The organism is uncultured Roseobacter sp., from assembly GCF_947491795.1.
Classification (GTDB): domain Bacteria; phylum Pseudomonadota; class Alphaproteobacteria; order Rhodobacterales; family Rhodobacteraceae; genus Roseobacter.
On sequence record NZ_CANLKW010000003.1, the window covers coordinates 1 to 115343 of the forward strand.

General features: G+C 57.3%; 102 protein-coding genes, 4 pseudogenes and 1 riboswitch (1 of these 107 running past the window's edge). Of the genes and pseudogenes, 59 read left to right on the forward strand and 47 right to left on the reverse strand.

The window, feature by feature from the left end; translation table 11 throughout:
• Window positions 1-145 precede the first annotated feature (145 nt).
• Window positions 146-436 (forward strand): annotated as a pseudogene (locus Q1A34_RS12020) (integrase core domain-containing protein); the annotation flags it as partial.
• Window positions 437-699: 263 nt separating this feature from the next.
• Here the strand turns inward: Q1A34_RS12020 and Q1A34_RS12025 are convergent.
• Genes Q1A34_RS12025 through Q1A34_RS12040 form a run of 4 tightly spaced genes read right to left on the reverse strand, consistent with a single transcriptional unit; the run spans window position 700 to window position 7589 of the window.
• A complete protein-coding gene (locus Q1A34_RS12025) occupies window positions 700-5460 on the reverse strand; it encodes a peptidoglycan-binding protein (RefSeq protein WP_300034152.1) in 4761 nt (1586 codons plus the stop codon).
• 30 nt (window positions 5461-5490) lie between these two features.
• Window positions 5491-6387 (reverse strand): FlgO family outer membrane protein, encoded by an 897-nt coding sequence (locus Q1A34_RS12030; protein WP_300034154.1) that lies wholly within the window; start codon window positions 6385-6387, stop codon window positions 5491-5493.
• Window positions 6388-6996 (reverse strand): hypothetical protein, encoded by a 609-nt coding sequence (locus Q1A34_RS12035; RefSeq protein WP_300034157.1) that lies wholly within the window; start codon window positions 6994-6996, stop codon window positions 6388-6390.
• Window positions 6993-7589 (reverse strand): hypothetical protein, encoded by a 597-nt coding sequence (locus Q1A34_RS12040; RefSeq protein ID WP_300034159.1) that lies wholly within the window; start codon window positions 7587-7589, stop codon window positions 6993-6995. The genes Q1A34_RS12035 and Q1A34_RS12040 overlap by 4 nt, the downstream gene beginning before the upstream one ends.
• Before the next feature lie 230 nt (window positions 7590-7819).
• Between Q1A34_RS12040 and Q1A34_RS12045 the strand changes: the two genes are divergently transcribed.
• Genes Q1A34_RS12045 through Q1A34_RS12095 form a run of 11 tightly spaced genes read left to right on the forward strand, consistent with a single transcriptional unit; the run spans window position 7820 to window position 17436 of the window.
• Window positions 7820-8533: a hypothetical protein gene (locus tag Q1A34_RS12045; RefSeq protein WP_300034160.1), complete on the forward strand. Its 714-nt coding sequence runs from the start codon at window positions 7820-7822 to the stop codon at window positions 8531-8533.
• A 26-nt stretch (window positions 8534-8559) separates the two neighbouring features.
• Window positions 8560-9666 (forward strand): AAA family ATPase, encoded by a 1107-nt coding sequence (locus Q1A34_RS12050; protein WP_366942861.1) that lies wholly within the window; start codon window positions 8560-8562, stop codon window positions 9664-9666.
• A 5-nt stretch (window positions 9667-9671) separates the two neighbouring features.
• On the forward strand, window positions 9672-10589 hold the full coding sequence (locus Q1A34_RS12055; RefSeq protein ID WP_300034164.1) for an AAA family ATPase: 918 nt from the start codon (window positions 9672-9674) through the stop codon (window positions 10587-10589).
• A 12-nt stretch (window positions 10590-10601) separates the two neighbouring features.
• On the forward strand, window positions 10602-12449 hold the full coding sequence (locus Q1A34_RS12060; protein WP_300034166.1) for a hypothetical protein: 1848 nt from the start codon (window positions 10602-10604) through the stop codon (window positions 12447-12449).
• A gap of 3 nt (window positions 12450-12452) precedes the next feature.
• A complete protein-coding gene (locus Q1A34_RS12065; protein ID WP_300034168.1) occupies window positions 12453-14402 on the forward strand; it encodes a type IV secretory system conjugative DNA transfer family protein in 1950 nt (649 codons plus the stop codon).
• A gap of 3 nt (window positions 14403-14405) precedes the next feature.
• Window positions 14406-14531, forward strand: a complete 126-nt coding sequence (locus Q1A34_RS12070) for a hypothetical protein (protein WP_300034170.1) — start codon at window positions 14406-14408, stop codon at window positions 14529-14531.
• Window positions 14532-15308 (forward strand): hypothetical protein, encoded by a 777-nt coding sequence (locus Q1A34_RS12075; RefSeq protein ID WP_300034172.1) that lies wholly within the window; start codon window positions 14532-14534, stop codon window positions 15306-15308. It abuts the gene before it with no gap.
• Between the two features lie 3 nt (window positions 15309-15311).
• On the forward strand, window positions 15312-15626 hold the full coding sequence (locus Q1A34_RS12080) for a hypothetical protein (RefSeq protein ID WP_300034174.1): 315 nt from the start codon (window positions 15312-15314) through the stop codon (window positions 15624-15626).
• The gene (locus Q1A34_RS12085; protein ID WP_300034176.1) at window positions 15626-16375 is read left to right on the forward strand and encodes a hypothetical protein; all 750 of its coding nucleotides are present in this window, start codon (window positions 15626-15628) and stop codon (window positions 16373-16375) included. The genes Q1A34_RS12080 and Q1A34_RS12085 overlap by 1 nt, the downstream gene beginning before the upstream one ends.
• An 11-nt stretch (window positions 16376-16386) precedes the next feature.
• Window positions 16387-16989 (forward strand): hypothetical protein, encoded by a 603-nt coding sequence (locus tag Q1A34_RS12090; RefSeq protein ID WP_300034178.1) that lies wholly within the window; start codon window positions 16387-16389, stop codon window positions 16987-16989.
• A gap of 12 nt (window positions 16990-17001) precedes the next feature.
• Window positions 17002-17436, forward strand: a complete 435-nt coding sequence (locus tag Q1A34_RS12095; protein WP_300034180.1) for a hypothetical protein — start codon at window positions 17002-17004, stop codon at window positions 17434-17436.
• On the opposite strand, the gene Q1A34_RS12100 is transcribed toward Q1A34_RS12095, so the two are convergent.
• The 4 genes and pseudogenes from Q1A34_RS12100 to Q1A34_RS12115 form a co-directional block, all read right to left on the reverse strand.
• Complete coding sequence (locus Q1A34_RS12100) at window positions 17433-17903, reverse strand: hypothetical protein (protein WP_300034182.1); 471 nt, start codon at window positions 17901-17903, stop codon at window positions 17433-17435. The genes Q1A34_RS12095 and Q1A34_RS12100 overlap by 4 nt on opposite strands.
• On the reverse strand, window positions 17903-18154 hold the full coding sequence (locus Q1A34_RS12105; protein WP_300034184.1) for a hypothetical protein: 252 nt from the start codon (window positions 18152-18154) through the stop codon (window positions 17903-17905). The genes Q1A34_RS12100 and Q1A34_RS12105 overlap by 1 nt, the downstream gene beginning before the upstream one ends.
• A gap of 133 nt (window positions 18155-18287) precedes the next feature.
• Window positions 18288-19530: pseudogene (locus tag Q1A34_RS12110) on the reverse strand (IS3 family transposase).
• A gap of 1046 nt (window positions 19531-20576) precedes the next feature.
• Window positions 20577-21017 (reverse strand): hypothetical protein, encoded by a 441-nt coding sequence (locus Q1A34_RS12115; protein ID WP_300034186.1) that lies wholly within the window; start codon window positions 21015-21017, stop codon window positions 20577-20579.
• A gap of 11 nt (window positions 21018-21028) precedes the next feature.
• Here Q1A34_RS12115 and Q1A34_RS12120 point away from each other — a divergent pair, with 11 nt between their 5' ends.
• The 17 genes and pseudogenes from Q1A34_RS12120 (at window position 21029) to hydA (ending at window position 38038) form a co-directional block, all read left to right on the forward strand.
• On the forward strand, window positions 21029-21271 hold the full coding sequence (locus tag Q1A34_RS12120) for a hypothetical protein (RefSeq protein ID WP_300034188.1): 243 nt from the start codon (window positions 21029-21031) through the stop codon (window positions 21269-21271).
• 31 nt (window positions 21272-21302) lie between these two features.
• The gene (locus tag Q1A34_RS12125; RefSeq protein ID WP_300034190.1) at window positions 21303-22823 is read left to right on the forward strand and encodes an ABC transporter permease; all 1521 of its coding nucleotides are present in this window, start codon (window positions 21303-21305) and stop codon (window positions 22821-22823) included.
• Window positions 22824-23234: 411 nt separating this feature from the next.
• Window positions 23235-23336: pseudogene (locus Q1A34_RS22045) on the forward strand (twin-arginine translocation signal domain-containing protein); the annotation flags it as partial.
• A gap of 9 nt (window positions 23337-23345) precedes the next feature.
• Window positions 23346-24293 (forward strand): ABC transporter substrate-binding protein, encoded by a 948-nt coding sequence (locus Q1A34_RS12130; protein ID WP_300034192.1) that lies wholly within the window; start codon window positions 23346-23348, stop codon window positions 24291-24293.
• 10 nt (window positions 24294-24303) lie between these two features.
• On the forward strand, window positions 24304-25194 hold the full coding sequence (locus Q1A34_RS12135) for an ABC transporter permease (protein ID WP_300034194.1): 891 nt from the start codon (window positions 24304-24306) through the stop codon (window positions 25192-25194).
• Window position 25195: 1 nt separating this feature from the next.
• The gene (locus Q1A34_RS12140; RefSeq protein WP_300034196.1) at window positions 25196-25981 is read left to right on the forward strand and encodes an ABC transporter ATP-binding protein; all 786 of its coding nucleotides are present in this window, start codon (window positions 25196-25198) and stop codon (window positions 25979-25981) included.
• On the forward strand, window positions 25978-27519 hold the full coding sequence (locus Q1A34_RS12145; protein ID WP_300034198.1) for an amidohydrolase family protein: 1542 nt from the start codon (window positions 25978-25980) through the stop codon (window positions 27517-27519). The genes Q1A34_RS12140 and Q1A34_RS12145 overlap by 4 nt, the downstream gene beginning before the upstream one ends.
• Before the next feature lie 53 nt (window positions 27520-27572).
• Window positions 27573-29027, forward strand: a complete 1455-nt coding sequence (locus Q1A34_RS12150; RefSeq protein WP_300034200.1) for an amidohydrolase family protein — start codon at window positions 27573-27575, stop codon at window positions 29025-29027.
• Between the two features lie 63 nt (window positions 29028-29090).
• Window positions 29091-29771, forward strand: coding sequence for a GntR family transcriptional regulator (locus Q1A34_RS12155; protein WP_300034202.1), 681 nt, complete (start codon window positions 29091-29093; stop codon window positions 29769-29771).
• 171 nt (window positions 29772-29942) lie between these two features.
• On the forward strand, window positions 29943-30974 hold the full coding sequence (locus tag Q1A34_RS12160; RefSeq protein ID WP_300034204.1) for an extracellular solute-binding protein: 1032 nt from the start codon (window positions 29943-29945) through the stop codon (window positions 30972-30974).
• A gap of 3 nt (window positions 30975-30977) precedes the next feature.
• Window positions 30978-32063: an ABC transporter ATP-binding protein gene (locus Q1A34_RS12165; RefSeq protein ID WP_300034206.1), complete on the forward strand. Its 1086-nt coding sequence runs from the start codon at window positions 30978-30980 to the stop codon at window positions 32061-32063.
• Entirely contained in the window at window positions 32060-32890 is an 831-nt protein-coding gene (locus Q1A34_RS12170) for an ABC transporter permease (protein WP_300034208.1), read from the forward strand. Before Q1A34_RS12165 ends, Q1A34_RS12170 begins: the two co-directional genes overlap by 4 nt.
• On the forward strand, window positions 32887-33687 hold the full coding sequence (locus tag Q1A34_RS12175; RefSeq protein WP_300034210.1) for an ABC transporter permease: 801 nt from the start codon (window positions 32887-32889) through the stop codon (window positions 33685-33687). Before Q1A34_RS12170 ends, Q1A34_RS12175 begins: the two co-directional genes overlap by 4 nt.
• Complete coding sequence (locus tag Q1A34_RS12180) at window positions 33684-34565, forward strand: polysaccharide deacetylase family protein (protein ID WP_300034212.1); 882 nt, start codon at window positions 33684-33686, stop codon at window positions 34563-34565. Before Q1A34_RS12175 ends, Q1A34_RS12180 begins: the two co-directional genes overlap by 4 nt.
• Window positions 34562-35899: an amidase gene (locus tag Q1A34_RS12185; RefSeq protein ID WP_300034214.1), complete on the forward strand. Its 1338-nt coding sequence runs from the start codon at window positions 34562-34564 to the stop codon at window positions 35897-35899. Before Q1A34_RS12180 ends, Q1A34_RS12185 begins: the two co-directional genes overlap by 4 nt.
• Window position 35900: 1 nt before the next feature.
• Window positions 35901-36644 carry an aspartate/glutamate racemase family protein gene (locus tag Q1A34_RS12190; RefSeq protein WP_299376146.1) on the forward strand — a complete coding sequence of 248 codons (744 nt, stop codon included), beginning with the start codon at window positions 35901-35903 and terminating at the stop codon, window positions 36642-36644.
• Window positions 36641-38038, forward strand: a complete 1398-nt coding sequence (gene hydA, locus Q1A34_RS12195) for a dihydropyrimidinase (RefSeq protein ID WP_300034216.1) — start codon at window positions 36641-36643, stop codon at window positions 38036-38038. The genes Q1A34_RS12190 and hydA overlap by 4 nt, the downstream gene beginning before the upstream one ends.
• A gap of 1 nt (window position 38039) precedes the next feature.
• Here the strand turns inward: hydA and Q1A34_RS12200 are convergent, their stop codons facing one another.
• Window positions 38040-38672, reverse strand: a complete 633-nt coding sequence (locus Q1A34_RS12200; RefSeq protein WP_300034218.1) for an aspartate/glutamate racemase family protein — start codon at window positions 38670-38672, stop codon at window positions 38040-38042.
• A 17-nt stretch (window positions 38673-38689) separates the two neighbouring features.
• Between Q1A34_RS12200 and Q1A34_RS12205 the strand changes: the two genes are divergently transcribed.
• The 7 genes from Q1A34_RS12205 to Q1A34_RS12235 all read left to right on the forward strand — a co-directional run bounded on the left by Q1A34_RS12205 (window position 38690) and on the right by Q1A34_RS12235 (window position 46727).
• The gene (locus Q1A34_RS12205) at window positions 38690-39421 is read left to right on the forward strand and encodes an aspartate/glutamate racemase family protein (protein ID WP_300034220.1); all 732 of its coding nucleotides are present in this window, start codon (window positions 38690-38692) and stop codon (window positions 39419-39421) included.
• On the forward strand, window positions 39414-40337 hold the full coding sequence (locus Q1A34_RS12210; RefSeq protein WP_300034222.1) for a polysaccharide deacetylase family protein: 924 nt from the start codon (window positions 39414-39416) through the stop codon (window positions 40335-40337). The genes Q1A34_RS12205 and Q1A34_RS12210 overlap by 8 nt, the downstream gene beginning before the upstream one ends.
• Window positions 40334-41371 (forward strand): TRAP transporter substrate-binding protein, encoded by a 1038-nt coding sequence (locus tag Q1A34_RS12215; RefSeq protein WP_300034224.1) that lies wholly within the window; start codon window positions 40334-40336, stop codon window positions 41369-41371. The genes Q1A34_RS12210 and Q1A34_RS12215 overlap by 4 nt, the downstream gene beginning before the upstream one ends.
• 47 nt (window positions 41372-41418) lie before the next feature.
• Window positions 41419-41943: a TRAP transporter small permease subunit gene (locus Q1A34_RS12220; RefSeq protein WP_300034227.1), complete on the forward strand. Its 525-nt coding sequence runs from the start codon at window positions 41419-41421 to the stop codon at window positions 41941-41943.
• Window positions 41940-43241: a TRAP transporter large permease gene (locus Q1A34_RS12225; RefSeq protein ID WP_300034230.1), complete on the forward strand. Its 1302-nt coding sequence runs from the start codon at window positions 41940-41942 to the stop codon at window positions 43239-43241. Before Q1A34_RS12220 ends, Q1A34_RS12225 begins: the two co-directional genes overlap by 4 nt.
• Complete coding sequence (locus Q1A34_RS12230; protein ID WP_300034232.1) at window positions 43238-44488, forward strand: Zn-dependent hydrolase; 1251 nt, start codon at window positions 43238-43240, stop codon at window positions 44486-44488. The genes Q1A34_RS12225 and Q1A34_RS12230 overlap by 4 nt, the downstream gene beginning before the upstream one ends.
• Window positions 44489-45515: 1027 nt before the next feature.
• A complete protein-coding gene (locus tag Q1A34_RS12235) occupies window positions 45516-46727 on the forward strand; it encodes an amidase (RefSeq protein WP_300034235.1) in 1212 nt (403 codons plus the stop codon).
• On the opposite strand, the gene Q1A34_RS12240 is transcribed toward Q1A34_RS12235, so the two are convergent.
• From Q1A34_RS12240 to Q1A34_RS12265, 6 genes are read right to left on the reverse strand one after another with little or no spacing between them, the layout of a single operon-like run.
• Complete coding sequence (locus Q1A34_RS12240; protein WP_300034238.1) at window positions 46724-47197, reverse strand: RidA family protein; 474 nt, start codon at window positions 47195-47197, stop codon at window positions 46724-46726. The genes Q1A34_RS12235 and Q1A34_RS12240 overlap by 4 nt on opposite strands.
• A complete protein-coding gene (gene atzF / locus Q1A34_RS12245) occupies window positions 47194-48999 on the reverse strand; it encodes an allophanate hydrolase (protein ID WP_300034241.1) in 1806 nt (601 codons plus the stop codon). The genes Q1A34_RS12240 and atzF overlap by 4 nt, the downstream gene beginning before the upstream one ends.
• A gap of 32 nt (window positions 49000-49031) precedes the next feature.
• Window positions 49032-50663, reverse strand: coding sequence for an ABC transporter ATP-binding protein (locus Q1A34_RS12250; protein ID WP_300034244.1), 1632 nt, complete (start codon window positions 50661-50663; stop codon window positions 49032-49034).
• Window positions 50660-51538 carry an ABC transporter permease gene (locus tag Q1A34_RS12255; protein ID WP_300034247.1) on the reverse strand — a complete coding sequence of 293 codons (879 nt, stop codon included), beginning with the start codon at window positions 51536-51538 and terminating at the stop codon, window positions 50660-50662. Before Q1A34_RS12255 ends, Q1A34_RS12250 begins: the two co-directional genes overlap by 4 nt.
• Window positions 51535-52569: an ABC transporter permease gene (locus Q1A34_RS12260; protein ID WP_300034250.1), complete on the reverse strand. Its 1035-nt coding sequence runs from the start codon at window positions 52567-52569 to the stop codon at window positions 51535-51537. Before Q1A34_RS12260 ends, Q1A34_RS12255 begins: the two co-directional genes overlap by 4 nt.
• A gap of 3 nt (window positions 52570-52572) precedes the next feature.
• Window positions 52573-54180 carry an ABC transporter substrate-binding protein gene (locus Q1A34_RS12265; protein WP_300034253.1) on the reverse strand — a complete coding sequence of 536 codons (1608 nt, stop codon included), beginning with the start codon at window positions 54178-54180 and terminating at the stop codon, window positions 52573-52575.
• A gap of 131 nt (window positions 54181-54311) precedes the next feature.
• Here Q1A34_RS12265 and Q1A34_RS12270 point away from each other — a divergent pair, with 131 nt between their 5' ends.
• A complete protein-coding gene (locus Q1A34_RS12270; protein ID WP_300034256.1) occupies window positions 54312-55220 on the forward strand; it encodes a LysR family transcriptional regulator in 909 nt (302 codons plus the stop codon).
• 158 nt (window positions 55221-55378) lie between these two features.
• Window positions 55379-55711: a cupin domain-containing protein gene (locus Q1A34_RS12275; RefSeq protein ID WP_300034258.1), complete on the forward strand. Its 333-nt coding sequence runs from the start codon at window positions 55379-55381 to the stop codon at window positions 55709-55711.
• A gap of 26 nt (window positions 55712-55737) precedes the next feature.
• On the opposite strand, the gene Q1A34_RS12280 is transcribed toward Q1A34_RS12275, so the two are convergent.
• On the reverse strand, window positions 55738-56523 hold the full coding sequence (locus tag Q1A34_RS12280) for an MBL fold metallo-hydrolase (protein ID WP_300034261.1): 786 nt from the start codon (window positions 56521-56523) through the stop codon (window positions 55738-55740).
• A 294-nt stretch (window positions 56524-56817) separates the two neighbouring features.
• Here Q1A34_RS12280 and Q1A34_RS12285 point away from each other — a divergent pair, with 294 nt between their 5' ends.
• A complete protein-coding gene (locus tag Q1A34_RS12285; RefSeq protein WP_300034264.1) occupies window positions 56818-57795 on the forward strand; it encodes an arginase family protein in 978 nt (325 codons plus the stop codon).
• Window positions 57792-58907 (forward strand): DUF917 domain-containing protein, encoded by a 1116-nt coding sequence (locus Q1A34_RS12290; RefSeq protein WP_300034267.1) that lies wholly within the window; start codon window positions 57792-57794, stop codon window positions 58905-58907. Before Q1A34_RS12285 ends, Q1A34_RS12290 begins: the two co-directional genes overlap by 4 nt.
• On the opposite strand, the gene Q1A34_RS12295 is transcribed toward Q1A34_RS12290, so the two are convergent.
• The 6 genes from Q1A34_RS12295 to Q1A34_RS12320 are packed head-to-tail and all read right to left on the reverse strand — an operon-like array spanning window position 58878 to window position 64146.
• Window positions 58878-59618: a hypothetical protein gene (locus Q1A34_RS12295; protein ID WP_300034270.1), complete on the reverse strand. Its 741-nt coding sequence runs from the start codon at window positions 59616-59618 to the stop codon at window positions 58878-58880. The two genes, Q1A34_RS12290 and Q1A34_RS12295, sit on opposite strands and share 30 nt — an antisense overlap.
• Window positions 59615-60232, reverse strand: a complete 618-nt coding sequence (locus tag Q1A34_RS12300; RefSeq protein ID WP_300034273.1) for a cysteine hydrolase — start codon at window positions 60230-60232, stop codon at window positions 59615-59617. The genes Q1A34_RS12295 and Q1A34_RS12300 overlap by 4 nt, the downstream gene beginning before the upstream one ends.
• Before the next feature lie 13 nt (window positions 60233-60245).
• Window positions 60246-61019, reverse strand: coding sequence for an ABC transporter permease (locus tag Q1A34_RS12305; RefSeq protein WP_300034275.1), 774 nt, complete (start codon window positions 61017-61019; stop codon window positions 60246-60248).
• A 23-nt stretch (window positions 61020-61042) separates the two neighbouring features.
• Entirely contained in the window at window positions 61043-62023 is a 981-nt protein-coding gene (locus Q1A34_RS12310) for a hypothetical protein (RefSeq protein WP_300034278.1), read from the reverse strand.
• A complete protein-coding gene (locus Q1A34_RS12315; RefSeq protein WP_300034281.1) occupies window positions 62020-63066 on the reverse strand; it encodes an ABC transporter ATP-binding protein in 1047 nt (348 codons plus the stop codon). The genes Q1A34_RS12310 and Q1A34_RS12315 overlap by 4 nt, the downstream gene beginning before the upstream one ends.
• A gap of 6 nt (window positions 63067-63072) precedes the next feature.
• A complete protein-coding gene (locus tag Q1A34_RS12320) occupies window positions 63073-64146 on the reverse strand; it encodes an extracellular solute-binding protein (protein ID WP_300034284.1) in 1074 nt (357 codons plus the stop codon).
• A gap of 292 nt (window positions 64147-64438) precedes the next feature.
• Here Q1A34_RS12320 and Q1A34_RS12325 point away from each other — a divergent pair, with 292 nt between their 5' ends.
• Together Q1A34_RS12325 and Q1A34_RS12330 are read left to right on the forward strand one after the other, a co-directional pair.
• The gene (locus tag Q1A34_RS12325) at window positions 64439-65512 is read left to right on the forward strand and encodes a 2-oxoglutarate and iron-dependent oxygenase domain-containing protein (protein ID WP_300034287.1); all 1074 of its coding nucleotides are present in this window, start codon (window positions 64439-64441) and stop codon (window positions 65510-65512) included.
• Complete coding sequence (locus tag Q1A34_RS12330; protein ID WP_300034290.1) at window positions 65509-65769, forward strand: hypothetical protein; 261 nt, start codon at window positions 65509-65511, stop codon at window positions 65767-65769. The genes Q1A34_RS12325 and Q1A34_RS12330 overlap by 4 nt, the downstream gene beginning before the upstream one ends.
• Before the next feature lie 973 nt (window positions 65770-66742).
• Here the strand turns inward: Q1A34_RS12330 and Q1A34_RS12335 are convergent.
• The 6 genes from Q1A34_RS12335 to Q1A34_RS12360 are packed head-to-tail and all read right to left on the reverse strand — an operon-like array spanning window position 66743 to window position 74404.
• Window positions 66743-70252 (reverse strand): 5-oxoprolinase/urea amidolyase family protein, encoded by a 3510-nt coding sequence (locus Q1A34_RS12335; RefSeq protein ID WP_300034293.1) that lies wholly within the window; start codon window positions 70250-70252, stop codon window positions 66743-66745.
• A 3-nt stretch (window positions 70253-70255) separates the two neighbouring features.
• Window positions 70256-70852, reverse strand: coding sequence for an urea amidolyase associated protein UAAP2 (locus Q1A34_RS12340; protein WP_300034296.1), 597 nt, complete (start codon window positions 70850-70852; stop codon window positions 70256-70258).
• Between the two features lie 3 nt (window positions 70853-70855).
• Window positions 70856-71671 (reverse strand): urea amidolyase associated protein UAAP1, encoded by an 816-nt coding sequence (locus Q1A34_RS12345; protein WP_300034299.1) that lies wholly within the window; start codon window positions 71669-71671, stop codon window positions 70856-70858.
• A 1-nt stretch (window position 71672) separates the two neighbouring features.
• Complete coding sequence (locus Q1A34_RS12350; protein WP_300034302.1) at window positions 71673-72503, reverse strand: ABC transporter ATP-binding protein; 831 nt, start codon at window positions 72501-72503, stop codon at window positions 71673-71675.
• Window positions 72500-73318, reverse strand: a complete 819-nt coding sequence (locus Q1A34_RS12355) for an ABC transporter permease (protein ID WP_300034305.1) — start codon at window positions 73316-73318, stop codon at window positions 72500-72502. The genes Q1A34_RS12350 and Q1A34_RS12355 overlap by 4 nt, the downstream gene beginning before the upstream one ends.
• Window positions 73319-73333: 15 nt before the next feature.
• Entirely contained in the window at window positions 73334-74404 is a 1071-nt protein-coding gene (locus Q1A34_RS12360) for a putative urea ABC transporter substrate-binding protein (RefSeq protein ID WP_300034309.1), read from the reverse strand.
• Window positions 74405-74475: 71 nt separating this feature from the next.
• A riboswitch (guanidine-I (ykkC/yxkD leader) is annotated at window positions 74476-74585 on the reverse strand.
• Between the two features lie 660 nt (window positions 74586-75245).
• On the opposite strand from Q1A34_RS12360, the gene Q1A34_RS12365 reads away from it, so the two are divergent.
• The gene (locus Q1A34_RS12365; RefSeq protein ID WP_300034312.1) at window positions 75246-75575 is read left to right on the forward strand and encodes a hypothetical protein; all 330 of its coding nucleotides are present in this window, start codon (window positions 75246-75248) and stop codon (window positions 75573-75575) included.
• 410 nt (window positions 75576-75985) lie between these two features.
• Here Q1A34_RS12365 and cynS read toward each other — a convergent pair whose 3' ends face one another.
• From cynS to Q1A34_RS12390, 5 genes and pseudogenes are all read right to left on the reverse strand, one after another.
• Entirely contained in the window at window positions 75986-76456 is a 471-nt protein-coding gene (cynS, locus tag Q1A34_RS12370) for a cyanase (RefSeq protein WP_300034315.1), read from the reverse strand.
• Between the two features lies 1 nt (window position 76457).
• Window positions 76458-76937 (reverse strand): nuclear transport factor 2 family protein, encoded by a 480-nt coding sequence (locus tag Q1A34_RS12375; RefSeq protein WP_300034318.1) that lies wholly within the window; start codon window positions 76935-76937, stop codon window positions 76458-76460.
• Between the two features lie 4 nt (window positions 76938-76941).
• Window positions 76942-77754 (reverse strand): annotated as a pseudogene (locus tag Q1A34_RS12380) (ABC transporter ATP-binding protein); the annotation flags it as partial.
• 100 nt (window positions 77755-77854) lie between these two features.
• A complete protein-coding gene (gene ntrB, locus Q1A34_RS12385) occupies window positions 77855-78646 on the reverse strand; it encodes a nitrate ABC transporter permease (RefSeq protein WP_300034321.1) in 792 nt (263 codons plus the stop codon).
• Between the two features lie 41 nt (window positions 78647-78687).
• Window positions 78688-80076, reverse strand: coding sequence for a CmpA/NrtA family ABC transporter substrate-binding protein (locus Q1A34_RS12390; RefSeq protein ID WP_300034324.1), 1389 nt, complete (start codon window positions 80074-80076; stop codon window positions 78688-78690).
• Window positions 80077-80265: 189 nt separating this feature from the next.
• On the opposite strand from Q1A34_RS12390, the gene Q1A34_RS12395 reads away from it, so the two are divergent.
• The 6 genes from Q1A34_RS12395 to Q1A34_RS12420 all read left to right on the forward strand — a co-directional run bounded on the left by Q1A34_RS12395 (window position 80266) and on the right by Q1A34_RS12420 (window position 87292).
• Entirely contained in the window at window positions 80266-82110 is a 1845-nt protein-coding gene (locus Q1A34_RS12395; RefSeq protein WP_300034327.1) for a sigma 54-interacting transcriptional regulator, read from the forward strand.
• 450 nt (window positions 82111-82560) lie between these two features.
• Window positions 82561-83412, forward strand: a complete 852-nt coding sequence (locus Q1A34_RS12400) for a zinc transporter ZntB (RefSeq protein ID WP_366942862.1) — start codon at window positions 82561-82563, stop codon at window positions 83410-83412.
• Between the two features lie 51 nt (window positions 83413-83463).
• The gene (locus Q1A34_RS12405) at window positions 83464-84729 is read left to right on the forward strand and encodes an MFS transporter (RefSeq protein ID WP_366942833.1); all 1266 of its coding nucleotides are present in this window, start codon (window positions 83464-83466) and stop codon (window positions 84727-84729) included.
• A 4-nt stretch (window positions 84730-84733) separates the two neighbouring features.
• Window positions 84734-85006, forward strand: a complete 273-nt coding sequence (locus tag Q1A34_RS12410) for a hypothetical protein (RefSeq protein WP_300034334.1) — start codon at window positions 84734-84736, stop codon at window positions 85004-85006.
• A gap of 211 nt (window positions 85007-85217) precedes the next feature.
• The gene (locus Q1A34_RS12415) at window positions 85218-86177 is read left to right on the forward strand and encodes a LuxR C-terminal-related transcriptional regulator (protein WP_300034338.1); all 960 of its coding nucleotides are present in this window, start codon (window positions 85218-85220) and stop codon (window positions 86175-86177) included.
• Window positions 86178-86296: 119 nt separating this feature from the next.
• Window positions 86297-87292 (forward strand): MBL fold metallo-hydrolase, encoded by a 996-nt coding sequence (locus Q1A34_RS12420; RefSeq protein ID WP_300034341.1) that lies wholly within the window; start codon window positions 86297-86299, stop codon window positions 87290-87292.
• Window positions 87293-88371: 1079 nt separating this feature from the next.
• Here the strand turns inward: Q1A34_RS12420 and Q1A34_RS12425 are convergent.
• Window positions 88372-89391 carry a LacI family DNA-binding transcriptional regulator gene (locus tag Q1A34_RS12425; RefSeq protein WP_300034344.1) on the reverse strand — a complete coding sequence of 340 codons (1020 nt, stop codon included), beginning with the start codon at window positions 89389-89391 and terminating at the stop codon, window positions 88372-88374.
• Between the two features lie 143 nt (window positions 89392-89534).
• Between Q1A34_RS12425 and Q1A34_RS12430 the strand changes: the two genes are divergently transcribed.
• The 10 genes from Q1A34_RS12430 to otnK all read left to right on the forward strand — a co-directional run bounded on the left by Q1A34_RS12430 (window position 89535) and on the right by otnK (window position 100308).
• A complete protein-coding gene (locus Q1A34_RS12430; protein ID WP_300034347.1) occupies window positions 89535-90614 on the forward strand; it encodes a sugar ABC transporter substrate-binding protein in 1080 nt (359 codons plus the stop codon).
• Window positions 90589-92208 carry a sugar ABC transporter ATP-binding protein gene (locus Q1A34_RS12435; RefSeq protein WP_300034350.1) on the forward strand — a complete coding sequence of 540 codons (1620 nt, stop codon included), beginning with the start codon at window positions 90589-90591 and terminating at the stop codon, window positions 92206-92208. The genes Q1A34_RS12430 and Q1A34_RS12435 overlap by 26 nt, the downstream gene beginning before the upstream one ends.
• A complete protein-coding gene (locus Q1A34_RS12440) occupies window positions 92201-93166 on the forward strand; it encodes an ABC transporter permease (RefSeq protein WP_300034353.1) in 966 nt (321 codons plus the stop codon). The genes Q1A34_RS12435 and Q1A34_RS12440 overlap by 8 nt, the downstream gene beginning before the upstream one ends.
• Complete coding sequence (locus Q1A34_RS12445) at window positions 93163-94116, forward strand: ABC transporter permease (protein ID WP_300034356.1); 954 nt, start codon at window positions 93163-93165, stop codon at window positions 94114-94116. Before Q1A34_RS12440 ends, Q1A34_RS12445 begins: the two co-directional genes overlap by 4 nt.
• A gap of 3 nt (window positions 94117-94119) precedes the next feature.
• On the forward strand, window positions 94120-95076 hold the full coding sequence (locus Q1A34_RS12450) for an SMP-30/gluconolactonase/LRE family protein (protein ID WP_300034359.1): 957 nt from the start codon (window positions 94120-94122) through the stop codon (window positions 95074-95076).
• Window positions 95073-95978, forward strand: coding sequence for an L-threonate dehydrogenase (ltnD, locus tag Q1A34_RS12455; RefSeq protein ID WP_300034362.1), 906 nt, complete (start codon window positions 95073-95075; stop codon window positions 95976-95978). Before Q1A34_RS12450 ends, ltnD begins: the two co-directional genes overlap by 4 nt.
• Before the next feature lie 62 nt (window positions 95979-96040).
• On the forward strand, window positions 96041-96997 hold the full coding sequence (locus tag Q1A34_RS12460) for a tripartite tricarboxylate transporter substrate binding protein (RefSeq protein ID WP_300034365.1): 957 nt from the start codon (window positions 96041-96043) through the stop codon (window positions 96995-96997).
• A gap of 65 nt (window positions 96998-97062) precedes the next feature.
• Window positions 97063-97515 (forward strand): tripartite tricarboxylate transporter TctB family protein, encoded by a 453-nt coding sequence (locus tag Q1A34_RS12465; RefSeq protein ID WP_300034368.1) that lies wholly within the window; start codon window positions 97063-97065, stop codon window positions 97513-97515.
• A gap of 10 nt (window positions 97516-97525) precedes the next feature.
• On the forward strand, window positions 97526-99019 hold the full coding sequence (locus Q1A34_RS12470) for a tripartite tricarboxylate transporter permease (protein WP_300034371.1): 1494 nt from the start codon (window positions 97526-97528) through the stop codon (window positions 99017-99019).
• A 26-nt stretch (window positions 99020-99045) separates the two neighbouring features.
• Window positions 99046-100308, forward strand: coding sequence for a 3-oxo-tetronate kinase (otnK, locus tag Q1A34_RS12475; RefSeq protein WP_300034374.1), 1263 nt, complete (start codon window positions 99046-99048; stop codon window positions 100306-100308).
• A 351-nt stretch (window positions 100309-100659) separates the two neighbouring features.
• On the opposite strand, the gene Q1A34_RS12480 is transcribed toward otnK, so the two are convergent.
• The 13 genes from Q1A34_RS12480 to Q1A34_RS12540 all read right to left on the reverse strand — a co-directional run.
• Window positions 100660-101469: an inositol monophosphatase family protein gene (locus Q1A34_RS12480; protein WP_300034378.1), complete on the reverse strand. Its 810-nt coding sequence runs from the start codon at window positions 101467-101469 to the stop codon at window positions 100660-100662.
• On the reverse strand, window positions 101466-102245 hold the full coding sequence (locus Q1A34_RS12485) for a phosphodiesterase (protein ID WP_300034381.1): 780 nt from the start codon (window positions 102243-102245) through the stop codon (window positions 101466-101468). Before Q1A34_RS12485 ends, Q1A34_RS12480 begins: the two co-directional genes overlap by 4 nt.
• Window positions 102246-102261: 16 nt before the next feature.
• Window positions 102262-103074: a carbohydrate ABC transporter permease gene (locus tag Q1A34_RS12490; RefSeq protein WP_300034384.1), complete on the reverse strand. Its 813-nt coding sequence runs from the start codon at window positions 103072-103074 to the stop codon at window positions 102262-102264.
• Complete coding sequence (locus tag Q1A34_RS12495; RefSeq protein ID WP_300034387.1) at window positions 103071-103946, reverse strand: carbohydrate ABC transporter permease; 876 nt, start codon at window positions 103944-103946, stop codon at window positions 103071-103073. Before Q1A34_RS12495 ends, Q1A34_RS12490 begins: the two co-directional genes overlap by 4 nt.
• Before the next feature lie 75 nt (window positions 103947-104021).
• Window positions 104022-105308, reverse strand: a complete 1287-nt coding sequence (locus Q1A34_RS12500) for an ABC transporter substrate-binding protein (RefSeq protein ID WP_300034390.1) — start codon at window positions 105306-105308, stop codon at window positions 104022-104024.
• Window positions 105309-105359: 51 nt separating this feature from the next.
• Window positions 105360-106421, reverse strand: coding sequence for an ABC transporter ATP-binding protein (locus Q1A34_RS12505; protein ID WP_300034393.1), 1062 nt, complete (start codon window positions 106419-106421; stop codon window positions 105360-105362).
• Entirely contained in the window at window positions 106418-107197 is a 780-nt protein-coding gene (locus tag Q1A34_RS12510; RefSeq protein ID WP_300034396.1) for a DeoR/GlpR family DNA-binding transcription regulator, read from the reverse strand. The genes Q1A34_RS12505 and Q1A34_RS12510 overlap by 4 nt, the downstream gene beginning before the upstream one ends.
• Before the next feature lie 691 nt (window positions 107198-107888).
• Window positions 107889-109985, reverse strand: coding sequence for an FAD-binding protein (locus tag Q1A34_RS12515; RefSeq protein ID WP_300034398.1), 2097 nt, complete (start codon window positions 109983-109985; stop codon window positions 107889-107891).
• Window positions 109986-110016: 31 nt separating this feature from the next.
• On the reverse strand, window positions 110017-111180 hold the full coding sequence (locus Q1A34_RS12520; protein ID WP_300034401.1) for a Gfo/Idh/MocA family oxidoreductase: 1164 nt from the start codon (window positions 111178-111180) through the stop codon (window positions 110017-110019).
• Window positions 111181-111274: 94 nt separating this feature from the next.
• Window positions 111275-112276, reverse strand: a complete 1002-nt coding sequence (locus tag Q1A34_RS12525) for a LacI family DNA-binding transcriptional regulator (RefSeq protein WP_300034403.1) — start codon at window positions 112274-112276, stop codon at window positions 111275-111277.
• Between the two features lie 51 nt (window positions 112277-112327).
• Window positions 112328-112636: a Dabb family protein gene (locus Q1A34_RS12530; protein WP_300034406.1), complete on the reverse strand. Its 309-nt coding sequence runs from the start codon at window positions 112634-112636 to the stop codon at window positions 112328-112330.
• Window positions 112636-114228 (reverse strand): GMC family oxidoreductase N-terminal domain-containing protein, encoded by a 1593-nt coding sequence (locus Q1A34_RS12535; RefSeq protein WP_300034409.1) that lies wholly within the window; start codon window positions 114226-114228, stop codon window positions 112636-112638. Before Q1A34_RS12535 ends, Q1A34_RS12530 begins: the two co-directional genes overlap by 1 nt.
• Window positions 114225-115343, reverse strand: the 3' portion of a protein-coding gene (locus tag Q1A34_RS12540; RefSeq protein ID WP_300034413.1) for a GMC family oxidoreductase. 375 nt of this gene lie beyond the right edge of the window; the window shows 1119 of its 1494 coding nt (coding positions 376-1494); its start codon lies beyond the right edge, outside the window; it ends in the stop codon at window positions 114225-114227. The genes Q1A34_RS12535 and Q1A34_RS12540 overlap by 4 nt, the downstream gene beginning before the upstream one ends.

The window sequence follows — 115343 nt, forward strand, 5'->3', positions numbered from 1 at the left end:
GCTCCGCAAGGGCTCCGCTTAGCAGGCCTTGATGGCGACCAAATCAACAGAAAGATACAAGAACGGATTCTACACCCAAACGGCCCGGATCAAGGGGCTGGGCCAGAGGCAATACGGGACTTCTTCGGTGGGATGTCCGACGGCTGATCCGAGCTTCAGCTATCGCGGTGAGGACGTCGTGCAGACGCTCGAACGGGTCTGCCGGAAGATCGAGTACCCAAGGGCGATAAGGTTCGACAACGGCAGCGAGTTCATCTCCCGCGATCTCGACCTATGGGCGTATCCGAAAGACGTCACGCTGGACTTCTCACGGCCGGGCAAACTGACAGACAACGGCTTCATTGAAGCGTTCAACAGCAAGCTCCGAGCGGAGTGTTTAAACGCGCACTGGTTCATGAGCTTTGCAGATGCCCGCTCAAAGCTGGAGGATAGGCGTATGCACTAAACCCCACAGCGTGATCAGATACAATGTCCGGATTGCCGGTATTATCCCGATGGCATCACCAGCCCGTCATCTGAGGCAGCCGGAAAAATCCAGATTCCGGCGGTCCAAGGTTGGGGAGCAGAGCAAAGATCCGCAGACTCCCGTTATAAGTGAGGGAGCCTCAGGGGGCAGGTCAATGGACCAGGGGCTGATCATGCACAAAAAGTCAAATTGGCTACCAAAGTGGGGCTCATCGAAGCCATTCACAAAGCAACTCAAAACTTGATTTCAATGTCATCTTCTTTTTCAGTCACCAAAGCTACGGATACAGCATTCACAGCGGAGAGATCCGTCATGAATGTGTAAAACCCATGTTGGCCGTCGATAGGCGATAGCAACGAAGACGAATACATCACAATTTCTCCACAAGACGCATTCTCTTTGAGAAATTCCGCGTTCCCGCCGTCAATTGTCGCAATGGAACCAATCACATAGGCGGCAAGGTTAGGATCAAATTCTCCGTTCAAAGCACCATCGTTCATCGGTTGTAACTGACGTTCCCCCACCGGTGACAACGGGAGATTGACGCAGTCTTGCGAAGAAGACCATACCAGCGTTGAGTCATTAGAAGTGCTTGCGGCTGGGACACTATACTTATCGATCAATGACGCGCTGACCCGGTCTTGTGGCCATGGTGCATCGCTGCGCAGGAGGTGACGGTTCACAGCCATCACCGGGCCCGTCGGACTATAAGACATAAGGGTAATGGCTTGACTTGTACCACCGACAAAGTAGGTCCGAATGAAATCGAATGCAGGCTCGCTGTTGCCTTCAGGCGCCTCCGTTTCATAAACGACAGTAACATCAAATTCGTCGTTGATGATGGCTTCTGCCTCCTCCATGGACATGCCGAGAGAAATGCCTACGGTGTCACGCCCGGTTCCGGCAAATGCAACGTCCTCAACGACCGGCCAGATCCCATCATTGGCATTTGCCTCGTCCGATGGCGAAAAGGCTGCGGGTTGAAGTTTGGCACCTGTTGCCAGTGCCGCAATACCTCTTAAGTTTTCAACAACGTGTTCCGGCGAAACACCCGCAATATTGTTGCGATGAGCATTGTAATAACGCGTTTCAGTGGCCAACCCATTCAATACCATGATTGGAACGCCATCTCGACCAGTTGTCATCGAAACCGATTGCAATTCGAAGTCGATTTGACGCGTCTGATAGTAATATGGCTGGTTCGCAGACTGCGCTCGCACCAAACCAACGCCATCGAGTGAAATTGCTCCCATCAAGGCTTGCTGATTGCAAGACTGCCGCTCTCCGCCCTCCATAGCACCAAGGAAGTACAGATTGTCAGGCATCGTGGTCGCATCACCCATTACCATAGACGCCTGTTGCACCTGGGCGCCCGTGGCAACCATCGCCGTTGTATCGAGGCCCCATTGACCGAGCACGTCATAATCGCCGCGCAACAGCGCAACGTCACGGCAGCCCGATGCGCTGACGTCATTGCTATGTGTCACAGTGAACTTGGTGCCGAGAGCCTCTGCACGGGCCTTGATCCAATTGCGATAGCGATCACGGTACAGCGCGACTTTTGCCATTTCAAAATAGCGCAGATCCTCAAAGAACCGGACCGGTACAAATCCCCTACTCTGGTTTTCGTAGTGGAAGGTTTCGGCCATCAGGTCGTCGAGACCAGCTTCCAATTGATCATCGCTCATTTGTTTGACGCGGAGAAGCTGAATCATGCTGGCATCGAAGGGCACCCGCTCTTTCAACTCAGGAAAATCGGCTGCGGTGAACTTCTCGTCAAAGAAATCCTCGTCTGTGTCGAACTTGCGATGCGCCAACACTGCCCCACCGGGCAGATTGGGTTGCGCAAAGATCACTTCCATCGGCTGCAGCATAAGATCGAAACCATTTTCTCGGTTTGCGACCTTGCTAGCACCCACCGGCCGTGCTCGTACAAAATACTGAATGTCCCGTAGATTGCCTTCTACAATCTGCCGCGCCACATCTTCAGGAACTGAAAGAGATTCGAAAATCTCGGCACCTGTCAGTTGAGGGTTCGCGTAGGAATTAAACGGTGACTTTTTTCCCATGGTCAGCCGCTGTGCTTGCATATTTGCCAGATCGAATGGGAAGTTCTCCGTTGCACGGTCATATCTGCCCAGTCGCGCCGCTCCTTGAAACCAAACATCGCCAGTCAAGATTGTTTCCCAATAAGCTTCGGCTTCACTCACTCTCTGATCTACGTCGAACTCATTGGCTTGTAAGACATCTCTGTGAGTCTTGATGACCGCCTGTTTTACATTGAAATCCTCGATCAAATTCACTGCGCTCTTGAGAAGCTGTGCCGGCTCCGCCAATTTCATATTCGCCAGAATTGCTTCGGGCCCGTCGCCCAGCGTCGGCGGGCCATCGAACTGAGGTTCCTGGATCATTGCCGCTGGTTCGAATTGTTTCAGCACCTGCGTCAGTGCAGCATCTCGGAACAGCGCGATTTGGTTCAACGTCGCGCGACCCGGGCGAATGCCAGTCTGTCTCGCATGTTCACCACTTGGATCGAATTGCAACTCATGCTCTGTGCCGTCCGCGCCCATATCGAACGTCGCGGTCCACCCCAGATAAATCCGGTTGCCGCCATTCATCGAATCGCGCAGGGCCCGGGCCTGATCTGCCGACATCTCCAACCGTGTTGGCAAGGCGGCAAGCCGGTCCGCTGACACCAGTGACGCTTTGTGGTTTCGGCCTTGGACGTGCACGACGCGTGGGGCAATAGCCTGGCCTTGCCCAACGCCATCGTATTGGATCGGAAAGAATTGGTTTTCGAAGTCATAGGAACCAAGACGCGCGCCCATCACCTGAATGACCGGGACCGGCCACTCTGGCACTGTTGCCAAAACGCGCGGATAATAGGTCGATAAGAATGCCTGCTTTGCATCCTGTGCTGCAAATTCATCCGGGAAAACGTTCTGCAAGGAATTCAGGTCGTTATACGCGGCGTTCGGACGCAGATAACCCAGGCTTTGTGCGCCATCACCAAAGAACTGTCGCTTTTCTGGCTCTGTCATCACCCGCGCCGCAACAGAAACGAAGTTCATATCTTTACCGGCGAAGTCAGGGTTCAATTTCAGCCATGTCAGATAGGTAAGTTCATCAATCGCCTCCGAATGGTTTGTGTTACCGCCGGGAACAACCTCATTCATGACTTGCTGGCCGTACTGACCTGCGCTCAACAGCAGGTGGCCGTTCATCACCGGAACACCCCGATCTTTCAAAAAGGCGAGAACTGGCGTACCTGCGCCACGTGCCGGACCGCTGTCCAATTGGAAAGTGTAGATCTCGTTTTGCACCTTGGGCTGCGTTTTGTAGGCGTTGTCCGCCAAGTTCAGCGTTACCTTGTCAACCGAGAATGTCGTCGCGACATCGCGTGCACCGAACTGACCGGTGGATTTTGCGAAATCCGCAACGCTCTTGTCTTCGCCAACATTGGAGACTTGCCCCCAAACAACACGGAACAGTCGTTTTTTGCTCGCTTTGACATAGTCGATCAACTGCGCCGCTTCTTCGCGCGTGATCTTCAGGATGTCCGTACCGGGTAGATCTGAGCGCATGGTCGCAAATGCAGACAAATATCGCGTTCTATACTGCCAACGGAAGTCGGTTATATCTTGGCCGATCAATTGCAGCCCCTGCCCGTCGATGTACTGCCCCAAGCTTACATGTTGATAAAGCGCAATTGGATATGGGTTTGCGGCGGAGATGGTTGGGCTATTGGAGATTTCAGCGGCAAGCGTTTTGCGGAAGTCGCTTAACATGTCTTCACGTTGAATATCATTACCGCTGTTGTAAGCTTGGCGCAAAGCTGATTTGCTGTTTAGCGGGTGGTCCTGATCAAACCAAGAGCGAAGGTTGTTCTGATCACTCAAGAGCTCGGGCCGTGCCTTGGCCATCTGCATTGCCATAGTCCGCTGGACGTTCTGCATCCCCTCAACTGGTCGGTCGGAAAGATGAACGTAGTTCGATGGATCAACCGGCGGCGGCTGCGTCGACGCAGTTGAACCCGATGGTGCGGTTGCAAGAGTATTTTCACCGCCCAATTGATTTTGACCAAGACCAGGTTGTACCCCACCAAGCTGCACACCTAGCTGGTTATTGTGGTTCAATGTGGGTTGCCCAGAATTTCCACCACCAGCAAGTGCGCCAAGACCGGCGGGGGGCGCGACATTGCCTGGCGCCAATCCGTTCCCGCCAGCAGTCGGTTGCTGTCCAGCAAGGTTCAGGTTGGGCTGACCGGTGAGATTCAGCCCCGGCGAGCCTATTTGTGCAGCATTGTTGCCTCCAAAAACCGATGTACCGGCTATTGCCAGGCCTCCTGGTGCCACCAGATTGAGTGCGGGTGCGCCATGCACCTGCGTATGCAGAGTACCCAGGTCCGCTACCGATAACTGCCCGCCAACAGGTGTTCCGCTGGTCGAGCGAAACTGGTTCAGAGCCGCTTGTGACTTCGGACCCCAAACACCATCCGGTGTCCCCACATCATAGCCTAGATTGGAAAGGTAGAGCTGCGCCTCATAAGTCGCTGCCTCGGTCATCTGACCAGGCGCTGGCGGGCTGACAATCATAGAATATGCCGTGTTCATAGCGGCGTATTGCTCGGTTGAGAGTTTTCCCGTGATCGGGTAACCCCGGTCAGCCTGGAAAGCCTCGATTGCCGCGCGGGTCTTGCCACCCATCTGCCCGTCAACCGGACCAGGGTCATATCCAAGCTCTGTGAGTGCCCGTTGTGTCTGGGCGACCGAATTTCCACTTGTCGAGGAACCAGTTGTATTTTGCTGTGCCGCGTTCGAAGACTTCGACTTTTTCTTATTGTTCTTGGACAGCTCATTTAAAATAATGGCTGCAGCCGCGCCTTTCGCTACATCACCCAAGTCAAAGGCCTGGACCTGTTTTGCTGGACCAGCCGCAGCGACAGCGATGCTTAGCGCCAGGATCGAAGTCGTTCTGAAAAGCGATTTCGTCATTCTATCATCCTTCTGTTACAAAAGACATTTTTATTGTTTGCGCAGGCGCAACTCGCCGCAGCCTTCCTGAAGATAACGCGCCGTGATTTCTTCACGATCCAGGTCAAACCGGCCTTCAAAACCGAGCGCCTGATGCCCGCGCGGCTGATACATCCAATCATTTGGGCTTAAAGTGAATTCTTCGGTAGCTTCATTCACCGTCCCCTCCATCGACAGCACACCAGATTCGATTTTGATGCCATTGTTTAAAGGGAAGTAAGTCTGCATAGCCGTCAGTGTATCGTCCGGATTGACCACCACGGACACAGCAATGCCAAATGACGCCTCGCCGCATATGCCGGTGCCTTTCCAAATTCCATTGCGGCGATCAGGCGCCGGCGCGCCACCCATCACGTTTGACCGCGAAATCTTTACCACCGTGTCCATCTGGCGCTGCACCGTTGGTGTCAACGGCACCCAAACGCTTGCCACTTCCAGCGTTTCGATGGTCTCAACGTCGATCAAACGACTGTCGATGCGCACACGATCCGATAAGGGTGTAATTTCACCAACGACAAGTGCATCGACGCCCAGAAAATTTCCGAACTCCTTTGCCGACGACGGGTTGAAGAGGTCAACTTCGGACAGCTGGATCTCCTGCAACGCATTTTCCAGCTGCGCGCGTTCTATTACGCGAAATACATCATTTCCATGCGACACCATCTTACCCGTCAATGCGATCATCAACAGGTTGGTAAGTTGCGTTGTTTGTTTATCGGTTGAAACGAACGAGGTGACCGCGACGCGTTGAGACGTCTCACCGCCCAATTGAGACGCCACGAATTTCTGTGCAATTTGTTCAACAGCCTCATCAACGCTTTCAGCGGCATACGCCGTTGAGCCGGCTATCAGTGTCAAAACGCAGAAGATTGAGCTGATCAAACGCATTTATGAATTCCCTTGCGGCAGTTCGATGCCGTTGATCACAACATCGTAGAATTGTTGAGTCTGCAAATCCCGCGAGTAAATTGCGAAACGCGCTGAGAGCGACGCAGTGCTTGCGATTTGGGCAAGCTCCGCCGAAAAAGCCCCGTCATAGGGTAACAGCGTCAGCACGACAGGCGTTGGCTGGCTCGGCGTTAGTGTTACCGGCGTATCTTTCAAATAATAGGCGCAATTCGATGTGTCCAAATCCCATGCTTTATTGGGCCGGGTACAAATCGGCACACCTGTCGAATTCGCCACGTAATAGACATTACCGAATTCATCAACCAATGTTGCTGCTGGCTGCACCATTGCAACGCGACGCCCGGTTTTTTCCGTTTCGATTACCCTTAAGATCAATCGGTACGCGTTGGTTGTCGAAGGGTCGCGCACCAACCGCTGCACTTGGAACGTTAGTCCGGCAAACGTATCAGTAACGTTATCGCCCTGTTCCTGAATGCCGAAAGCGCCACCAGAAGTACCGCCAGAAGAGGAGCCACCGCCGGTAAACTGCGCCGCAACGGGATTTGACAAGATAAAAAGCATCGTAACGCACGTAAGAAACCGGATCATTTCGCCTCCAAAGGAATAAGCGGAAAACTTATGGGGATTGATATTAGACCACGCTCCCCGGATTTAGCTGGCTGATCGCCTACCCCTAATGCAGCACTCATCGTCAGGCTCATAAAGCCGTCTCCGGAGCTTTGTGCTTCCGGTGCGGATAGAGTCATATTGACGAGCGAAGATGCTCCAGCCGCCAGCGATGTAAAGGCGCTTCCCGGCAAGTACCCGTTATAGTTGGTCATGCACCTTTCGATACCATCTGATTTTAGGGTTTGACAGGTCGCCAGACCCGCAATCTGGACAACGCTGTACGTTGAACCGAGGGTATCAACCGCATTCGGAGGTGGGCCGATAACTGCCAGCCAAATCGGCTCCTCTCGCGTGTTCCTCATCTCGATGCTTACTGTTCGCTGTGCCCCAGCAGGCTTGCTGACAAAAAGCACGCGCACGGCGACGCCATTGTTTTCAACATAGTCGCTCGCCTCAGTATCAAACACTCCAGAAGAACTTGCAGTTGAGCCACTACCCGCAACCATCTGAGCATGTGCGAATGAAGAACAACAAACGATAGCAATAGAAAAAGCCGAAATTGCGCCGCGCATAATCTCCCCACAAATTCAATACCGACCAAACCCGTCAAGTAGGTGCGGCAGCCCTTAAACCAAACCAAGTATCACGCTACTGAAGACAGCTATTTTCTTGACACAGTTAAAATTCTAACGTCAGTTTTTACCTAGATCCTCTCGTGTGGCAAGTGTTTTTAAAGTAGCCAAAATTGAGTGGGATTTTAGGACTATTTGGAAATTTGAGTTTTTTCTGGGGTGGGTTGAATATGGCAAACGAACGTGATCGCCAACGTAAAAACGTGCGACGGCGTCCCGGCAACGCACCGTCGCAAAATGAGGCTTCTAGCTCTGAATTTGAAACAAGCGGGTCATCAACCTCTCAAAACACTACGCAAAACGATGGCGGAGATCACACATCGGCCGGCCGCGGGCGGGCAAGCTGGCTGATTGCAGCCGCCGCCGCAGTCGCGGTCGCCGTCGGTGCCTTCACCATGTTTGGCACGGGCGGAGGAGGTGATGTGATTACAGACGCCGAAAATCAGACGCGCTTGGCGGCGCATCAAACACTGTTGGCAACACCCGGCGGCCTGCCAGTCAAAATGGTGGGTGCGGATGAGGTAGATGATGCCCTGGCGTCCATGCCCGAATCTGTTAGCGAAGAGACGCGCGAGGAAATGCGCCAGCAGATTGTTCAGGGTGGGCTGCAGCTTGCGTGGGTCACGCTGTGGGACACTCATGCAGAAGACGGCGACATTCTGCGCTTTGAGAGTTCTAGCTCGATCCCCGTCGAGGTGCTGGCACTGAACGCGCGCACCACGATCGCCATTCCCTACCCCGCTGACGGGAACGTACTCGTGACCGGGGTCAAAGATGGCGGCGGTGGCATCACCATCGCTTTGGAAAGCGGTGCTGCGTCGATTGCTTGGCCGACAATGGCCGAAGGTGACCAGCTTCTGCTGCCGATCACACCCGGCTTCTGAGGGTCTTCTGCATGCGTGCTTTGTCGATGATCCCTTTGCCGCTCCGAATTGCTGGGCTGGTGCTGGCGGGCGTGCTTTTGTTTCGCTTGATTGGCGGCGCGATGGGATCATGGATGCTGATCATCGCGATCTTGCTTTGGCTGATGGTATTATTGACATTGGCATGGGACTTTGGCTGGCTGAATGGCTTGGCAAAAGTGCCGGGTGTTGCCAAGTTTTTCAGCTTCATGTCTGCCAGCAGAGCACAGCAGACCCATTCCGCCGAAGTAGGCCCTCGCGGGCAGTTGAGCGATGCGGATCGTACCAAACTCTTCGGCGAAGCACGGGTGCGGCTCGGCGCGTTGGAGGGCATTGAAGCAACCGAAGACGAAATTATGCAACGTCTGGTCGCGCCAGCAGAGGAAGATCCGGACAATCCATTCGGTACAAAAGCCCCAGCGATGGTCGCGTTGTTTTCTGGGCCCAGTGGCACGGGAAAATCAACCGCCGCTGTCGCCGCCGCCCAGATGCTGACAGGCAAAAAAGCTATTGAAACAGCAAATATTGTCGGTGTGCGCGCAACCGATCTGCGATCAGGTCAATACGGCACCGCCGCGCAACTTGGGCGTGGCAAGGCGGAGCAGGCACTGGGAGGCACCTTGTTGATTGAGAATGCAGGCTGGTTGCTTGCTGACGACGGATATGGTGGGCCGGGTCCGGCTGAGGACTTCGGTGCCGCTCTTCTTGACGTGCTCATCCAACATCCGCAGCGCATTTTCATTGCCATGACTGCGTCAGAGCAAGATGCGGCTCGTTTGAAGCGTGCGCCCGAAGTCCAACGCTGGCTTGGCAAGCTGACGACCAGAGAATTCCGTATTGATGAGCTGCCAGAAGATACTCTTGTGGAATTGCTAGAGCGTCGGTTGGAAGACATGGGATGGGCGCTGGAAGACGACAATGCAGCGGACCAGGCGCGGCGCCTCATGCTTGAAGTAAAGGACCGCGCGGGCGCAAACTTTGACAATGCAGAGAGTTGTCGCCGTATGGCCGAGCAGCTTGTTGAATTGGTGCGAAGCGACGGCGAGGACGATGCGGTGCGCCGCAAGCTAGTTGGTCGCGAGGCGATCAAGCAAATGGACGATCAATTGGAGTAGTAGGAATGCAGGATGGGTTTCGTCGCCGGCGGCGATCAGAGCGCGCGAGCGCACCAAAGCGTGGGGATGGCCTGGAGCCAATCCTAGCCGAGATCGATGGGCTTATCGGACTTGAACCCGTGAAGCAGGAGATTTTCCGGCTTGTTGATTTTGCCCGGGTCGTTTCACTCAAGAAAGACCGCGACTTGCCGGTTGCAAATCTGACTTTTCATATGGTTTTTACGGGTCCTCCAGGAACCGGTAAAACAACAGTCGCGCGCTATATCGGTCGCTTGCTTTACGAGTTGAAACTGCTGCGCAAAGAAAAGCTGATCGAAGTTGACCGGTCGGCTCTTGTGGGCACTCATTTGGGTGACACCGCTCGGCTTGTTCAAGACAAAGTGAAAGACGCTCTGGATGGTGTTCTTTTCATTGACGAAGCTTACACACTGGCGGGCGGTGGTGGCGCGACGGGAAAAACGGATCCGTTCGGGCAAGAGGCCATTGATACGCTCTTGAAGCTGATGGAAGATCATCGCGAGCGCCTCGTCTGCATCTTTGCCGGTTACACAACAGAGATGCGCCGCTTTGTCGAAGCGAATCCCGGTCTCAAGTCACGCATTTCGCGCACGGTCGAATTCCCATCTTATGATGGCGACGAATTGTATCAGATTTTTGAAAGTCTCGTGACAAAGAATGGCTTCAACATGACAGACGAAGCCGCTGATGAGGCAAGGAAGGTGATCGACGACTTGGCGCGCAATGCCGACGAGAACTTTGGCAATGCGCGTGAAGTGCGTCAGTTTTTTGAAGCTTTGCAACCCATCCAGGCCGAACGCATCGCGGAGCATCTGGACGAAGTCGACAGTATCGATCAGATCGACAATGAGACGCTGATGCGGATCGAAGAAGACGACATAACCTACTACGCCGAGCATATTTAAGGAACTTTGCCGATGTCGCTCGGAACCCAGGCCACACAGCTTTGGAAGCGGTCGCGCCCGTTTCGCTTCTCTTCAATTGCCGCCGTGTTGATGACGGTACTGGCCGTCGTTACCGGGCAAAGCTGGAACAATAACACGTCCCCCCCACAGCAGAACAATCCGACCCAAAACAACACCGTCACCCCCAACAACCAGCAAGTGAACAGCCAAGGTGGCGGCGGCAGTTCACAACAGGCGATGGTGCAATGCGGCCCCGCAGGTTCAACGCAACTGGCGGCTCCACTTGTTGTCGGCAACTCCCAACCACGTAACGTAACGGCGGTTCAGCCTTCAACAAATCAGGCTCAGGGAGGGGTGCCCCTGGCTGTGATCGGACGATTCAACCAGTTTATTGTAAAAGTTGATGCTGCAAAAGTTGAGCCGCGGCGCGGTGAAAGCTGCGCCCTGATGGAGGGTGCACTTGCTATTCTCGAAGCAGGCGATCGTGCGTACGATACCTGTTTTCAGGACGCCACTTCAAAACTTCGGGACGCAGAAAGCTGTGCCAACACCCATTCGGCGTCGGAACAGCGCTACGACGCTCTATTGGCGACACATACCGCATTTTCATCGGAGCCGTCCTCTTCCAACATTGCCGCGTTGGCGCTGGCGCAGTCCGATATGACAGATTATGATAAGGCCCGCGAACGTTGGCGCGAAGTCATGCCGATCATTACAGAAGCGCGGGCCGCCAGCGCGTCGATAGCGGAAAGCGACATTCGCATCGAACGCCTGGTCGGGGCAGCGAACGCCGCCCGGTCTGGAGGTGCAGCTGAAGTCGAGAAACTGGCAGCTGCAGCAGCGCTGGATCAGTTGGATATTGCACGGCTCACGCCCGAGCAGGAAGCGATGCTGGACGCTGCGCGAGCAGCACGTTCGACGGTACAGGATAGTGATCGTCGGCTTGACGCATTAGCAGTCGCCGTCCAAAGCATCGCAGGGGGTAGCTCGGACGTAAGGGCAGAGTTGATTTCCGCTGTCGGCGCGCTCACGCCCTTGGACGTCGCCCGCGCGGATCCGACACAAACCCAGACGATCGCGCGCGCGCGATCTGAAGCAGCGCGCTTTGCGCTTAATGACCTAGTAGCGGAGGCTCGGGGCCTAAGTCTCGCAACGGCTTCCGCCGAACAACATCAGCGCCTTGTCGATCTGGCCGCCATTGTCACCAGCCATGGCGGGATCACAGAGCCGACACCGGAGCATACGGCCGCTCTCTCCTTGTCGAATGAGGCAGCAGCGGCACTCGCCCGGTCAGACCGCCGTCTTGCAACAATGTCCGCAACAACGGAAACAGTGCGCGCCGGCGGCCCATCGGCCATGGGTGAGGATGTTTTAAAAAGCTACGACGCCATTACCGACTTCGACAAAAGCAGAATGACCGAAGATCAGAAGTTCGAGTTTGACGCGCTGAGAAAGGCACGCGAAGTCACCATCACGTCCCGAGAAGGGGAGCTCACACGAGCCGTGCCGATCTTTGTCTCTGCGGAAGGAGCCGGACCAACGAACGAAGCTCTCAGAGCATTTTACGATGGTCTTCAAAGGGATGGTTTTAATCTGGTTGATACGCTCGAAGCATCTGCTGTGCACTTGAAACTTCGCGTCGGAGAACTCCGCGACCAGGACAACAAGGTTGGCAACATCACTGTTAAAACTGCGCGAATCGACATTGGCCTCAGCGGCGAATGGACAATTGCCGACGATCTGCTGTTTTCGACATCTTCGGAGGGCGTCGGTCGCGGTCGCGACGCGTTGGACGAAGCGTTGAACGCCTCAATCGACGCGCTGATCCAGGCAGTCCAAAACGAAGCAGCGGGGGGCTAGCAGTTGCAGCGCAAGGTCACTTCCGCCGATCTGACGGAAGCAAGCATCACCTTCTGGGGCGGCTTTGCGGGGTCTTTGGCGCTCTGTATTGCGATTCACTTCATCGCTCCCGGTTTTCGAAATGACGATTTTTTGCGCATGGTGCTTGTTGTGCTGTTTTTTGGGTGCCTTGCTTCGGCAACATGGAGTTTGACCAAACCCTTTGCCGATTTCACCAGTGCCAAAATGCGCTGGCAGTATGCTGAAGCAGGTCCATCCGTCATGCAATCGGTAGAGAGATACTTGGTACGCATCAATCGTTACGTAGCAATGATCGGCAATATTCTGACCATCGGGATCGGGGCCTTGGGACTTGCTGTCCTAACCGATTGGGAGCTGTTTTCACCGCTTGCGAGCTTGCGTAAGCCCCTCTACTGGATCAGTTTTGGTGCGATCGCCGCCGCGCCGTTGGCCAGCCTGGTTATGTCCAGCCGCTTGCGAGAGGCTTATATTCTGCGCGTTCAGATAAATGAGGAGATGGAAATCTCGGGCACAAAGACACGCGACACAACTCATCTGGCGGAGGAGCGCGCGGAAGCTGCACGGGAGGCGGTTGAGGTCACAGCCCCCATGTCCTTCTGCGCTGGCGGTTATGATTGGCGGGTCCCTGACTTCTACAAGAACGTTGCGATCTTCGGCCAATCCGGGACAGGTAAGACGGTTTGCGTACTGAACGCACTGCTTGACGGCTTGTTGGGGGCAACGGGTGCTGCCGGTCAACCAGCTGCGGCGCTGATCCTCGATCCAAAGGGGGACTTCCGCGACAAAATCGATGCTCTTGCCCAACGCCATGGCCGCAAACGTGATCTGCTGATCATCGATCCTGATCAGCCCAAGACCTCAATGCGGTGGAATCCGCTGGATACGGACGATGACGCACAGGAGGTAGCAGGTCGCTTTGCTGCCGTAATGGAGACACTGAATCCATCAGGCGGCGATGACGCGTTCTGGATCGATAACACAAAACGTCTTGTTCAAAATCTGATCGCGCTGTTACGCTTTGCCCGCCCAAACGAGCCGCCGTCGCTGATCGAAGTGTACGAGGCCGCGATGTCGGATGAAAAAATCAAAGCGTGGGGCAAACAGGTTCCTGACGGTGTCTATGACGGTAATGTCGAAGTGTCTCGCACCTTTGACTACTTCTTTGATGTCTGGTTCACGATGCCAACCGATACGCGAGGGACAGTGCGCAGCTTCGTGTCGAATATGCTGGGCACGTTCTTGACACCCCCTTATGACGATCTTTTCTCAGGACATTCGACCGCTCAGATTGGTGAAGTCATCGACAAGGGTGGCATCCTCTATGTCAATATGCCGATTGCGGACAAAGAGGTAATGTCGCGTGTCGTCTCTACATTCATCAAACTCGAATTCTATCGCGAAGTTCTTAAGCGGCGCGACAAACCGCGCCCGTCCTTCTTTCTCTGCGACGAATTCCAATCCTACTTCACAACCGGCCAGGGCCGCGGCGATGCGGATGCCTTTGAGCGGACCCGGCAATCCAATCACGCGAACATCGTGGCTTTCCAGAACTTGAACGCGCTTTTCAAACAGACAGACCGTCAAGAACCTGTGCTGAACATGCTGGGCAACTGCGGGACAAAGATATTCCTGCGTAACACCGAACGCGAAACCAATGAATTCGCCTCTGATCTCTTCGGCGAGCATATTGAAACAATGACAGGGGCAAGCGTGAACGTCGCGCAGGGCGCGCGTGGACGCGGGAGTGGCGCCGCGATTTCCAACACCGCCCAGTACTCGGCCCGGGTCAAGAAGGATGAATTTGCGAACCTGGGTGTGCCGAGCCGCGAAGAAAACGAACCCTTTGCAGAAGCTATCGTGCACTTGGCAGCGCGGTCAAAAGTTGAAATGAAAAAGATGCGCTGGAAAGTGCATCCGATCGTGGAGCGATAAGGCATGCTACTTCGTCTCATCGTTGTCCTCGCAATTCTGTACTTTGGCTACAAATTTGCCTCCGGTGCGCTATTCGTCGTTGAAGCCGTGTTAACAGACACCTTCGCCTGGATGTTTGAGGACTACTGAGTGGCCGAACCAGACAGTAAAAAGGACGAGCGTGCAGGAAAAGTCTTCGTTGCGTGCGACTCGCCCAACTCTGCTGCACGCGCGACCGGAGGGCAGGTGTACTCTGTCAAGGGCATCAATTTCGCCACCAACAAGCGGGGCGTATCAGAGAAAAATGCTTTTATTCTGACAATGCAAGATAAGAAAAATCTGTTGTATGTACGCGTCAGCTACAAGGCCTATGCAAAGCTCGTCGATGACGCGGCCGGTGAAAACGTTTTTGAACGCTTCGGCAACCACCGAGATCATGTCGCAAGCGCAGAAAACAACAAGTCTAAGCTGGACAAGAACGATGACCTTTATGTCCTGATGTCCGAAATTCCGGCTTCTGTTAACCAATCCGCCGGTAGCGAGGAAAAGACATCTCAAATCGACTTCGCGTTTTTTCGCTCGTCGCGTGGTCAATTGCCCGACGGCGGTCTAGCGGTTCCCGCAATGCCCCGCGAACTACGAAAATCACAAGGAAAAATGAAGTCGGAAACTGCAGACCTGTGCGATACGGACCCGCTCGCGAACGACAAAATCGCGAAGGCTTGGCTGCAGGATCCAAAATACCAAGAAAATCTTGAGACGATGAAACATCGTCTGATTTGTGACGGGCAATCTATGGAAATCCCGACTTATCGCCCCCAAAAAATTGAGGGCGAATTCGCTTGGGATCGTCATAAGATAAAAAAGCAGGTTTCAGCAAAAAACGACCGAACGGAACGCGATACAGAGCGCAAAATGAAGAAGTGAAGAATGACCCAATCCATCATTACGACGCTACGTACTACAACTACCTTTGAAGATTCTCCTGAAGCCACTTTTTCGGGAGAGGTTAGCATACGGCTTCTCGGCATTGATCGTATAGAGCTCGTGATTCCGCAGACGCGTTGCGAGATCGGTATCGAGCGCGGCTCTGACGAGCATGGTCAACCGGGCTGGTACATATACCCGGAAGACACCAAGCAGTGGGACAACGGGCAGCCTGTCGAGGAAGAGGAACGTGTTGAAATCACAAGGCTTCTTACTGCTGCTCTTTCAACCATGGGCTATCAGGTCTGGACCGACTGATGAATGGGGCGCGTCACGAAACGGTCGAAGCGTACAAGAAGGAAATCGACAATAATCGCAACGACATCCGCCCGCCGACAAATGGCGCTGTCTTTTACACGAACAACGGTCGCGACAAGGCTCGTGAGCATGTAGCAGAACAGCGGGCTCGAGGGAAAGATACTCTAATACTTGAGCAAACCGAGCACGGGAAAAAACTTGATAGCGACCGCCTCTTTGATCGCTCGGACCCACGCACGAACCAGTTGGAGCTAAACGAAGCCAAACGGATCAATCAAGAAACGGGCAAGGTCAGCCTCAACAAGCACAACGCGGCGACCAAAGTCTGGGATCACGAAAGCAAGACCTACGGTGAACAAGCGACTGGTCGCGTAACGGTTGTCACTAATGACCGAGCGATCAAAGAGAACTCTTTCTTTGCCCGCAATGAACGCGAGGCGCTGATCAGAAACGAAAAGGTCACCCATATAAACGGGGTTGAGCGCAAGGAACTCCAGGCAAAACTGGACGCCGTTGACCATGCCAAGTCCCGTGAGGCGAATGCAATGACAGCCGCGCAACGTGAGAGGGCCAAGTCCGAGCACAACGAAGCACTGCGCGACCTCAATGGGGTCATTGAAAGGAATGACCCAACACGGGACAAAGCCAAAGAAAAAACAGAGCCCATTGTTGAACGGAAATCTGCATTTGAAAAACGACAGGAGTCGAAAACCACTGTCGACTCTGCACCACCAACAAAGAAAAAATAGGGAATTTCGCTATGTATCTCAAAGTTTTGACGGTTTTGACAATACTCGCCCTGCCCGGCGGTGCGATTGCGCAGATGGCAAACAATGGCGGCACGACGGCGCCGGCAAATACGAATGCTTTTGGGCAAAGCGAGCCATTCAAGAACGTAACAACAGTATTTGACGGGATCACTTTCAATTTGACTCGCCTGATAGCTGATCCAACGTCCGACAGCATGTACCGCATAGTTGGCACCCTGCAGAACTCGGGTAATTCAGAGATCGAAGTACTGTTTTTTATTCCGGTGCCGACGCTGGTCGATGAACTTGGGAACATACTAGATGCCAGCGCAATTTCCGGTATTGACGCCTGCAGGACATCTGCGGGGAGGTGGGAAGACAGCATAAACGAGTGCGGCAGAGTAAGAAATGCTCAAAAAGCATCCCGACTTGCCGCGAATGTACCGGTCACGTTTTCGGTTGGTTTTTCGCCGTCTGAAACAAAGTACAGCGCCGAGCTTGCGAAGCTTTCAAACACCGTTACTGCACGTATCCATTTCATTTACACACTCGACGAGTTCAAATCGATGCAGATCGCCGAAGTCGTTATCCCCGGCATTCCGCTGCCGCAGTAAAGGAGGTTTCTTATGTTTTTTCGCTTTTATACAACAGCCCTGATTTTTCTGATGCTGACTACCGCTGCCCTCGCACAATTGGTCGGAAACAACGGTAACACACCGTCACAGGGCGGTGCTGATCTGACAGGCATAGAAGGCTCTTGGGGGGGATATGCAACGTGCAATAGCGGAAAGGACGCCTACGCCGCCTTCCTCGAAATCAAACCATCTGCCAATGGGTTTCTGGTCGAAAATCTTACCATGGCGCGCAGTTCAAAATGGCGGCGGCAGTATGAAGCCATCACATTACCCAACGACAAATACGTTATTACACCGTTCGGAGAGGGCGGGACCTCAGATGCTGAACTCTCAAACGGGCGATTGGTTTGGAATGCGCGCCAAAGCGATTGCATCCATGTCTACTTTCGAATTGAAGCTCTACCTGCAGGCATAAGCCTAGACTAGCAAAGGCTTTGCGCGAAGCCGACGGCCTGCACGTACCCCCAGCCATTCGCGGCGAGATAGGCTGCGGGTAGCGCAAGCAATTTGAACGTCCAGGGCGACCACTTCAGCGTCTCTGCCAAAACTGTCACCACCGCATTGAAAGTGAGCGACAGCCCAATGGTAATCGCGCATTGGATCGCCAGAAACAACGCAAATCTCCACTCACCCGACTGCGCAAATGCAATGACAAAGCCAATGGCTAAGGTCGGCCCCAACGCAACTGCCCAGATTTGAAAGCTGAGAATCGGGATAAACATGTAAATCAGGCATGCAACGAAGATGACAGTTGACCAAGTGTTGAAAAAATCAGTCGCAAGCCCGCTGGGCGGTTGGGTGTGAGGACAGGGAAGCGCCTGTGCAAGACCGGAGGCCAAAGCCAGGATCACGCCAACTCCAAACGCGACCATCAAGAGACGCAAGAGGATCATCACTTGGCCTTCTTGTTAAACTCCTCTGTCACTGTCCTACTTTTTTCGGGATCCTGAGACTTTTGCACATCTTGTGACCGCTGCGCTTGATGTCGGTCGAACGCAGGTGCACTTGATCCACCGGGCGCCGGGCCGGCTGGCTGGTATGTGGGTTTGGGCTCTGGGTCATCAGGTTTGTCCAACTCGACCTCTTTTTCCTTTGCGGCCTCGTTGAAATCGTTCTTTATCGAATGCTCTTCCCATCGCGACATATGCCAAACCTTTAATCCACCCAAAATATGTTCATAAGACTACGGCTTGGATGAACCACCGTCCATCCACTTCCCAATCTGCATTGGCTTTTCTCCAGTTGTGTAGCCTGCTGCTGGTTTCGTTGACGGCAACTTAAGCTTTCATAGCTCGCTCCTCGAATGTGATAGGGCTTAGGTACCCGATGGTCGAGTGTCGGCGCTTCGGGTTGTAAAACCATTCGATGTAATAGAAGACATCTGCCCGCGCCTGCTTTCTGGTCCTATAGGTTTTGCGTTTGATCCGTTCTGTCTTCAGCGAAGAGAAGAAGCTTTCCATCGCAGCGTTCTGCGCCTTCAAACGATCCCCCGGATCGTTTGATCCGCTGGCGCGGACCAGCTTGAACTCCCAGACATTCCCGGAACGGCTCATTAAGCAGGTAATGCCATGATCTGCCATCAGCCTTTGGAACGGTTCACTGATATATTGGCTGCCCTGGTCGAAATGGTGCAGCAGCTCCTTTGGTCTTCCCCTGCGCCACATCGCCATGATCAAGGCATCCGTAACCATCTGGGAGGTCATCTGATCACTCATCGACCAGCCAACAACGCGCCGGGAGAACAGGTCGATGACTGCTGCAACGTAGAGCCACCCTTCCGCAGTCCAGACATAAGTGAAGTCGGCCACCCATTTCTGGTTCGGGCCATCCGCATCGAACTCATGTTCAAGCACGTTGGCAGCTATGACCGACCTCGTGCCCTCGTCTTTAGGTGGTTGTCGACGCTTTGGACGAGCTCTGAAGGCCGCCTGCCGCATCAGTCGCTCGACGCAATGCAACCCGCAGGAATAGCCCTCTTCAAGAAGATCGTGGCGGACCCGCCGCGCGCCGTAGGTTCGGTCCGATCGCAGAAAGCTCGCACGGATCGCCGCCGAAAGCTCTTCGTCGCGGATCGACCGGTCGCTGCGCGGTCGCGTCAGCCAGGCATGGAAGCCGCTTCGTGACACACCGAGCGCATCACACATCCAACTCACTGGCCAGAACCCTCGGTGCTTCGCCACAAACCCAAACATCACAGCTGGTCCTTGGCGAAGTAGGCGTTCGACCATTGCCCTCGGACCAATGGCGGAAAATGGTCTCACCCTTTTTTAGGATGTCGCGCTCCGCCTTCAGTTTGGACACTTCGCGCCGCAGACTTCTGAGCTCCTCTTGCTCTGGCGTCAGTCGGCCATTTCCCGGAAGTGCCGCCGGACCATCAGCCTCAGAAGCACGCACCCATCTCCGAAGTACCGTGGCATATATTCCAAGGTCCCTAGAGGCTTGCGCTGCGCTCACACCTCGTTGCTTCACCAAATCCACCGCCTCTTGCTTGAACTCGCGGCTGAACATTCTTCTCGTCATTTAGATTCTCCAGTTTCATAAACACCTTATCTCGGTGTCCACGAAACTGGCAGCAGGCCAGGTCGTACCATCACCCAAATTGTTATGCTCATTGCATGTTCGACGCAGGCCGCTGAAAGGTTTGTAGCAACGCCTACCCTGAGACGGCCCAACTCACAGTACTGTAGTCGGTTTCAAGATCGACAGCGATGTTGGCCAACGAGGGCAGGAACATGTTGAGCGACATGGGCGAAAACCCTGTCAACAGGATCAACGTGATCAAATGCGGAGGTGTTCTTGTGCGGTTCATCTCGGTTCTCTGAGCCCTAAAAGCAAAGAAGCCCCCGAGGATGTCGGGGGCGCATGGAAACGGATATGGAAAACCTTATCGGACCATGCAGCTCTTGCTTACTACGACGACGAAATTAAGAGGCATGATCTCTCTCCTTGTCCGAAGACTAGTAAGTTTGGCGGCGGCAGGCAACAAGCAAAGCTGCCCTTCATACCGAGCGCAGCATTTTTCACATTGGGCTCAGGGTCCGCATTTGCCGCAGTTTGAATGAACGACGGCTTCAGCGAACAGATATGCCTTCTCGAGCACAACCGCCTGGTAAGACGCGGCGCTGTGGGTCACGGTCACCGGAGAACTCTTCCGCTACTCGGTCGTTGGTCAGCGGTCGGACAATCGGTGGATACGTTGGCGAAAGCACTCGTTACTCTGAGTACAGTAGCGAGCAGGAAAACCGCAGTCCGATAGTTATAACACTTTTTTACAACATGGCCGGACGGCTATGCGCAAACCCATGGAAAAAATAGGCTAAATTAGAACTACCTGTTCCATCCATCATCGGCGCGACGGATAGTTTCGCTGCCACAGCGGCTGCGTTATAGGGCATTCTGGGCTCTCCTGTGGTCCGCGATCGGGTTTTCGGGACCATGCTGCACACTTACTTACACCGGTTAAGGCAGTCTAGCCCCCAGGTACGAAGACAGGCTATGGGCGGGGATTGGGGGCAACTGGGCGTGTTCGTTTGGCGTTCTGTGTTTCATCGGGTCGAGTGAGCAGCTCACTCCGGAAGATCAAGTTCCTCAACAATTGCGTCAAGCGTTTCGGCCCGCTGTTTTACGGCGACAGGGTTCTTTCCCACATATGCTATCGCAACCAGCCGTAACATAGACACGACAGTCGCATGGGTATTCAGCATCCCATAGCTCGCAACGTGACAAGCCAGGACAGTTTCAGAAAAGCGCTCTGCTTGTGCCTGATAGCGATGGTCCGTAATCGTGATGATCCGAAGCCGTGATGTTCGCGCATAGGCCAAGAGCGAGCGCAACAGCTTTGGACGTGTCTCTAACGTAACAAGGACAAGTGCATCACGCGGGCCCATCATCGCCAAATCGCTTGCCCAGTCTTGCCCTGCACCATCAAGATAATGAACATCATGGCGCAATCGCGAGAACAGCGTTTTCCCAATGCGTGCGACACCATCTTCAGCACCAAATCCCAAAAACCAGACACGTGGCGCGGTTGAAAGGACTTCAGCAACCTCTGGCAACCGGTCCGAGCGCAGCTCTTCGAATCACACACGGGATTGATGAGGCCGTTTTTCTGGCCGACCGCGTTGCCGTGATGCACGCAAACCCCGGCCGCATTGTCGAAATCATCGATGTGCCTTTTACACGCCCCCGTCATCCAGACCTCTTCTCAGATCCGGCCTTCCATGCTTTGACAGATCGTATCGCATCGGTGCTGCATGGCTAAGGTGCCAACGGGCTTGCGGAATGTTGCGATCTTGCTTCTGATCTGGGAAATCGCGGGCCGCATGGATCTGGTTGCCAGTGGTGCCCTGCCAGGGTTTTCAGAAATCCTGATCAGGTTATGGGAAGACCGCGCAGATTATCCGCGCCATATCTGGGCAACGCTCTATGCGTCCGGTGTTGGTTTTCTGATTGGCAATGCAATTGCGCTGATAGCCGGTGTGGCATTTGCGATGTCGCCAACATTGCTGCGCCTTTTTCGCGGTGTGAATATCGCTGTTTTTGCACTGCCGCCCATCGCGATTGCCCCGATCCTTGTGCTGACTTTATCCGGCATGGCACCTCGCATCGTTCTTGCCGCGCTGGCCGTCTATTTCGTAACCATGACAGCAACTGTCATCGGAATAAGCCAGTCCGACAGTCGGGCCAGTGACGTTGTGAAAGCCTATGGAGGTGGCCGTTGGCGTGTTCTTTGGCTGGTCCAACTTCGCAGTGCCCTGCCCACTATCATTACAGGCTTCCAGATTGCGGCTCCCAACGCCGTATTGGGCGCAATTCTGGCCGAGTTTGGCGGTGGAGGGCGCTGGGGGCTTGGAACCTACCTGCTTGGATCGCTTGGCCGAGGAGAGCCAGACAGGCTTTGGGGCATTGGTCTGATCGCGACCGCTATTGCGGGATTGGGGTACTTGTTCTTTGCATTGATTTCCAGGCGCTTGCTGGGGGTGACGCGCGCTGTGACGTTGAACACCGCCACCCCCATTGGCGCGGCAGTCCCTGCATCACCGTTCAAGCGTGCGCTGATGCTCTTCGGCATTGTGTCACTGCCATTCCTTTTGTGGTGGGCCTTCATAGTATTAACCGGCGTACCTGCGATGATCGCGAAAACACCTTTTGGGGTGATAGACTATCTGTTTTTCGCAAAGACTGCCCCTGTCGCACAAGAAAAGCTCTTGCGGGCATTGTCAGAAACACTTCCCATCACTTTCGCGGGCATGGCGGCTGGCATTGGCTTTGCGTTTCTGCTGGCAATCTCGACACGGCTGTTCCCAAACGCCATTCGCGCATTCATGCCTGTGGCCCTTGTGACGCAAACCATGCCTCTGGTGGCTCTGACCCCGCTATTGGTGCTGATATTCGGGCGCGGCACCTCTTTGACGCTCTGGGTGACAATCTCGGTGACGTTCTTTCCTGCCTTCGTCACGTTGGCGCAAGGGATCGCATTGGTTCCGCGCAGCGCACAAGATTTGCCGCGCGCCTATGGTGCATCTGTTTGGCAGGAAATGCGGCTGGTGACGATCCCGGCCTCCCTGCCCTATCTGTTCGCAGCGACACGCCTGACTGTCCCGCGCGCCTTGCTTGGGGTCATGATCGCAGAATGGCTGGCCACTGGGCGCGGGCTTGGCAACTTGCTGAACCAATCCCGCGGCTACCTGGACTTTGGCATGATCTGGACCGTTGCCTCTGTTTCGGTGCTCTTGTCGGTCATTCTGTATCAACTCGTTGTTGTGATCGAACGGAAAACCCTGCACCGGTTGGGCATGCAAACCGCAGAATAGCGCAAACGATGATGGCCTGCCAAATGAGCTAAATTGCCATTCATACGTTGCGTCTCATCTGGAAAAACAGAAACAAAACAAACTGACGCGGCCAGCGGGCAAGATCGAACCAAACAGCAATGCTTGAGCTTAGCATCGCCTAAAACGCAATCGGGCTGATCGTATTCCGCCCAATTATTAGACGCCCCACCTTCAAACTCTGCTGTTTGACCTGTTGAGGCTTGGTGTACCAGGTTTTGATGAGTCAGCGTTAAGTCAGCGCAAAGCGGTGGGGCGAACCTCCTCCCCGATATCCGCCTGACTGCTTTAACGGTTGGCGTGCCGAAACTGTCACAAGCGAAGTGACTGGGTCGTGCACATTATCAAATGACCCGAACTCCTACGCTTGTGTCCTGACAGAGAGGACATAAAATGTGTGAAAGATGCGGAAATACCTATCATAAAATCCAGGAAGCCAGCCGTCGTGGTTTTTTGAAAGGCGGTGCGGCTGCGGCTGCAAGCCTTGCATTGCCTGCGGGGCTGATGGCGCCTCGGCTTGCCGCTGCGCAAGGGATGACAACGATCAAGGCAACCCATGGTGGCGGCCTTTGTAACCTTGGTATTTTTCTGGCTAAGGAACGCAAACTGGCCGAAGCGGATGGCGTCGAGCTTGATTTCGTCGTGACGCCGACAACCACGGATGTGGTGACGTTGTTTGGCGCTGGTATGGTCGATGTTTCGGTCATTCCCTATTCCAACTTCATCACTCTGGTCGATGCAGGCGCGCCAGTGCAGATTGTCGCCGGTGCAGGTGTCGAAGGGTGCATTCTCATCGGATCCGAGGGCATATCATCGCCTGCCGATCTGAAAGGCAAAACCATCGGGACATTCCAGGCGGATACGCTGGAGGTGCTGCCCTATGACTACATGACCTCTGCGGGCATGGCATTTGCCGACGCTGAAATCAAATATTTCAACACATCGCCGGAACTGGCTGCGGCCTTCATCAACGGCGCAATTGATGCGGTCAGCCATATCGAACCCTACGCAACGCAGTGTCTGCAAGAACGTGCCGGAGCAAGCATCCTGACCGATGGCCTGGACCTTTACGGTGCGGGCTATTCCGATTGTGTGCTTGCAGCTCGCACGCCGCTTCTGGAAGAAAACCCAGAAGCTGTCAAAGCCGTGATCAAGGCGATGATGACCGCGCAGTTGCAATCCGAGCAAGACACAGCCGCAGCACTGGCTGAAACGCAGGGCACTTACTACAAGACATCGCTGGAAGCCCTGACACTGGCCCAGTCGCGCCAGCCTGTCATGATCGACCAACGCAACAACTCGGACTTCTTTGTCGAGCGTTCCGTGTCGATGCAGAAAATGGGCTACGTCAAGGACACGCTGCCCGATACGGCGGTGAACTGGACGTTACTGGAAGAGGTGATCGCCGCAAATGCAGACCTCTACGACAGCCTGAAGCTGAAAACAGCGTAAGGCGGCACCAATGACCGACGAAACTCTTCAAACGCCACTGGTGGCAAACAGGCAGGAAAGTTTTGGCAAGCGTCTGCTGCGGCGCATGGAACCTGTGCTCTGGGTCATGGCATCTCTGTCGATTTTCGTCGGGTTTTGGGAGTTTGCCTGGTGGCGGGGGTGGGCCAATCCGCTTCTGCTTCCGCCCCCGCATATTTTCCTGGCAAACCTGCCGGATCAGTTTCGGTTCTTTGATCCAGGCGGCACACGGGCCGGAGCCCTGGCGACGGGCGGCTCAATATTCTCTGTCCTTGGTGTGATCGCATGGTCATCCCTCAGGGTGACGGTGGGGCTGGCGCTGGGTTTCATGCTGTCGCTCGCCATTGGGATCGGCATTCGGTATTTCCGGATTTTTGGCAAACTGGTGCTGCCGCTGGTCACGATGCTCGCCCCGATTTCTCCTGTCGCGTGGTTGCCGGTTGCCGTGTTCATATTTGGCATCGGAAACCCACCTGCAATCTTTCTTGTCTTCATCGCCATCTTCTTCATCATGACACTGGCAACACTGTCGCAGATCGACAATGTTCCTGTTCACTACATTCAGCTTGCGCGGATCATGGGCTGCAACAAGCGCCAGATTTACCGCCATGTGATCCTGCCGGCCATTCTGCCTGAATTATTCGTGACACTGCGCATGAACCTTTTTGCCGCGTGGATGGTCGTGCTGATTGCCGAAGCAGTGGGTGTTGGCTCTGGCCTCGGGCAGGTCACCATGATGGCGCGTAACACGTTCAACGCGAGCCTTGTGTTCTTCACCATGACGCTGATTGGGCTGACGGGCTTCGCCTTTGATCAGACCCTTCGCTACATCCAGCGCAAAGTGCTTTGGTGGGTCGGACCCTCAAATGTAGGAGGGCTGTAACATGACCCTGGGCCTCAAAATCACGAATGTTTCAAAAACATGGAATCCGGACGGGCCAGATCCGGTACCGGCTGTGCGCAACCTGACGCTGGACGTTGCTTTGGGCGAATTCGTTGTCCTTCTCGGTCCTTCGGGCTGCGGAAAAAGCTCGCTTTTATACATCGTTGCTGGGTTGGAAGACGCAACCGATGGGAGCGTGACATTCGACGGACTTAGAGTGACCGAACCCTCGCCCGAACGCAGCCTGATCTTTCAGGAAGCCTCGCTTTATCCATGGCTGACCGTGCAGGACAACATCACGTTCGGTCTGAAAATCGCCGGTCTAAGCCCGAAAAAGCAGCACGAGGCGGCAGAGCGCCTGCTGCAGCTTGTCGGCCTTGTCGGTGCAGGCGACCGTCGCCCCCATGAACTGTCCGGTGGGATGCGCCAACGCGCGGCGCTGGCCCGCGCGTTGGCGATGAAGCCGAAAGTGCTGTTGATGGACGAACCTTTTGCCGCGCTCGACGTCCAGACGCGCGCCCGCATGCAAGGCCATCTGCTCAACATCTGGGAGAGTTCAAAGGCCTCGGTCCTGCTCGTGACACACTCTATTGACGAGGCGCTCGCACTTGCGGACCGTGTCGTTGTCTTCACCGCCCGCCCCGGCCAGATCAAAGCCGAGATCCCCATCACCGCGCCGCGTCCACGCGACATGCGCAGCCCCGAAATGATCGAACTCGCCCGCCAATGCGAAGCACTTTTGGGCGAAGAAGTCGAAAAATCCTTTAAAGAGCAGGAACTGACATGAGCGTCGAAATCATCACCGCGCGCTGGATTGTCACGGGCGTATCCAAGGATGACACGGCTGAGATGATTGAGGGTGCCGGTCTTGCCCACGAGGATGGCGAGGTGCTTGCCGTGGGTCCATCCACCAAGATCAAGGCCGCCTACCCCGATGCGCCTGTGACTGACCACCCAAATCACCTGATCATGCCCGGGCTGGTCAACAGCCATCACCATATCGGGCTGACCCCACTGCAACTGGGCGCGCCGGATGAGCCGCTGGAAATCTGGTTCGCCGCACGGCTGGCGATGCGCAAGATCGACCCCTATCTGGATACGCTGTTCTCGGCCTTCGAGATGATCGCCTCGGGTGTAACCACCGTGCAGCATATTCAGGGCTGGGCCGTGGGCAACCTGGAACAGGTCACGGCGTCGGCGAGTGGTGTGCTCAGGGCCTATGACGATATCGGCATGCGGGTGTCCTACTGTTATGCCGTGCGCGAGCAAAACCGGTTTGTCTATGAGGCGGACGAGGAGTTCTGCAAACGTCTGCCCTCTGATGTCGCCAAGGTCATGGCAGCGCATTTCAAAAAGCTGACCATGCCATTTGACGAGTATTTGCAGCTGTTTGACGCGCTGACCGCGCAGCAGACTACCCAGCGGGCGCGTATACAGCTGGCCCCTGCCAATCTGCACTGGATGACAGACGATGGTTTGCTTGCCTTGCAGGATAAATCCAAATCGGCTGGCGTGCCAATGCATATGCACTTGCTCGAAACCGCTTATCAAAAAGAATATGCCTTCCAGCGCACCGGAACAACGGCCGTCAGGCATCTGGAAAAGCTGGGGCTTTTAGGCCCACACATGACGCTTGGCCACGGGGTCTGGATGACCGAGGAAGACATCGAAATTTGTTCAGGCACAGGCACCTGTATCTGTCACAACTGTTCGTCCAATTTCCGCCTCCGCTCAGGCGTACTGCCTTTGATGGAGTTGCAAAAACGCGGCATGACAGTGGGCATGGGCATGGACGAGGCTGGCATCAACGATGATCGCGACATGTTACAGGAAATGCGCATGGCTTTGACCGTGCACCGCGTGCCGGGCATGGACCGTGCGGATGTGCCATCGCCCGCACAGGTGTTGCGCATGGCCAGTGAGCATGGCGCCATGACCACCGCCTTTGGCGCGACGATCGGGCGATTGGATCCGGGCCGCAGGATGGACGCGGTCATTCTGGATTACGACAGCGCCACCTACCCGTTCCAGGACCCGGACATCGCCCCGCTGGATGCATTGATTCACCGGGCCAAGACCAAGGACGTCAAAGCCGTCATGATCGAAGGACGCGTCGTTTACGAGGATGGCCGGTTCACCATGATCGACCGCGAGGCCGTCATGGCACAAATTGCAGAAGCCCTGTCTTCGCCACGCGACAATGACGAACAGGAACGCCATTGGTTGCGCGAGCAGGTCATGCCTGTCGTCGAGGATTTCTACCACGAGTATCTGCGGAACACTGCAACACGGACGCCATTCTACAAGAGCTCTTCCTCCACATGACGGGCATGATGTTCCGGAACGTTCGGCTTTTTGATCTTGAGAGATCGGAAGGCATGTCGCCAGCCTGCGACCTGCGCGTCAAAGGGGGAAAGGTCGCACAGATCGGCCCTGACCTCACCCCGGAACCGGACGAAGAGATCATCGAAGGCCATGTGAATCTTTTGATGCCCGGCCTGATCAACGGCCATTTTCATTCGGCGGTGAACCATATGAAAGGGCGGTTGCCGTCGCTGCCGCTGGAAGTGTTCATGTTGTATGAGTGCCCCGAACTGGAAGTGCTGCGCCCGACCCCGCGTGAGGCTTACTTGCGCACGATGCTGGGATGTATCGAAATGCTCCGTTCTGGCACCACCAGTGTGCAGGACGATTGCTTTTTTGTGCCAGCCCCAGAACCCGAGATCATCGACGCTGTTGCACAGGCATACACCGATAGCGGAATGCGCGCACGGCTTGCCTTGGACCAACCAGAGCTGAGCGAATTGGAGAAGCTCCCTTTTCTGCGCGACATCCTGCCCGATGATTTGCGGCACGAACTCTCTGTCCCGACCGGCGCGCCCGCCAGCGCACTTCTTGAAAGCTACGCGCATCTGATCGACACATGGCATGACACCTCAGACGGACGCATCAAGGCCGCGGTCTCATGCTCTGCGCCACAGCGCGTTTCGCCTGACTATTTCGCGCAGTTGGACGATCTGAGTATCCGCAATGACCTGCCATTCTATGCCCATATGCTAGAAACGCGGCTTCAGCGGGTGTTCGGAGAGGTCTGCCTGAGCGGTCGCTCGCTGGTACGCTACACCCACGATCTGGGGCTTTTGAGCGACCGGATGAATGTCATACATGCGATTTGGGTAGATGATCCGGATCTTGACCTGCTGGCCGCATCCGGTGCTTCAGTTGCGCATAACCCAAATTCTAATCTGCGCCTTGGCAGTGGCGTTATGCGCTGGCGCGCCATACAGGATCGCAAGATTCCTGTCTGCCTTGGTGTCGACGAAGCCATTGCGGATGACGCGATCAATATGTGGTCCGTGATGAAGACAGCTGCATCGCTTCACACGCTTAGCGATTGGGACTACGAGCGCTGGCCCCAGGCAGTCGAAGTTTTGAATGCCGCAACCCAGGGCGGTGGAACAGCTATGCGTGAGCCGGGACTTGGCACTATGGCGATTGGCGCGCCAGCAGATCTGATCCTGATCGACCTGAAAGCACTCCCGTTCGTGCCGCTCAATAACTTGCCAAGGCAATTGGTGCATTGCGAGTTGGGGCAATCTGTAAGGCTCACAATGGTGGCCGGACGTGTGGTCACCCGGAACGGACGATTGCAAACCGTGGACGAAGACGCGATCCTGGCCGAAGCCTCGGCCGTTTTCGCCGGCAAGCAAAACGCGATGAATCTGGCGGACAAACGGGTCGAAAAATTCCTGCCCTATTACCGTGAAATGTACCTGCGTGCCGGACAATATGACCTGCCCGTGGAACGCAGGATAGATCATTTAGCCCGATGAAGGGGATTGACGCAGACTTGGCTTGCCTGCATGTGGCGGGCTTTATGCTGTTGGTGCGAGCTCATGTCCAAAGGACCCGATACGAAATCCGAGCATGCGACAACGGGTGCCGAAAACGTTGCAGCGATTTTGCGCGACCGTATCGTCAAGGGCGAATTGGCGCCCCTGGATCGCATTGTGGAACGGCGTCTGTCTGCGGAACTCATGGTATCGCGCACCCCTATCCGCGAAGCACTCAAGCTGCTTGAGGCCGACGGCCTGATCGAGATCAATCTGCACCGGGGCGCAATCGTCTCTGAATACCGGCCCGAAGAAGCTCTCTTGCTTTTTGATGTCATCGCCAGTCTGGAGGCCCTCGCGGCCCGGCGGGTCACCGAGACAATGACGGCTGATGTGCTGCGCCAACTGGAAGATTTGCACGGAACAATGCTGGACCACCACAGGGCTGGACGAACGAACGACTATTTCGATATGAACACCGTCATTCACGACTTCATCATAAAAAGCTGTGCAAATCCTGTTCTGATCGCGACCCACCAAAGACTCATGATCCGGGCACGACGGGGTCGGTTCCTGGCGATCATGAAACCAGAACGGCTTGAGCAGGCAGTTGCCGAGCATGAAGACCTGATGCAGGCGTTTCGGGATGGCAATGCGCAGCAAGCCTCTGAGGTGTGGGAAACGCACCTGCGTCACACCGGAGAAACGATTACAGAGGTTCTGACGTCTCAGTCAGTTTCCTGAGAGTCTTCTCGCCAGCACTTTTGTGAAATTTAGCCTAAAATTCTATCACTGTAGTAAAACTGCGGCCTCCCTAACGTAAAATTTGAGACACCCGGAAAATGGCATGCCATTTTTTTGTGACGACAGAAAAAGCACAGGGGGCTGAAAATGCAACGGTTGACACAAGCAGGAATGACACGTCGATCCATGTTGAAAGGATCGGCATATACGGCACTTGGAACACTCGCCGCACCAGGTATTCTGCACGCTCAAACCACGGAACTGGTGATCGGTTGCGCAGGATCGCACACCGCATGGATGGAGCAGATCGTCGTGCCACACATGAAAGACGCCATCGGTGCGGATATCCTTTTTGAGGGGACCAAGTCTTCGGTCAACCTCGAGAAAATGTCCTCGAACAAAGACGCGCCCTATCTGTCGGTTGTCCAGATGGACGATCCGGTCATGATCCAGGCGGTCGAGGCCGATCTGTTGACGCCGATCACATCAGGCCCTGTGCCAAATATGTCGGATCTGCGCCCTGATGCGGTGCATATGGATGGCATGTGGTGCAACTACGTCCAACCCTGGGCGGGCGTTGCCTATAACACCGACTTCAAATCCGGAGGCGTTGCATCATGGGAAGACCTCTGGGCACCAGAGGCCAGGGGCCAGTTGATCATCCCGTCCCTGCAAAACACCGAAGGTATGTGGACCTTGTTCATGTCAGCGATGCTCGGCTCTGGAAAGCCATTCTCGGAAGCGCAATATGAAATCGACGCGGCTTTTGAGAAGCTGGAGGAACTGAAACCCAACCTTTTGTCCGTCTACACAACGATGAGCCAGGCGTTCAACCTGCTTGAACAAGCCGAAATCACCATGCTCGCGGGCAATTTCTCGTCCTACACGCTGCCACGCAAAGCGACGGGCGTTCCTGTGGATCTGGCCGCTCCGTCCGAGGGCATCTTTGCCATGCCATCCGGCATCTGCCTTGTCAAAGGCGGTCCAAACGCGGAACTGGCCGAAGCCTACGTTAACGAAATGCTTGGACCAGACATGCAAGCCGCCATTGCCGACTTCGCCACCTCTGTTCCTGCCAACACCACCGTGAGCGCGGGTGCCATTATTCCAGATGGCGTGCCCATTTACGCCCCCGACTGGGCATTCGTCGCCGCCAACCGTCGTGCATGGATCGAACGTTTCGACAAGTTGATGGCGATCTGACCAATGGCACCCCCCGCACCGCGGGACATGGGCGACAGCAAATACCTGGACGTCACTGCCGTTGGCAAGGCGTTCAAGGGCACCTCTGTCATGTCTGGTATGGATTTTCGCGTAGGGCGAGGAGAGCTGGTGTCTCTTCTCGGGCCGTCCGGTTGTGGCAAGACAACCCTGCTGCGCATCATTGCGGGGCTGACCACAGCCGACAGCGGTGAGGTTCTGCTCGACGGGCGCGCGATCACATCCGCACCAGCCCATAAACGCAATATCTCAGTTGTCTTTCAAAGCTACGCGTTGTTCCCGCATCTGACGGTCGCCGAAAACGTCGCCTTTGGTCTGCGGGCACGTGGGCACGCAAAGACCGATTGCGGCCCCAAAGTGGCCGAGGCCCTTGCCCTGGTGCGTATGAGCGATTTTGCCGAACGCAAGGTTGCAGCGTTGTCGGGGGGGCAACAACAACGTGTTGCCGTCGCAAGGGCTCTGATCGTCGATCCTGTTCTTTTGCTATTGGACGAACCCTTTTCCGCGCTGGATCGCAAACTGCGTGAGACCATGCAGGTCGAATTGAAAACCTTGCTGCGCGACCGCAACATGACCGCGATTTTTGTGACCCATGATCAAGATGAGGCGATGGGCGTCTCGGACCGTATTGCGGTCATGAACGCGGGCCAGATTGAACAATTTGCAACACCATCAGAGCTTTATGCGCGCCCGGCCAGTGCCTTTGTCATGGATTTCGTTGGCCTGTCGACGCGCCTGAACGGAGAGGTGATCGAAAGTACCGAAAACCGCTCAACCATTCGCAGCGCATACGGGACCGTCCACGCCCCCGGCACATTCGTCCCCGGCACCGAAGTCACTATCGGTGTGCGGCCAGAGTTGGTTAAAACCCGCGCCGCTGAAAACACACTCCGCGTCACTTTGGCGGACGCCATGGTGCTGGGCTCCAAAACACAACTGCATGGACGCGCCGAAGCCGGCGACTGCCTGCTTTGCGAAGTGCCCGGAATGAACTCGGATTATGCGCCCGGCGATACGGTGACATTTGGCTGGGACGTCGCAGATACGCTTGTCTACGAGACGGGCACATGACCGGCCGCGCAGAACGCATCGGCCTTCTGGCTTTACCCGGTCTTAGCTTTCTGGCCGTCATCTACGCGCTGCCGCTGTTTATGCTGCTGCTGAAATCAGTCCAGATTGACGGCCAGTTCTCGTTCGCGGAATACGTTGCTTTTTTCAGCGACAGCTACAATCTGTCGGTCCTGTGGCGGACGTTGCGCGTGGCGCTGCTGACCACGGGGCTGGCGCTGATCATCGCCTACCCTACCGCCATCATCATGGCCCGCGCAAAGGGCTTTTGGCTGTCCGTCTTTCTGGTCGCTATGGTTCTGCCAATGTCCGTGGGCGTGGTCGTAAAGGCCTTTGCCTGGACGATCCTGTTTCGCACGCGCGGCGTGCTGAACGACACGCTGATGTCGCTGGGCATTACCGACGCGCCTATTCGGATGCTGTTCACGGAAACCGCGCTGATCATTGGCGCGGCAAATGTCTTTCTGCCCTTTATGGTGCTCCCAATCTACGCCGTGCTCCGCCAGATGGACAGCCGCCTCCCCGAGGCCGCGGCCTCGCTTGGGGCAACACCTGTGTTCCGCTTTATGAACGTCACCTTTCCGCTTAGCCTGCCGGGCGTGGTCGCTGGCTGCGCCTTTACCTTCAGCCTCGCGATTTCGATGTATGTGATCCCATCACTTATCGTGGGCGAACGCCAGCAAACACTGTCCATGCTGACGGCGCGGTCGTTCCTGTATCTGCGCAACGAAGCATTGGGGGCTACGATTTCCTCCATCCTGCTGTTGATCGCGATCTCAGTGGTTCTGACCTCAAGCTGGGCGGCAAACCGTTTGGGGGCGCGGCAATGACCGGAACGGACCGCCTTGCACTGGCCCTCAGTTGGGTCGTCGCGCTTGGCTGTGTGATCTTCCTGATGCTGCCCATCGTCATCACATTGGCTGCGTCCTTTACATCCTCGGCAGTCTACACCCTGCCCCCGCCCGAATGGTCGCTGCGCTGGTATCAATCACTTGAGCGCCGATCCGGCCTGTGGGAGGCCGTCACCCTGTCGCTGAACCTTGCGGTGGTCTCGACGGCCATTTCACTGATCCTTGGTACACTGGCGGCCATCGCTGTTACCCGAGGCTCTTTCCGCGGACGCGAGGCCATTGCGACCTTTACGGTGTCACCGCTCATGATGCCCGGGCTGGTGGTGGGTGTCGCCTTACTTCAGTTCTTCCGCGAAATAGGGCTGCGCGACGCTTACGTCTCGCTCCTTCTGGGTCATATCGTGATCACATTGCCTTTTGTGATGCGCACGCTGCTGGCCTCGATGGCCGCGTTTGATTTCAGCCTTGTCGATGCAGCGCGGACCCTTGGCCTGAGCTACCCGCGGGCCATTTTTCAAGTACTCGTGCCCAACCTTGCCCCAGCTTATCTGACGGGAGGTTTATTCGCCTTTCTGGCGTCGATGGACAATTATCCGATTTCGATTTTCCTCACAGATGCACGCAACAAAACACTGCCCATCAAAATGTTGCAGTACCTCGAGGAACAGCCCGACCCCTCACTGGCCGCCATCTCTTCGGGGCTGATCCTGCTCGCCTGTATTGTTCTGGTGATCGGGTCACGCACCGTCGGTCTGAACAGGATGATCCAGGGATGAGCCGGGACCTGCGCGGATACTGGGGCGCTGAGCCCGTCCCTTGCTGGCCAAACGGAGCGCGGCTGGCCGTCTCCTTCGTCGTCAATATCGAGGAAGGCGCAGAGCTGTCGATCGCCGCAGGAGATGAGCGCAACGAAAGTCGCTATGAGGCTGTCGAAGAGGTCAAAGGTGCGCCGGACCCCTGTATGGAAAGCCACTTTGGCTATGGCCCCCGACAAGGGTATCGGCGGATCGTGGACGCCCTGGCCGCGCATAACGCAAAGGCATCCTTTTCCACCTGCGGACGCGCCGCAGAGGCAACCCCGTGGTTAATCCGGGACGCTGTGGAGCGTGGCCACGAGGTGTCTTGCCACGGTTGGCGTTGGGAGACCCATGCAGGCATGGCTGAGGCGCATGAGCGCGAGATTATTGCCCGCACCCATGCATCTATCGCACGGATCGCCAGGGTCGCGCCCGTTGGCTGGCACACCCGGTCGGCCACCTCGCCACAAACCCGCGACCTGCTGAAGGAACATGGCGGGTTTAGCTATGACAGTAACGCCTATGACGATGACATTCCTTACATGGATGGCACTCACGTCGTACTGCCCTATGCCTTTGACACCAATGACATGCGCTTCTCTCCCGGCGGTGGCTTCGTGCAGGCGCGGGACTTTTCCGACTACGTGATCGCAGGGTTCGACCGGCTTTATGCCGAAGGCGGAAAAGCCGCGCGCATGATGTCCATCGGATTGCACACCCGTATCATCGGACGCCCTGCCCGCATTGGCGCGCTGGAGGCTGTTCTGACCCACATCACCGCTCACAAGGACGTCTGGATCGCCCCCCGCCGCGACATCGCCGCCTGTTGGGCGAAGCATCATGGAGATGCGGAATGAGCCTGCTGGATGGCCCTATCTCTGCTCTCGTCAGTGCCGTTCAGGAGGTCAAAGCGACCCCGTCCGAACTGACGGACGAAGCACTGGCCCGAGCCGAGGCACGAAACCCGGCAATTAACGCCATCTGTCAGATGAACCCGCAAGCTCGGGCGGAGGCATCGCGCGTCGCCGCGCGGTTACAGGCTGGAGAGACCCTGCCGCTGGCGGGTGTTCCGGTCCTGATAAAGGACAACATTTGGGTAAAAGGGCTGCGTAGTACTCAAGGCTCAAAGCTCTTCACCGATCATATCGCCCCTGAAGATGCCGAAGCAGTCAAGCGTCTGCGCATGGCGGGTGCTGTGATTATCGGGGTTGCGACATGCTCCGAATTCGCCTGCAAAGGGGCAACCGTTTCGCCCCTTTATGGGATCACGCGCAATCCTGTGAACCCGAGCCTGACGGCGGGTGGGTCTTCGGGCGGGTCCGTCGCTGCGGTGGCTGCCGGGATTGTGCCCTTGGCGCTTGGCACCGATGCGGGCGGATCATCGCGCCGGCCCCCTGCCCATACGGGCCTGTGCGGATTGAAGCCCACGCAAGACCTGATCCCCTATGGCCCCGGCTTTGACGAACCGGTCTGGGGTATCTCGGTCATCTGCCCGATCGCCCGCCGGATAGAGGATGTATCGCTCGCAATGCGCGTGCTTGGCAGGCTGGAGCCCGTGTCGCCCACGCCGCTTGAAATCGCCGTCTCGGAGGATTTTGGCACCGGTCAGCAATTGGACACCGATGTCAAAGCGAACTTCGAAGCTGTGATCACAGCGATGAAATCTGCTGGCGTTCAGGTCGCGCAAGCTCAGATCAACTGGCCCAATGACATCAAGGGGCACGATATCCAACCTCTGCAATATGCGGGTCTTGCGCAGATGTATGGCGATGTCTGGCGCAAAACGCCCGACCTGTTTGATCCAGCTGTTGCCGGGCAAATCGAAACAGGTCTTTCGCTGAGTGGAGTTGAGGTCGCGGCGGCGCATCAGGCCTCGCACCAGATGCGCCAGACCCTGCGCGCTGAGCTGGATCGATACGGAGTGATCGCAACGCCGACAACGCCCTGTGCGGCATGGCCTGCAGAAATGGACGCGCCGACCGAGATTGGCGGTCGACCCGCCCAACCTCGCGACCACGCTGCTTTTACGCCGCAAATCAACCACGCTGGCGTGCCTGCTTTATCCCTTCCCTGCGGGTCGGACTCTCAAGGCCGGCCGCTGGGGCTGCAACTGATCTCACAAACAGGCCGAGACGCAGCGCTCATTGCCCTGGCGCAGCAGTTGGAACCGATCCTAAAGGAGATCACGTGACGTGCGCCTTCTGCTGATAAATCCAAACATGACCGAAAGCATGACGCAGATCATGATGGATGTAGCACGCCAGACTGCTGGGCCAGAGGTCGAGATCGTGCCCCTGACCGCCACGTCCGGCTTTCCCTACATTGCGTCTCTTGCCGAGGCGCAGATTGCGGGTGCCAATGTGCTCGAGACGATTGCCGCACACCGCAACGATGTGGACGCCGTAATCATCGCAGCTTTTGGTGATCCTGGTCTTGCCGCCGCGCGCGAGCTGTTTGATCTGCCGATTGTCGGCATGGCCGAGGCCGCGGTGATGTCCGCGGCTATGCTGGGGGAGCGGTTTTCGGTCGTAACCTTCTCGCCACATATGGCGGGTTGGTACGACGCCAGTATCCGGCAGACGGGGTTGGGCGCACGGTTTACCGGTGTGCGATGCCCCAAGGCACCGCCGGAAACGGTGAATAATGTGGCCGAGGTGCTGCGGAGCGACCTGATTGGGCTCGCCAGGGAAGCGACAGCAACGGACGGCGCTGCTGTGGTGATCCTTGGGGGCGCACCTTTGGCAGGGCTTGCCCCGCAGATCGCAGATGAGACACCCGGAATTCTGGTCGATCCGATTGCCGCAGCGACAGTTCAGGCAATGGCATTGTCGCGCCTCTCACCCAGTTATCGAAATCGCACAGCTCGCCCCGCTGCTAAGACCTCTACCGGGCTTGGGGCTGATTTGAGTGCCGTTATCGCAGGAGAAATCGCATGAGCCATGACACTGTTATCACCGGCGCGCGTGTCGTCAGCGCAAGCGGCACGACACACTGCGACATCGGGATCACCGATGGCAAGATCGCAACACTTGGCAGCAGCTTGAAAGGCGCAGAATCCATCGAGGCCGGAGGTCTCATCGCCCTGCCTGGCGGGATTGACAGCCATGTGCACATCTCCCAACCCTCAGGCCCCGGAATCGAAATGGCCGATGATTTCACATCCGGCACCCGCAGTGCTGCCTGCGGCGGCAATACGACAATCCTGCCTTTCTGTCTGCCCGAAGAAGGCCAAACTCTGCGCGAGGCTGTGGCCGCTTATCGCGCCAGGGCGGATGGCAACTGCATGACGGACGTGTCCTTTCACCTTATCGTCAGGGAAACCGATCCGGTGACACTCGGGCAGGACCTGCCAGCGCTTATTCAAGCGGGATACACCAGTTTCAAGGTGTTCATGACCTATGCAGGCCTGGCCTTGTCGGACCGGCAAATCCTTGAAGTCATGGCCGTGGCCAAAGAACAGGGCGCGATGGTCATGGTTCATGCCGAAAACGAAGACGCAATAGAATTCCTGCGTGACAGGGCCGAGCGCGCAGGAGAGACCGGCCCTTTTCACCACGCGACCACGCGTCCTGTTCCGGTCGAGCGCGAAGCGACCCATCGCGCGATCTCGCTGGCCGAAATTGCGGGCGTACCCCTGACCATCGTTCACGTCTCCAACGGCGAGGCAACAGAAGAGATCATGCGCGCCCGTCAACGCGGCCTGACCGTCTTTGCCGAGACCTGCCCACAATACATCACGCTGACCGCATCCGATCTTGATCGCGACGGGTTCGATGGGGCGAAATACGTCTGCTCCCCGCCGCCCCGCACAGTCGAAGAATGGCCCAAAATCTGGGCCGGGATTGAACAGGGCACGTTTGACCTGTTTTCGTCCGATCACTGCCCGTTCCGCTTCAATGATCCTGCCGGCAAAGACGCGCCAGGCGCACGCAAGACGTTCCGCAACATTCCCAATGGCATTCCCGGTGTGGAAACGCGCCTGCCGATCCTGTTTTCAGAAGGCGTCGTCAAAGGACGCATATCGTTGGAACGGTTCGCCGCGATCACGGCCACGAACCACGCGCGGCTCTACGGGCTTTATCCCCGCAAAGGCGCGATCATGGTCGGCGCGGATGCCGATATCGCCCTGTGGGATCCTGCATTGCGCAAACCTATCCGCCAGGCCGATCTGCATCACGGCTCGGACTACACGCCATGGGAAGGGTTCGAGGTGACGGGCTGGCCCGTGCGCACGATCCTGCGCGGCAACACCGTCATGTTGGACGGGGCACCTATCGGCAGTCCCAGCGGCACGCATCTGGAACGGGAGGCCCCTGATGTTTTGCTGTAAATCAAGCGGGATCAAGCAAGGTGGCAACCTCTTTGCTTGCGGCGACCAGAGGCTGGACAAGCGGCACATCAACCTGTGGCTCCAGCCGGATTGCGGCCTCGGCCAGCGGTCCGCCCCCGATGATGATCCGCTCTGCCCCGGCATCACGGGCATTCAAACACGCCTGCAACAAAGCCGCGTCCAAAGCGGCCGGATCTGCCAGCAACGCCTCTGGCGCACCAGCGGTCATAAAACTCCCCAGATATGTGCCCGCCGCCCCATGGGCCTGCATCAGCGCGTCAATAGACGGGCCAAGTTGCGCGGTTGTTGTGGTCACGGCAAATGGCGTGCCGTCCTTGGCGGCAGCACGTGCAGCAGCGGCTCCGATTCCTATGACGGGACATGGCAGACGCGCCGCCAGACGCTGCGCACCCGGATCGCCGAAGGCCGCGACAATCACGGCGCGCGCTTCGGGCAAGACAGCCCGGCAAACCTGATCGGCTGCAGCGGCCAGTGCCGAAGGCTCGGTGATCATCGCGGGCGCATCCGCGTTGGTCCATCCCCGCACAGAAGGCAAATGCCGCCGCGTGATGGCAGCCATTGCTTCAGTCGTTTTCTCCGAACTGTTTGGATTGATCACGAGAACAGGTTTCATAAGCAAAGGTATCATCCATGACCGCCGAATTAGCCAGCACGCGATTGGGCATGCTGACGCCTTCCTCTAACACTGTCCTTGAACCGCTGACCGCGGCGATGCTGTCAGGCCTGCCTGACGCATCAGCCCACTTTGCGCGATTTCAGGTGCTGAAAATTTCCATGGAGGATGACGCGCTTGGGCAATTCAGGAACGAGCCGATGCTGGCCGCCGCTGAACTTCTGGCGGATGCCAGGGTGCAATCGATCTGCTGGAATGGCACATCTTCGGGCTGGCGTGGGTTTGACACCGATCACAAGCTGATTACCGAGATCGAAACGCGCACCGGCGTAAAAGCCTGCTCATCAATCCTTGCGATGAACGAATTGCTCGCGAAATTCGCCGCAAAGCGGATCGCATTTGTGACACCCTACCTGCCCGAAATTCAGGACCGCATTCTGGCCAATTACCGCTCTGCAGGGTTTGAAGTGGCCGCAGAACGACACCTTGGCGATCAGGGAAACTTCTCGTTTGCGACCTATTCAGAGGCCGAAATTCTCGATCTGTGCCGCGCCGTGGCCGCCGACAAACCCGACGCCATCACGATCTATTGCACCAACTTCCGAGGGGCGCGGCTTGCCCCCATCATCGAGGCAGAAACGGGCATCCCGGTGCTCGACAGTGTTTCGACCGCGCTTTGGAAATCGATGCAAGTTGCAGGCGACGACCCCAGGCGCATCCAGGGATGGGGGCGCCTGTTTGATGTCTGACCGCGATCTCATCGGCTATGCCGGGTCCCCGCCTCAGATCATCTGGCCTAACGGCGCGCGTGTCGCGGTGTCGGTCGTCGTGAACTTCGAAGAGGGTGCGGAACATCAGGCTGGAGATGGCGATAGCACGTCTGAACGCGTCGGCGAGGTTCTGAGCGTCGTGCCTGACGGACACCGTGATCAGGGCCAGGAACAGATCTTTGCCTATGGAAGCCGGGTCGGGCTTTGGCGATTTCTTGACGCGCTTGAGAGCACGCAAACTCCGACCACATTTTACATGTGCGGCCGTGCGGTAGCACGCAGCCCGCAGCTTGCCCGTGCGATAGCAGACGCCGGGCACGAGGCAGCCTGCCATGGCTGGATCTGGCGGCCACATGCCGACTACCCGGACATTGACGCCGAACGCGCCGATCTCAGACGTGCAACCGACGTGATCGAGACGGCCACCGGACAGCGACCGACCGGCTTCTTCTGCCGGGGCTCGGAAAGCGCATGGACGCGGCAACTTTTGAGCGAACAGGGCTACACCTACACCTCCAATGCCTTTGACGATGATCTTCCCTATCATGAAGGATCGGGTCTGGTAGTCCTGCCCTACAACCTCGACACCAACGATATGAAATTCTTTCATCCCAATGGCTTCACGCGCGCTGTTGAGATGATTGAGTACGTCCGCGACGCGGTCGAGCAATTACTGCAAGAGGCGCAGCAAGGCAGGTCCGCGACCCTGTCGATCGGCTTTCACCTGCGCATCAGCGGGCGGCCAGCACGGTTCCGCGCGGTCACCGAAATCCTCGAATATCTGGCCTCGCTTGAAGGGCAGATTTGGCGGGCACAACGCATCGATATCGCCCGCCACTTTGCCGCGGTTCATCCCCGCGGCCAACACGCAACACAACATGGAGAAGAGATATGAATTTGAAGACCACTATGATGGCCGCCGCACTCACGTTGGCGGCAGCCCCAACGTTTGCAGAAACCTCGATCCGGGCGACCGGACTTGTCTCAACCCACAAATTCCACACTGCGCTGGAACAGGAATTCTATGCGGGCCTCGCAGAAAAGACTGGCATCGATCTTGCCATCAACTTCAACCCGCTCGACGTCGTGGGCGTGGATATGCAGGATACGCTGCGCATGGTCCGCACAGGTGCCTTTGACATCGTGCAAAGCACAGTGGGTGCCGCCGCGCGCGATGACGCGTTTCTGGAAGGTATTGACCTGATTGGCGTCTCCACCTCAATGGAACAGCTTGAAGACGCCATCGAGGCTTTCATGCCCGAACTTGAAAAGCGCGTCGCCGAGAAGTTCAATGCCAAGCCGCTGGCCGTCTGGCCTTACGGTCCACAGGTGTTCTATTGCAACGCCGAAATCGCCAGCCTTGACGACTTCGAAGGGCTCAAGGTGCGCTCTTACACCTCCTCCATGTCTACATTGATAGAGGCCCTGGGCGCGACACCCGTGACCATGAGTTTCAAAGAGGTCTATCCGGCCCTGCAACGCGGCGTCGTCGATTGCGCAATCACGTCACCAACGTCTGGCAACACCGGAAACTGGCCCGAGGTCACAACCCACTTCCTGCCCTTGGGCATCTCGTGGTCAGTAAACGCGCATTTCATCAATCTGGACAAGTGGAACAGCTTTTCCGAAGAGGAAAAAGCCAGGCTGGAAGCCGAATTCGCCGCGTTTGAAGACGCATTCTGGGCACTGGCCAAGGAAAACAACGGCTGGGCCATCGCCTGCAACACCGGCGGAGAGGGCTGTGAGAACTATACCGCCTTCGACATGAAACTGGTCACACCCTCGCCCGACGATCAGGCCAGGGTGACGGCTGCCACGATGGAAAAGGTCCTGCCGGGCTGGGCCGAGAGCTGCAATTCGGGCTTTGCGGATTGCTCGAAAATCTGGAACGCGACCGTGGGTGCCGCACGCGGTATTGAACTGGAATAATGAAACAGGGTGCGCCTTCCCGGGCGCACCCACACAAAGGACCCGACATGCGGATCATTGGAATATTGGGGGGATATGCCTGTCTCGGGTTGTCCTTTCTCATTGTGTTCGAGATTTTTGCGCGCAAACTGTTCAATCACTCGCTACAGGGCGTGGATGAAATCGGCGGCTATGTCGTTGCGGTCACTGGGACCTTCGGCATGGCCCTCGCTGCAGTCGAACGCGCCCATACACGGATCGATGTGCTTTTGTTGCGCTTGCCCCGGCCTGTCCAGGCGGGGCTCAACCTGCTGTCTTACGTGGCCCTGGGGCTGGGGGCGGCCTTTATGGGCTATATGGGGTGGCGAACACTGAATGACAGTCTGACCTTCGGGTCCGTCTCGTCCAGCCCGCTTCAGGTTCCTTTATGGATCCCGCAATCGCTCTGGATGGCGGGCCTTTGTCTTTTTGGACTGTCTGCACTCTGGACGGCTGTACGCGGCGTCTTGGCCCTGCGCCACGGGCTGGAGGCAGCTGATCGGCTTCTGGCGCCGCCATCGGTGGCAGAAGAAATCGAAGAGGCACGGCGATGATTGACCTGACAGGGGCCACCATCGGATTTGTAATCATGTTAGGTCTGATGTTCATCGGCCTGCATGTAGGGATCGCTATGTTGGCGACCGGCGTCCTGGGCGCATTGGTCTATTTCGGCCCACCCGTCTTGCTATCCTTCGGCACCAACCTTTGGGCGGTCATGAATGATTTCCTGCTGACCACCATTCCGCTTTTTATACTGCTTGGAGAACTACTGCTGCGCGCTGGTATCACGCGAAACATGTATGCCAGCCTTAACGATTGGCTGAGCCGCCTGCCCGGCGGACTGCTGCACACAAATATCGGTGCCTGCGCAATGTTTTCGGCTGTTTCAGGGTCTTCGGTCGCGACGGCTGCCACCATCGGCACCGTCGCGCTGGATGAGTTCAAACGCCGCGACTACCATGAACCGCTGGTGCTGGGGACCATCGCAGCCGGAGCGACCCTTGGCATTCTGATCCCGCCCTCAGTGAACCTGATCATCTATGGCGCGCTGACCAATACGTCGATCGGACAATTGTTTGCAGCCGGCATCCTGCCTGGCGTTCTGCTGACGTTGCTGTTCATGGTCATCATTGCCGCCGCGGTCCTGTGGAACCCGTCGCTTGCAGAACGTGTGAGCGAAACACCGCCCCTGAGCGAACGCCTGAGCCGTTTGCGTTTTCTGCTGCCACCTCTTGGCATATTCGTCGTCGTCATGGGGGCAATCTATGGCGGCTGGGCGACCCCCACCGAGGCTGCAGCACTGGGTGTGGTGCTGGCGTTCTTCCTCGCCGCCGCCAATCGCGCGCTTAGCTTTTCCATGCTGCATGCGGCCTTTATTGCCACGATCAAAACCTCGGCCATGTTGCTTTTCATCATCACGGCCGCCTTTTTCCTGAACTTCATCGTGGGTCTTTTGGGCGTCCCCCAGGCGATGAGCCGCGCTGTCACGGCCCTTGGCCTGAATGCGACCGAGATGATCCTGATCCTGGTTCTGTTCTATCTGGTCATGGGCTGCTTTCTGGAAACCCTGTCGATGATGGTGGGGACTATTCCAATCGTCATGCCGGTGATCCTGCATCTGGGCATCGATCCGGTGTGGTTCGGCATTTTTCTGGTCATCATGATGGAACTGGCCCTGATCACACCGCCTGTAGGCATGAACCTTTATGTGGTTCAGGGGGTCCGTGGACGTGGAGAACTCGCCGATGTTTACCGGGGCATCCTGCCCTTTGTCGCCGCTATGCTGATGATGGTCGGATTGATTATCCTCTGGCCTCAGATCGTCCTGGTGATCCCGGAGGCGCTGTTTTGAGCGCCCTCGCCCGTGCCGAACGCCTGTTCGCAGAACTGGCCGAAATCAGCGCGGATCCGCCCGGCGTGACCCGCGCCAGTTTTGGCACTATCGAAACCGCAGCACACGCGATGATCCGGCGAGAGGCAGAGGCGATCGGCCTGATCCATCATACCGATGCGGTCGGCAATCTCTATGTCACGCTGCAGGGCAAAGACCAAAATGCACCGGTTTTGATGACCGGCTCGCATCTGGATAGTGTGCCGCATGGGGGCAATTTTGACGGCGCAGCAGGCGTGTTGGCAGGACTTGTTATGCTGGAACGACTTGCTGAGGGGCCACCGTTGCGCTGCGATGTCATACTGATGGTGATCCGCGCGGAAGAGATGATCTGGTTCCCTACCCACTATCTCGGCAGCCGTGCGGCCTTTGGTCTGCTGCCACCGGAAACGCCTGATCAACTACGTCGATCAGATACGGGGCGCACTCTTGCAGATCATATGGCAGAGGCGGGATTTGAGCCTCAGGCCATCCGAGACGGCAAACCACAGCTTGATCCACAAAAGATCAAGACTTTTGTTGAGGTGCACATAGAGCAGGGACCGGTCCTGGTCGACGCAGATCTTCCGATCGGTATCGTTACAGGTATCCGTGGCAACATCCGCCATCGCTTTGCCCGGATCACGGGCGAAACCACCCATGCAGGCGGTGTGCCCCGTCGCAGACGCCGCGATGCCGTGCTTGCCGGTGTTGAACTGGTGGCGTCGCTTGAGGAATGGTGGCAGGCCGCCGAAGTTGCCGGAGAGGACATGGTTCTGACTATCGGCGAATTCTCAACTGACCCTCTTCAGCACGGCATCACAAAGGTTCCCGGCCTTGTGACGTTCACACTTGATGTGCGCAGCCAGGACGAGGCCCTCCTTAGCCGTTTTGCAGCGTTCCTGCACAGCCAGGCGTCGGATATCGCCGCGCGGCGCCGGGTCGATATCGATCTGGGCACCAGCACGCAAGCTGCGGCGTCCCCGATGTCGCGCGACATACAACAGGGGCTGATCGCTGCGGCGCACGCGTGTGGCATTGCGCATATGGAAATACCTTCAGGCGGAGGCCACGACTGCGCAACCTTCGCAAGCCTTGGGGTTCCCTCCGGAATGATTTTCATCCGTAACCGAAATGGCAGCCACAACCCCGACGAGGCCATGGAGTTTGATGACTTTTCGCGGGCCACAGATGTGCTGACGAAATGGGGGTTGATGGTCAGCAATTGATATTTCGCGAAATGCCCGAAGTGCGGCATGTCCACCGTCACTTTCCCAATGGCTAAAAATCACATCGCGAGATGAGCGATCACCTCACATCTCAAAGCCCTGAAAGTTCCCAGATCGTTTCAGGCCACCCGTCGCTTGATATGAACAAAACCACATAATCGGCACACGTCCGACAGAGCACGCCATAAGGTGAAATCATGCTGCACATACAGCGCACACGACGCACATCAACTGATTGAATTAAAGATAAAACTCGTCCAATCCATCATGCGGGCGACGGATAGTCGAGCCGCATTGACCGCGTTATTGGGTATTGTTGGTTCTCCAGTGGTCCGCGATCCGGTTTTCGCGTCCGTATCCCACACATACTGCGCAGGAATTGGCGCAGTCCAGCCCTCCAGGGGAGAAGACAGGTGAACGGTGGTGTTTCGGTAGGTTTCTAACGTGGGTCACTTGTTGATTCACACGTTTCAGTCGGAGATAAGCTTTGGGAGAGGCCACAGCAGATGCTCAGGTTCCTGTGTACTTGGCCTGCAAAAAAACGCTGCGCTTTTTGCGCTGCAACAATAAAAAAAACCACTTCTTGATACGAGTAACAGAACATCCAGAGTGCTGATCCATTGGAATTTTTATTGCATCTTCAGACTGATGCAGAGCAAGGTTGTGTTGCGCCCACAATCCGGATACTTCAGATGCCCCATGATCTTATTCACGGCAAAGATGAGGTGGGCAACATCCACGCTCGGATTTACTCAGATGCAATGCAAGACGATTTGAGGACGAAATGCGCGTCGAGCGTACCGGAAAGGACTGGGGCAATTACGAAGCTTGGAAGCAGCGGTATTCATTTGGATGGGAAAGTCGCCCCCAAAGCGTACTAAGATCAGGACAACAACATGCGGCGGCTGGCCGATTGGATTGCAATGGTTCATAAAACCGACCTTCTCGAAACAGGGGCGCATAGCATCGCTCACTTTGGAGTGTTGATCTCCCGCAACCACATGATTTGGATCCCAGGGGCCGTCGCGTGACACCTGAAATGCATGATCAAAACCGGAAACTGCGGCTTTGGGAGCCGCACATCAATGCTTTCGTCGAGCTGTGTCCAAACGACGTATCCCGTGAGGGGCCACTTGCGGGTTTGCGTGTCGGAGTAAAAGACGTCATCGATGTTGCCGACGTTCCAACACGCAATGGGAGCGAAACATGCAGGGATGCAGCCCCGGCCGTACGCGATGCGCCGGTCGTCGCCAGATTACGCGATGCGGGGGCGCAGATCTTCGGCAAGACTGTCACTACTGAATTTGCCTTTACTGATCCAACGGACTGCCGCAATCCGTATGACCAGAGTCGCTCGCCGGGGGGATCCAGCAGCGGATCAGGCGCTGCAGTAGCCGCGGGCCTGGCAGATATTGCCCTTGGCACTCAGACGGCCGGATCGCTTTGCAGGCCAGCGGCCTATTGCGGGTGTGTTGGACTCAAACCCACCTTTGGTGTTCTGCCGACCGTCGGTGTCACATCACTTGCCCCCAGTTTTGATACTGTGGGGATCATTGCGGGATCGGTCGCCCGCGCACAACAGGCCTTCGATGTATTGGGCTCTTTGGTTATCCCTCGCATGAGTGACACTCCCGAAGTAGTGATCAGTGGTCTCTGGCAAACGCGAGCAAGGCCAGATGGCGACACTTTGGCCGGGTTAAGCGGGGCGTCCCGCGCTTTGACCGAGCTTGGCGCAGACGTGACCGAGGCCCCTTTAACCGCAGATGTAGCATCCATCGTCCTGGCGCATCGGACGGTTATGAACCACGAAGCATTCGTGGCCCATGGTGCGATGCTGACAGATGGGCGGTCGCGCTTCCTGAAGCCCAAGTTCTTGACCGGTCTGCGCAGCGGCGCGGCGGTTTCACCGGACAAAGTCGAAGAGGCTAAGGCCTTGCTGATCGCAGAAAAACGGAAGTTTTGGGTTGGACTTGAGGGCGTTGATGTGGTCCTGACACTGCCGGTCCCGGAAGGCGCACCACTATTTGACGACACAACCGGATTTCAGGATTGGCTGACTCCGTGGACCGTCTTTGGCGGGCCTCTTATCTGCCTTCCGTGGGGTTTGGACCGATTGGGCAGGCCCCGGTCGGTTATGTTGGCGGCACCTCCGGGGCGGGACGCATACTTGCTGGCGACGGCAGCAAAACTGGAGCGCGCCGCCCCCCGATTGCCGCCACCTCAATTACCCAAAAACTAGCTCTTGAGGCGTACCACTGCGTCCACTTCCACCGACGCATTGCCAGGCAACCCGGATACGCCGACGGCAGTGCGAGCGTGCCATCCTTCCTGGCCAAACAGGGCGACAAACACCTCTGTTGCCCCGTTGATGACTGCCGGGCTGCTCGGGAAACCAGACAGGCAATTCACAAACCCACCCAGTCTTAAGATTACGTCAACACGGTCCAAGTCCCCGTCGCAGGCCTGCCGCAGACGGTAGATCAGGTTGAGCGCACAGATTTTTGCCGCTTGCTGAGCCGTCTCGATTGCCTGGGGTGTATCGGCGACGGGGCCCACATGTGTCACCTCCCCCGCCCATTCACAGATTTGCCCGGACAGATAAACGGTCGTTCCATCCTTGCGAAACGGGAGAAACTGCCCCCGTGGCTCCCAATCGGGTGGCAGTTCCAGCCCCAGTGAGCTGAGCCGTCGCTCAACATGCGATGTCATGCGGCGGCACCACCTTGTGCCAGATATGCGCGCCAGTCGCCAAGCGCAGTTATGTCTGTAGCCCCGGTGAGGCCGGACGCTTCGCAGATAAACCCTTTGACCGATGCACCATCCGACAGAGAAACAGTCCCAATGCCCAATGGTGCAGGGATGCCCGCCATAAATGTGCCAAACGCGGCCCTGGGCATGGACCACACCTCAACCGTGACAGGCCCCGCATCAGGCGCGTCGGACCGGACCAGACCGGGGCGCGCAGGCGGGCCGCCAGCAAGTGCGTAAAACTTATACGCCGCAGTTGTCTGCGCCTTGCGCACAAACGCCGCACCCAGATCAGTCAGTTGCCAATTGAGCGGCAAGCCCGTCATATGGGCGCCACAGACGGCCAGCTCGATCTGATCTGATGCTGCTTCTGGCAGGTCGGCTGGTGTCGGCACCAAATGTGCTGTGGCACCCATATTGCGGGCGCAATCCACCTCGAACCCACGCGCGACAGCTGCGACCAACGCATCCTGCCCCGCCCCGGCCAGCAAAGTCACACTACCCGGCCTGCCATCATTGCGCGGGGCTGTTGGCACGGCAATACCGCACATATCCAGCAGGTTCACGAAATTCGTATATGTGCCGTTATTGGAATTGGGCGTGACTGGATCGGCCTCGAGATCCGCAACCGTGTAAAAGGTTGGCACTGTTGGTACACAGAGCAGATCAAGACCTTCCAACATCGGCTCAGCGGCACGTTTCAGCTCTGCCAGGCGGTATATTCCTTTGAAGGCATCTGCCGCTGACATGCCTTCAGCATGGGTGATGATCTGCCGCGTCACCGGATAGATTGCCTCCGGGTCCCGCTTCAGGAGGTCTTCAATCACAGTATAGCGTTCCGCGACCCATGCCCCTTCATAGAGCATGCGCGCAATGGCGTAGAGTGGCTCAAAGTCGATGTACTCGATTTCGGCTCCAGACGCTTTGAGCAGCGCGACATCACGGTCGAAAGCCGCATGCTGGACCGTATCTGCGAAAAACTCGATCGTTGCGTTATCGGGCACACCCACCCGAAGTGTTTTGGCTGGCGCAGTCAAAGCCTCATGCGTCAGTGGTTTGGAATAGGCATCCGACACATCAAACCCGCGTGCCACCGCGAAAGCGGAATAGGCGTCATCGACGGTCAGGGCAAAAATCGAGACGGTTTCGATCGAACGGCAAGCAGGCACAACGCCGCTCGCAGACAAAGCGCCCAACGTTGGTTTCAGCCCAACGATATTGTTCAGCGCCGCAGGCACCCTGCCCGACCCTGCCGTATCTGTGCCCAGCGAGAAGGTTACGATCCCATGCCCCACGATCACACCAGAGCCGCACGATGAGCCACCCGGCACAATATCGGGGTCCACTGCGTTGAGGGGCGCACCGTAAGGCGTACGCACGCCGACAAGCCCGGTGGCAAACTGATCGAGGTTGGTTTTGCCAATCATCAGGGCCCCTGACGCACGCAGGTTCGCGATTACAAAAGCATCAGCATCAGGCGTGTATGCATAGGCAGGACACCCCGCTGTTGTCTCGATTCCTGCAACGTCGATATTGTCTTTGGCCGCAAAGGGTATACCCCAAAGCGGCATGTCCGGATTGTAATCACCCAAAGCTTCAGCCTGCGCGCGCAGAGCCTCGCGATCACACAGGTGGATAAAAATGCCGGGGTCATTCACGGCACCGAGGCGCCTGAATATTTCGTCAATGACATCTGCAGGGCGCGCGCCGGCCGCGTAGGCCTCGCGCAGGGCCGTGAGTGTGAAGGGCATTTGATCCAGCATGTTTCTTCTCCGGGACTTGGTATCTTGGCTGTCTAGCGACGTTCTGGTGGCTTTGGGGCGGCCGCAAGCAGGGATTTGGTGTAGTCGCTTTTGGGCTGGGACATCACATCGGCTGCCGCACCTTGTTCAACGATTTCACCGTCTTTCATGACGATCACATGATCGCAAAGCAAGCGGACAACATGCAGATCATGGCTGACAAAAAGATAGCTCAGCCCCAGCTTGGCCCGCAGATCGACCAGCAGGTTCAGAACAACCGCCTGAATCGACACATCGAGCGCGGCTGTCGGTTCATCAAGGATCAGGAATTTTGGATCAAGCGCAATGGCCCGCGCAATCCCGACCCGCGCCTTTTGACCACCCGACAGCTGATGGGAAAACCGGTCCAGCAATGGCAGAGGCAGACCCACGAGGGCCGCCAGTTCCTCGATCCGGGCCGTCAGCTTTGCTCCGCGTATGCCACCCAGCCGTCGCAATGGCTCTGCGATGGTTTGGCGCGCCGTGTGACGGGGGTTCAGGCTATCGGTTGCGTCCTGGAACACCATCTGAATATCCGCACGCCTTGGGTCTTTGGCAAAGCTGCGGGCGGGCACCTGGGCGATGTCTTCGCCGTCAAAGATCACCTGACCACTGGTGGCGTCCATCAGCCGTACGAGTATCTCCGACGTGGTCGATTTCCCGCAACCACTTTCGCCGACAAGGCCGACGCACTGGCCCAGATTGACCGCAAAGGAAATGCCCTTCACCGCATGCACGGGGCCTGATTTACCGGCATAAGTCTTGGTCAGATTGCGGACCTCAAGCAGCGGCTGGTCGCTGATCGCTGGGACCAACTCCTTCCGCCGGTCCCCGGGCGGCAATAAGCTGCGCACTGTTTCGCCCGCACGCGGGGTCGCATCCACCAGCTTGCGGCTGTAGGGATGCTGCGGCGCGCTGAATATCTGTAAGGGATCGCCCTGCTCAACGATCATTCCGTCTTTCATCACCATGATCCGGTCGCAATACTGTGCCGCCAGACCAAGATCGTGGGTAATCAGGATGCTGCTCATCCTGCGCTCGCGTATGAGGTCGCGCACGAGGTCCATGACCGCCTTTTGCGTCGTAATATCGAGCCCTGTCGTCGGCTCATCCGCGATCAGAAGGCGCGGGTCACAGGCCAGCGCAATGGCGCAGACGATCCGCTGGCACATGCCGCCCGACAACTCGAACGGATAGGCGTTATAGCGCGCTTCTGCATCGTTGATCCTGACCGCCTCCAATGCAGCGATCGCCTTGGCGCGCGCATCATAGCGGGTGGCGCGGGCATGTTGGCGCAACACATCCTCAATCTGGTGGCCGACCTTGCGAATGGGGTTCAACGCCGCACGGGGGTTTTGAAAAATCATCGAGATTTCGCGCCCCCTGATGTCGCACATATCGCGCTCGGACGCGCGCCGCAGGTCTGTCCCGGAATAGGTCGCATCGCCCGCTTTGATCACGCCGCCCGCATCCAGAATGCGCATAAGGGCGTAGGAGGTAACAGACTTGCCTGAACCGCTTTCGCCCACAATCCCCAGGATTTCACCTTTGGCCAGATCAAAGCTGATGCCGCGCACCGCATCCACTGTGCCACGGCGGGTCTGGAACGTGACCGCAAGGTCCCTGACGGACAACACCTTGGTCATGTGCGTTGACGCGGATCGACGATGTCACGCAGACCGTCCCCCAAAAGGTTGAAGGTAAAGACCGCGATCATCAGCCACAGGCCAGGAAAAACCGCCAACCACCATTCGCCCGAGACGATGAAATTCGCGCCTTCCGCCACCATAATCCCCCATTCCGCTGTCGGTGGACTGACGCCCAGGCCGATGAAAGACAGACCCGCCGCATTCAGTATCGCCCAACCAAGGTTCAGCGATACCTGGACCATCATCGGCGGCAAAGCGTTGGGAAAGATATGCAAAGCGAGCACGCGCAAATCTGAATTGCCCGCAAGCTTGGCCGCGCGGACAAATCCTGCATCGCGGCGGATGTTGACCTCGGCCCGAACGAGGCGGGCATAGAACGGCATGTTGATGATCGCTGTGGCATAGATGATGTTTTCAATCGTGTTGCCCAAGGCTGCAACAATGCCCATCGCCAGAACGAACAGCGGAAAGGCCATGATCGTATCCAGAAACCGGTTCAGAATGATGTCGGGCCAGCCCCCCCAGTAGCCGGCGATACACCCCAGGACCGAGCCGACGACAAATGACAGCGTCACCGCGGCAACCGAGATCGAAAGATCCAGCCGCGTCGCCACGATTACACGACTGAACACATCGCGGCCAACGTTGTCTGTGCCGAACCAATGTTCGGCCGATGGGGGTTGCAAGGCATTTGAGGCATTCGTCGCAAGCGGGTCGTAAGGGACCAGGGAAGGGCCAAATACCGCCGAAAAGATCAGTAAGGCGAACATGCCAAAGGCAACCAGCGTCACTGGGTTCGCCCTGAGAATATAAAGGGTATGATCAAAGCCGCTGCTGGTCCTGGCCGCAGCCTCTTGCGAAGTTTCAGTCATTTGGACGAGAATCCGATCCGGGGGTCTATCGCTGCGTAAAGAAGGTCAATCACAAGGTTGAGCGCCACAAACAACAGAGCCATGGATAAGACGAACCCCTGCACGGCTGCATAGTCAGAAACCACGAGCGCCTCGACCGCATAAGATCCGATGCCAGGCCAGGCAAAAACCTTCTCAACCAGCACATTCGCACCAAGGGCAAAGGAAAACACCATGCCAAGGGTTGTCATCACAGGAAGCAGTGCGTTGCGAAAGGCATAGCGGTAGAGGATCGTCCGGCTGGAAAGCCCTGCCGCGCGGGCAGTTCGGATGAAATCCGAAGAAAGAGCTGTAAGCATCGCGGCCCGCGTCATTCGTGCAATCGGTGCCAGCGTGAACAGGGCCAAAGTGCTGGCGGGCAGGATCAGTTGCCTTACCGCGCCGCGCCATGTTTCCCAGTCACCCATCAAGGCTGCATCAATAAGGTAAAATCCGGTGACATGGTCCGGATCGAGATAGATGAAATCCAATCGACCGAGAGGGGATGGCGCGACACCGAGCAGGTAATAAAATATATAGATCAGCAAGATGCCCGTAAAGAAGGTTGGCAAGGATACCCCAGCGGTCACGATGACACGGCACAGATGATCCACCCATGTCCCAGGACGGGTTGCCGCGAGTACGCCCAGGGGAACCGCAATTGCGATTGCAAGCAGAAGCGCAGAAAGGGTCAGCTCCAATGACGCCGGCAAGCGTTTGGCAAGATCTTCTGCCACTGACCGCCCACTGGAAAGAGATTGTCCCAAGTCGCCCCGTGACAGGTCGCCAACATAAATGAAGAATTGCTGCAAAAGGGGTTTGTCCAGACCCATGGCAACACGGGTTTGCTCAATGGATTCAGTATCTGCTGCCACTCCCGCAAAATACACTGCCGGATCGCCGGGCAACGCACGCGTCAGCAAAAAGCTGATGATAACAACACCAACTACGACGGGTATGGCCTGGGCCACGCGCAACACTGTTGCGCGCAGCCGGGGGGAGGTGGCAAGCATAGCTCAGACGGTCTTGATGGGACGGACGTCCAACTGGCGATGGAACCAGAACTCATAGCCTACTGCCCCGTTCATCGCGACATTCAACGCCGGTTGATAGAGTGGGATCCGCGGCAATTCATCCAGCACGATTTCGAACATACGTTTGATCTTGGGCGCGTATTCGGGATCATCCATTGGCATGTGCAACGTGGCATTTGTCAGTTCTTCGATTTCCTCGTTGCGGTAGTTGGAAGAGTTGAAAAGGTGCCCATCCTGGTACGCCCAGAAAAAATAGTAGTCAGGCGTATTAAGCCATCCGCCAAAGTTCTCGAGATGCAGCGGTAGCCGCTTTTCGACCAGAACAGCTGTTCTCCAGTTGGCACCGGGAATCTTTTCAATCGTCACATTGATACCGATCTGGCCAAGGGCCTCCTGGACAAGCAGTGCCGTCGGCTCCATCCAGGATGCCAGATCCAGGCTGATGGACAAGGGCACATCAAAACCATCTGGATAGGCAGAGGCAGCCATCAGTTCCCTGGCTTTATCCAGGTCAGTGAAATACTGCGTCTTGCGGGGCCATGCGATGTCATTGATCTCTTCTTCACCGCCCCACATGGGCAAACCACGACCGTAGGCGGCTGCCTGAAAGATGTCCTCATAAGGGATGGCATAGGCGATGGCCTTGCGCACGTTTGAATCCTGGAATGGTTCAAACGCAAAGTTCGGATTCAGACAGTGTATGCAGTTTTCCACGGGTGTGGAGAACACATCAAGCGTATCGGCCAGTTCCGCAGCGTCTTTGTCGGGAATGTCAAATGCAACCTGAACATCGCCACGTTCAACCAAGGCACGGCGGGTCGCGGGGCTGGGTACTTCGCGGATAACAACGCGCCTGAGTGCGGGGAGCGGGCCACCGACCCATTCGTCATTCCGCTCATAAACAAGCTGCTCACCCGGCGTCCAGCGGGCCACTTTGTAGGCCCCCGAGCCAGCGGGGGTGTTGTGCAGGTATTCCGTGGCCCATGGATCATCCTCGGTGGCATTGGCCAATGCCTCGACCGAGTTCATGATATAGGGCACAGGCACCGCCAGATCGGGGATGGTCAGCTTGGACGCGCGATCCAGCTTGATCACAAAGGTTTCGTCATCGACCGCAATAAACTGCTCAGGGCGTTCCAACCCTCCTGCTTTCATCTGTACGGTCGGAAAGCCACCGACAGAGACCGCGCGGTCAAAGGACCATTTCACGTCGGCGGCGGTCACCTTGCGGCCATCCCAGAACTTGGCGTTTGGCTTGAGCCTGAAGGTCAGGGTCAGACCATCCTCGGATTCAGTCCAGCTTTCTGCAAGCTCGGGTTCGATCACCTGGTAGTCATAAGAATACCCGCCATCCGGTGTCTGCTTGGTCCCGAAAGACAGCAGACGATCATAGCAGTTAATCCCTACCTGATAAGAGGCGCGGCTGGTGCCGGAACGGTGCAGATCAAGGCTGTTGATAGTTGTCCCGGTTACAACGACCAATGTGTCCGAGCCTTGCGCCGCCGCTGGCATTGCGCGCAGGAATGGCAGGACGGAGGCGCTGGCGGCGCCCATCTTGAGAAAATTACGTCGCGAAGTTTTATTGGTCATTTCATCTCTCTCTGTTGGCAGGCGTTTTTTGGATTCGTCATTTAGAGAAAGGTTGCTCTATGTAAGCGTGTACTTCTAATGCTATAAAGTCATATATGCGGTGCAAAATTTGCATCGCATTGAAAAGGGTTTTGGAACTGAAGTACCTGAGAACATTCGAACTGATTGAAGCCGTTGTGCGCGCCGGATCCATCCGGAAGGCGGCAGAAGACACAAACCTGACGGCCTCCGCGCTCAACCGGCGGATCCAGAATTTCGAACAGGAATTTGGCTGGCCGATCTTTGAGCGCTTGCCACGGGGAATGAGGCTCAACCCCGCCGGGGAATTGCTGATGCAGCACATCAGATTGCAAAAAAACGACCTGGCGCGGGTCCAGTCGCAGGTTGCGGACTTGTCAGGGCAACGGCGCGGGCATGTTTCAATCGCCTGTTCGCAGGCGCTTTTGCCTTATTTCATGCCCGAACAAATCGCGATTTACCGCGCTGAACACCCCGGGGTCAGCTTTACCGTCAACGTGCGTGACCGCGCGCAGGCCGAACAGGACCTTGCGTCGTTCAGCAGCGATCTCGCCCTTGTGTTTGAACCTGTTCATTTGGTTGATTTTGAAGTTCTGTTTGCCTTGCCGCAGCCGGTCCACGGTATATTCAGATCCACCAGCCCACTTGCCCGTAAAGCAGAATTGCGCCTGCGCGATTGCCTTTCACAAAAGCTGGTTTTGCCCGCCCCCGCCTATGGTGTGCGCCACCTTCTGGATACAGCCGCCGCCCGCAAGGGACACGCTCTGACACCTATCGTTGAGACAGAATCCTTTGATCTGATCCGGCACTATGTAACCCGTGAAGATGCTGTTGGATTCCAAATTCCGATTGGTCTGAGTACCGAAGAGCAAGAAACAATCGCTCATCTGCCCTTGTCGGAAAAGGACCTTCCTGTAGGTCGCCTTCTTCTGGGTCAGATGAAGGGGCGCGCCCTGCCCGTTGCCTCTTTGAAGTTCGGCCAGCAGCTTGTTGCGGCACTCGCCCACTGGATGGACAAATAGGCCAGCCTCGCTGTCTGTGTGATGCAATATCTGCAACATCATGATGCAATTTTAGCAAAGGACAGCCGCGCGATTTTAAGGGCAAGGTAGTCAGCATCAACGAGTTTGCGTCTTGAGTTCATTCGGGGCCGGTCAGATCAACATTGAAAGCCATCTGAATGGATGATCCACTCGTCTTCAGCGATTTGATTGAGACATGGCACGGCCTGCCCTTCGTACCATTCCGGGATGGGGTTGATGTGCATTACATCAAACACGGGTCACCATCCGTCGCAATATTGCGCTATGCGCCGGGCGCAAGAGTGCCGCCACATTTGCACACGGGTCTTGAGACGATTGTGGTACTTGATGGCATACAGTCTGACGAACGGGGCGACTATGGCAAAGGCACCCTGATCCTGAACCCCGAAGGCACGACCCATTCTGTCTGGTCCGAGCACGGATGCGCTGTATTAATCCAATGGGAACGGCCCGTTCGGGTCCTGGAGTAACAGACAAGCAGCCCCAGCCTTGACGCTCAGCTCAGCCAGATTGCTTCGTATCGCGCAATGATCTCGTGCATGCGCGCAGGACCAAAGCTTGGGTCATGGCCACCGTGAACAACAGAAACATCCAGGGCTTTCAGCTTTTCAAAAGTTGCCAGATAGTCGGAGATGCTCATCCCTGGCCCCTCATAAATCAATGGCCCGTCATAAATCGCATCTGCCGCGAACAGCACGCCAGAGGCTTCTTCAAACAGCCCGATGCTTCCCGGGGAGTGACCCGGAAGATGCAGGACAGTATAGCGGTGGTTGCCCAGATCGACCACGTCGCCTTCGTTCAGCAGACCGGTCGCTGAAGCACCGCGCAAGACGTAGGATTTGGGATCATAGTCCACATAAGGCAGCGCATCGATCAGCAACTCGTCAATCGGTGGGTAGCCTGCATCGAGAAAGGTTTGCAAAAGCTGTGCGGGCATATCATCGCGATAGAGGGATGACAGGCCCGAAGGATTGGCCATTTCTTCTGCCTCGGCGGGATGTACAAGGCGGGTGTCAAATTCATGGACGCAGCCAATGTGATCGATGTGGGTGTGAGATGACACGCAGATGATTGGCTTGTCCGGATCTGTGCGCAACGTGTCGAGGTAAGGTTTTAGTGGAACAATGCCCATACCGGTATCCAGGATCATGTCATGTTCGCCGCCTTCCACCAAAAACATATTAGCCTGCTCGAGGACATGTACATGAGGTTCAAGAATAAGCGTTGTGCTGTCATCGATCTTTTTCGATGTGTACCACTCGGCGGCAACTGGAAGTGTCATGTCGTGTCTCCATTCTTGGCGCAGGTAACATCACGTACAAAGCCAGACACCAGCTTGAGACGCGACAAGAAGCTCCGCCAGTCCTTTGTGAATTTGGCATGGAATCGGGGCAAACAATTCCAGTAACCGGGCACAAGGCTGAAAATTTGGGCAGTCTTTTTCCCAGCATTACAGTCTGCCCCTCGTTTTCGCCCACGCACCTGATTTGCGCCAACAGGTAGTGGTACTGCCACAGCTTTTGGTTTCAAATCAGCCCAGCCTGTAAAAGAGCTGCCCAACGACGAGGATGCTGCATTGGACTTCTATCCGCCATCGAACCCTAACCCACTGCCCCCCAGGTCCACTGAAATCGCGACTTTCATGGGAACACCGTTCGCGCAGTCTTTGGAAGACGCCGGGATTAATATGTTTGGCGTTCCTTACGACGGCGCGTCGACAATTCGTACGGGCACGCATCACTGCACCCATGGGCTACACAACCAATCCAGTCTGATGCGAGCCATCAACCATGCTACCCGGATCAACCCGTTCGAATGGGCAAAGATCGGAGACATGGGCAATGCCCCCTTCCCGCATAAGTTTGCGGTTGAAACGACCCACGACGAAATCGAAGCATTCGCTGAGAAGCTGCCCGGTTCAGACATCTTGGCCATTGCGATTGTTGGCGATCATTCTGTCAGCCTGCCCCTGCTAAGCGCTATCGCCAAGGATGTGCCAGTTGCCTTGATATGTGTAGATGCTCATGCGGACACTGCCGACAGTTTTCAGGTGTCAATATTCGACCATGGTGCCCCGTTTCGCCGGGCTGTCGACGAAGGGTTGATTGACCCGACTAAGACCATTCAGATTGGCATTCGGGGAACACAAAACACCGCCGAAGGGAGGAGCATCTCCGAAAGCAGAGGCGTGCGCGATAAGTTGCGCGAAGAGTTCCACGAACGAGGCCCCGCCGCGTTCGCAGCGCGAGTTTGCGCACTGGTGGGCGACATGCCCGTCTGTCTGATTTACGACATCGACAGTCTTGACCCTGTCAATGCGCCTGTCACGGGCACTCCGGAGACTGGGGCCATAACCACGGATCACGCACTGGTCCTGCTGCGCAGTCTGCGCGATCTGAACGACGTCAGCGCAGATCTTGTCGAGGCACCTCCTGACTTTGATGCGGGCGATGTGACCTCGCTCACAGGCGCGGCTCTCGCTTACGAAATCCTTTGTCTGCTGGCAGAGGCGCGCGGTAAAAAAGGGATCATGATGACCTTCGAAACAGCATGAGACTCCTCACACGAGAAGACCTGCATGATATTCTGACCGGCTGCACGATTTTGGGCACTGGCGGTGGCGGCGATATGGCCGAAGGGATTGGCCTGATTGATGACGCCCTGGCCAGGGGACGCACGTTCAAAATGGTTACACTGGATGAAGCCCCACCAGACGCGCTGATCTGCACACCGTATATGCTGGGCGCTATTTCTCCATTGCCACCGGACGAGGAAGGGAAATACGCCCGTTTGCCCCGGATTGACGCCCCTGCGATCCTGTTGGCCTATGCGCGGTTTCAGGAATACCTTGGGCAGGAGTTTTATGGAACTGTGTGCTGCGAGCTGGGTGGCTCTAACACGGCTGTCGCCTTTTATGCGGCTGCGATGTCAGGTCATATGATTGTTGACGCAGATCCGGCGGGGCGTGCCGTGCCAGAGATCACCCATTCCACATACTACATCAACGACCTGCCTGCAGCGCCCATCGTGCTGGCAAATGAATTTGGGGAGGTCATGCTGCTGGAGAACATCCAGGACGATCTGCGCGCAGAGACCATCGTGCGCGCCTTGTCTATCGTCAGCCGCAACGACATTGCCGCCATTGACCATGCCCTGGCGGTTGAGAGCATCCGCCATGCGCTGATCCCGGGGACAATCACACTGGCACAGACCATGGGGCGCGCGCATCGCGAGGCGCAGGCTGCCGGCGTGGACGTGGCTGAAGCAGTGGCGCAAACGGGTGGTGGCAGTGTAATGTTTCGGGGTGAGATCAGCGCCTGTGATTGGCGGACCGAGGAAGGATTTACGCTCGGTTCGGTCACTATTGCGGGTAGCGGCACTGACCGCAACCAGACCTACCGCATTGATCAAAAGAACGAAAATCTTGTTGGCTGGCTGAACGATGCGGTGCATGCCACGATTCCCGATCTGATCTGCCTGATTGATACCGATAAGGGAATGCCTGTCACAAACCCCGACTTTTCCAAGGGGATGCGTGTTGCTGTGGTGATTCTGCCTGCGCCCGCACAATTCACGACAGCGCGCGGACTGGCGGCTTTTGGTCCGGCTTATGTGGGGCTGGATCAACCGTTTACATCACCTCTGATGACACTGGCCAAGCAATAGCGGCTGCGTTCTGCAGTGCCCGTCAAAGGCGACACTTTGCCAGACAAGTCCTTTGCGGCGTTCAAGCACTACCTGTCCCTCATAGAAGGGGTTTGTCGACAGCGCGCCGGTCCCAAGTCCGTTCTCCCAACTTCCCAGCACATATGCACTGGCGAAATGGTACTGCAACGCAGCGATCTCGACCGTGCCGCTGGCAAGCTCTGCGATCAGGTCTGTGCTGGTACCGCGGGGCTCTGCTCCAATCCCGAACAAGAAAACATCGTCGTTTTCAATCAGGACACCGCTCATCTCTCCACAGCTGACCCTGGTACCGCGCAATTTCTGATGTGGCACCGCCTGCCAAAGTTCGCGGTACTCGGCCAGCACGCCGTCTTCAATCAATCCACCGGCAACGTCAAATGACATCAGACCAATGTCTGATTGTTCCGGCACTCCGTGCCAATTGATCTGGCGGTGCCATGTGCATTTGCTGTCTTGCACCGTGATGTGACCCGCAAAGCCTTCGGCCTGCATCAACACACCCAGCGACGATGGCCCCATATCGGCCAGACAGGTCATCCCCGTCACATCCGGCCGGTCCAACGGCACCCGCAGATCGGCAAACAACGCACCGGCCTGCATCCAGTGTACGCGCGTTTTGGTATCCTCAAACTCCGGTGCCCTGATCCAGTCGCGGCGCCAGTGACCCTGCAAATTCTCCAGTGTGATCAAGCGGCGTCTTTCTTGCGCTCAAGCATGCCAGCAATCAATTCAGCGCTTGGAAGAACCGCGCCGGTTTGCAGGTATTCCATCGCGTTGAGGGAGGCATCGTGGGCCGCCTGAGACGAGCCACCCACACAGTCCCTGGCAACGCGGCAATAGTAGTCATTCTGGTGCCCGTCCACGAACGTGTAATGCACACAAACGTCTGTCAGCGCACCAACCAGGATCAATGTCTCGGCCTTCAGACCCTTGAGCAGGATCTCAAGTTCGGTTCCGAAGAAGCACGAATAGCGGCGTTTGTGGATGAAATAGTCCGTGTCGCGCATGTCCATTTCTTCGGCCGCAACGGGTGTGCCTGGTCGCCCCTCCAGGCAATGGATATCTTCGTCTCCGTCCAGTTCGCGACCAAAGTCGATCAGGTCTTTGCGGTGAATTTCCTGAAAGAAGATCACAGGAATGTCGGCCTCATGGGCTGCGTCCACCATGCCGCGCGCGCGCTTGAGATTCTCGTAGAAGTTGGGCATGTGCGGGATGCCATTGTCATACTCGCGCAAGAAGGCGGATTTCTGGATATCGACAACAATCAAGACAGGATTGCCGACGATCATGGGTTGCTTGGGCATGGTTTGACTTCCTTTATTTCCGGGTTTGATCAGCGCCCATCAGGCGCGGCAGGTCTCCCCAGCGTGCCACGGCGGCAAACACAAGAATAGAGACCGTCAGGAAGGTGATTGCAGCCACCGCCATCGTAGGCGTGTAGCCGTTGCGCAGAGAGTTGAAGATTTGCAGGGTCACCGTCGAATAGGCAGAGGCCGAAACGAAGAAGATCACGATGAACTCGTTGAACGACAACACGAGCACAAAGAAGAAACCCGAAATCGTGTAAGGAACGGTTTGTGGCAAAACGACAGTTCGAAAGGCCACTTGTTCCGTCGCACCCATGGTGGCTGCCGCATCCAGATGCGAGCGGTCGATGGATTGCAGGCCGATTGAGATTGTTACCAAAGGCAGGGCCATCAGTAAGACAGCGTGGCTGATCACGCCCGACCAGAGGTGCCCCAAGCCCCAGGTGAATGACCAAAAGAACCCAAGCCCCACGCCGATCACAATCGGTGGCACGGCAAAGGGCAAAGACCCAACACCTGCCAGTGCTTTGGACAGCTTCGATCCCGTTGACCACAAAAGATAGGCCACCGGCCACGCAATCAAAACGGCCAGAGTAGCAGCCCCTGTGGCGACTATGATCGAATTGGTCAGAGCATTGGTCCAAACAGGTTCTGACACAAAGAATTCACCAAAACGCGCCAGTGTCGGATCGCGGGGCGGAAAGAACATGCTGCGCCCGCCGTTGAGAGCAGCGGCGCAGACCACAACAATGGGCATCGCCAGTAACAAGGCTGCCAACGACATGAAAATAGTTCCGCCGGCCCGCATCACCGCGCCTCCGCTTTGCTGTTCAACAGGTGACCGAAGCAGAGACAGACGCTTGCTGATATCAGCAAGATTACAGCCTGTGCTGACCCGAAGGGCGCGTCCAGATTTGAACCGCGAATGTTGGAATAGATCGCCACCGCTGTGGTTTGTTTGTCGGGCGTGGCAAAAACACTGACTGACACATAGCTGCCCAGCAAAAACACGAACAACAACAACGTTGTCCCCATCAGCGGCAGGCGGATGGCGGGTAGAGTCACTGTGCGTATGACCGTCCATCGGTTGGCCCCCATCGTTCGCGCGGCCTCTGCAAGCGATGGGTCAAGGCGCGAAAAGGCGGGATACAAAAGGATGACCGCATAGGGCCAAACGAGGTAGCTCATTGTCAGGATGGTCGCGAACCCGGAAGGTTTGAATTTCACGTTGCGCGGGTTGGCCAGGCCGATATCACGCAAGGTCTGGAACCAGCCCACATCCTTGAGCCATTGGGTAAAACCGGTCACTTGAAACAGTTTCGGAAGCCCCGAATTGTTGGACAAAAGAATGTCCCAGCCCATCACGATAAACACCTCTGACATGGAAAGGGATGCCAGAATGAATACGAGCCAAATCGCCTGAGCGCTGCGTTTAAGCCGCGTCAGGAGAAGCGTGAATGGCAAAGCGGTCAGTACCGCCAGAACGGACGCGATAACTGCAAAATAGAACGAGTTCCCCAGTTGCTGGAGATAGAGAAACGTAACTTCGTCGGGCCAGAGAACACCCACAAAGAAGCGTTGGTAGTTGTCAAAGGTAAGATCCCAGACCCAGCCTGCGCCATCCACCTTGCGGCCAAATGATATCACAATCACCAATATGAACGGGACAATACAAAATACGACCACCAGCGTGCTGAGCGCAGCGTAAAGCACCGTTTTGGGCGAAATGCGTCTTACGAGGGCCGGGCTTCTTTCTGCCGCGATCTGGATGTTTTCGGAAACCGTCATGCGGCCGTTTGCGGGTAAACCCGCAGGGTATCTGCAGGCAAATGCACAAGAGTTTTCTCACCCGCCATCAAATCCATCCCATCAGTTCCCGCATGTTCCGCAATCATCGGGCCAATGTCTGATCTCAGATGGTATTCCTTCACCGGGCCAAGGTCCCGCACGAAGCTGATTTCTGCATCAATGCAGTTCTGTCCCGGCTCGGTCACGAGACAGATACTTTCGGGCCGGATCGCCAGCCGCACGGGGCTGCCTGCCGCAAAATTGGCGGATATATCTAAGGCAAGTTTGCCAATCTGCACGCTGCCGTCACTATAGACGCCGTCAAAGAAATTCGCCTTGCCGATGAAATCCGCAACAAAGGAATTTGCCGGTCTGTGATAGATTTGCTTCGGCGGTGCGACCTGTTCGACCCGCCCGTTCGACATAACGACAATGGTGTCGGCCATTGTCATCGCTTCGCGCTGGTCATGAGTGACGACGATAGTCGTAATCCCCAGACGCTGCTGTAAAAGGCGCAATTCGACCTGCATCTCTTCACGCAGTTTGGCATCGAGGGCGGACATCGGCTCGTCCAGCAAAAACACCTTCGGTTCCTGTGCCAAAGCGCGTGCGATCGCGACGCGCTGGCGTTGCCCGCCAGAAAGCTCACCGATGCGCCTGTCCCCAAAACTGCTCAGTTGCACAGTGTCCAGCAGGGTTTGGGCCTTTTCCAACGCCTCTGGTTTCGCCGTGCCACCAATAATGAGCGAATAGGCGACATTTTCGCGGACCGTGTAATGAGGGAACAAAGCAAAGCTCTGGAAAACCATGCCAAACTTGCGTTTGTGAGCGGGGAGATCTGTAATGTCCTCGTGTCCCAGACGGATCGTTCCCCGCGTTGGGTTTTCCAGCCCCGCAAGCATACGCAAGAGCGTTGTCTTTCCACAGCCTGAGGGTCCCAGCAACGCGGTCAGCTGGCCTTCAGCAAAGGTAAGATCAGTCGTTTCAACGGCACGGGTGCTTCCAAAAGATTTGGAAACACCCGACAGGATCAGGTCTGGCATGAGCGATTAGGACTCCGCCAGCATCTTGTCCCAGCTTTCCTTGATAAAGGTTTCGTTGTCGAGATACGCCTCATAGGCCGGTTTGATGGATGGGGAGCCAGATACAAAGGCAAACTCTTCATCCGTAAGATCGGTCATTGCCTTGTCGACCAGAGGTGCGGTTCCGATTTTCCGGCTCATCAAGGCCTGCGTGGCAGGGTCAGAAGAGAAGTTCATGAACTCAGCCGCTTCGGCAGACTTTTCGGATCCGGTCGTCAGGCACCAAGAGCCGTAGTCCTGTAAATTGCCCTCTTTAGGGAAGGTCGCCTTGATCGGGAAGCCATCCGCCGCCATCAGGTTTGCGACATCCAGATAGTATTGACCGCCAATCACATCGCCGTTCTTCATGCCCTGTTCCATCTGGCTTTCTGCGTTCCACCACAGGGTCACGTTCGGCTTGAGTTCGCGGATTTTGTCCAGGATGGCCAGAATACCTTCGTTGGACATCATCGTCTCTTCACCATCAAAGAAGGTGGCCGCGGTGATATCCAGGAGGCCGGAGGAATGGACATTGCTCAGGCCAAGGGAGGCTTCAAACTTTTCGGTGTCCCAGAACTCCGTCCAGCTTCCGGGAGTTTCAACCTCGTTTGGATTGATCACCATAGACGTGAACCACGACATCGCGCCAACGCCCTGGGGACCTTCGGGACCGTCGAACACGAAATAGCTGTCCAGATTTTCAGCCTTTGGAATAGCGGAGATATCCAATGGTGCGATCAACCCTCCGATACGGCTGGCTTTGATCATCGAATCCCGGCCATAAAGCGAAATATCCGTCGGGATACTCCCCGCCGGAACAGCCTGCTGCATAGTCACCAACCAGTCTGCAGAATTTGGCTGGGTGACACTTTCTACTGTGATACCGGTTGCGGCAGTGAATTCGGGATAGACGAATTCTTTAAAGCTGTTCTCGAAATAACCGCCATAAGAGCCAACCTTCAGGCTTCGGCTTTGTGCAATAAGCGGTGTGCCGATCACCGAGCCTGCGGCAGCAAGGCCACCTATGCCTGCACCCGTTTTCAAAAGTGTACGACGATTCATTCTTGCCATCTTTTAGGCTCCCCAGTTTTGCGAAATTCCTGACCGCGCCCCACTGCGAGGGCGTCGCTCTGTTAACAAATCATTCACACTTGCAGCCGGTATCGCCAAAAAATGAGGCTCGTCCGGCCAGCGAAAAAGAAAAATGAGCGAAAAGGAGGCAAAACGACCAGGCAATGCCTGATGTTTGATCCGCACGGAAATCTCTTTCGCACACCCGGACGATTTCCTTGCGCGCAAAGTCAGGATCACGACAGCCTTGGTCAGGCTCCGGATTGCACGAGGAAAATCGCCAATGACACCTTCAGATGACGACCAGACCGCCCTTAAGATTGAACAGGCTCAGTTGCCGGTCATCGACCTGTCCGGGCTGATGAAGGATGACCCCGATGACAAAAAAGCTGTAGCCCGGGCATTGGGCGATGCAGCGCGGACATCTGGGTTCTTCTACATTACGAACCACGGCGTCCCACAGAGCCTGATCAACGACCTCTTTGCGGCGTCCAAAGAGTTCCATGAAAAGCCTCGCAGCTTCAAAATGAAATACTGGTCCGGTTTCTCGACCCACCATCGTGGTTACGTCCCACTGGAAGAAAACGGCGCGTCTTTTCCCAAACGCATTAACTTCAACGAAGCATGGGACATGTCTTATGAGGCGCCGGCTGATCATCCCGATTATCTGGCCGACTGGCGCATGACCGGTCCCAATATCTGGCCAGATATTCCCGGCTGGAAAGAAACGGTATCGACCTATTACGACGCAGTGTTCTCCCTTGGCCTCAAGCTGCTGGATGCGCTGGCGCTTGAGCTGGAAGTGGATCCAGCAGAGCTGACCCGCCACATCAATAACCCCACCTCGCAGCTGCGCCTTCTGCGCTATATTGAGAACGACATGCCCGCGACCAAGGATATGGTCGGTATCGACGCCCATTCTGATTTTGAGTGCTTCACGATCCTGCTGCAGGGCGCGCCGGGTTTGCAGGTCATGAATGCCGACGATGTATGGATCGAGGCGATGCCCATCGAAGGATGTTTCATCGTGAACATCGGGGACATTTTTGAAACATGGTCCGGTGGGCAGTTCAAATCCACCCAGCACCGTGTGAACAACATTGGGCGGGAGCGGTATTCCTTCCCGCTGTTCTTTGGGCTTGATTATCACGCGATCGTGGAACCGCTTGAAAAATTCCGTACACCGGAAACAATTGCAAAGTACCCCCCGATTAAAGCAGGCGATCACCTGATGCGAATGTCCGTCAACGCTTTTCGTTATATGGCGGACGCCCACGCCAAAGGAGAACTTGTGCCAGACTTTGAGGTGCCTGAGGAAAATCCCTTTAAACGCGTCGCAAAGGCCGCTGCGGAATGAAGCCGCATCCGGATTTCGAAGCGATCGACATACCCATGACTCTGACATTGGGCGCCTATCAACTCGACATTTTGACAAGTGCGGATGTTGAGGTTGACTTTGATGCCGTCACCCGCTCGAAATCAGTCTTGAAAGGATTGTTCGGGCCGGCATGGCCGGAAGGGCTGACCTTTGAGGACAATCTTACGGACCTGCACTGGCATCACCGCGAGTTTACCGCCAAACGCTCCTTTGCATGGGTGATCCGGGATACGTAAGGTAAATATCTTGGCTGCGCGTACCTAATTCCGGCCATCGGTACGCGCGGTGAGGGGGACGCCACCTATTGGATAGCCGACATGCCCGGCCGTCTTGCGCATCTTAAGGGTTTCGGCCCTCTCTATGAAGCGTGGCTGACGGATTTGTTGCCGCCATCCTATGCTCTCAGCCTGAATAGCAATAGTTGAAAGGGCAGGCTAAAGTTTTGGCTGTGCGGACCAAGGGGACGTTCAACGCTGGCTTCGGAAGGTCCGCTTTGAACACTTCCAAGACAATCCGTTCTTAACACAAACAGAAGGCGTTATCGGTGCTTTGACAGTGGCGGACCTGTTTCGCCGCTGTTGGCGGATCGGACAAAACGACCTGAGCACTGATTAGTCGCCGCCGTCGCCCCCACCGCTGCAGCCAATACCACCGTCATGGGGGACCTCGGGGCGCGACAGAAGTATCCAGATGGTCAAGATCAGACCGACCAAGAGCGTGCCCAAGCCCGTTTCAATGGCACCGAACCTTTCGGCTAACTGCGCAAACATTATGACGCCGATGCTTTCCCCAGGAAAGTATCCGAACAGGGCGCAGGTCCCGAAGATGAGACAGGATCCGCCGAAGAAGGTTGCCCAGATTATGTTCCATATCGGCATGGCGCGCAGGTAGCGCAGGACTTTGGCGGAAGTGTGGCATGGTGCGGTGTTTCGTGTTTGCCCGCAACGGAGCGTAGAATGCTTGAGCCTCACAAACCATAACGCGCTGACCGGCCGAGTTGGGGGTCCCACAACGGTTAGACAGCGCACAACTGCATAGCTGGTTTTGTTCTTGGCGATCACTGCTCCTTCAACAACGCAATTGCTGCTACGCATAGCCGACTTTCGTCGCGTCGCAGTATTCGGTTGCTTTGGGCTCAGACCAGCCATCCACATTCAGTCGGCATTTATCCAACGCTACGCGCGGCACCTGCCACCGGAAACGCACTGTCTATCCTTCTATCACCGCCATAACCTGCCCCAATTGCAGCGCCTGTCCGGGGGTTGCCCGGATGTCAGTGACACGGCCGGCGATCGGTGCTTCAACAACCATTTCCATTTTCATGGATTCCACAATTGCAATTGTCTGACCGGCTTCAACCACATCCTCTTCGGCCACAGTGATTTTCCACAGGCTGCCGGGAGCAGGGCTTTCTACACCAATGCAACCATCGGGGATCGCCAACTCATCGCCAATCTCCTTGACCCCATGATCTGGCGCGAAACTATCCAGCCCTTGCTCTTTCCAGCGCTGTCGCTCTGCCTCGAATGCCTTTTGTTGCGTGTTCTTGAAGCTTGCAATATCTGCCGCCTCACGCGCAAAGACCGCTTTGTGATCAGCCCACCGGAATGTCGTCTCTTCGATCTTGATGGGGTATTGTCCGTGCGGAAAGGCAAGGCGCGCCTCGATCAGCTCCTGGTCCGAGACAGGAAAAAAACGGATCTGGTCAAAGAAATTCAAAAGCCAGGGTTGTGTGTTAAACGCCTCTGTCTGTCGCCATGTGTTCCAGACCTGAATGGTTCGCCCTACCAGCTGATAGCCCCCCGGCCCTTCCATCCCGTAGATGCACATGTAGGCACCGCCGATGCCAACAGCATTTTCCGGCGTCCATGTACGGGCCGGATTGTATTTCGTGGTTACCAGCCGGTGGCGCGGGTCAATCGGCGTCGCAACAGGTGCGCCAAGATATACGTCCCCCAAACCCAGCACCAGATAGCTTGCATCATAGACGATTTGTCTGACAGCTTCTTCGTCCTCCAGCCCGTTAATACGCCGAATAAATTCGATGTTGGACGGGCACCAGGGCGCATCCGGCCGCACAAGCTCCTGATACTTTCGCATTGCCAGCTCGGCCTGAGCATCCCCCCATGACAGCGGCAGGTGGACAATACGGGACGGGACTGTGATCTCTTCAGCCGCAGGAAGCGACGCTTCGATATCTTGCAAGACCTCCAGCAGTTTCTTGCGCGGCAGTTTGCTACTGTTGTAACGGATTTGCAGCGATCGGATGCCCGGTGTCAGATCAATCAAGGGCAACTGCGCGTCTTTCACCGCTTGCATCAGCAGATGGACACGCAGGCGCAACTCAATGTCCAGCGTCATCTCGCCATATTCGACCAGCAGATTATCGTCGCCCTGCCGTCGGTAGACGACTGGCACCGGCCCGGTTTCATTGCGTCCCAGAATGGCAGAGCCCGCGCCATTGATAACTGGTGCCACAACAGGATCATTGGCGCGCGTAACCGGAAAAAAGCGAATGGTATCACCCGGCCGGAACTGACCCATTTTCCAGCGGTCCTCGGCCGCGATCACCGCAGGGCTGACAAAGCCGCCAAGGCTTGGCCCGTCCGGTCCAAGAATGATCGGCATGTCACCGGTGAAGTCAATCGCGCCCAGCGCATAGGCATTGTCATGCAGGTTAGACGGATGCAGCCCCGCTTCTCCTCCATCGCTGCGGGCCCATTCCGGCGCGGGCCCGATCAGGCGCACACCCGTCCGGTCAGAGTTGAAATGCACCTGATAGTCCGTGCCGAAAAATGTCTTGATGTCGCTGTCGAGGAAGAAATCCGGCGCGCCATGCGGGCCATAAAGCACAGAGACCTCCCAGGTCGCTGTCAGGATAACAGGCTCGAGCGGTTGCGGATCCGTGCAAGGCGTATCCCCAATGTGCAGCACGTCGCCGGTTTTGAGCGTGCCGATGGCATGGCCGCCAAACTGACCAAGACCAAAGCATGCACGCGAGCCAAGTACTTCAGCCGCATCAAAACCACCTGCGACGGCCAGATAGGAGCGCTGCCCCGGTCCCTCGATCGGACCGATGCGCAGGGTCGCGCCCTTGGGAATATCAATCACGGGGCCTGCAACAGACACATCATCCAGCGTCAGCTTCATCTTGGCGCCTGCGAGCGCAACCCGCGCGGCATTTAGAAACCGCAGCGTTGGTCCCGTCATCGTAAATTCCAGTGCCGCTGTGTCGGGGTCATTGCCCAACAGTCGGTTGGCATTGCGGAACGACACTGCATCGATCGGCCCCGAAGGTGGCACGCCCACATGCCAAAGGCCCAGGCGCCCCGGCAACTCCTGTAAGCTGGACTGCGCACCCGGTGCGAGCACCTCAATGCTGTTTGGGGTGTGGGAAAAGCTGTTAAGTGCGGTTGTTGTCACCTTACCGGACGACAAGACATCAGAAGCCGAAATCGCGCGCAGATAGTCCAGATTGGTTTCAATCCCCGTCAAGGAGGTTGCCGCGAGAGCGCTCTGCAACGCCGCAATCGCTCCATCCCGGTGCGTGCCCGTTACAATGATCTTGGCCAGCATCGGATCGTAGAACGGGCTGACATCCGTCCCCGTTTCAACCCATGTGTCGATCCGCGCGCTGTCGGGAAACGTTACTTGGGTAAGCCGCCCGGAGGCGGGACGGAAACCGGCGTGCGGTACTTCGGCATAGACGCGTACCTCGATGGCGGCCCCTTTCGGGACCAGCGGCATATCCGGCAAGACCACCTCGCCCGCTGCTTGACGGATCATCCATTCCACCAGATCAATGTCAAAGACCGCCTCAGTGACCGGATGCTCGACCTGAAGACGAGTGTTAACCTCCAGAAAGTAGAACTCTTCACGCACCGGATCATAGATGAACTCCACCGTCCCGGCAGAGGCATAGGAGACTGAGGCACAAAGCGCGGTTGCCGCGTCATGCAAAGCGTGGCGCACCTCATCTGACAACAGGGGAGCGGGTGTTTCCTCAACAACCTTCTGGTTGCGGCGTTGCAGTGAACAATCGCGTTCTCCAAGCGCGATCACGTGCCCGGCTCCATCACCAAAGATCTGAACCTCAACATGTCTCGCATCCGCGACAAAGCGCTCAAGAAACACACGCGCATCGCCAAAGCTGGCTGTGGCAGTGCGTCCAACACTCTCAAATGCCGCCTGCAACGCCGCTTCATCCTCGCAAAGCTGCATGCCGATGCCGCCGCCGCCGGCAGTGCTTTTCAGCATCACCGGATAGCCAATGCGCTCGGCTTCCTGCACCGCCTGATCAACAGTGACCAGCACATCCGTGCCCGGCAGTAACGGCACACCCGCCGCCTGCGCGAGTACCCGTGCAGTGTGCTTCATGCCAAAATCACGCAGGTGATCTGGACTTGGCCCGACAAAGGTGATGCCCGCCTCTGCCAACCGTGTGGCGAATTCTACGTTTTCGGACAGAAAGCCATAGCCTGGATGCACCGCCTGTGCGCCGGTTTCCTGACAAGCTGCAATTACCGCATCCACGTCGAGATAACTCTGCGCTGCGGGTGATGGCCCGAGACGCACAGCTTCATCCGCAAGTCGTACGGCAGGCGAAAACCGGTCTGCGTCAGACCAGACCGCGACCGAAGCGATACCCATTTTGCGCAGCGTGTTGATTATGCGCACAGCGATTTCGCCACGGTTGGCGACAAGGACTTTGGTGAACATGCCTTATCCTTTGATCACAACACGGATCGGTGTCGGATCGAAGCCGTTGCAGGGGTTGTTGATCTGTGGGCAGTTGGAGATCACGCAGAGCACATCCATCTCCGCGAACATCTCAACATGGTCACCGGGTGAAGATATGCCGTCATCCACAGTCATCGCGCCATTGGCGCTGATGGGCACATTCATGAAAAAGTTGATGTTGGCGACAATGTCGCGTTTGGTCATACCATAACGCCCGAGCTCAAGAATGAAATTCTCGCGGCAGGCGTGTTGATAGAGCGTATCGTGACCAAAGCGCACGGTATTGCTTTCGCAGGAGCAACACCCCGCGGAAGTATCATGGCGTCCCGATGTATCTGCCGTCACGCTCAGCATCACGCGTCCTTCGCAAGACATGATCTTACTGCCCGTGGTGATATAGGCGCTGCCCTGCGCCCGTAGAGTGTCTTGGCTGGAATACCGTTCGGAATAGTCATCAGCGCAGTAAAAGATCGTGTCGATTGCCTGTTGGCCAAAGGTATCTTCGATGCGTATCGTCTGGCCCTTTTTTACGATGCCGGACCAGGGTTTCTGTGCGGGGATGTCAAAACTTTGTTCCATGGGTCAACCCTCTGCCTTTGCGTTGTTTTCAAAGCCGCGTTGGGCCTCTGCCGTTGCAGTCCGGCAAAGATCATCTTCCGGCACAGGCACGGATTTGAGTTTGGTAACTTCCAAAGGCGCGGGCACTTCACCTGCGCGTGGGTCCAACGGATGTGGACAATTGGACAGCGCAATCAACAAATCCATCTCGGCGCGCAAAGCGACCCAGTCCCCTTCACCGATCATACCGGCACGCCATTCAAACTGACCCTCGGCATCCACACGGACGGGCGCAAACAGATTCAACAAAGGCATCAGGTCGCAACGATCCAACCCCAGCTTGGCGGCGGCCAGCACCATATTGTCCCGGGTGTTGCGCAGGTTTGGATCCCCATATTGCGCCACTGTCGCAGGCGTTGACCCCCCCGTCAGCGCATCATGGGCACCAGCGCTGTCTTCGACAATCGACAGCATTACGCGGCCCATGTCCGAAAAGACGACGCGGCCTTTCTTCAGTTCAGTCGTCCACTGCAGTTTGACCGTGTCAGGCAGGTTCATCCGTTCTGTCGTGTCTTTAGCCGCCCATCCAGCCAGTGATACGGCTGATACCGGGCCCTGCCGCTCAAGGCGCAGCACCTCGCCCCTGGAAAGGCGCAACGTCGTGTACCATCCGCCGGGGATGCTGCGCGACATGGCTACGGACCCCTCCTCGGGCACCGGTCCGGGGCGCGGGCTGGGCGTTGGCAGGGTCTTGGGCGAAAACTCCAATCCAACGCGCTGGTGTTCTTCGTAGCGTTGCCTGTCGGCGGCGATTTGTTCCGCTGTGCGGTGGATATGCATCTCAGGTCTCCGTTTTGGTTTCGGGTCGTCCCGCAGTTGCTGCATGAAGGGTCAGGTCGTCCCAACCCATCGCGAATTCCGATTGGAAAATCGTGTGGCCGCCCGCCTTGCGGGGGGGCCAGATCTCGATGTCTTTGGTGACAGACGCACCATAACGCTCTGCCTCTTCTGGCAAAGTCCGGGTGCGGCCCAATGCAACGACACGAGTGCCAAGTGTAAATGCCTCGCGCAGATCATGGGTTACCATCACAACCGTCATTGGCAATTCGTTCCAAAGCCGTTTCATCAAGTGGTGAATATCTGTCCGAATGCCAGGGTCCAGCGCGCCAAAGGGTTCATCCAGCAAAAGCACACGCGGCTTCATCATAAGCGCCTGCGCCAGGGCAAGGCGTTGCTGCATTCCGCCAGACAGTTGTGCTGGGTATTTGTCTTCGGATCCAGCCAACCCAACTTCGGCAATCATCTGGTGCGAGGCCTCTCGGAGGTCACGCCGCGCCGCGCCAAACAAGCGCCCCCAAATGCGTTCCGATTGCAGTTCAGGACCCAGCATCACATTCCCCAGAACAGTCAGATGCGGAAACACCGAGTATTTCTGATACACAACGCCGCGGTCCGGTCCCGGCTCTTGTGGCAAGGCAACGCCGTCCAGCAATATCGTCCCCCGTGTCACTTCTTCCTGCCCCAACAACAGTCGCAACAGGGTCGATTTTCCACAGCCCGACGGCCCGACCAACGCCACGAACGACCGGGGGGCTACATCAAAGCTGAGATTTTCCAGCACAATCTGATCGCCGTACTCCTTCCAGACGTTCTTGAGCATCAGTGCCGTCATCTGCCGCCCTCCAATTCGGACCAGGGGAACAGCCGTCGGCGCAGCCGGTCGATGGCAAAATCCGCACTGGCCGCCAGAAAGGTGATCCACGCGACATAGGGAAAAATCACGTCCATCGACAGATAACGCCGCACCAGAAAGATCCGGTATCCCAACCCACTGTCGGCTGAGATTGCCTCTGCAGCGATCAGAAACAGAAATGCGGGCCCAAGTTGCAGACGCAGACTGCTGAGCAGCCGTGGCATAACTTGTGGCAACACAATTCGCACGGCGATCAGCCAGCTTGAGGCTGACAAAGTTTCCGCCTTGACGATCTGTTCGCGTGGCAAGGCCAGAACCGTCTGCGCCAGATCGCGGATCATGATGGGTGCCACACCAATGACGATCAGCGCAATCTTGGAGGTCTCACCCAGGCCCAATGAGATAAACAGAATGGGCAGAAGCGCCAGCGGTGGCACCATCGAGATGAAATTCACGAAAGGTACCAGGAGCGCACGCAGGAACGGCAAAGTACCAACGCCGATGCCAATCATCAGCGCCAAGACCGTGGAAATCCCTAACCCCGCGCTCAATCGTTTCAGGCTGGACCACGTGTCCGACCAAAGCAGATAGTCACCCGTCCGCCGATCGGGGGTAAAGGCCATCAGATCAACCGCAGCCGCAATACTGCTGAGCGCCGGCAACAGCTTGTCGTTCGGATTTTCGGCCAGTCGAGCTGCCGATCCCAGCAGATAGACGAGGATCAGCAACACGAAAGGTGCGAACTTCAACGCCGTCGCCACAGGCGGCGACAGCTGCTGGTTGATCAGGCGCATCGGTTGGCTTTCCGTTTACAGTGCGCCGTCGGCCGCCATCTGCATATATGTGTTGTCAAAGCGGAACTTCACATTGGCCGTATCGCCCAGGATCGTGCCATCGGGCAATTCGATCCCGATTGCGTCCTGGGATGTTGCACCGGGCGTCAACAAGCCTTTATCGAACAGAAAGGCGCGCACCAGATCCATCGTCGCGCCAAGCTCGGAAGAACTGGTAAAGGCAACCGCCTCCGCTGGGTCTGGAAAGAGCCTGGTTGCAGCCATCTGCGCCTCAAACCCGGCCTGGTCCGTGCCAGAGGCCGCACCCATCGCAGCACGGGCCGCCGCGCCCTCTTGGGTATCCGAGGTCATCAAGGCAACGGTTTCGTACCAGATCCCGGCCAACGCTTGCCCAAACTTGGGATTGTCCGCCAGAACATCCGTATTAGCGACCATCAGATCAATGATCTCGCCCGAGATCTGCGAGCTATCGAAGACCTTTACCGCATCCGGCAGGGCAGCGATTTCGGACACCATGGGGTTCCACGTGACCATTGCGATCACATCGGGGGTCTGGAACGCCCCGACCATGTCGGGATCAGCTGTGTTGATCACCTTCACGTCCCGCTCAGAAAGCCCCGCGCTGTCCAGTGCGCGCGCAAGCAGGTAGTGCGAGACCGAGAACTCCACGAGATTAACGTCACGTCCGGCGATATCGGCCAATACCCCTTCGCCCTTAATGAACACAGCGTCATTTCCATCAGAGAAATCCCCAACGATCACAGCCGTTGTATCTACACCTCCGGCGGACGGGATAGACAAGCCATCCATGTTGGTGAGCGTAACCGCGTCATAACCGCCCGCCGTGTATTGGTTGATCGATTCCACGTAATCATTGAACTGCGTCACCGCGATAGAAATGCCGTACTTATCTGCCCATTTGTCGACAATCCCCGTGTCAGAAGCATACCCCCAGGGCATCCACCCCACATAAATCGACCAGGCTACTTTGAAATCTGTCTTTTCCTGCGCCCATACTGCGGGTCCAAAACTAAGCGCGCCAAGCGTTGCAAGCGCGGTGATTGTCAGTCTGCGTGTGATAGTCATTGAACTTCCCTTTCAGTTTTCAAAAAGGGAAGGTCTGCAAGACTTCGCGACCAATCCCTTGGCAGTGCGAGGTCTCCCGGGCTTTTGTCCCGCCGTGTGACTGGAAAGCATTTCTCTCCTTCCAGTTTTGGCTCTCGGACCAAACGCGTGTTGCCACGCCGGAACCCTAGCCAATAAACTCTTCTTAAAGCTTTTCCAGAACGTCCCGAGAGGCAAGCGCAGGCATGGCCAACGTACGAATTTGACCTGCGTGAAAGAAAAATGCGCAGACTTTTGGCGAGATGCCCAAAAATCGCCCGCCAGGAAAATACCGGATGCCACCAATTTGCCTCAGAAAGTGGACACGCATCTTTGTGGGCTATTTTCGCATTGCACCCTAAGTCCGCTCCCTTTGTCCCGCGGTTGCACGGTCTTCAGCACAGCCAAACATACAAAAATCAGGTGCAGGACCTATTGCCAAACCGCATGCCAGCTGTCGTCACAATTATTGCCGCAGCCCCTTTAGATTTGTGTCAGCTGCCCTTGCGGGCGCCTGCGGAAACTGAGCTCGATGCAGGCTTTGCGAGTATGGCCGTAATTATCGTGCCCATAATTAAACCGCACCTCTGCCCTGCGCCCGCCTGATGCGCGGCGAAGCCGTTGGATTTGCTAGTGGCAACACGAGATTGCGAGCAGGCAGCAGGCTGACTTTATACTCAGAAAGTCTTTGAAAACAGAAGGCGCGCGCACGCTTGTCCTCTTCTGAGTGACACCGGTCCGGAGCACGGTTTAAGGAGTGTTCCTGTTAAAGCAACGTCTCAGTACAGCCCGCGCGAATGCTCTGATCCTTGGGTCAGCCGGCGTGGCGATAACACTGCGCGGCGGAACGGGCATCCTCTTTCCGCAAAATCCCGGTGAACCCATGGCGTTGCCTGCCGATATGGTTCGGGCAGTTGGAAACAATGGATTTCGGCCGACAGTGTTGAAACACTCAAAAATTCGACTGCTGTGTTTTTATGCCACCAGTCATTTCCGCGGCCGTGTTCAAACCAAGTGCCCAATGGAACCCGTGAGAGCCTCTGACATTGCCGAAGTGGGTCTTAAACTGACCTGTATCGACGAATTTCAGGCAAAGCCTTTCACGGCAAAGTTTTTTATCGGTTTTCGCGAAAACCGGGGTTTTTCAACATAATCGGCTGGACTCAGACGTTGGCGTATCCGAAAACCTGCTTTCTTTACCTGGGGTGCCAGCCTGATAACGGTTCTGAAAGCCACACTCCAGATCACATCCCTCATCACGGCCCCAACACCAGGCGTCCTCATACCTGTGATATCTTGCTTAATTCTGTTGGCCGTTGGTGTGGCGTTGTTGTTTCCGTTGCCCGAGGAACGTCTTCTCAGAAGGTCCGTTTAAGCAGCGAAACCAAATGTAACGTGCAGACCAGCGAGGAAAAGCATACCTCACCGTTTGGAAAAATCGCATACCAGTAGAGCTGCAGCGCCACTGTGTTTGCTCATGCCGGATCGATCTTTGAAATGTATCAAACCGCAGTCCTGAATCACAATGCCGCGTCCATTGAACACGGCATTGATTTGCCAACTTTACCAGCTGTTGTAGCCGAGGAACTTGCCTGACATCTCGACCTTTACACGGTCGCCCTTTGGGTTTTCGACCCGCGTGACGGACATGTCGAAATCGATGGCTGACATGATGCCGTCACCAAACTTTTCCTGGATGATCGCCTTGAGCGTAGGTCCATATACCCCAACGATCTCGTAAAAGCGGTATATGCAGGGATCGGTCGGCACCGCCTGTTCCCAAATCTTTGTAGGGCTTTCGGCCAGAACACTTTCCGCTCCCTGTGGCAGGCCCATCACCGACACCATCAGCTTCGCTTTTTCCGGCGGAAAGGCATTCATGCCCATGGCGGCGGAATGGGTCCAGATCGGTGACATGTCGATTTTCTCAGCAATTTCCTCCCACGTCAGGCCAGCCTGTTTTTTGGCCGACAGGATCATTGCTGTGACGTCTTCTTTGGTCATCGTTTCTGTCATTGTGATTGTATCCTTCATTTTACAGTCCTAACTCTGTCAGTCCGGGGTGATCTTGTGGCCGGGCCGTGCCTTCGGGCCAGTGAAACAGGCGATCTTCAGGTGCGATCGGCACGTCGTTGATCGAGGCGTGGCGCACAGCCATGTAACCAGGGGCGTCGAATTCCCAGTTCTCGTTGCCGTGCGACCTGAACCACTGCCCGTTCCCGTCGTGCCATTCGTAGCAAAAACGCACCGCAATCCTGTCGTCGCCATGGCACCAGATTTCCTTGATCAGGCGATATCCGTTTTCGGTGGACCATTTGCGCGTCAGAAAGGCTTCTATCTCGGCACGTCCGCTCAGGAACTCCGACCGGTTGCGCCATCTGGTGTCGGGTGTGTAGGCCAAGGCCACCCGGGCCGGATCACGGCTGTTCCAGGCGTCCTCTGCCATGCGCACTTTTCTGATCGCCATGTCGTGCGAAAAAGGCGGCACTGGCGGGCGCGGTGTCTGCTCGGTCACGAAATCAAACCTCTACAGCGCGCAACAGCGGCGCAGGCTCGGGGTCGTCGGTTCCGGCCTCACCGGTCAGATCAATACGCACGGTTTCCGGGCTGTTGGGGCCATCCGCTTTACCGGACAGTTCCGCCGAGCGTTGCGCAAGAAAATGTACCAGATGGTTTCGAATGGCGTAATAATTCGGATGTTCGACGATGTCGTTGCGCACGCGCGGGCGGGGGATTGTGATCTCGACATTCTCGGCCACCTGCGCCATCGGGCCATTTGTCATCAGCAGAATACGGTCCGCCAGCAGGATGGCCTCGTCGATGTCATGGGTGATCATAAAAACGGTCTGGTCAGTATCGCTCCAGACCTTGATCAGTTCTTCCTGGATCGTTCCGCGCGTCAGCGCGTCCAACGCACCAAAAGGTTCATCAAGCAGCAGCAGCTTGGGCTCATTGGCAAAGGCGCGCGCAATGGACACACGCTGGCGCATGCCGCCCGATAACTGGCTGGGCTTGCGGTGAATGGCGTCACCGGTCAGACCGACCTTGGCCAGAAAGGCGGTCGAATGCTCGATCACCCGCGCCTTGCCCCATTGTGGAAACCGGGCTGCAACGCCAAAAGTCACGTTCCTGAGCGCGCTGAGCCACGGCAGCAGCGAATAGTTCTGGAACACCACACCCCGGTCCAGACTGGGCCCCGACACTTCGAAGCCGTCCATTTTTACAACGCCACTGGTGGGCTCTGAAAGACCCGCCAGAATGTTCATGATGGTGGATTTGCCGCAGCCAGAATGGCCAAGGATGCAAACGAATTCGCCTTTTTCGATGCCAAAGCTGGCATCCTTAAAGACGGTGAATTCGTTCCCCTACCCGTCCGGGTATCGCTGGGTGAGTTGCTCAATGCTCAGAAAAGGCTTTGCCATTTGATCGTTCCTATTCGGTGTAGGCGACTGCGCGCTGCAGCAGACCGAACATGGAGTCCAGCAGCATGCCCACAACACCAATCATGAGGATGGAAAAGATGACGGACGTCAGATCTAGATTGTTCCACTCGTTCCAGACGTAATAGCCGATGCCCGTACCACCCACGAGCATCTCTGCCGCGACAATCACCAGCCAGGCGATGCCGATTGAGATACGCATACCTGTCACAATCGTGGGTGCGGCGGCAGGCAGGATCACAGTAAACGCGGTTTTCAGAGGGCCCAGCTCATGGGTCCGGGCGACATTCACCCAGTCCTCCCGCACGCCCGCGACGCCAAAGGCGGTATTGATGAGCATCGGCCATATGGAGCAAATGAAGATGACAAAGATTGCACTGGCCTCACTGTCCTGAATGACGAACAGAGCAAGCGGCATCCATGCCAATGGCGAGATCGGGCGCAACACCTGGATGAAGGGGTTCAGTGCCTTGTAAGCGACCGAGGACATCCCGATCAGGAACCCCAGCGGGATTGCGATCAGTGCGGCCAGAAAATACCCCGTCAGGACGCGGTAAATGGAATAGCCGATCTGAATACCGATGCCCTTGTCGTTTGGCCCCGCATCATAGAACGGGTTGGACAATTGCTCCCACGCTTTACCCAGCACCTGGCTGGGGGGCGGCACGCCGGCCTTGGGCTGGCCACCACCGGTCAGCAATTCGTATTCTGTCAGTTCTCCGACGGCTTTCTGTGCGGGGATCGACATTTCCCAGATCAGACAGCCGACGACCAAAAGCAGCACTGATAACAGCGCTGCCTTTTTGTTTTCCGACAGGGCGCGCATCAGTTGGCCTTGATCGCAAAACTGTCCACATAGGCCTCTGGCTGCGCCGGATCGAATGTTTTGCCCATGATAGTGTGCGACTTGTAGGTGACATCCGGTGCGTCATAGCCCAGGTCTTGCATGACCTTTTTGGCGTCTGCAGCCAGATAGACCTGCTCGGCGACAGTTTTGTAATCTACATCGCCCTCGATATAGCCCCAGCGTTTCATCTGGGTCAGGATCCACACGCCCATCGAGTGCCAGGGGAAGGGGTCAAAGTCGATCCGGTCGGGGACGCGTTTCACCTCGCCCAGACCGTCGGCGTAGGTGCCGGTCAGCACCTGCTGAACCACGGTCACCGGCTGGTTGAGATAGTTGGTGGGTGAGATTGCCTCGGCAATCTCCACGCGATTGTCTGCGTTCGACGCATATTGCGTGGCGTCAATGATCGACTTCAGCAGCGCGCCGTAGGTATTGGGCAGTTCCTGGGCGAAGGACAAAGGTGCGGCAAAGGCACAGCACGGGTGGCCTTCCCAGATTTCCTTGGTCAGGATGTGGATAAAGCCGATGCCTTCATAGATCGCGCGCTGGTTAAACGGATCTGGTGACAGGTAACCGTCGAGGTTGCCCGCACGCAGGTTCGCAACCATTTCCGGCGGCGGCACCACGCGGATCTGGATATCCACATCAGGGTCGAGACCAAACTCCGCCACGTAATACCGCAGCAGGAAATTGTGCATCGAATACTCGAACGGCACCCCAAAGGTGAAACCTTTCCACTGTTTTGGGTCGCGCTTGTCGAGATGCTCGTTGGACAGAACGATCGCCTGCCCGTTAATGTTTTCGACAGCAGGCATGATGTATGGCTCCGCCACGGAACCGGCACCCAGCGTCATGGCGAGCGGCATTGGAGTCAGCATGTGGCTTGCGTCATATTCACCGGAGAGGGATTTATCCCTCGCCACAGCCCAGCCTGCGGTCTTGATGACCTGCGCATTGAGTCCGTAGCGTTCATAGAACCCTAAAGGCTGCGCCATGATGATCGGCGTGGCGCAGGTGATCGGAACAAAGCCGATGTTCAGGTCAGTTTTTTCTGGTGGTCCAAGATCATCAAGAATTGCAGCCGTCGCTTCCCTGATCGGAAAGACAGAAGCGAGGGCCGCCGCCGCGGTGGCACCACCAATCATACCCATGAACGACCGGCGCCCGATGTCATTCTGTCCAAAGACCGACCGCACAATCGCACTTTCAACGGCGCGCTCCATCATCTGCTCAGACGACATGTGGTGTGGTTCCACATGGTCTTTTTCGTGCCCGTGGCCGCTCACGCAGCCCTGGCATCCGCAATCGGCACCATGCCGCAGATCGGTTTTTTCAGAGTAAGGATTTCCAAGGCTTTTGATGTTCATGTTCGTCTCCTGTCGGTGTTAACCAAATCTTTTCATGCAGGAGAGACCGCGAACAGCGGGTCAGAAACCTGCCCGAAAAATCGCAATTAATTGATTTTTATGATTACTTTTTGAGCAGAGTTTACGAAAAATCGTAAATTACGAAATCTCGGCAAAACCGTGCCAGCAAAGTCGGGCCATAGTGACCGCATGCTCGATGATTCCCGACCGCAGGCCGTTTTGGACTTTCAACCGTTGGCGGCAATGGTTGTGGATCCGCGCGCAAATCGGATTTTGGATGCGAATACAGCTGCCCGGAAGCTTTTCAATTTATCAGCGGGTGACATCAGGTTTTCGGATCTGCTGATTTCTGACGCTGGCGAAATGGCCGTATATCTGGACGCTGTGTCGCATTACGGCTGCTACATCAGCCGCGCCCTGCACTTTCATGGACGCAAAGACGCTCCGCCAAGGCTGCAAACCTATGGCGCGCAGCTGCCCGACCATCAGGTTCTGCTCAGCTTTCTTGATCTGGAGGATGTGGACAAGCGCACCCGCGAGACAGAGCAGGAGATGCATCACAAAGGCGGCCTGACGCAATGGCAGAACATCTATGGCTTCTTTCGCGAGGTTGAGGCGCAGAACCACCTGATCCTGGAGGCCGCTGGCGAAGGAATTTACGGTATCAATGCGCAGGGACAGGCGACATTCGTCAACCGAGCCGCCCAGGAGATGCTGGGGTGGTCGGCAGATGATCTGATAGGGCGCGAACTGCACCCGATCATTCACCACAAGCATCTCAACGGCGAGCATTTCCCGGCCCATAAATGCCCGATCTACGCGTCGTTTCGAAAGGACGAAACCATGCGTGTGGACGATGACGTCTTCTGGCGCAAGGACGGCAAACCGATCCTCGTCGAATATGTGTCGACGCCGATCTATGATCACAACGTTCTTGCCGGTGCGGTCGTGATATTTCGGGATGTCACCGAGCGGCGCGAAAACGAGCGCAAACTGCGTGAGGCTCTCGATGAGGTGAAAGAGCTGAAAGAAAAGCTGGAGCAGGAAAACGAATACCTGCTTACTGAAATCCGCTCCGCGCGCTCGCAGACAGGGATCGTCGGCGTCTCGCCGGCCATCAGGTCGCTGAATATTCAGATCGGTCTGGCCGCACAGAGCAACGCGCATGTTCTGGTGTCCGGCCCACCCGGGTCCGGAAAGAGCATGACGGTCTCCGCCATTCACGAGGCCAGCAGCCGCCACCGCCGCCCGCTGGTGCGCATCAACTGCAGCGAAATTAATTCGCAGGCATTTGAGGCTGAGCTGTTCGGGTACCGGCGCGGCGCCTTTGCGGGCGCAAGCCGGGACAAGACCGGCAAACTGATCATGGCGAATAACAGCACATTGCACCTCGATGAAATTACCGATTTGCCCCGGGATATTCAGGCCAGGCTGCATGATGTCCTGCAAAGCGGTCGGTTTCAGCGATTGGGTTCCGGAGAAGATACGACCGTGTCACTGAATGTCGTTGCGACCACGTCCCGTGACCTGTCTGCAGAGGTCAGAGCAGGCCGGTTCCGGCAGGACCTGTATTTTATGCTCAACCTGTTTTCGATCCGCTGCGAGCCCCTGAGCGAACGCCCGGCGGACATTCCTTATCTGGCCAAACACTTTCTTGACCGGACGACCCGCAGGTTGCGGTTGCCGAAAACCCGGCTGACGCGGGCCAACATTGACGTCCTCAACCAGTACGGCTGGCCCGGCAATGTGCGTGAGCTTGAAAACGTCATAGAACGCGCTGCCATTCTGGCGCAGGGCGGGCGGCTCGAATTCGACTTTCATCTCTCTGGCTCATCGCCCGCGGCGGGATCAGATGTCGTTCTGACTAATGACGAGTTGCGCGCGCTGGAGCGAAAAAACCTCGAAAACGCTCTGGCCCGCGCAAAGGGCAAGGTCTCGGGAGCCCATGGCGCTGCTGCTATGCTCGGCATCGCGCCGACAACTGCGTATTCCAGGATCAGGTCATTCTGCATTGATCCGGCGCAATTCAAATAGCGGATAGCCTCAGCCGTCACGATCCGGACGCGCTTTCAGGTCGGCTCTGTTCGGACCCGGGTTTTGCGGTTGGGATACGCGAACCTTTTTGAATGCCGCGTTCGGCGGGCGGTGCGGCAATCTGTGCGCTGCTTTTTCAAGGGCCCTGCGCGTCGCGCGACGAAACCGTCAATGTGCGGATACAGTGTCGCAGCCAACAATTGCATAGCGTCGCACTCAACTTCTTGTGTCAGTTTCAAAAGCGGATCAGTTGTATGACCCGCGCCGGCGATTTTGCCCTGCCGCCAGTCTCTGTATAAGTGTTTGGAGAAACGCGGGTTTTGACCGTACGTTTGTGAAAGGGAGGGCAAGACGATCAGACCCATTGCTGCGTTCGACATTGATACCGGAAAAGCGACAGCCGTTGAAAGTGCGCAACCCGCTCTGATACCGGCCGCGGGTTATCGCTGGATTCACCTGGATTTACAGGATGAAGCCGTCAGGTCCTGGACGAAAAACCATCTGCCTGACATAGCCGCGCGTGCGCTATGGCAAAGTGAGACACGCCCCCGGTGTGAGCGATTGGAAAACGGGCTGATCCTGAACCTGCGCGGGGTCAATCTGAACCCGGAATCCGATCCTGAAGATATGGTTTCCCTGCGTATGTGGGTGACGGAAAGCGCCATCGTTTCGGCCCGGATACGAAAGGTCTGGGCAATAGATGCCATCCGACAATCAGCTCAGGCTGGAACCGCGCCCGTTTCTGTTGGCAGATTTCTGGCGGAACTGACCCACGGCTTAACAAACCGGATCGAAACCGTTTCACTGGGCCTCGAAGAGCAAACGGATGAACTCGAAGAAGCGGTTGCTGAAAATCGTCCTCTGCCTGTCGGAAAACTGAGCCGTCTCCGGCAGGCCGTCATCAAGATGCGGCGTTTTATCAATCCGCAACGCGAGGCAATTGCCACCCTGGCAGGCCTGGAAAACTGGATCATTGCCCCGGACGAAATCGCACTGCTGCGGGAAACCGCAAACCGGACACGACGCATTGTGGAAGAACTGGACGCAACGCGCGACAGACTGTCAGCCCTGCAGGATCACATCGAAGCAGACCGCGCCCACGCACTGAGCCGCAACAGCTATGTTCTCTCTGTTGTCGCCGCGATCTTCCTGCCACTTGGATTTCTGACCGGGCTTTTCGGCGTCAACGTCGCCGGGATGCCGGGCACGTCCGCACCACTGGCTTTCTGGATGCTGACAGGGGTTTCGATCCTCGGCGGGTTGGCGCTTTTTGTGATATTCAAATTCTCGAAATGGCTCTGAGGGGTACAACTGTTCATGGTAAAAAGCCTGCTTCCTTTGATGGCCCTTTTGATGGGGTCCGCATTTTTGTTGTTCGCCGGGGGCGTAAACGCCCTGATCCTGCCTGTGCGGGGCGAGGCAGAAGGCTTTACCGCCGCTTCGCTGGGTTTGCTGGGAACCGGTTGGGCTATTGGCTATGTGGCGGGGTGTTTGTGCACGCCCGCACTGGTGGCCCGGGTAGGTCATATCCGGGCTTTCGGGGCAATGTGTGCCATAGCGGCCATCGCCGTGCTGTTGTCTCTGGTGCTGATCACGCCATGGGTTTGGATACCCGTCCGTGCCCTGTCCGGGTTCTGCTTTGCCGGGGCGGCGATGATCGTGGAAAGCTGGCTGAATGAACGCGCTGACGCATCGTCGCGCGGGCGGGTCTTTGGCATCTACACAATGGTGAACCTCGCCGCGACGACCGCGGGTCAGATGGTGCTGACGCTTGGCGATGCAAACGGGTACTTCTTTTTTGTGCTGGCGGCTATGGTCTACTGTCTTGCACTGTTGCCAACCGCCATCAGCGCGACAACGACGCCGCGCCCGCTGACACAGGTCTCGCTCAACCTGCCCGGGTTATGGCGAAACTCGCCGATCGCGTTCTTTGCCGTACTGATGGTTGGCATTTCAAACGCCGCCTTTGGAACGCTTGCAGCGGTATATGCTGCCAGGATCGGGCTGACCCTGAACGACATCGCCCTCTTTGCCAGCATCCCCATCCTTGCCGGTGCACTGTCTCAAATCCCTGTCGGGATCGCGTCGGATAATTTTGACCGCCGCAAAGTGCTGGTTGGCATCACTGTTTTCGCGCTGATTGCGGATTCATTGTTTCTGTTTACCGGGGTGACACAACCGCTTCTGGTTCTGGGGTTCTCCGCACTTTTTGGCGCAACAGTTTTTGCGATGTACCCGGTCATTGTAGCCCACGCCAATGATCATGCTGAACCGGGTACCTTCATCCAGGTCAGTGGCGGATTGCTTCTGGTGTTCGGTGTTGGCTCAATCGTCGGGCCAACGGTTGCCGGTTTTGCGATGACATCTTTCGGGGCCGCGAGCCTGTTTGCGATCACAGGCACGGCTCATATTCTGCTTATCCTCTTTGCGATCCTGCGTCTGAGAACAGCGCCCGCCGTCACGACAGAAAACAAAGGCACCTTCCAGGCCCAGCCTTTGGCACGCGCATCTACCCCGGAAACGGCAGCTCTTGCAGCAGATCAGGCCGAGCTGGATGCCGACCAGCCACCGGATGACGCACCAGCTTCCCCTGCGCCCAGGACAGACCACACAGAATAAGCAAGTGCTTTTTGAACCAACGGGTTTTCCGGCGTGGTTGCTGCTCGGCAGTGCGGTGTCAGCAGCCGGACCTGTTGGTATCTCGCTGATAAACACAGACCCGGCTCTCGCAGACTTCGACGAACGTGTCACAAACCTTCAGGCCACTCTGACCGGTTCCACAGATATCGCCATGCGTAACGTACTGGATAGTGACACTCTCAACATTCCCAGCACCCTGGGTATCACGGCAGTTGCCTGGCAAATGAATGGACTTGCGGAAACTATCCGCTTCTAAATCCCGGGCAAAGCATCGCTGTGGGTGTTCTGATCAGTTTACCCGAACAGCGGCAGAAAACGTAAAGGCCAAATGCTGCGCTTCGCTCGAATGACTGGTATGCAATCGGGCGTTATTTTTGCAATGACGGACTGCTTTGCCTGAGGAGCGCTTGCCCGCCGACGCTTTTCACCCATACAGTTGCCAAAGCTCAGCATTGCCGGTCAGAAGGGTGCAATTGAAACCGCAGATTCCCCAGAAAACGATAGAGAAATGGCAGCGTATCGTTGACCTGATTGCGCGGGTCGCCGATGTACCGGCCAGTCTGGTGATGCGCACCGACGCGCCTTACCATTCGGTTTTTGTCACCAGCCAAAGCGAAAACAACCCCTATCAGGTTGGCTGTCAGTTCACGCTGAATGAAAAACTCTATTGTTATGGGGTTCTGCAAAATGACGGGGAACTGTTCGTCGAGGACGCGACCCGTGATCCGGCCTGGTCAGACAATGACGATATGGAACACGGTATGACCTTCTATGTCGGTTACCCTCTGAAATGGCCTGACGGGGCGGTCTTCGGTACGATCTGCATGCTCGATTCACGGCGCAACAGGCGTGCGACATTGTTTCGCGAAGGGTTGCAGGAATTTGCCCGGGTGATCGAGGCCGATCTGGAACTGTTCACAGAGATAAACAGGCGGATCGAACTGGAAGCTGAGTTAAAGACCACTCTGGACGAGCTTGAAACCCGGGTCATGGACCGGACGGCAGATCTGGAAGAAGCAAACACTGCACTTCGGGTGCTGCTCGGCAGTGTCGAGAAGGCGCGCGAGGAATATGACCTTACGCTCCTGCGCCAGATCAAAGGGCTGGTGATGCCGCATCTGGCCAAGCTGCGCGTCCGGCTGAAAGGCGATCAAAACGGATGTGCCTATCTGGATATGGTCGAGGATCAGCTGAGGTCGATCACTGCAAATGCGAGCGGCAAGCTGTTGACAGTGATGGAAAAACTGACACCGGTCGAACGTGAGATTGCGCAGATGATCATGCGCGGGCAGTCTACAAAGGAAATCGCACGCACCCTGTCGCGGGGGCGCAGCACGGTCGAATTTCACCGCAACAACATTCGGTCCAAGCTGGACCTCAGACACAGCGGAAAAAATCTGCGCAGCCTGTTGTTGTCTCTCCACTGAAACATGGGGGAGTTCCCCATGTTTTACTGGCAGTATTCTAATACAGGGTCAGCAATCCTTCGTTGCTATCATCATGCCATCTGAAGCCAAATTCAGAAAATGGAACAACAGGGATGACAATGATGGACAGAGATGATCTCGAACTGAAACCTACGCTTGTTAATGGTGAAACGGACGAACTGGCCAATGGCATTTCACGCCGCTCTTTCTTTATGGCGGCGGGTGCCGCGGGTGTTGGCGGGGCCACCAGCCTGCTGAGCGGCACATCCGCTCAGGCCCAGTCGACCGACTGGACGCAACCTGGCAACAACAACGGTGTGATTGAGTTGCAGAAAACTACTGGAACGGCCACGTCGGGCGCTGTGGGGATCGACTTTTACGGCCACTGCGCAATCAAGATCACATCACCAGGTGGTGCCACGCTCATGTTCGACCCGTGGCGAGATGACCCGTCGGGTGCCTGGGGGCTCTGGTTCAAAAATGAGTTCCCGGAAACGCCCGTGGATACCTGCCTTTCGACGCATACACATTTTGATCATGACGCCATTCACCGTCCGGTGTCGACGATGGTGCTGGACCGTATGGTCGGGAATTTCGAGTTTGCTGACATCAAGATCACCGGGTTTGCCGACAAACATGTCTGCCGCGCGCCCGGCTGGTACAGCTGGACGGACGCGCTGAACGAATTTGGCGTAAAAGCCTGCCCGCCGGACAACGTCAGCCACATGGATATGGTGGTATACCTAGTCGAGACAGGTGGCATACGTACCCTGATCTGGGGTGACAACCGGCACAACCCCCCACAGGAATTCTGGGATGCGATCGGACAGGTGGATGTGCTGACACTGCCGGTCGACGGATCGCAGCACATTCTGGATTACCAGCAAGGCAACGATATCGTCGCAAAGCTGAAACCCAAAGTCATCATTCCAACTCACTATCTGAGTGAAACGACCAGCTACACGCTGACAACGCTTCAGCACGCGGACGATTGGGTCCAGTCGCAACAAAGCTTCAGAATGCTGGACAGCGCAAGCCTGTCGCTTGAAGCCGGAGAAGTCGCCGGTATGGACCGCGAATTCCTTTATTTCGGGAACCATGCCCATACCAGCTAGGCCTGTTGCCAGTGCGGGCGAGGAGGAACGTAACGCCTCGCCCGACATCGAACCGGAACTATCGCCGCGATTGGCGTACATCGTCGCGGATGGACAGTGATATGCAGACAACTAAGGCTCTGACGCGTGGCGCGACCGGCAATTTGTTGCTCCCCGTGCCCCTGCGGCGGGGACCGAATTGCACAAGGCCACAATGCGTCTGACAGAAACGAATTCAAACTTCGCCCCGCCCTGGCGTTTTATCGACAGCCCGAATCCGTCCACCGGGTACAAGTCTGCGATACCAGCGCAACCGCAGCGTCGTGACGCCAGCCGGAGGGTCAGTTTTGTGCAGTTCGCTCCGATTTGGGACATCAGAAGCTGAGGCTCCCGGATCGGGCGCCAGGGTCGGGACCCATTGAGTTTCGATCAATGGCATGTGTGAGGGCTGAAAAACGAGCAACGACCGTGTCTGAGTTTTTTTGGCGGAAAGATGTGCGGATGGCGGGTTTCGCGCCCTGTAGCCTAAGGCTTCATTGCCAACCTCGTATTGCTGGCATACAAGCTATGAGGTTTTTTTTCGAAATCAACGGCTTACGTCTGCGCGATGCGACATGGGGAATATCTTTTTTACGAAACCCTTACAATCGCTGGCGACTTTTGAGCGAAAAGAGTTTTGGCCCGCATGGATTATAAGTTTGAACGTTACACCGGCTAAAGAGTAACCTTCCCGATCATTACAACCTGTTCCAAGGCACGTCCTCTCCCTCCCCGCGGGTTTGAGCGCAAAAGGCGGCGGCGAACCTCCGATCGGGCGCACAGAGGGTGGCATGACCAGGAAGCTGCTCCACCGGGTACAGCAGAAGTGTTCTACTGAAACTGTTCGTCACTTACTGACAGGTCAGCCGTGAAATCGGGGTACCGGCGTTGCCGGGCAGCCTGCCTGACACTGATGGGTTCGCCCGGGGCCTTCTCCGCCCTCAGAATACCCGGCTCACACCGCTTACTGGCCCCCGCGCTGTGAACCCCGTGCGGGTCACCGCCAGTTACGATCATTGGCAGATGATCCAGGACAGAGGGCGGAAACCGGCCTTTCCGGTTCAGCAGGAGTCGCCAGGTACCAGACGAAAACCGAGATCTGCAACAACAGGCTCCTGCGATCCGTCCTGAGCAGTTGCACTGCTTGTCACAGACAGGGCTGCGCGCCGCCCCATCTCCAGGCGCGGCGTTTCGATGGTTGTCAGCCGGATGGGCAATGCCTCCAGAAAAGATAGCCCGTTGAAACCCGCAAGTGCCACCTGGCCGGGTATGTCGATACCGTTGCTCAGACAGTGCATTATTCCGCCAGCCGCCAGGTCGTCGTTGGAAAAATACAAAGCCTCTGGCGCATCAGACCGGGCAAGCACCTCTGCCATTGCCCTGCGTCCCTCAACCATCGAGGATGGCCCGGTAATAACCCGGTTGAGCACCATCTGTGCACCAGCCTCGCGAACAACCGCGCAAAAGCCGCTGAACCTCTTTACGGCACGCAGATCGCGCCCGCCCTGACTGCCAATATACCCGAAACGCCGATAGCCTTTTTCCAGCATGTAGCGCGCAGTTGCCCGGCCCGCCGCCTCCTGAGAGATGCCAAAAGCCGCCGACATGGGCGTGCCGTCAATATCCATCACCTCGGCCACGCGCACGCCGGAGGCGCGGATGGCAGCACGGGTTGCATCCGTATGTTCCAACCCCGGCAGGACAATGCCACGAGGCCGCCATGCCAGCAATTCGCGCACAATCTCTTCTTCGCGCTGCAACGAGTATTCGCTGACACCGAATACGGGCAGTATGCGCTTGCTGATCAGAGTTTCATTCAGGCCATTGAGCACTTCGGAAAACACGCGGTTTTTGAGCGTTGGCAGGACGACCGCCACCAGAGAGGTGGTTTCCTCGCGCAGGGCGCTGGCCAGCTTGTTCTGGACGTAACCGAGCTTGCGCGCTGCTTTTTCGACTCTGACACGCACATCGTCCGACGTCTTTCCCGCACCGCGCATTACCCGCGAGACGGTCATCTGACTGACCCCTGCCTCGGTCGCGATATCATCCATCGTTGGCGCGGCTGTCTTGCCCGAACTCATTGCGCACTGTCCCTTCCGGCAATCAACTCCCCTGCTCACATACAGACTAAGGAATCGAGTTGACAAGTGTTTACGTAAACATGATACATAAATTAATGATGTTTACGTAAACAATTCACCATATGTCATCTGGGAGGATACAAATGAAAAATATTTTGCTGAGCTCTACATTCATCGCGGCCGCTGCAGGAATGGCAGCCGCAGACACTTACCGGCCGGAGTGCTTTGCACCTGCCCCCGGCACATCCACAATCAGCTATGACGCCAAAACCGGCCCGTACAAGGTGGCCTTTGTGAATGGTTTTGCCGGCAACGACTGGCGCATCGCGGCCATTCAGGCGTCCAAGGCCTGGGCTGCACGTCCCGAAAACGCCGAAAAGCTGGAAGAATTTACTATTGTTTCGGTTGGCAACGACAGCGCAGCACAGATCGCCGCGATCGATAACTTCATGGCGGCCGGATATGACGCAATCACTTTCATTGCCGTGAACCCCAGCGCGTTTGAGCCGGTGATCCGCCGCGCAGAACGCTCCGGCACTGTTCTGGTGCCCTTTGACAACGTGCTAGACACGGACAAGGTTGTTCAGATCAACGAAAGCCAGCTGGAACTGGGCCGTCTCAAGGCGCAGACTGTAATGGATGCCCTGGGCGGTACGGCTGAAAAAATCCTGATGGTTGACGGCCTGCCCGGGAACGCAACAGACCGCGACCGTCGCGCTGGCATGATGAGCGTTCTTGAAAAAGTCGACGGGCTTGAGATTGTTCAGGTCGTCGGCAACTGGGACACCGGAACCAGCCAGAAGGTTGTATCGGATGCGCTGGCGACCCATGGTCAGTTTGATGGTGTCATTTCGCAACACGGCGCTGCCGGGACCATCAATGCCATGCAGTCCGCCGGACACCCTGTCGTCCCCATGGGCGTGGATGGTGAAAACGGTGTGCGGATGCTGATGGACGAACTGGACATTCCGGGGATCTCGGCGGCGCAGGCGCCTGCGATGTCGGCTGTGGCACTGGAAGCAGCTGTGGCTCTACTTGAGGGCAACGCGCTGCCACAAACCGTTTATCTGCCGATCCCGCAGGTCAGGGCCGAGGATCTGGAAGCCGGGGTGAACTACTTCCCCGATCTGCCAAAATCCTTCAATACCGGGACAGGTTTCCCGGATTGCTTTGCACCCTTTACACCAGAGGAGTTGCTTGGCCAGAACGCTGACAACACCTGATGTCAGCGGCCTGACGGTTCAGCCCGGCGCACTCTCCTGCAGCCGGGCTGATTTTTTCCTGTCAAACCGGGGCTTTACTGTGAACCAGACCGACGACGTCATTGTGCGCCTTGAGGGCGTGTCAAAGCACTATGGTGCCACGACGGCGCTGGATGGTGTCGATTTCGCCTGTAAAGCAGGCGAAATCCATGCGGTTCTGGGTGAAAACGGCGCGGGCAAATCCACACTGATGAAGCTTATCTCGGGCGTCATCCAACCCAGCGACGGGCGAATTTTCGTGGATGGAGAGGAAACGCCCCTGCCCACGCCGCGAGCCGCCGTAGAGCGCGGCCTTGTATGCATGTTTCAGGAGTTGTCACTGGTGCCGGACCTCAGCGTGCGCGAAAACCTGATGCTGGGCGCTCCCGGCTCAGGTCTGGGCCGCCTGCCCGGTGCCATTGTACGGCGCGCACAGGAGGTCCTGGCACAGATCGATGGCGGCGGCATAGGAATGGGCGCGCGGGTCGCGGACCTGAGCCTTGCCGAACGCCAGCAGGTCGAAATCGCCAAAGCCTTTGCCCGCAATCCCAGACTGCTGATCCTGGATGAGGCAACCTCTGCGCTGAATGCCTCTGTCGTCGACAAGGTGTTCACACTGATCCGGGCAGAATGTGCACGGGGCGTTGGTGTGCTGTTCATCTCGCACCGCTTTCACGAGATCGAAGCACTGGCTGACCGTATCTCGATTTTTCGCAACGGCGCGCTCGTCGACAGCTTTGCCAATGGCGCTCATGACTACCCCGCGATCATCTCCAGAATGGTTGGCCAGAAGATCACAGACCTTTTCCCGGCAAAACCGCGGGCCAGACCCGAGGCACAGGAGGTGCTGCGGATCGATGATTTTGGCTGGAACGGCGAACTGACAGACGTGTCCATTACCCTGCGAAAGGGTTGTATTACGGGCCTGGGCGGCCTCGATGGTCAGGGACAGGCCGCAGTGCTTCAGGGCCTGTTCGGATTGCTCAAAAAGACCGAAGGCGGCATTGTACTTGCGGGCCAGCCGATCACGCTGAACAGCCCCGGCGATGCGAAAAATCCGGACATTGGTATCGCGCTGGTGCCCGAGGATCGCAAGACCGAGGCGCTGATCCTTCAGCAAAGCATCGCGGCCAACATGGAGCTGGCCGCCGTCGGCGTGCGCGGCATCAATGCGGAAGACCCGGCGCTTTACCAGCCCTATACCGATGCGCTGGAGCTGAAATGCGAGTCGCTGGATCAGCCTGTATCGCAACTGTCAGGCGGCAATCAGCAAAAGGTTGCGCTGACGAAATGGCTCGCACTTGAACCGCGCTGTTTGCTGCTGGCCGACCCCACCCGTGGCATCGACGTCAAGACCAAGACACAGATCTATGCGCTTCTTCGCCGGCTCGCAGATCAGGGCACCGCGATCCTGCTGCTGTCCACCGACTACGAAGAGTTCATCCACCTCTGCGATGAAACGCACATCTTTTATGACGGACGCGTGGTGCGACACCTGACCGGCGATGCCGTAACAGCGGAAAACATCCTGGCGGCAACACTCAACATCCCCGCACAGCAGGCCGCCCATGGCTGATCTGTTGCGCGCAAACCGACGCGAGGCCATCGCCCTTGCTGTGCTCCTTGCACTGCTGACTGTGTATCTGGTCACGCACCCGCGTGGCATGTCGACCTATGTGATGACGATCTGGGCCAACCAGTGCCTGATCCTGGCCCTCGCCGCGATTGCGCAGTTTTTTGCCGTCATCGTGCGCGGCATCGATCTGTCGGTTGGGGCCGTTATGGCGCTGACAAATACGGTTGCCTCTTATGTGCTTGCGGGCAGTGGGATCGGTCTGGCTGGCGGGGTCGTTCTGGTGCTGCTGGTAGGGCTGGCCTGCGGACTGGTGAACGGCATCCTGGTGGTTTACGGGCGCATACAGCCCATCGTTGTCACACTGGCGACTGCATCGGTTTTTGTCGGACTGGCGCTGCTGTTGCGGCCTACCCCGGGCGGGCAGATCAACTATGACTTTGCCGATGCGATGACGCTGGATGTGCTGGGCGTGCCCACGGCCCTGATCATCACGGCACTGGTGATCTTTGGCTTCTGGATGCCGTTGCGCCGCACCGGGCTTGGCCTTGGCCTCTATGCGATCGGCTCCTCTGAACAGGCGGCATTCCAGTCGGGCATTCAGGTGCCGGTGATCCGCATGGCCTCCTTTGCGCTGGGTGGGCTCTTTGCCGGCCTCGCCGGACTTTACTTCAGCTTTGTGACAACCACCGGTGACGCAGGCATTGCGCCAAACTTTACCCTGAATGCCATTGCCGCCGTGGTCCTGGGCGGCGTGGCGCTGCGCGGGGGTGTCGGCAGTCTGATCGGCGCGGTGGCGGGCGCGTTCATCCTCAAGACCATCGGCGCACTGATGTTCTTTTCCGGCCTGCCGCCCCTGGCACAACCTTTCGTCGAAGGGCTTATTCTTGCCGCGGCCATCGCCATCGGTGGCGCAGACATCCTGCGCGTGCGCAACCGCCTGGAGGTGTTCGGACGATGAGTACCCGAAGCAAACGCCTGCCTGATCCCGACACCCTGATGCCCTTTGCCGGGGCGATCGTTATGATCCTAGGCGGCAGCCTGTTCTTCCCGCAAATTCTGGGGTTGGGATATCTCGGCCAGCAATTGCAGATCGCGTCGTTCCTCGGCGTTATCGCGATGGGTGCGACCGTGGTTATCCTGCTGGGGCATATTGATTTGTCCGTGCCATGGATCGTCGGTGGTGCTGCGATCCTGTCCACGTCGCTCGCCGGAACCGGAGACCCCGTTTTGACAGCCCTTGCGATCCCCGCAGCCCTGGTGTTCGGCGCAATCATCGGTCTGATCAACGGCTTTGGCGTTGCGATCCTGCGCATTCCCTCAATGGTCTGGACGCTGGCGGTCAATTCGATGCTGCTGGGCCTCGCCGTCCTCAACACCGGCGGGTTCAACCCCAAAGGCGAGGCAAGCGCCACAATGATCTGGATGGCCTCCGGCACGGTCGGAGGCATACCTACCGCCTTTGCCCTCTGGATGCTGCTGACCGCACTGCTCGCCCTGTTTCTCGGGCGTACCGGCTTTGGTCGCTATCTGTCCTCAATCGGGTATAATGAAAAGGCGACGTTCCTGTCGGGCGTCTCGACGCCGTCGGTGATCTTTGCTGCCTTTGCTATTGCGGGCCTGTGTTCAGCTTTTGGTGGCGTTCTGCTCGCGGGCTATGCAAATCAGGCCTACCAGTCGATGGGCGACCCGTATCTCCTGCCAACAATCGCCGCTGTGGTGATCGGCGGCACCTCAATCCTTGGCGGACGCGGCAGGCTTTTGGGAACGGTTGGCGGTGTGCTGTTCATCACCCTGCTTACATCGATCCTGTCGGTGATGCAGATCTCGAATGCCTGGCGCAGCATCATTTTTGGTGTGATTATCATCGTCATGCTGCTGATCCAGACCCTGCGCCGAAAGGAGAGCTGACCCATGACTGCGCATTACGAGATCTTCGATCCCGCCTTTGCCGCGATGATCGACACCACCACTCCACCGGAAATGATCGCAGACGGCTTTGTCTGGACGGAGGGTCCGGTCTGGCTGAACGACACCCTTTATTTCAATGACATTCCCAACAAGCGGATGATGAAATGGCAGCCCGCACAGGGCGTGTCCCTGGCCCTTGCCAACAGTGAATTTGCCAATGGCAACACACTGGACCGCACGGGGCGCATGGTTTCCTGCGAGCACGGTGGGCGGCGGGTGATCCGCAGGACCGATCCCAAAGACCTGAACGCCGTGGAGGTGATCGCCGAACAGTATAACGGCAAGCGTCTGAATTCCCCAAATGACGTGGTCGTCCGCTCGGACGGGTCGGTATGGTTCACCGATCCACCCTACGGCATCAACTCCGACATCGAAGGTTACCCGGCCGAAAGCGAAATCGGCGGCTGCTATGTTTTCTGCGCAGCTCCCGACGGGACACTGACAGCCGTGGCTCAGGATTTTGACAAACCGAACGGTCTGGCTTTTTCTCCGGACGAGCGCAGGCTTTACATCGCAGATTCAGGCGCAATCCGGGGAGCCAGTTTTCCCGGGATCGACTATGACCTGCCACACCACATCCGCGTTTTTGACGTGGAGGGGACCACACTGACCGGCGGCGCGGTTTTTGCAGAGATCACGCCCGGTGTGCCAGACGGCTTCCGCATTGATACCGGGGGATATGTCTGGACCAGCGCGATGGATGGCATCCACTGTCTGGCACCGGACGGGCAGTGTCTGGGGAAAATCCGGATGCCGTCCCAGACGTCGAACCTATGTTTTGGCGGGGCAGACGGAACGGATATTTTCATCACAGCGTCTGACAAAGTGTGGCACGTCAGATCCACGCGCCGCGACGCCGCACATCAAAACACTGGCCAGCCATCGGGAGAGCCGTCATGACAACATCACTCAGGGTGGCCGCTTTTGGCCTTGGATCAATGGGGTACGGGATGGCCCAATCCCTTCTGCGGGCCGGACATACCGCTTACGGATTTGATGTCAACCCGGACGCCGTCGCGCGGTTCAGGGCCGAAGGCGGCGCAGAGGGTTCTCTGACAGACATTGCGCCCGATCTCGACGCAGTCGTCGTCGTGGTTCTGAACGCCGCCCAGGCAGAAGCCGTTCTGTTCGGTTCCGACGGCATCGTACCGCATCTCAAAGCGGGTGCTGTGGTGATCTGTTGCCCGACTGTGCAACCAGAGTTTGCGCGCCAGATGGAAGCCCGGTGCGGTGCGACCGGTGTGCATTACCTTGACGCGCCGATCTCTGGTGGTGCGGCCAGGGCCGCGCAGGGCCAGCTGTCGATTATGGCGGCAGGTACGCCGCAGGCCTTTAATGCGGCACGCCCTGTCCTGGATGCCTGCGCCGCAACTGTGTTTGAGCTTGGGGACAGCGCGGGCCCAGGGTCCGCGATGAAGGCGGTCAACCAGCTTTTGGCCGGGGTGCATATCGCCGCCATGGCAGAGGCGGTAACTTTTGGCATGACGCAGGGCATCGATCCCGAGACATTTCTCCGGGTTATACCGCAATGTGCAGGCACGTCCTGGATGCTGGAAAACCGCGCGCCTCACATCGCAACCGGTGACTATACCCCGCATTCAGCGGTCGATATCTGGCCCAAGGATCTGGGCATCGTGCTGGACATCGCGCATGGCGCGAAATTCGGCGCGCCCATCGCAGCGGCGGCGCTGCAACAATACCTGGCCGCCTCTGGCATGGGGCACGGGCGGGAGGACGATGCCGCCGTCGCCAAAGTCTATGCCCGTAACGCTGGGCTGACACTGCCCGAAAAGAAAGCCTGACCGGCGACCCCCGGCATGGCACGCCAAAAGAAAACACAACAATTCCATTGGGAGGAAAGAGAATGATCAAGACTTTGAAACTGGCCGCAGGAACCATCGCGGGCCTCGCACTGGCCGTCGCGGCACAGGCGCAGGACTTCCCCGAACGCCCGGTCAACCTGGTGGTACCGTTCAATGCAGGTGGCGGCACAGACCTGCTGGTTCGCGGCTTTGCTCCTGAATTCGCCGAAGCCCTCGGCGGGGATGTCTTTGTGTCGAACATGGCAGGCGGATCAGGTACCGTTGCCGCCGCCGCGCTGGCAGGACAAAAGCCGACCGGCTATCAGCTGGGTTACTGGTCCGTGACCGTGTCCACCATCCAGCCACAGATCAAGGACGTCCCCTATGACGTCGACAGCTGGGTGCCCATCTGTTCCGTGGCCGCCTCGCCCACGGTTCTGTTCACCAACGCCTCGAACGACCTGACCACTGTGGACGAGATGAAATCCGCCATTGAGGCCACTCCCGGCAAGTATCTGTTCGGCTCGTCCGGCCCCGGCGCCATGACGCATCTGACAACCGTCGCGGCCTTTGCCGGTCTGGGTCTGATGGACAAGATCAAGCATCTGCCTTTCCAGGGCTCTGGCCCGGCGTTGCAGGCTATGGCCGCAAACACGATCCAGTTCTTTGGGGATACGGAAATCCTGATGCAGCGCGGCGATTTCCGCCCCCTGATCGCGTTTTCTGACAAAAGGCTGGAAAATTTCCCGGACGTACCGACAGCAACCGAAGTTGGTATCAAAGCGCCCCTGAATGAGCTTTACCTCTGGGGCGGGCTTTTTGCACCCGCAGGAACGGATGCGGCCGTGGTTGCAAAACTCTCCGAGGCCTGCGGCACCGCGGTGAATTCCGACGGGTTCCAGAAGTTTGCAGCCGACACGCAGACCACGATCAACTACCGCAACGCCGAAGAGTTCAACACCTTCTTCCGCGCGCAATATGAAGCGAACTCCGCCATCATCGACGCCGCAGGGCTTTGATCTGAAAAGATGGGCGCTGCGAATTGCGGTGCCCATCCCCTCTGAACAAATCGGAGACCCATGGCATGGGTGCACTGAACGAACGACGGGTCACCTCACTGGTGCTGGTACTGATTGCAGCTGCATTGCTGTCGAATACTTACGGCCAGCAGTATGCCGAGCTGGGCGGGGCCTTCAGCCCGATGTTCTTTCCCCGCATCATCTTGTGGATGTGGCTCCTGATCGCGACGCTCGATCTGGTGGCCGAACTTGTCAAACGCAGGGAAACCGACAAACCCGAAGTCCTGCGCGTCGTGATCATTGCCGTCAGTACCGTCATATTTTTGTGGTCCATGACGCGCCTGGGTTTCTTTCTGTCTGCAGTGCCTTTTACCGCGCTGGTTCTGATCACTCTGAATGCGCGCAACCCGTTGCCGCTGATCGCCGTGTCGGTCGGTGTGCCGATGGCGCTGGTGGCTCTTTTCAACCATGTGCTGGTCCTGCCGCTGCCAACCTCGCCTTTCGCGTGGTGGTTCTGAGGACACTGAAATGATTGAACTCCTCCCACAGGCTGCAGCACTCATCTTTACGGTCGAAGGCATCGCTGTGCTGGTGCTGGGGACAATGCTGGGTATCGTTCTGGGGGCCCTGCCCGGGATCGGATCCACCGTCGCGGTGGCCATGATCCTGCCCTTCACGCTCAGCATGTCGCAGGCCCCGGCCATTCTGCTGCTGCTGGCGGTTTATGCGGGCTCCGTCTATGGCGGGTCAATCTCCGCTATCCTCATCAACACGCCGGGCACGCCACAATCGGCGGCCACTTGTCTGGATGGCTACCCCATGGCACAACGCGGTGAGGCCGGTCTTGCGCTCGGCTGGAGCACCATCGCCTCCACTGTCGGCGGGCTGGTGTCGGCGGTTGTGCTGTTGCTGGCCGCACCACAGCTGGCGGCCCTGGCACTGAATTTCGGACCGATCGAGACCTTTGCTCTGATCCTGCTGGGTCTGACCTGCATTGTCTCCGTGTCTGAGGGCTCACTGATCAAAGGGCTTGTTGCCGGCAGCATCGGGCTGTTTCTGGGCTGTGTCGGGGGTGATCCGATCACAGGCGAGGCGCGGTTTACCTTTGGCCAGTTCCAGCTGATCTCGGGGTTCAACCTGCTGGCCGTCGTGATCGGTGTGTTCGCCCTGTCCGAAGTGCTGATCCGCGCTGCTGCTAAGCCGGAGCAGGATCAGACCCTTGTTGCGTTCAAAGGCATCGTGCTGCCGCCTCTGTCCGCATGGCGCGGGCGCTGGAAAGGTCTGGCGAAATCCGTGGCCATCGGGAATGGCATTGGCATCCTGCCCGGTACCGGCGCGGCCACTGCAGCATTTATTTCATACGCCGAAGCGCAGCGTTCTTCACCCAACCGGGGGAATTTTGGCAAGGGCGAGCCGGACGGCCTGATCGCATCGGAATCCGCCAATAACGCCGTGACCGGGGGCGCTCTGGTACCAACGCTCGCACTTGGCATTCCGGGCGATGCGATCACAGCCGTGATGCTGGCCACGCTGACACTGCACGGTGTGACCCCGGGCATCCGGCTGATGACAGACAATCCCGTACTCATCGCTGCTATTTTTTCAGGCTTTTTCGTCATCAACCTGATGCTTCTGCCGCTTGGCATGCTCGTTTCAAAGGCCGCAGCCCCCCTGCTGCGCCTGCGCGAAGCCTATATGCTGGCGATGATCGTGCTGCTCTGCGCGGTTGGCGTCTATTTTGTGCGGGGCAATCCGTTTGATCTGATGGTCATGGGTGCGGCTGGGATTGTTGGATTTCTGCTGCGCCGCCAGGGCATGCCGATGGCGCCCTTGGTGATTGGGATGGTACTGGGGCCCACACTCGAAATCAGTCTGCGCCAGGGGCTGATCATCACCGATGGCAGTTTCGCAGCCTTTTTCGTGGGTCATCCCATAGCCGCGGTTCTGGTATGCATTGCGGCGGGGATGCTGTCCCTGCCGCTCATCACAAAGCTGCGTCAGCGCGGCAAAACCCGCGCCTGACGCGCGATACAAAAGAGGCCAGGACCATGACCACCTTTATGGGCTGCATTGCGGATGACTTTACCGGCGCGAGCGATCTTGCCGGGCTGCTGGCGCGCTCGGGCGTGCGCGTTTCCCTGCGGATCGGCGTGCCGGACGAACCACCGAGGGAAACAGCTGCCTTTGAGGTGATTGCGCTCAAGATCCGAACGTCTCCCGTGGATGAGGCAATCGCCCAGGCGCGTGCTGCACTGACATGGTTGCAGGCTGCCGGGGCGCAGCGGTTCTTCTGGAAGTACTGCTCGACCTTCGATTCAACACCAACCGGGAACATCGGCCCTGTGGCCGAAGCGCTGATGCAGGATCTGCAGACAGATCAGACCATCTACTGCCCCGCCTTCCCGGAAAACGGGCGGTCGATCTTTATGGGCAACCTGTTTGTGGGTGAGCAGTTGTTGTCCGAAAGTCCGATGAAGGACCACCCCTTAACGCCCATGCGCGATGCGAACCTGATGCGCCTGCTTGTGCCGCAGGTGAGCAGACCGGTGGGGCTGGCCAACAGGCTGACCGTGGCCAAGGGGGCTGCTGCCCTGTCCGAGCGCCTGGCAGAACTGGCGGCAGAGGGCGTGGCGCATGTGGTGGTGGATGCCGTCTCCGATGACGACCTGCCAATCATCGCCGACGCCTGCCGCGATATGCCCCTGATGACCGGCGGCTCTGCTGTCGCGATGCCGTTGCCGGATCTCTACATCGCCAATGGTACGCTGAGCGCAGATGCTGTTCGGGCGACACCTCCGGTGCTGGAGGGAAAGTCCATCCTTCTGTCGGGCAGTTGTTCTGCGATGACGCGTGCGCAGGTCGCCACCTATGCTGCGACGGGTGCCCCGACCTGCCGGCTTGACCCGCTCGAGCTGGCCGCCAGCGGGCCAGAGGCGGCCCAGGCATGGCTTGCGGACCAGGACCTGTCAAAAGCACCCCTGATCTATGCCACCGCTGAGCCCGACATGGTGCGCATAGCGCAGGACAAACTGGGCGTCGCCGCTGCCGGAGAGATCGTGGAACAGGCCCTTGCTGCCTGCGCCAGGGCAGCTCTTGACCAGGGCGCGCGGCGCTTTGTGGTGGCGGGGGGTGAAACCTCTGGCGCTGTCACACAGGCGCTCGACGTCACACAACTGGACATCGGTGTGGAAATCGCACCCGGTGTGCCATGGACCTATTGCGTCACAGGCGGCACACAGATTGCGCTGACCCTGAAATCGGGCAACTTCGGTGCGCAGACATTTTTCAACGACGCTCTCTCTGCGCTTTGATCAACCGCTGCACCGGGAATATCTCTGAAAGGGCAGATATGGGCGACTGATCGTCTCTCCTGCGCGAACCGGTTTCGCACGCATTTCCTGATCGGCTCCAGCCATGTTGAGGTCTGCTGCCTGAGCCGGACAGAGGTCGCTGGCGCGCAGAATGAGCCAGCGTTTCCGAACCATTTTTTCACCTCAGCAGGATGGCATCGGCAGTTTGCGGGCATCCGGGTGCCTGGCAAGGGTCGTCAGAGAAACGGGAATGACCCGGGTGCAGGCCCAATACAGATTGCTGGGAACACGATGATCCGGAAGCAGAAAAGTCGGCTGAATTCCCGGATCGTTACCGTCAGAAAACTGCGTTCAGTCCAATCGCAAAGCCGTGCCGTATGGGATGATGGGTGCGACGGCCTCCAGAAACTCTTTGGTACCGCAGGCAAAGCGCAATTTGTCGTTCAGGTCCGTTTGCCTCCAGTCTACAGTGCAACCTATACCGATCTGTTCCAGAATTGGGACAGCAGCCATCAGGTCCCAGGTGCTTTCACCTGTGCCGACATATCCATCAACCTGGCCCTGAGCGATCTCGATCAGCGACAATGTCGCCGAACCGCAGCACCGGAATGACATCTGCGCCTCTTCAAGAACAAACCGCAGCGTGCTGAGCCGCAGATCGATCGGGATCACCGGATGAAACCCGATGCCACAGGCCGCCTGAGCCGCCTTCATACCCGCGCGCGGCGCCATTCCCGTGCCATTCAGGGTGCTGGCAATGCCGGCACCCCCTACAAGTGTCTGGGCCCGCACCGGCACGTGTATGACCCCAAAGACCGGCTGCCCACCTTGATAAAGACCAATCGATACCGCCCACTGGTCGCCGCCACGTACGAAATTAAACGTCCCGTCGATAGGATCGATCACCCAGGTCCGCCCCGAGCGTCCCTCTTTCGCTGCACCTTCCTCGCCAAAAACGCCATCGTCGGGAAAGGCTTCCACAAGCGCGCGGGTGATATAGACCTCGACCTCCTGATCCGCCGCTGTGACAAGATCGAGATGCCCCTTGGCTTCAACCGGCACGGTGCTGAGCCTGTGAAAATGCGACAGGGCCAGATCACCTGCCTTGCGGGCAATGGCCTCGACGGTGCGGGCGCAGTCCTGGGTAACGGCCTGGGTCACAGCGATACATACCTTTTGTGAAGGGTCATGGTGCCCTGCACGTCATAGCGCAGGATGAAATAGGCATAGGGCTCATCAATGCTGCCAGGCTCCGGCGCATCGGCCCTCAGGTCCAGCACATGCTGGAAGGCAGGCCCCCCGCCCACCTGGCAGAATGCACCGTTCCAGATCGCCTGAAAGGGACGATGGATATGGCCCGCAAGGATCGTCAGGGGAGCGTCATAACCGGCCACAAGGTCCCCGAGCCTGTCGCGCCCGCCGGTCAGCGCCATAGCGTCCAGTGTCGTGACACCCGACGGAAACGGCGGATGATGCATCGCAATCAGGGTGGGTCCCGGCGATTGTGAGGCCAGAGTGTCCGCCAGCCAGTCCAGTTGAGAGGGGTCGAGCGCGCCGTGAACGTGGCCTTGGACCAGCGTGTCGAGCGCGAGGATGCGCAGATCGCCCACCTGCGCCGCGTAGTTGAGTAAAGGCCCGTGTCCAAACGGCAAAACGTCCCCGAAAGCGGTGCGCATTTGGGCCCGGTCATCGTGATTGCCGGGCACGGCAAACACCGGCATCCCGAGGGGCGCAAGGATGTCCTTGATAAGCGCATAATCGGCCGCGCTCCCCCCATCAGCCAGATCACCCGTAAAGATGACCGCGTCGAATTTCGGTTGATGGGACGCAATATCACCAATGACTTTGCGCGCCGCATCTGCTGCATCCAAACGCACCAGCGACGTCTCCGGCGCATCGGCAAAGACATGGAAGTCCGAGATGTGGGCGATCAGCATGACAGATTCCACATGTCTATTTGATCCCCGCACGCATGAAATTCGCAACGAACTGGCGTTGGAAAATGATAAAGGCAATGATCAGGGGCGCCGTGGTCATCAGGGTCGCCGCGTTGACCAGCGACCATTCCACACCGCTTTCCACGGTGGCAAAAACGCTGAGACCAACGGTCACCGGACGTACCTCCGGCGAGTTGGTGACAATCAGCGGCCAGAGGAAATTGTTCCAGTGAAAGCTGATCGAAACGAGTGCATAGGCTAGATAAACAGGCCTGGCGAGCGGCACGTAAATGTTCCACAAAACGCGCCAGGCACCGGCACCTTCGATCTGGGCGGCCTCGTCCAGCGAGACGGGCACAGTCAGAAAGGTTTGCCGCAGCAGGAATATCCCGAAGGCAGAGGTCAGATACGGCAGCGCGATGCCAAGGATCGTGTCGATCATCCCGATTTTCGACAGGGTCAGGTAATTCTCTACGATCAGTATCTCGGGCGAGATCAGCAGCTGCACCATGATCAGCGCGAACAGAAAACCCATCCAGCGGAAGCGATAGCGCACAAAGGCATAAGCCACCAGGGTGCACAGAATGAGATTGGCCACCAGAACGATGGTGATCAGGATGACCGTATTGAGGAAATAGAGCGCAAAGGGTGCGGCCTGCCAGGCCTCAAAGAAATTCTCGAGCGTGAGCGGCGCGTTCCAGACAAAGTTCGCCGAATAGATCTCGTCGTGAAAGGCGGTCCAGACCGAATAGAGAAACGGCAGGCCCCAGAGCGCCGCGAAAAGCAGACCCAGCGTGGACCACATTATCCTGTTGAGACCATGTGTCATTGGTAATGCGCCTTTCTGTTCAGCACCCAGTACTGGACAGCGGCCAGCACCCCGAGCAGGCAGACCATCAGCACGGTCAGTGTCGCGCCATAGGCAAAGTCACGCTGCGAGAAGGTCACCTCGTAGATGTAATAAAGCAGCAGCGCGCTGGAATTGTTCGGCCCGCCGCGCGTCATGACGATCACATGATCCACCAGACGGAATGCGTTGATCAGGGCGTTGACCGCCACAAAAATTGTGGTCGGGCGCAGCAGCGGCAGCACGATGTTGAAAAAGATACGCACGGGCCCTGCCCCTTCCAGCCTGGCCGCATCCTTGAGGTTTTCAGGCACCGCCTGCAGGGCGGCAAGATAGAAGATCATGAACAGCCCCGCCTCTTTCCAGACAGCGACGAACATCATCGAGACGAGCGAGGTTTCGGTGCTGCCCAGAAAGTTGATCGGCGGCAAGCCAAAAACACCGAGGATCTGCGAGGCCAGACCAATTCCGGGCGCATAGAAAAACAGCCAGATATTGGCCACCGCGATCATCGGCAGCATCGTCGGCATGAAAAATGACAGGCGCATCAGCGAGGTGCCGGGCAGTTTGGCGTTGACCAGAAGCGCCATACCAATCGCCAGACCGATGGCCAGCGGGATCGTCCCCAGCGCATAAAACGTGCTGTTCAGCATCACCTGAACCAGCCGGTCGTCCTCCAGCAGCGTCTGGTAATTCCCGACGCCTACAAATTTCGACGGGCGGCGCGAACTGGCATTGTTCCAGAAGGAATTCAGCAAAGCGCGCAAAGCCGGATAATGGGTAAACGCGACCAGCAGCAGACAGGGGATCACCAGCATGATCATTGCCAGCCCAAAGGGTAACCGCTTGTTCATGATCCGACGTCCTTTTGTGCGCGCGGCGGGTCCCCGTGCGCACGGCTGGCGCGCACGGGGTTGGCTCATACGAGCTTATTTGTAGTCACTCAGAACATCGTCGGCGCCTTCCTGCGCCGCCTTGAGCGCGGTCTCAGGCTCGGCGTTCCCGGTCACTACGCTTTCGATGGCATCGACAAGATACTGCGTCACCTTGGCGCGCTGGAACGTCGCGAACTCACGCTCGGCATAGTCCAGCTGATCCAGAGCAACCAGCGCCTGTGGCAGACGTTCGGCATAGGCCTTCATCTCCGGTGTTTCCCAGGCATCGGGACGCGGCGCCACATAGCCCGTTGCAATGCTCCACTTGGCCGCATTTGCCGGTGCCGTCATGAACTTGATGAAATCAAGCGCTGCTTCACGTTCCTCGTCCGTGGTGTCCTCGAAGATATAGAAGTTGCCGCCACCAATCGGCGCACCCGGCCCGTCACCGCCCGGCAGGAAGCCGACGCCCCAGTCAAAGGTCGCGTTCTTTTCGACAAAGGCAAGGTTGCCGGTGGATGTCCACATGGAAGCCGTCTGACCCTCGAGGAAGGCCTTTGGCGTGTCCCCCCACGAGATGCCACCCGGCGCCATCACGCCCTCTTTTGACAGATCCAGCAGGAATTCCAGTGATGCTTTGGTTGCCGGTGTGTCAATGCGTGCCTCGATACCGGTTTCGGTGGTCAGCACATCGCCCTTGGAGACCACCAGACCACCGAACAGCCACGCCCCGCCCAGACCCAGGGTTGGAATACGCGTGCCCCATTGGGTGACGTTGCCATTGTCATCCTTGATGGTCAGCTTCTTGCCCATCTCGATCATCTCGTCCCACGTCGTGGGCGGCGTCTCGGGGTCGAGCCCGGCGGCACGGAAGGCGTCTTTGTTGTAATAGTAGACCGGTGTGGAGCGCTGGAACGGAATGGCATAGGTCTTGCCCTCGAATTCAGCGTCTTTCATGAAACCGTCATAAAAGCCGTCGATCCATTCCTGATCTTCAGGCGTGTTCGCAATGTCGGAAATCGCGACGATCACGTCCTCTTCGATCAGCGTGAACAGATCAATGGAGAGCAGTACAGCCACCTGTGGCGGTTGCCCCGCGTTTGCGGCAGTCAGCGCCTTGGTGGTGGTTTCCTCGTAGTTGCCGGCATAGACCGCCTTGACGCTGTGCTGCGGGTTCTGCGCCGCCCATTCATCGGTCAGTGCCTGGATGGTTTCAACCGCAGGTGCATTCACGCCAACGGGAAAATAGAACTCCAGATCCGCCGCCGAAAGACTGTTTGCTGCAAGGCCGAACATGGCCGCAGTGCAGCACGAGCCGGCAAGTTTTGTCATGATTGTCATTGGGTCTCCTCCCAGTTAAAAAAGGTCAACGGCCGTTCTTCGCCGTTTGCGTTAACCGCTCGAAATGCGTTGTCCCGACGTCCGGGAAAACAAATGCGCGGCGCTGTTGTCCCAGCGCACTGTAATTTCATCGCCTGCCTGTGGTGCGTCCGTGCCGTGATGCGCCATGATGAAACGCCCGCCGGACGCTGCAATCAGATGCACCAGAAAAACGCTGCCTTCGTATTCGACACTCAGAACCTTGCAGGTCGCACTGAAGCCAGCACCCGCGCTGCCCAGCGTCATCGTCTCCGGACGCACACCCACCAGCAGGTCTGCCTTGTCTCCCCTGACGCCTGCGGCGACCCGGTCGGGCAGCGTCACATCCTCTGCCGCCAGAAGGTTCATGGGCGGCGTCCCGATGAAACTGGCAGCAAATGTATTCGCGGGCTGGTCATAGAGCTGCTGTGGTGTCCCGATCTGTGAGGCCTGCCCATCGCTCATCAGCACCACAGTATCGGACATCGACAGGGCTTCGCTCTGATCGTGGGTGACATAGAGAACGGTGATCCCCAGCTGCTTGTTCAGCGACCGGATCTCGCTGCGGATCTCGACACGCAGCTTGGCATCCAGATTGGACAGCGGCTCGTCCATCAACACCAGCGGACGATCCGACACCAGCACCCGCGCCAGCGCCACCCGTTGCTGTTGACCACCCGACAACTGCGCTGGTTTGCGATCCAGAAGCGGGCTCAGAGCCATCAGCTCCGCGACCCGTTCAAGAGACGTTTTCTGTGTCGCCTGCGGCACCTTACGCACCTTCAGACCGTAAATGATGTTCTCGGCCACGCTCATATGAGGAAACAGCGCATAGTTCTGGAACACCATGCCCAGATTGCGGTCTGCCGCCGCCTTGCCCGTCACATCCGCCCCGCCGATCAGAATCTGACCGCCCGAAACGCTTTCCAGCCCTGATATCAGTTTGAGAGCGGTGCTCTTGCCACAGCCCGACGGGCCGAGCAAAGTCAGAAAACCGCCTGCATGAATGTCGAAATTCACACCCTTCAGGACGTCGGTCGCCCCCCAGCTCTTGCGCAGGTCCCGGACCTCCAGTGATACACCGGAAGCACTCATGCGAGCACCAGCTCGAGATCGGTCTGGCGCAGCCGCTCCAGATCGTTCGGGCTGGCTTCCCTGTTGGTGATAATGCCCGTGATCTGCGCGAAACCGGCCGTTCGCATAAAGGCGCTCGGCTTGAACTTACTGTTGTCGGCGATCACAATTTTCTTCCTCGAATTCGACATGACTTCTTTCTGGACCTGGCTGTAGGCCTCGCTGGCAACACTGATCGACCGGCTGTCCAGATCGATGGCAGAACAGCATATGAACGCGACATCGAATGACAGGGAGCGCAATGCCTCGATCGCCAGCGAGCCGGCAAAGGAGTCGTTGACCGGCTCGTAGGACCCGCCAATCAGATAAAAATCTGAAATCCCAAGCGATTGCAGTTTCTTTGCAATACCGAGGGACGTCGTGACATAGGTGCACCCGGGCTGCTTGATGGCGTGGACCGCAACGGCGTGTGCCGTCGTGCCCGCGTCCAGAAAGACAACCTCGTCGCCCTTGAGCAGGTTGATCGCGGCCAGACCGATCCGGCTTTTTTCCTCTGCCCCCACCCATTTGCGCTGATCGTTCGGCAGATCTCCCAGCACGCTGGAGTTTTTCATCACACCGCCATGTGTGCGCACCACCTGCCCCGCACCATCCAGTGCCTGCAGGTCACGCCGCATTGTCGCGTCCGAGACACCAAAGTGATCGCAGAGGTCGCGCAATGTCATCGCCCCGCGCGATGCCACCAGACCCGCGATTTTTTCGCGCCGCACAGCGGCCAGTTCGAAATTGTCTGACATCTTCATTCTTTGCGTGCCCACACTTCACCACCACGGGTGATCGGTGAATTCGATCACATACCATCTATAACAATCGTAAACGCTCACAAACCATCACGCAAGTGAAAATCTCTGCACTAAAGGTGATCCGGGTGAAAACGCTCTGTTCGTATGCTGAACAAGTCGGCGCAAAAGGGATCCGGCGCTGGCAAAAACCTGAATGACTTCAAGACGATAAAGTGTGTTGACCCACGCCAGATCGCCCTTGAATGCCGCGCCCGACATCAGCTGGAAAGTTTCACCAACGCTTCAATGGATGGATCGAGGTGTGGCAGATCTCGTGCCCTGGGTGATGTTGAAGGAGACTGTCGCTCCACTGCGTTGTTTCATTGGCCATGCCGGGCGATGCGCAGTCGCTGACATGCGAACAAACAGCCGGTGGTGCTCCCCCCTCGCCCTTTGAAATCGAACACTTGAGCCACACAAGGGCATCAACCGACGGACGTGCGGCACGCGACAAGACGGCTGGGGTAGCGCCGCAAAAACCGGCAATGCATGTGCCGGCAGGCTGGCTCGAACAAAACTATTCAGCCGAAGGGGCCGGCATTCTTACGGGATCATCTGTCGGAAACGGCACCATCCGCCGTCATAAACACCAAAGGCGACACGATCATGACCCTGGCAACTGCGTCAACTGCGATAAATCCGGACGTCAGTCCGGCACGCCGGCGTCATCTGGCAGATCGAAAATACGGCCTGTCAGCCACGCGGGCCAGTCACGCTCAAAAACCGATTTGTGCTGCGTATCAAAGCGCCGGTTCGGGCGCGTTCGGACGACCATATCGTCGCCAGCCAATCGTACAAGGATCTGCAATTGCATGTCCTCTGCGCGCTCGGGCCGAAACCTCACATCCGGCAATGGTCCCGTGCGGGCCAGCGGCAGGCATGCGCCCTCTGCGTCACAGATCGCGCGCGCGCCGCGGCTGCCACCTCCCTGAGATATGTAGAAATCCAGTGCCGCCAGCACCGCCTCTGACGCAAGCGACATCTGCTGCCATTGCAGGGCGCGCGCCGCTTCACTGGCGCGGCTTATGGCCAGCCCGTGATTACGGAGTGCGCCACTGAGATGGCGCGCGTGCCTATGCGCATCTGCAACAGCTTCGGCCTTGCACAGAATACCGGCATGATCGCTCATCCGGGCCTGAATTTCTCTGCGTACATCGGCGACAGTATAGGGACTGTCAGAGTTGATAACGGCGAGAGCAGCCACAACAGCATCGCGTGCCTCAGCCTTCAAATCCGCCTGCGATGGCTCTTCAGCGCGCCCGCTTGCGGCGATATGTTCGGCAACGCGGGTCCCAAAGACCTGACCGGCATTCAGTGCCGACCCGCCGGGACGCGTGGCGCCATGGGTGCCAGCCGCCTCGCCCACAGCGTATATTCCCGCAACGTTTGTCCGCCCCCAGGTGTCGACCGCTATACCGCCGTTCATGTGCTGGTTGTTGACTGCGAACTCCAGCGGTTCGGCACTGATGTCCACCTTGTATCTCTTGTAAAGCTCGATCGCGAGCGGGTTCATATGGCGCAGACGATCAATGGGCAGGGCCTGATCCGCACCCGACCGCATCAGGTAGTCCCGAACATCTGCATCAAGCCTGTCGAGGCTGAAGTGCTGATCCCCCGGCACTGGCAAAAGGTTGCGGTTAAAGTCGAGAAAGACGCGCCGCCCTTTCTGGCCTTCGCGGTAAATTGCCAGATCGACGAGGCTGGATCTGAAATCCAGCATCCGGCTGGCATGGAAGGGCCATTGATACCCTTTCCGAAAAATGTTGGACGCCATCTCCTGTGTCGTGCGGTAATAATCGGCCAGAAAGTGATGCTCCGCGCCGGTATCATCCAGAGAGTAAATATGCGGGATAACCTGCACGTAAGTGCCAGACAGGTTCCAGGGGAAGCCTTCCCGCCGGGTGCCGATACCAAACTGACTTTCGGTGATGTTTGCCAGCTCAAGCCCTGCCTCAAGCGCCAGGCCGAGGGTGCCAAAGCATCCGTTCGGGAACACACTGTCGCGGTACATCTCTCCCGGACCGCCTGCGGCGATGACAAGCGCGTCGCATTGAAAAAATACCAGCCCATAAGGGTTCTGTTCAGTGCTTGCTTTGGAACGGATCGTCAGCACTCCGGCAACGCGGGCCCTGTCACCCGCCCCGCTGACCAGCACCTTTACCGCCGTAGCATGGTTGTAGAACGGGATATCCAGCCGGAGCGCTTCTTCGGCCAGCACCCTGACCATCAGGCGCGAGGTTCGCGGCCCGCAGGACGTCGCACGCCCGACCTCATCATGGTCCGTCTGATAGCGCAGCGTGCCACCCAGATCGTCCTGCGGCAATGGCAGCCCAAGATATTGCAGAGATGCCATGGCCCGGATTGATCCCACGGCCTCGATATAGGCGGTGTCCTCGTCCATGGCCCCGCCTGCCCTGATTGCGGCAGCCATATCCTGAAAGTCATCGCCTTGATCTTTGGTGTTCGCGGTGTGGAGCGTCTGTTTGTCTGATCCCGAACAGGCGGACGTACCGCCCCAGGCGCTCTGACTGATAATCGTGACATCTGCGCCCCGGCGCTTCATTTCGACCGCCGCGCGCAATCCGGCCGCACCGCTGCCGATGACCAGGCTGCCCGACCGGAACACAGGGATAAGCAGGCCTTCAACGTCCAGGTGCTCTGTCGCATCTGGCTCACCTTTAAGACGCGGCATGGTCACATCGGTCAGCGCATCAAGGATATGCTGGGGAACAGACAGGCTCATGAGCGTCTCTCCTTTCGAACAGGAAGAACGATCATGGAATATCCACCCAGCGCTTCAAACGTGACGATTCCATACAGGCGTCGACAATCTGGCAGATGTGATGACCGGTTTCGAACGTCGGCCACATCGGCGTCTTTGTAACAATGGATCTGATGACTTCTGCCACCTCGATGATTTTGCTTTCGTTGTAACCAAGTGCAAAGTTCGGCAACGGCAGGAACGCGCCATAAGTCTGGTGCTCGGGTCCGACGTCAATCTCACGGTAGCCGCGGCGTCCGATCGGGTCATCGTTTGAATAAAACCGCAGGCGGTTCACCTCATCGTACGTGTAGCTCAGGCTGCCACGGGTGCCGTATATTTCATAGGTCTGCATGAATTTCCGGCCTGTGGCGACCCGGCTGAAATCAACCATCCCGCGCGCGCCACTGGCAAAATTGCACAGGACATTGGAACCGTCGGGATTTGTGATGTCCGCCCAGTCTTCATCCCCGGTGAGTGTTGTTCCGGCCCCCAGTTCCGCCCCTTCGACAACCGGCCTTTTGTGGGTAACGATGTAATTGTCGGCGATGAGCGTACTGACTTTGCCGACCAGAAACTCCATGAAACTGAAAACATGGCTGCCGGTGTCCCCCACGATCCCTGTTGGGGCGAGGTCTCCGTTGGCGCGCCACATATAAGGCGCCAGCGGGTCGCCATACATGTCCACATGCTGGCAACCTTTGAACAGTTTGATCTCGCCGATCTCTCCGGCCTCGATGATTTCTTTTGCCCGGTCATGAACCGGATTGCGGGGGAAGGCATGGCCAACGCGGGTGATCAGACCTTTGGATCCGGCGATATCTGCCAGCTCGCGCGCCTGTGCCGCAGTATCGGCAAGCGGTTTTTCACAAAAGACATGCTTGCCCGCGAGGAGGGCCGCTTTTGCAACTTCATAATGCAGATTGTCGGGCAGGCAGATATCAATCAGATCAACATCCGGGTCGGCCACCGCCTCCTGCCAGGTTTGCAGAATTTTTGCGCCCGGTGCGCGAAAAGCCAAGTCTTCGAGCGCTGCCGATTTTCCACCGACCAGGGCCACAACCCGTGCAGTGCCGCCACCGGTGCCGAAGAAATGCGGGAAGGTCTGATAAGCCATCGTGTGAACCCTGCCCATCCAGCCCGATGCGCCCAGAACGGCGACCTTTACCTCATCCATATTCATCTCCTTTTACGTCAGCCTTCAGGCCGGAACGCGCCATTCTTTGCGGATACATCGGCGGCACACAGCACGCGCGACACAATGTATGAATTCAGGCCCCGCTCGAGGCCCGTCTGATCAGTTGAACAGGGCTGCGCGCGGTCATCTGTGGCATCTTGCCGTCTTTGACCCAGCCCAGTATCTGCGCGGCCGTTTCTTTTGCAAAATCCGGAATATTGCAGCTGACAGAGGTCAGCGGCGGATAGCTGTCCTGGCAATCCTCGATATCGTCAAATCCGACAACGCGCAGATCGGTTCCCACCCGGATCCCAAGTTCAGGACAGGCCGACAAAACCCCCAGAGCGACAAGATCGTTGAAACAGATGACACCATCCACCTCCGGGTGCTCAGCCCGAAGCTTCGCAGCCATGTCCTTGCCAAAGGACCGGGTCGCCTGCCCGGTCAGCACAACAGGGCTCATACCTTTCGCGGACAACACCGAAAGGTAGCCGCTCATGCGTTCCTCGGTCACGGCGCGCCCGTCCAGGCCGCCAAGAAACGCGATGTGTCTGCACCCCATTTCCAGCAGGTGTTCCGCCGCCAGCCGTCCTCCCCGCAGATAGTCCGGCGCGACAAAGGGGAACCGGGGGTCATCTGCATCCAGTGACCGAAAGACCTGAAGCGTCGGTGTGTTTGCTGCACCAAGAACCGCAAGCGTTTCCGCTTCGCCACCATAGCTGGGCGAGACGATAAAACCCGAAACGCCGTGCTCGACCAGCGAGGAAATCATCCGCGTCTGCAGCACTGGGTCTTCATCCGTATTGGCCAGTACCGTCGCAAAGCCATTGCGCGCCAGTTCCATCTGAAACAGGGCTGCGAACTCGGTGAAAAACGGGTTGCGCAGGTCATTGATCACCAGGCCGATCAACCCCGACGACGACGACCGCAAAGTAGCTGCCGAACGGTTGTAGACATACCCGATATCCGCCATCGCCTTGCGGACGGACACCCGCGTGCTTTCCTTAACCGCAGACCCCTGCAGCACAAGGCTCACTGTCGATTTCGATACGCCGGCACGTTTGGCAACATCCAGTATTGTGGGTCGCGCTTTCATACCGCTGCGGTGTTCAGTCGGATCATCGGGCATTGTTTTCCGCGATCACCCTCAGACATCCAGATCAAGCACAAGAATACCATCGATGCCGCCTGTGGCATTGGCCACGAGTTGCCCCCCAAGTGCCTGATGTTCCGGGTTTTCTGCATAGTTCTGCAACGCCTCCCAACTGTCAAAATCGATGACAAACCCGTGCATATAGCCACGTTCTATCTGTTCAGGGCTCTGCGATCGTCCGCCCGTGAAATTCTGCGCTCCGGGAAGCTTTTCAGACAATGCGGACAGGCCTGAATAGATTTCGGCAATGTTGTCCTCCGGTGTGCCGGGCTTGAATTTTGTCAGAACGATATGGCGGATCATTACTGCATCCCCTGATCTTGCCTGATCATGTCAGCGGCTTTTTCACCGATCATGATCGAAGGCGCGTTGGTGTTGGAAGAATTGACGGTTGGCATCACAGAGGCATCCGCAACCCGCAGCCCGTCAATCCCGTTGAAGCGCAAGCGCGGATCAAGCACGGCGTCCACATCGCTGCCCATCCGGCAGGTCCCTGCACAGTGATGCGAGGTTTTGGAATGCACACAGATAAAGTTAAAGTAATCCTCCTGCGAACGGACGTCCGGACCGGGCAGCCGTTCTGCCAGGACAAAAGGCTTTAGCGCATCCTGGGCGAGAATGCTTTGCACCAGCTTTAACCCACGGATCGACATTTCGCGGTCGTATGGGTTCGACAGATAGTTGGGATCGATCAGCGGCATATCTGCCGGATCGTCACTCTGCAGACGCACCGTGCCGCGGGATCGCGGGCGCAGGTGGCAGGCATTCAGCGTCACGCCCCCATTGGGCATGGTCTCCACTCCCGCCTCAATACCCGTACCGAGCCCCAGATGCATCTGGATGTCGGGGGACCGCGCGTTTTCATCCGCGTACCAGAACCCGCCGGTTTCAAACAGGCTTGAGGCCACCGGCCCTCTGCGCGTCAGCAGATATTGCACTCCTGCAAGCGCAGAAAGATGCGGTTTCGCAAACCGGTCATAGGTGTGCGGACCGGTGACCTCGCAAATCGAATAGAGATCAAGATGGTCCTGCAGGTTCGATCCCACACCTGGCTGGTCCAAAACCACGTCGATCCCAAGTGGCTTTAAATGACCCGCGGGCCCGATACCCGAAAGTTGCAGCAAACGCGGCGAGCCAATGGCGCCGGATGACAGGATAACCTCCCGGTCGGCGGTGATCCGGGTACCATCGGCCATCTCGACCCCGGTTGCGCGTGCGCCTTCAACCGTGATCCGGCGCACCTGCGCTTTTGTCCGGATGGTCAGGTTGGGGCGGGATTTTGCAGGTGCCAGAAAGGCCATCGCCGCCGAGGACCTGCGGGCCTTGCTCTGGGTCAGCTGATAATATCCCGCGCCATCCTGCCTTGTGCCATTCACATCCCTGGTCTTAGGGATACCCACTTGTCCTGCGGCCTCGATAAATGCGTCGCAGATCGGCAATGGTGCTGCCGGCATGGACACGCCCAGCGGGCCGCCCCTGCCGTGAAATTCATTGCTGTAGGTGTCGTTGTCTTCTGACTTTCTGAAGTACGGCAGGACGTCTTCATAGCTCCAGCCCTCGCAGCCCATCTGCCGCCACTCATCATAGTCATGGGCCGCACCACGGGTATAAATCTGCGCATTGATGGCAGAGCCGCCGCCGATCACCTTTGCCTGCGTATAGTTGAACACTTTGCCCTGCATGCTGCGCTGTGGGGTCGTCGACCATCCCCATGACCCGATCCCCTTGGTCATTTTGGCAAAGCCTGCGGGCAGGTGGAAAAACGGATGGCGATCACTGCCGCCCGCTTCCAGAAGCAAAACACGTGCATCCGGGTTTTCCGACAGACGCGCGGCGATCACCGAACCGGCAGACCCGCCGCCAATAACGATAAAATCAAAGCCAGCCGCTGTCATGCGGCAAACTCCACCTCTGTGATATGCCGGCCTGCACGCAAAGCCAGAGCAGCGATGGTCAGCGCAGGGTTGACCGCCGCGGATGTCGGCAGAACAGAGGCGTCAACAATGAACAGGTTCCGGTGATCATGACTGCGGCAGAAAGTATCCACGACACTGGTTGTGGGGTCAGCACCCATACGCGCTGTGCCGCATTGATGGGAAGGCGTGCGCCGGTCAAATGCTCTGGATACCACAACCGGAAAACCAGCCCGTCGCAACGCGCGTTTCAACCTGGCCACCAGCATCTCGTGGGCGGCATAGTTGGACCGTTGCCAGTCGAGTTTGATCTGACCGTTTACAAGCGTCACTCTGCTGTCGGGATTGGGCAGATCTTCGGACATTGCATAAAAATCAAAGCTGCGCGCGGCGATCCACCGGGCAAGCGAGGGCGGCAGGCCTGAGTTTGCTGCAAGAATAGAGCCGGTGATTTTGCCCAGCATCTGCACATTCCCCAGGGGAGGTGCGTCATCTGACCCGCGATAGAAATCGTTGAACATGATCGTTTTCTGATAAATGGCCCGATTGCGCCGCAACGGGTGCAATGCCAGAACCGCAGAACAGTTGTGGTTCATGAAGTTTCGCCCGACCTGGTCAGAACCATTGGCCAGCCCTGTGGGCCAGTTGTCATTGGCAGAGGCCAGCAAAAGCGCCGCCGTTTGCACGGCACCGGTCGCGATAACGACAATGGGCGCGCGGATCGTCTCAGACCGGCCATTTGCCTCAAATACGACCGACGTAATGCGGTTGTCCGTCCCGCTTTGCAAAGCGGTCACACGGCAGCCGGTGCGCAACACGACATTCGGATGTGCCAGCGCGGCTTTCAGCCCGCATGTCTCTGCGTCCATCTTTGCGCCGCAGGTGTTTGGATAGGCATCCCATGTGGTTTGCCCCGCGGCGAGCCACCCGGCAATATCCACCCCCAGCGGGATGGACGATGGATGCAGGCCAGCGGTCTTCAGACGGTCGCGCAGGGCCGCAATGTCAGGTTCGTCAGGAACAGGTTTATGGGGATAACTGCCGGAATGTGCGGGCTCTGTCGGATCCTCGCCCAATGTCCCGCGCACAGCATAAAG

Bases quoted from the DNA above. Each gene is read 5' to 3' on its own strand.
- Q1A34_RS12530 (WP_300034406.1), bottom strand. From the start codon at position 112,636: ATGATCCGCCATATCGTTCTGACAAAATTCAAGCCCGGCACACCGGAG.
- Q1A34_RS12170 (WP_300034208.1), top strand. From the start codon at position 32,060: ATGACCGGCCGCGCAGAACGCATCGGCCTTCTGGCTTTACCCGGTCTT.
- Q1A34_RS12510 (WP_300034396.1), bottom strand. From the start codon at position 107,197: ATGTCAGACAATTTCGAACTGGCCGCTGTGCGGCGCGAAAAAATCGCG.
- Q1A34_RS12050 (WP_366942861.1), top strand. From the start codon at position 8,560: ATGATCCCTTTGCCGCTCCGAATTGCTGGGCTGGTGCTGGCGGGCGTG.
- Q1A34_RS12160 (WP_300034204.1), top strand. From the start codon at position 29,943: ATGACACGTCGATCCATGTTGAAAGGATCGGCATATACGGCACTTGGA.
- Q1A34_RS12305 (WP_300034275.1), bottom strand. From the start codon at position 61,019: ATGTCGTTGGCAGCCTTGTTACTGGCGATGCCCATTGTTGTGGTCTGC.
- Q1A34_RS12495 (WP_300034387.1), bottom strand. From the start codon at position 103,946: ATGAACAAGCGGTTACCCTTTGGGCTGGCAATGATCATGCTGGTGATC.
- Q1A34_RS12030 (WP_300034154.1), bottom strand. From the start codon at position 6,387: ATGCGTTTGATCAGCTCAATCTTCTGCGTTTTGACACTGATAGCCGGC.
- Q1A34_RS12130 (WP_300034192.1), top strand. From the start codon at position 23,346: ATGGCGCCTCGGCTTGCCGCTGCGCAAGGGATGACAACGATCAAGGCA.
- Q1A34_RS12445 (WP_300034356.1), top strand. From the start codon at position 93,163: ATGAGTACCCGAAGCAAACGCCTGCCTGATCCCGACACCCTGATGCCC.
- Q1A34_RS12260 (WP_300034250.1), bottom strand. From the start codon at position 52,569: ATGCTTGCCACCTCCCCCCGGCTGCGCGCAACAGTGTTGCGCGTGGCC.
- Q1A34_RS12345 (WP_300034299.1), bottom strand. From the start codon at position 71,671: ATGCATATCCACCGCACAGCGGAACAAATCGCCGCCGACAGGCAACGC.
- Q1A34_RS12055 (WP_300034164.1), top strand. From the start codon at position 9,672: ATGCAGGATGGGTTTCGTCGCCGGCGGCGATCAGAGCGCGCGAGCGCA.
- Q1A34_RS12220 (WP_300034227.1), top strand. From the start codon at position 41,419: ATGCGGATCATTGGAATATTGGGGGGATATGCCTGTCTCGGGTTGTCC.
- Q1A34_RS12405 (WP_366942833.1), top strand. From the start codon at position 83,464: ATGGGGTCCGCATTTTTGTTGTTCGCCGGGGGCGTAAACGCCCTGATC.
- Q1A34_RS12100 (WP_300034182.1), bottom strand. From the start codon at position 17,903: ATGATCCTCTTGCGTCTCTTGATGGTCGCGTTTGGAGTTGGCGTGATC.
- Q1A34_RS12340 (WP_300034296.1), bottom strand. From the start codon at position 70,852: ATGGAACAAAGTTTTGACATCCCCGCACAGAAACCCTGGTCCGGCATC.
- Q1A34_RS12505 (WP_300034393.1), bottom strand. From the start codon at position 106,421: ATGAGTGCTTCCGGTGTATCACTGGAGGTCCGGGACCTGCGCAAGAGC.
- Q1A34_RS12490 (WP_300034384.1), bottom strand. From the start codon at position 103,074: ATGACACATGGTCTCAACAGGATAATGTGGTCCACGCTGGGTCTGCTT.
- Q1A34_RS12060 (WP_300034166.1), top strand. From the start codon at position 10,602: ATGTCGCTCGGAACCCAGGCCACACAGCTTTGGAAGCGGTCGCGCCCG.
- Q1A34_RS12215 (WP_300034224.1), top strand. From the start codon at position 40,334: ATGAATTTGAAGACCACTATGATGGCCGCCGCACTCACGTTGGCGGCA.
- Q1A34_RS12315 (WP_300034281.1), bottom strand. From the start codon at position 63,066: ATGCCAGACCTGATCCTGTCGGGTGTTTCCAAATCTTTTGGAAGCACC.
- Q1A34_RS12290 (WP_300034267.1), top strand. From the start codon at position 57,792: ATGAGACTCCTCACACGAGAAGACCTGCATGATATTCTGACCGGCTGC.
- Q1A34_RS12525 (WP_300034403.1), bottom strand. From the start codon at position 112,276: ATGAAAGCGCGACCCACAATACTGGATGTTGCCAAACGTGCCGGCGTA.
- Q1A34_RS12520 (WP_300034401.1), bottom strand. From the start codon at position 111,180: ATGGATGAGGTAAAGGTCGCCGTTCTGGGCGCATCGGGCTGGATGGGC.
- Q1A34_RS12310 (WP_300034278.1), bottom strand. From the start codon at position 62,023: ATGACGGTTTCCGAAAACATCCAGATCGCGGCAGAAAGAAGCCCGGCC.
- Q1A34_RS12135 (WP_300034194.1), top strand. From the start codon at position 24,304: ATGACCGACGAAACTCTTCAAACGCCACTGGTGGCAAACAGGCAGGAA.
- atzF (WP_300034241.1), bottom strand. From the start codon at position 48,999: ATGCTGGATCAAATGCCCTTCACACTCACGGCCCTGCGCGAGGCCTAC.
- Q1A34_RS12355 (WP_300034305.1), bottom strand. From the start codon at position 73,318: ATGCGCCTGATCAACCAGCAGCTGTCGCCGCCTGTGGCGACGGCGTTG.
- Q1A34_RS12250 (WP_300034244.1), bottom strand. From the start codon at position 50,663: ATGACCAAGGTGTTGTCCGTCAGGGACCTTGCGGTCACGTTCCAGACC.
- cynS (WP_300034315.1), bottom strand. From the start codon at position 76,456: ATGAAGGATACAATCACAATGACAGAAACGATGACCAAAGAAGACGTC.
- hydA (WP_300034216.1), top strand. From the start codon at position 36,641: ATGAGCCATGACACTGTTATCACCGGCGCGCGTGTCGTCAGCGCAAGC.
- Q1A34_RS12085 (WP_300034176.1), top strand. From the start codon at position 15,626: ATGAATGGGGCGCGTCACGAAACGGTCGAAGCGTACAAGAAGGAAATC.
- Q1A34_RS12140 (WP_300034196.1), top strand. From the start codon at position 25,196: ATGACCCTGGGCCTCAAAATCACGAATGTTTCAAAAACATGGAATCCG.
- Q1A34_RS12280 (WP_300034261.1), bottom strand. From the start codon at position 56,523: ATGACACTTCCAGTTGCCGCCGAGTGGTACACATCGAAAAAGATCGAT.
- Q1A34_RS12240 (WP_300034238.1), bottom strand. From the start codon at position 47,197: ATGACATCGCATGTTGAGCGACGGCTCAGCTCACTGGGGCTGGAACTG.
- Q1A34_RS12395 (WP_300034327.1), top strand. From the start codon at position 80,266: ATGCTCGATGATTCCCGACCGCAGGCCGTTTTGGACTTTCAACCGTTG.
- Q1A34_RS12070 (WP_300034170.1), top strand. From the start codon at position 14,406: ATGCTACTTCGTCTCATCGTTGTCCTCGCAATTCTGTACTTTGGCTAC.
- Q1A34_RS12535 (WP_300034409.1), bottom strand. From the start codon at position 114,228: ATGACAGCGGCTGGCTTTGATTTTATCGTTATTGGCGGCGGGTCTGCC.
- Q1A34_RS12175 (WP_300034210.1), top strand. From the start codon at position 32,887: ATGACCGGAACGGACCGCCTTGCACTGGCCCTCAGTTGGGTCGTCGCG.
- Q1A34_RS12450 (WP_300034359.1), top strand. From the start codon at position 94,120: ATGACTGCGCATTACGAGATCTTCGATCCCGCCTTTGCCGCGATGATC.
- Q1A34_RS12515 (WP_300034398.1), bottom strand. From the start codon at position 109,985: ATGAGCCTGTCTGTTCCCCAGCATATCCTTGATGCGCTGACCGATGTG.
- Q1A34_RS12155 (WP_300034202.1), top strand. From the start codon at position 29,091: ATGTCCAAAGGACCCGATACGAAATCCGAGCATGCGACAACGGGTGCC.
- Q1A34_RS12035 (WP_300034157.1), bottom strand. From the start codon at position 6,996: ATGATCCGGTTTCTTACGTGCGTTACGATGCTTTTTATCTTGTCAAAT.
- Q1A34_RS12145 (WP_300034198.1), top strand. From the start codon at position 25,978: ATGAGCGTCGAAATCATCACCGCGCGCTGGATTGTCACGGGCGTATCC.
- Q1A34_RS12165 (WP_300034206.1), top strand. From the start codon at position 30,978: ATGGCACCCCCCGCACCGCGGGACATGGGCGACAGCAAATACCTGGAC.
- Q1A34_RS12460 (WP_300034365.1), top strand. From the start codon at position 96,041: ATGATCAAGACTTTGAAACTGGCCGCAGGAACCATCGCGGGCCTCGCA.
- Q1A34_RS12470 (WP_300034371.1), top strand. From the start codon at position 97,526: ATGATTGAACTCCTCCCACAGGCTGCAGCACTCATCTTTACGGTCGAA.
- Q1A34_RS12500 (WP_300034390.1), bottom strand. From the start codon at position 105,308: ATGACAATCATGACAAAACTTGCCGGCTCGTGCTGCACTGCGGCCATG.
- Q1A34_RS12180 (WP_300034212.1), top strand. From the start codon at position 33,684: ATGAGCCGGGACCTGCGCGGATACTGGGGCGCTGAGCCCGTCCCTTGC.
- Q1A34_RS12095 (WP_300034180.1), top strand. From the start codon at position 17,002: ATGTTTTTTCGCTTTTATACAACAGCCCTGATTTTTCTGATGCTGACT.
- Q1A34_RS12350 (WP_300034302.1), bottom strand. From the start codon at position 72,503: ATGACGGCACTGATGCTCAAGAACGTCTGGAAGGAGTACGGCGATCAG.
- Q1A34_RS12485 (WP_300034381.1), bottom strand. From the start codon at position 102,245: ATGCTGATCGCCCACATCTCGGACTTCCATGTCTTTGCCGATGCGCCG.
- otnK (WP_300034374.1), top strand. From the start codon at position 99,046: ATGACCACCTTTATGGGCTGCATTGCGGATGACTTTACCGGCGCGAGC.
- Q1A34_RS12325 (WP_300034287.1), top strand. From the start codon at position 64,439: ATGACACCTTCAGATGACGACCAGACCGCCCTTAAGATTGAACAGGCT.
- Q1A34_RS12440 (WP_300034353.1), top strand. From the start codon at position 92,201: ATGGCTGATCTGTTGCGCGCAAACCGACGCGAGGCCATCGCCCTTGCT.
- Q1A34_RS12025 (WP_300034152.1), bottom strand. From the start codon at position 5,460: ATGACGAAATCGCTTTTCAGAACGACTTCGATCCTGGCGCTAAGCATC.
- Q1A34_RS12185 (WP_300034214.1), top strand. From the start codon at position 34,562: ATGAGCCTGCTGGATGGCCCTATCTCTGCTCTCGTCAGTGCCGTTCAG.
- Q1A34_RS12265 (WP_300034253.1), bottom strand. From the start codon at position 54,180: ATGACCAATAAAACTTCGCGACGTAATTTTCTCAAGATGGGCGCCGCC.
- Q1A34_RS12210 (WP_300034222.1), top strand. From the start codon at position 39,414: ATGTCTGACCGCGATCTCATCGGCTATGCCGGGTCCCCGCCTCAGATC.
- Q1A34_RS12225 (WP_300034230.1), top strand. From the start codon at position 41,940: ATGATTGACCTGACAGGGGCCACCATCGGATTTGTAATCATGTTAGGT.
- Q1A34_RS12300 (WP_300034273.1), bottom strand. From the start codon at position 60,232: ATGCCCAAGCAACCCATGATCGTCGGCAATCCTGTCTTGATTGTTGTC.
- Q1A34_RS12430 (WP_300034347.1), top strand. From the start codon at position 89,535: ATGAAAAATATTTTGCTGAGCTCTACATTCATCGCGGCCGCTGCAGGA.
- Q1A34_RS12390 (WP_300034324.1), bottom strand. From the start codon at position 80,076: ATGAACATCAAAAGCCTTGGAAATCCTTACTCTGAAAAAACCGATCTG.
- Q1A34_RS12425 (WP_300034344.1), bottom strand. From the start codon at position 89,391: ATGAGTTCGGGCAAGACAGCCGCGCCAACGATGGATGATATCGCGACC.
- Q1A34_RS12335 (WP_300034293.1), bottom strand. From the start codon at position 70,252: ATGTTCACCAAAGTCCTTGTCGCCAACCGTGGCGAAATCGCTGTGCGC.
- Q1A34_RS12150 (WP_300034200.1), top strand. From the start codon at position 27,573: ATGTCGCCAGCCTGCGACCTGCGCGTCAAAGGGGGAAAGGTCGCACAG.
- Q1A34_RS12360 (WP_300034309.1), bottom strand. From the start codon at position 74,404: ATGACTATCACACGCAGACTGACAATCACCGCGCTTGCAACGCTTGGC.
- Q1A34_RS12040 (WP_300034159.1), bottom strand. From the start codon at position 7,589: ATGCGCGGCGCAATTTCGGCTTTTTCTATTGCTATCGTTTGTTGTTCT.
- Q1A34_RS12045 (WP_300034160.1), top strand. From the start codon at position 7,820: ATGGCAAACGAACGTGATCGCCAACGTAAAAACGTGCGACGGCGTCCC.
- Q1A34_RS12320 (WP_300034284.1), bottom strand. From the start codon at position 64,146: ATGAATCGTCGTACACTTTTGAAAACGGGTGCAGGCATAGGTGGCCTT.
- Q1A34_RS12200 (WP_300034218.1), bottom strand. From the start codon at position 38,672: ATGAAACCTGTTCTCGTGATCAATCCAAACAGTTCGGAGAAAACGACT.
- Q1A34_RS12330 (WP_300034290.1), top strand. From the start codon at position 65,509: ATGAAGCCGCATCCGGATTTCGAAGCGATCGACATACCCATGACTCTG.
- Q1A34_RS12080 (WP_300034174.1), top strand. From the start codon at position 15,312: ATGACCCAATCCATCATTACGACGCTACGTACTACAACTACCTTTGAA.
- Q1A34_RS12090 (WP_300034178.1), top strand. From the start codon at position 16,387: ATGTATCTCAAAGTTTTGACGGTTTTGACAATACTCGCCCTGCCCGGC.
- Q1A34_RS12275 (WP_300034258.1), top strand. From the start codon at position 55,379: ATGGATGATCCACTCGTCTTCAGCGATTTGATTGAGACATGGCACGGC.
- Q1A34_RS12420 (WP_300034341.1), top strand. From the start codon at position 86,297: ATGATGGACAGAGATGATCTCGAACTGAAACCTACGCTTGTTAATGGT.
- Q1A34_RS12465 (WP_300034368.1), top strand. From the start codon at position 97,063: ATGGGTGCACTGAACGAACGACGGGTCACCTCACTGGTGCTGGTACTG.
- ltnD (WP_300034362.1), top strand. From the start codon at position 95,073: ATGACAACATCACTCAGGGTGGCCGCTTTTGGCCTTGGATCAATGGGG.
- Q1A34_RS12255 (WP_300034247.1), bottom strand. From the start codon at position 51,538: ATGACTGAAACTTCGCAAGAGGCTGCGGCCAGGACCAGCAGCGGCTTT.
- Q1A34_RS12105 (WP_300034184.1), bottom strand. From the start codon at position 18,154: ATGTCGCGATGGGAAGAGCATTCGATAAAGAACGATTTCAACGAGGCC.
- Q1A34_RS12205 (WP_300034220.1), top strand. From the start codon at position 38,690: ATGACCGCCGAATTAGCCAGCACGCGATTGGGCATGCTGACGCCTTCC.